This is a genomic window from Asticcacaulis sp. AC466, from assembly GCF_000495815.1.
Lineage (GTDB): Bacteria > Pseudomonadota > Alphaproteobacteria > Caulobacterales > Caulobacteraceae > Asticcacaulis.
Genome location: NZ_AWGE01000017.1, coordinates 55138 through 168082, shown reverse-complemented (window position 1 = coordinate 168082; position 112945 = coordinate 55138). Strand labels below are relative to the sequence as shown.

General features: G+C 58.4%; 97 protein-coding genes and 1 tRNA gene (1 of these 98 cut by a window edge). 50 read left to right on the top strand and 48 right to left on the bottom strand.

The window, feature by feature from the left end:
• Positions 1–441: 441 nt before the first annotated feature.
• Together AEAC466_RS38830 and AEAC466_RS38825 are read right to left on the bottom strand one after the other, a co-directional pair.
• Positions 442–873 (bottom strand): CBS domain-containing protein, encoded by a 432-nt coding sequence (locus AEAC466_RS38830; protein WP_031239221.1) that lies wholly within the window; start codon positions 871–873, stop codon positions 442–444.
• A gap of 96 nt (positions 874–969) precedes the next feature.
• A complete protein-coding gene (locus tag AEAC466_RS38825) occupies positions 970–1647 on the bottom strand; it encodes a rhomboid family intramembrane serine protease (protein WP_023459323.1) in 678 nt (225 codons plus the stop codon).
• A 237-nt stretch (positions 1648–1884) separates the two neighbouring features.
• On the opposite strand from AEAC466_RS38825, the gene hfaA reads away from it, so the two are divergent.
• The 4 genes from hfaA to AEAC466_RS38805 all read left to right on the top strand — a co-directional run bounded on the left by hfaA (position 1885) and on the right by AEAC466_RS38805 (position 7700).
• Entirely contained in the window at positions 1885–2346 is a 462-nt protein-coding gene (gene hfaA / locus AEAC466_RS38820; protein ID WP_031239220.1) for a holdfast anchoring protein HfaA, read from the top strand.
• Positions 2346–3401, top strand: a complete 1056-nt coding sequence (gene hfaB, locus AEAC466_RS38815) for a holdfast anchoring protein HfaB (protein ID WP_023459321.1) — start codon at positions 2346–2348, stop codon at positions 3399–3401. The genes hfaA and hfaB overlap by 1 nt, the downstream gene beginning before the upstream one ends.
• Positions 3367–4572: a holdfast anchor protein HfaD gene (gene hfaD / locus AEAC466_RS38810; RefSeq protein ID WP_023459320.1), complete on the top strand. Its 1206-nt coding sequence runs from the start codon at positions 3367–3369 to the stop codon at positions 4570–4572. Before hfaB ends, hfaD begins: the two co-directional genes overlap by 35 nt.
• Positions 4573–4787: 215 nt before the next feature.
• Positions 4788–7700: a M16 family metallopeptidase gene (locus AEAC466_RS38805; protein ID WP_023459319.1), complete on the top strand. Its 2913-nt coding sequence runs from the start codon at positions 4788–4790 to the stop codon at positions 7698–7700.
• 90 nt (positions 7701–7790) lie between these two features.
• Here AEAC466_RS38805 and AEAC466_RS38800 read toward each other — a convergent pair whose 3' ends face one another.
• Positions 7791–8594, bottom strand: a complete 804-nt coding sequence (locus tag AEAC466_RS38800) for a hypothetical protein (RefSeq protein WP_031239218.1) — start codon at positions 8592–8594, stop codon at positions 7791–7793.
• A 191-nt stretch (positions 8595–8785) separates the two neighbouring features.
• On the opposite strand from AEAC466_RS38800, the gene AEAC466_RS38795 reads away from it, so the two are divergent.
• From AEAC466_RS38795 to AEAC466_RS43885, 8 genes are all read left to right on the top strand, one after another.
• Positions 8786–9379 (top strand): PAS domain-containing protein, encoded by a 594-nt coding sequence (locus AEAC466_RS38795; protein WP_031239217.1) that lies wholly within the window; start codon positions 8786–8788, stop codon positions 9377–9379.
• Between the two features lie 52 nt (positions 9380–9431).
• Positions 9432–10217 carry a polyphosphate kinase gene (locus AEAC466_RS38790; protein WP_031239215.1) on the top strand — a complete coding sequence of 262 codons (786 nt, stop codon included), beginning with the start codon at positions 9432–9434 and terminating at the stop codon, positions 10215–10217.
• A 152-nt stretch (positions 10218–10369) separates the two neighbouring features.
• Positions 10370–10978: a hypothetical protein gene (locus AEAC466_RS38785; protein ID WP_023459315.1), complete on the top strand. Its 609-nt coding sequence runs from the start codon at positions 10370–10372 to the stop codon at positions 10976–10978.
• Positions 10979–11104: 126 nt separating this feature from the next.
• Entirely contained in the window at positions 11105–12097 is a 993-nt protein-coding gene (gene ubiA / locus AEAC466_RS38780) for a 4-hydroxybenzoate octaprenyltransferase (RefSeq protein WP_031239213.1), read from the top strand.
• Positions 12098–12130: 33 nt separating this feature from the next.
• Positions 12131–12955, top strand: coding sequence for a DUF3298 and DUF4163 domain-containing protein (locus AEAC466_RS38775; RefSeq protein ID WP_031239212.1), 825 nt, complete (start codon positions 12131–12133; stop codon positions 12953–12955).
• Positions 12955–13617, top strand: a complete 663-nt coding sequence (locus AEAC466_RS38770) for a class I SAM-dependent methyltransferase (RefSeq protein WP_023459312.1) — start codon at positions 12955–12957, stop codon at positions 13615–13617. Before AEAC466_RS38775 ends, AEAC466_RS38770 begins: the two co-directional genes overlap by 1 nt.
• A gap of 4 nt (positions 13618–13621) precedes the next feature.
• Positions 13622–13966: a VOC family protein gene (locus AEAC466_RS38765; protein ID WP_023459311.1), complete on the top strand. Its 345-nt coding sequence runs from the start codon at positions 13622–13624 to the stop codon at positions 13964–13966.
• Between the two features lie 6 nt (positions 13967–13972).
• Positions 13973–15190, top strand: coding sequence for a tetratricopeptide repeat protein (locus AEAC466_RS43885; RefSeq protein WP_023459310.1), 1218 nt, complete (start codon positions 13973–13975; stop codon positions 15188–15190).
• Here the strand turns inward: AEAC466_RS43885 and AEAC466_RS38755 are convergent.
• Complete coding sequence (locus AEAC466_RS38755) at positions 15183–16079, bottom strand: NAD-dependent epimerase/dehydratase family protein (protein WP_031239209.1); 897 nt, start codon at positions 16077–16079, stop codon at positions 15183–15185. The two genes, AEAC466_RS43885 and AEAC466_RS38755, sit on opposite strands and share 8 nt — an antisense overlap.
• Before the next feature lie 172 nt (positions 16080–16251).
• Here AEAC466_RS38755 and AEAC466_RS38750 point away from each other — a divergent pair, with 172 nt between their 5' ends.
• A complete protein-coding gene (locus AEAC466_RS38750) occupies positions 16252–17781 on the top strand; it encodes a UbiD family decarboxylase (RefSeq protein ID WP_023459308.1) in 1530 nt (509 codons plus the stop codon).
• Here the strand turns inward: AEAC466_RS38750 and AEAC466_RS38745 are convergent, their stop codons facing one another.
• Positions 17782–18546, bottom strand: coding sequence for a hypothetical protein (locus AEAC466_RS38745; protein ID WP_200863979.1), 765 nt, complete (start codon positions 18544–18546; stop codon positions 17782–17784).
• Between the two features lie 140 nt (positions 18547–18686).
• Between AEAC466_RS38745 and AEAC466_RS38740 the strand changes: the two genes are divergently transcribed.
• Entirely contained in the window at positions 18687–20648 is a 1962-nt protein-coding gene (locus AEAC466_RS38740) for a rhamnogalacturonan lyase (protein ID WP_023459306.1), read from the top strand.
• 3 nt (positions 20649–20651) lie between these two features.
• On the opposite strand, the gene AEAC466_RS38735 is transcribed toward AEAC466_RS38740, so the two are convergent.
• A complete protein-coding gene (locus AEAC466_RS38735) occupies positions 20652–22607 on the bottom strand; it encodes a putative bifunctional diguanylate cyclase/phosphodiesterase (RefSeq protein WP_023459305.1) in 1956 nt (651 codons plus the stop codon).
• A 192-nt stretch (positions 22608–22799) separates the two neighbouring features.
• Here AEAC466_RS38735 and AEAC466_RS38730 point away from each other — a divergent pair, with 192 nt between their 5' ends.
• The 3 genes from AEAC466_RS38730 to AEAC466_RS38720 are packed head-to-tail and all read left to right on the top strand — an operon-like array spanning position 22800 to position 25216.
• Positions 22800–24179 carry a TldD/PmbA family protein gene (locus AEAC466_RS38730; RefSeq protein ID WP_023459304.1) on the top strand — a complete coding sequence of 460 codons (1380 nt, stop codon included), beginning with the start codon at positions 22800–22802 and terminating at the stop codon, positions 24177–24179.
• Positions 24179–24973 (top strand): inositol monophosphatase family protein, encoded by a 795-nt coding sequence (locus AEAC466_RS38725; protein WP_023459303.1) that lies wholly within the window; start codon positions 24179–24181, stop codon positions 24971–24973. The genes AEAC466_RS38730 and AEAC466_RS38725 overlap by 1 nt, the downstream gene beginning before the upstream one ends.
• 12 nt (positions 24974–24985) lie before the next feature.
• Positions 24986–25216, top strand: coding sequence for a DUF4170 domain-containing protein (locus tag AEAC466_RS38720; protein WP_023459302.1), 231 nt, complete (start codon positions 24986–24988; stop codon positions 25214–25216).
• Positions 25217–25245: 29 nt separating this feature from the next.
• Here the strand turns inward: AEAC466_RS38720 and AEAC466_RS38715 are convergent, their stop codons facing one another.
• Positions 25246–25935 (bottom strand): fused DSP-PTPase phosphatase/NAD kinase-like protein, encoded by a 690-nt coding sequence (locus AEAC466_RS38715; protein WP_023459301.1) that lies wholly within the window; start codon positions 25933–25935, stop codon positions 25246–25248.
• 117 nt (positions 25936–26052) lie between these two features.
• Here AEAC466_RS38715 and AEAC466_RS38710 point away from each other — a divergent pair, with 117 nt between their 5' ends.
• From AEAC466_RS38710 to AEAC466_RS38680, 7 genes are all read left to right on the top strand, one after another.
• Positions 26053–27897 carry an ABC transporter ATP-binding protein gene (locus AEAC466_RS38710; RefSeq protein ID WP_023459300.1) on the top strand — a complete coding sequence of 615 codons (1845 nt, stop codon included), beginning with the start codon at positions 26053–26055 and terminating at the stop codon, positions 27895–27897.
• Positions 27894–28610, top strand: a complete 717-nt coding sequence (locus tag AEAC466_RS38705; protein WP_023459299.1) for a lysophospholipid acyltransferase family protein — start codon at positions 27894–27896, stop codon at positions 28608–28610. The genes AEAC466_RS38710 and AEAC466_RS38705 overlap by 4 nt, the downstream gene beginning before the upstream one ends.
• Entirely contained in the window at positions 28607–29878 is a 1272-nt protein-coding gene (locus AEAC466_RS38700) for a 3-deoxy-D-manno-octulosonic acid transferase (RefSeq protein ID WP_023459298.1), read from the top strand. Before AEAC466_RS38705 ends, AEAC466_RS38700 begins: the two co-directional genes overlap by 4 nt.
• On the top strand, positions 29875–30900 hold the full coding sequence (lpxK, locus tag AEAC466_RS38695; protein WP_023459297.1) for a tetraacyldisaccharide 4'-kinase: 1026 nt from the start codon (positions 29875–29877) through the stop codon (positions 30898–30900). Before AEAC466_RS38700 ends, lpxK begins: the two co-directional genes overlap by 4 nt.
• A 67-nt stretch (positions 30901–30967) precedes the next feature.
• A complete protein-coding gene (locus tag AEAC466_RS38690) occupies positions 30968–32005 on the top strand; it encodes a glycoside hydrolase family 5 protein (RefSeq protein WP_023459296.1) in 1038 nt (345 codons plus the stop codon).
• 4 nt (positions 32006–32009) lie between these two features.
• The gene (locus tag AEAC466_RS38685) at positions 32010–33134 is read left to right on the top strand and encodes a glycoside hydrolase family 5 protein (RefSeq protein WP_023459295.1); all 1125 of its coding nucleotides are present in this window, start codon (positions 32010–32012) and stop codon (positions 33132–33134) included.
• A gap of 23 nt (positions 33135–33157) precedes the next feature.
• Positions 33158–33454: a hypothetical protein gene (locus tag AEAC466_RS38680; protein WP_031239203.1), complete on the top strand. Its 297-nt coding sequence runs from the start codon at positions 33158–33160 to the stop codon at positions 33452–33454.
• Between the two features lie 17 nt (positions 33455–33471).
• On the opposite strand, the gene purD is transcribed toward AEAC466_RS38680, so the two are convergent.
• Both purD and AEAC466_RS38670 read right to left on the bottom strand, forming a co-directional pair.
• Complete coding sequence (gene purD, locus AEAC466_RS38675) at positions 33472–34737, bottom strand: phosphoribosylamine--glycine ligase (RefSeq protein WP_031239201.1); 1266 nt, start codon at positions 34735–34737, stop codon at positions 33472–33474.
• A 138-nt stretch (positions 34738–34875) separates the two neighbouring features.
• Positions 34876–36960, bottom strand: a complete 2085-nt coding sequence (locus AEAC466_RS38670; RefSeq protein WP_023459292.1) for a GAF domain-containing hybrid sensor histidine kinase/response regulator — start codon at positions 36958–36960, stop codon at positions 34876–34878.
• A gap of 201 nt (positions 36961–37161) precedes the next feature.
• Here AEAC466_RS38670 and xseA point away from each other — a divergent pair, with 201 nt between their 5' ends.
• From xseA to AEAC466_RS38640, 6 genes are all read left to right on the top strand, one after another.
• Positions 37162–38844 carry an exodeoxyribonuclease VII large subunit gene (gene xseA, locus AEAC466_RS38665; RefSeq protein ID WP_023459291.1) on the top strand — a complete coding sequence of 561 codons (1683 nt, stop codon included), beginning with the start codon at positions 37162–37164 and terminating at the stop codon, positions 38842–38844.
• Positions 38845–38904: 60 nt separating this feature from the next.
• Positions 38905–39138, top strand: coding sequence for a DUF2093 domain-containing protein (locus AEAC466_RS38660; RefSeq protein WP_023459290.1), 234 nt, complete (start codon positions 38905–38907; stop codon positions 39136–39138).
• Positions 39102–39974: a M23 family metallopeptidase gene (locus AEAC466_RS38655; RefSeq protein ID WP_031239200.1), complete on the top strand. Its 873-nt coding sequence runs from the start codon at positions 39102–39104 to the stop codon at positions 39972–39974. The genes AEAC466_RS38660 and AEAC466_RS38655 overlap by 37 nt, the downstream gene beginning before the upstream one ends.
• A 229-nt stretch (positions 39975–40203) precedes the next feature.
• Positions 40204–40698 carry a response regulator gene (locus AEAC466_RS38650; RefSeq protein WP_023459288.1) on the top strand — a complete coding sequence of 165 codons (495 nt, stop codon included), beginning with the start codon at positions 40204–40206 and terminating at the stop codon, positions 40696–40698.
• A 103-nt stretch (positions 40699–40801) separates the two neighbouring features.
• Positions 40802–42085, top strand: coding sequence for a flagella assembly cyclic-di-GMP phosphodiesterase TipF (gene tipF, locus AEAC466_RS38645; RefSeq protein ID WP_023459287.1), 1284 nt, complete (start codon positions 40802–40804; stop codon positions 42083–42085).
• A 70-nt stretch (positions 42086–42155) separates the two neighbouring features.
• Entirely contained in the window at positions 42156–43031 is an 876-nt protein-coding gene (locus tag AEAC466_RS38640) for a TIGR01459 family HAD-type hydrolase (protein ID WP_023459286.1), read from the top strand.
• A gap of 22 nt (positions 43032–43053) precedes the next feature.
• On the opposite strand, the gene AEAC466_RS38635 is transcribed toward AEAC466_RS38640, so the two are convergent.
• From AEAC466_RS38635 to AEAC466_RS38625, 3 genes are all read right to left on the bottom strand, one after another.
• The gene (locus AEAC466_RS38635) at positions 43054–43512 is read right to left on the bottom strand and encodes a GNAT family N-acetyltransferase (RefSeq protein ID WP_023459285.1); all 459 of its coding nucleotides are present in this window, start codon (positions 43510–43512) and stop codon (positions 43054–43056) included.
• A gap of 155 nt (positions 43513–43667) precedes the next feature.
• Entirely contained in the window at positions 43668–44648 is a 981-nt protein-coding gene (locus AEAC466_RS38630; protein WP_031239199.1) for a protein phosphatase CheZ, read from the bottom strand.
• 27 nt (positions 44649–44675) lie between these two features.
• Positions 44676–45062 carry a response regulator gene (locus AEAC466_RS38625; RefSeq protein ID WP_023459283.1) on the bottom strand — a complete coding sequence of 129 codons (387 nt, stop codon included), beginning with the start codon at positions 45060–45062 and terminating at the stop codon, positions 44676–44678.
• 225 nt (positions 45063–45287) lie between these two features.
• Between AEAC466_RS38625 and AEAC466_RS38620 the strand changes: the two genes are divergently transcribed.
• The 3 genes from AEAC466_RS38620 to AEAC466_RS38610 all read left to right on the top strand — a co-directional run bounded on the left by AEAC466_RS38620 (position 45288) and on the right by AEAC466_RS38610 (position 48304).
• Positions 45288–45713 carry a MaoC family dehydratase gene (locus AEAC466_RS38620; protein ID WP_023459282.1) on the top strand — a complete coding sequence of 142 codons (426 nt, stop codon included), beginning with the start codon at positions 45288–45290 and terminating at the stop codon, positions 45711–45713.
• Position 45714: 1 nt separating this feature from the next.
• Positions 45715–46701 (top strand): riboflavin biosynthesis protein RibF, encoded by a 987-nt coding sequence (gene ribF, locus AEAC466_RS38615; protein WP_023459281.1) that lies wholly within the window; start codon positions 45715–45717, stop codon positions 46699–46701.
• A 70-nt stretch (positions 46702–46771) separates the two neighbouring features.
• A complete protein-coding gene (locus tag AEAC466_RS38610; protein WP_023459280.1) occupies positions 46772–48304 on the top strand; it encodes a PAS domain-containing sensor histidine kinase in 1533 nt (510 codons plus the stop codon).
• On the opposite strand, the gene AEAC466_RS38605 is transcribed toward AEAC466_RS38610, so the two are convergent.
• Together AEAC466_RS38605 and AEAC466_RS38600 are read right to left on the bottom strand one after the other, a co-directional pair.
• Entirely contained in the window at positions 48298–48678 is a 381-nt protein-coding gene (locus tag AEAC466_RS38605; protein WP_155913760.1) for a hypothetical protein, read from the bottom strand. The genes AEAC466_RS38610 and AEAC466_RS38605 overlap by 7 nt on opposite strands.
• Before the next feature lie 31 nt (positions 48679–48709).
• Positions 48710–49339, bottom strand: a complete 630-nt coding sequence (locus AEAC466_RS38600; protein WP_081714684.1) for a GyrI-like domain-containing protein — start codon at positions 49337–49339, stop codon at positions 48710–48712.
• 235 nt (positions 49340–49574) lie between these two features.
• Here AEAC466_RS38600 and ileS point away from each other — a divergent pair, with 235 nt between their 5' ends.
• The 5 genes from ileS to mutL all read left to right on the top strand — a co-directional run bounded on the left by ileS (position 49575) and on the right by mutL (position 56553).
• Complete coding sequence (gene ileS / locus AEAC466_RS38595; protein ID WP_023459277.1) at positions 49575–52490, top strand: isoleucine--tRNA ligase; 2916 nt, start codon at positions 49575–49577, stop codon at positions 52488–52490.
• Between the two features lie 5 nt (positions 52491–52495).
• Positions 52496–53023 carry a signal peptidase II gene (gene lspA / locus AEAC466_RS38590; RefSeq protein WP_023459276.1) on the top strand — a complete coding sequence of 176 codons (528 nt, stop codon included), beginning with the start codon at positions 52496–52498 and terminating at the stop codon, positions 53021–53023.
• Between the two features lie 82 nt (positions 53024–53105).
• Entirely contained in the window at positions 53106–53672 is a 567-nt protein-coding gene (locus AEAC466_RS38585) for a DUF3035 domain-containing protein (RefSeq protein WP_023459275.1), read from the top strand.
• 92 nt (positions 53673–53764) lie between these two features.
• The gene (locus AEAC466_RS45310; protein WP_023459274.1) at positions 53765–54541 is read left to right on the top strand and encodes a methyltransferase domain-containing protein; all 777 of its coding nucleotides are present in this window, start codon (positions 53765–53767) and stop codon (positions 54539–54541) included.
• Positions 54542–54627: 86 nt separating this feature from the next.
• Positions 54628–56553, top strand: coding sequence for a DNA mismatch repair endonuclease MutL (gene mutL / locus AEAC466_RS38575; RefSeq protein ID WP_023459273.1), 1926 nt, complete (start codon positions 54628–54630; stop codon positions 56551–56553).
• 133 nt (positions 56554–56686) lie between these two features.
• Here the strand turns inward: mutL and AEAC466_RS44910 are convergent, their stop codons facing one another.
• From AEAC466_RS44910 to AEAC466_RS38565, 3 genes are all read right to left on the bottom strand, one after another.
• Entirely contained in the window at positions 56687–56836 is a 150-nt protein-coding gene (locus AEAC466_RS44910) for a hypothetical protein (RefSeq protein ID WP_023459272.1), read from the bottom strand.
• A 205-nt stretch (positions 56837–57041) separates the two neighbouring features.
• Complete coding sequence (rsmD, locus tag AEAC466_RS38570) at positions 57042–57617, bottom strand: 16S rRNA (guanine(966)-N(2))-methyltransferase RsmD (protein WP_023459271.1); 576 nt, start codon at positions 57615–57617, stop codon at positions 57042–57044.
• Between the two features lie 11 nt (positions 57618–57628).
• Positions 57629–59890 (bottom strand): pseudouridine synthase, encoded by a 2262-nt coding sequence (locus tag AEAC466_RS38565; RefSeq protein ID WP_023459270.1) that lies wholly within the window; start codon positions 59888–59890, stop codon positions 57629–57631.
• A gap of 56 nt (positions 59891–59946) precedes the next feature.
• Here AEAC466_RS38565 and tadA point away from each other — a divergent pair, with 56 nt between their 5' ends.
• Entirely contained in the window at positions 59947–60408 is a 462-nt protein-coding gene (gene tadA, locus AEAC466_RS38560; RefSeq protein WP_023459269.1) for a tRNA adenosine(34) deaminase TadA, read from the top strand.
• 9 nt (positions 60409–60417) lie between these two features.
• Here tadA and AEAC466_RS38555 read toward each other — a convergent pair whose 3' ends face one another.
• On the bottom strand, positions 60418–61281 hold the full coding sequence (locus AEAC466_RS38555) for an FUSC family protein (protein WP_023459268.1): 864 nt from the start codon (positions 61279–61281) through the stop codon (positions 60418–60420).
• A 102-nt stretch (positions 61282–61383) separates the two neighbouring features.
• Here AEAC466_RS38555 and AEAC466_RS38550 point away from each other — a divergent pair, with 102 nt between their 5' ends.
• Positions 61384–62259 (top strand): mechanosensitive ion channel family protein, encoded by an 876-nt coding sequence (locus AEAC466_RS38550; protein WP_023459267.1) that lies wholly within the window; start codon positions 61384–61386, stop codon positions 62257–62259.
• A 29-nt stretch (positions 62260–62288) separates the two neighbouring features.
• Here AEAC466_RS38550 and AEAC466_RS38545 read toward each other — a convergent pair whose 3' ends face one another.
• The 3 genes from AEAC466_RS38545 to AEAC466_RS38535 all read right to left on the bottom strand — a co-directional run bounded on the left by AEAC466_RS38545 (position 62289) and on the right by AEAC466_RS38535 (position 65109).
• On the bottom strand, positions 62289–62963 hold the full coding sequence (locus tag AEAC466_RS38545) for a hypothetical protein (protein WP_023459266.1): 675 nt from the start codon (positions 62961–62963) through the stop codon (positions 62289–62291).
• A 160-nt stretch (positions 62964–63123) separates the two neighbouring features.
• Positions 63124–64083, bottom strand: coding sequence for an acetyl-CoA carboxylase carboxyltransferase subunit alpha (locus AEAC466_RS38540; RefSeq protein ID WP_155913759.1), 960 nt, complete (start codon positions 64081–64083; stop codon positions 63124–63126).
• A 102-nt stretch (positions 64084–64185) separates the two neighbouring features.
• The gene (locus tag AEAC466_RS38535; RefSeq protein ID WP_031239193.1) at positions 64186–65109 is read right to left on the bottom strand and encodes a site-specific tyrosine recombinase XerD; all 924 of its coding nucleotides are present in this window, start codon (positions 65107–65109) and stop codon (positions 64186–64188) included.
• 91 nt (positions 65110–65200) lie between these two features.
• On the opposite strand from AEAC466_RS38535, the gene AEAC466_RS38530 reads away from it, so the two are divergent.
• From AEAC466_RS38530 to AEAC466_RS38520, 3 genes are read left to right on the top strand one after another with little or no spacing between them, the layout of a single operon-like run.
• Positions 65201–65776, top strand: coding sequence for a shikimate kinase (locus AEAC466_RS38530; protein WP_031239191.1), 576 nt, complete (start codon positions 65201–65203; stop codon positions 65774–65776).
• Positions 65773–66906 carry a 3-dehydroquinate synthase gene (aroB, locus tag AEAC466_RS38525; RefSeq protein ID WP_023459262.1) on the top strand — a complete coding sequence of 378 codons (1134 nt, stop codon included), beginning with the start codon at positions 65773–65775 and terminating at the stop codon, positions 66904–66906. The genes AEAC466_RS38530 and aroB overlap by 4 nt, the downstream gene beginning before the upstream one ends.
• Before the next feature lie 9 nt (positions 66907–66915).
• Positions 66916–68184 carry an HlyC/CorC family transporter gene (locus AEAC466_RS38520; RefSeq protein ID WP_023459261.1) on the top strand — a complete coding sequence of 423 codons (1269 nt, stop codon included), beginning with the start codon at positions 66916–66918 and terminating at the stop codon, positions 68182–68184.
• 174 nt (positions 68185–68358) lie between these two features.
• On the opposite strand, the gene AEAC466_RS38515 is transcribed toward AEAC466_RS38520, so the two are convergent.
• Together AEAC466_RS38515 and AEAC466_RS38510 are read right to left on the bottom strand one after the other, a co-directional pair.
• Complete coding sequence (locus AEAC466_RS38515; RefSeq protein WP_023459260.1) at positions 68359–71835, bottom strand: efflux RND transporter permease subunit; 3477 nt, start codon at positions 71833–71835, stop codon at positions 68359–68361.
• Position 71836: 1 nt separating this feature from the next.
• Positions 71837–72955, bottom strand: coding sequence for an efflux RND transporter periplasmic adaptor subunit (locus AEAC466_RS38510; protein ID WP_235074324.1), 1119 nt, complete (start codon positions 72953–72955; stop codon positions 71837–71839).
• A 340-nt stretch (positions 72956–73295) separates the two neighbouring features.
• Between AEAC466_RS38510 and ypfJ the strand changes: the two genes are divergently transcribed.
• The gene (gene ypfJ, locus AEAC466_RS38505; RefSeq protein WP_023459258.1) at positions 73296–74150 is read left to right on the top strand and encodes a KPN_02809 family neutral zinc metallopeptidase; all 855 of its coding nucleotides are present in this window, start codon (positions 73296–73298) and stop codon (positions 74148–74150) included.
• Positions 74151–74212: 62 nt separating this feature from the next.
• Here ypfJ and AEAC466_RS38500 read toward each other — a convergent pair whose 3' ends face one another.
• Positions 74213–75607, bottom strand: a complete 1395-nt coding sequence (locus AEAC466_RS38500; RefSeq protein ID WP_235074323.1) for a hypothetical protein — start codon at positions 75605–75607, stop codon at positions 74213–74215.
• A gap of 246 nt (positions 75608–75853) precedes the next feature.
• Here AEAC466_RS38500 and AEAC466_RS38495 point away from each other — a divergent pair, with 246 nt between their 5' ends.
• The 3 genes from AEAC466_RS38495 to AEAC466_RS38485 all read left to right on the top strand — a co-directional run bounded on the left by AEAC466_RS38495 (position 75854) and on the right by AEAC466_RS38485 (position 78217).
• A complete protein-coding gene (locus AEAC466_RS38495) occupies positions 75854–76720 on the top strand; it encodes a DUF2336 domain-containing protein (protein ID WP_162148961.1) in 867 nt (288 codons plus the stop codon).
• A gap of 143 nt (positions 76721–76863) precedes the next feature.
• On the top strand, positions 76864–77622 hold the full coding sequence (locus tag AEAC466_RS38490) for an NAD kinase (RefSeq protein WP_023459255.1): 759 nt from the start codon (positions 76864–76866) through the stop codon (positions 77620–77622).
• Between the two features lie 100 nt (positions 77623–77722).
• Complete coding sequence (locus AEAC466_RS38485; RefSeq protein ID WP_031239188.1) at positions 77723–78217, top strand: Hpt domain-containing protein; 495 nt, start codon at positions 77723–77725, stop codon at positions 78215–78217.
• 62 nt (positions 78218–78279) lie between these two features.
• Here the strand turns inward: AEAC466_RS38485 and AEAC466_RS38480 are convergent, their stop codons facing one another.
• Positions 78280–79464 (bottom strand): DUF2336 domain-containing protein, encoded by a 1185-nt coding sequence (locus AEAC466_RS38480; protein WP_023459253.1) that lies wholly within the window; start codon positions 79462–79464, stop codon positions 78280–78282.
• A gap of 266 nt (positions 79465–79730) precedes the next feature.
• On the opposite strand from AEAC466_RS38480, the gene AEAC466_RS38475 reads away from it, so the two are divergent.
• A complete protein-coding gene (locus AEAC466_RS38475) occupies positions 79731–81539 on the top strand; it encodes a sensor histidine kinase (protein ID WP_235074322.1) in 1809 nt (602 codons plus the stop codon).
• Here the strand turns inward: AEAC466_RS38475 and AEAC466_RS38470 are convergent.
• From AEAC466_RS38470 to AEAC466_RS38435, 8 genes are all read right to left on the bottom strand, one after another.
• Entirely contained in the window at positions 81531–82466 is a 936-nt protein-coding gene (locus AEAC466_RS38470) for a transglycosylase SLT domain-containing protein (RefSeq protein ID WP_023459251.1), read from the bottom strand. The genes AEAC466_RS38475 and AEAC466_RS38470 overlap by 9 nt on opposite strands.
• Positions 82467–82533: 67 nt before the next feature.
• Positions 82534–83565 carry an NAD(P)/FAD-dependent oxidoreductase gene (locus tag AEAC466_RS38465; RefSeq protein ID WP_023459250.1) on the bottom strand — a complete coding sequence of 344 codons (1032 nt, stop codon included), beginning with the start codon at positions 83563–83565 and terminating at the stop codon, positions 82534–82536.
• Positions 83566–83653: 88 nt separating this feature from the next.
• Positions 83654–83729, bottom strand: a tRNA-His gene (locus AEAC466_RS38460).
• A gap of 185 nt (positions 83730–83914) precedes the next feature.
• Positions 83915–84673, bottom strand: coding sequence for a M48 family metallopeptidase (locus tag AEAC466_RS38455; protein WP_023459249.1), 759 nt, complete (start codon positions 84671–84673; stop codon positions 83915–83917).
• Positions 84674–84793: 120 nt separating this feature from the next.
• Entirely contained in the window at positions 84794–85495 is a 702-nt protein-coding gene (locus tag AEAC466_RS38450) for an energy transducer TonB (protein ID WP_023459248.1), read from the bottom strand.
• Between the two features lie 258 nt (positions 85496–85753).
• Entirely contained in the window at positions 85754–86464 is a 711-nt protein-coding gene (locus tag AEAC466_RS38445) for a TonB family protein (RefSeq protein WP_023459247.1), read from the bottom strand.
• Between the two features lie 12 nt (positions 86465–86476).
• Positions 86477–86911, bottom strand: coding sequence for a biopolymer transporter ExbD (locus tag AEAC466_RS38440; protein ID WP_023459246.1), 435 nt, complete (start codon positions 86909–86911; stop codon positions 86477–86479).
• 5 nt (positions 86912–86916) lie between these two features.
• Positions 86917–87795 carry a MotA/TolQ/ExbB proton channel family protein gene (locus tag AEAC466_RS38435; RefSeq protein ID WP_023459245.1) on the bottom strand — a complete coding sequence of 293 codons (879 nt, stop codon included), beginning with the start codon at positions 87793–87795 and terminating at the stop codon, positions 86917–86919.
• An 823-nt stretch (positions 87796–88618) separates the two neighbouring features.
• On the opposite strand from AEAC466_RS38435, the gene AEAC466_RS38430 reads away from it, so the two are divergent.
• Positions 88619–88930 (top strand): hypothetical protein, encoded by a 312-nt coding sequence (locus tag AEAC466_RS38430; RefSeq protein ID WP_023459244.1) that lies wholly within the window; start codon positions 88619–88621, stop codon positions 88928–88930.
• Between the two features lie 32 nt (positions 88931–88962).
• Here AEAC466_RS38430 and AEAC466_RS38425 read toward each other — a convergent pair whose 3' ends face one another.
• The 7 genes from AEAC466_RS38425 to AEAC466_RS38395 all read right to left on the bottom strand — a co-directional run bounded on the left by AEAC466_RS38425 (position 88963) and on the right by AEAC466_RS38395 (position 98184).
• The gene (locus AEAC466_RS38425; RefSeq protein WP_023459243.1) at positions 88963–89652 is read right to left on the bottom strand and encodes a response regulator; all 690 of its coding nucleotides are present in this window, start codon (positions 89650–89652) and stop codon (positions 88963–88965) included.
• Positions 89649–92345 (bottom strand): sensor histidine kinase, encoded by a 2697-nt coding sequence (locus AEAC466_RS38420; protein WP_023459242.1) that lies wholly within the window; start codon positions 92343–92345, stop codon positions 89649–89651. The genes AEAC466_RS38425 and AEAC466_RS38420 overlap by 4 nt, the downstream gene beginning before the upstream one ends.
• Positions 92342–92920: a potassium-transporting ATPase subunit KdpC gene (kdpC, locus tag AEAC466_RS38415; RefSeq protein WP_304412630.1), complete on the bottom strand. Its 579-nt coding sequence runs from the start codon at positions 92918–92920 to the stop codon at positions 92342–92344. The genes AEAC466_RS38420 and kdpC overlap by 4 nt, the downstream gene beginning before the upstream one ends.
• A gap of 51 nt (positions 92921–92971) precedes the next feature.
• Complete coding sequence (gene kdpB / locus AEAC466_RS38410; protein ID WP_023459240.1) at positions 92972–95059, bottom strand: potassium-transporting ATPase subunit KdpB; 2088 nt, start codon at positions 95057–95059, stop codon at positions 92972–92974.
• An 86-nt stretch (positions 95060–95145) separates the two neighbouring features.
• The gene (kdpA, locus tag AEAC466_RS38405) at positions 95146–96873 is read right to left on the bottom strand and encodes a potassium-transporting ATPase subunit KdpA (RefSeq protein WP_023459239.1); all 1728 of its coding nucleotides are present in this window, start codon (positions 96871–96873) and stop codon (positions 95146–95148) included.
• Positions 96874–96888: 15 nt separating this feature from the next.
• The gene (gene kdpF / locus AEAC466_RS38400) at positions 96889–96981 is read right to left on the bottom strand and encodes a K(+)-transporting ATPase subunit F (protein WP_023459238.1); all 93 of its coding nucleotides are present in this window, start codon (positions 96979–96981) and stop codon (positions 96889–96891) included.
• Between the two features lie 300 nt (positions 96982–97281).
• Positions 97282–98184, bottom strand: coding sequence for a dienelactone hydrolase family protein (locus AEAC466_RS38395; protein ID WP_023459236.1), 903 nt, complete (start codon positions 98182–98184; stop codon positions 97282–97284).
• 177 nt (positions 98185–98361) lie between these two features.
• Between AEAC466_RS38395 and AEAC466_RS38390 the strand changes: the two genes are divergently transcribed.
• Complete coding sequence (locus AEAC466_RS38390; protein WP_023459235.1) at positions 98362–100458, top strand: putative bifunctional diguanylate cyclase/phosphodiesterase; 2097 nt, start codon at positions 98362–98364, stop codon at positions 100456–100458.
• 210 nt (positions 100459–100668) lie between these two features.
• Here AEAC466_RS38390 and AEAC466_RS38385 read toward each other — a convergent pair whose 3' ends face one another.
• From AEAC466_RS38385 to AEAC466_RS38350, 8 genes are all read right to left on the bottom strand, one after another.
• Positions 100669–101328 carry an OmpW/AlkL family protein gene (locus AEAC466_RS38385; protein ID WP_023459234.1) on the bottom strand — a complete coding sequence of 220 codons (660 nt, stop codon included), beginning with the start codon at positions 101326–101328 and terminating at the stop codon, positions 100669–100671.
• A gap of 165 nt (positions 101329–101493) precedes the next feature.
• Complete coding sequence (locus AEAC466_RS38380) at positions 101494–102165, bottom strand: YoaK family protein (RefSeq protein ID WP_023459233.1); 672 nt, start codon at positions 102163–102165, stop codon at positions 101494–101496.
• A 216-nt stretch (positions 102166–102381) separates the two neighbouring features.
• A complete protein-coding gene (locus AEAC466_RS38375) occupies positions 102382–102774 on the bottom strand; it encodes a c-type cytochrome (RefSeq protein WP_023459232.1) in 393 nt (130 codons plus the stop codon).
• A gap of 286 nt (positions 102775–103060) precedes the next feature.
• Positions 103061–106060 (bottom strand): glycosyl hydrolase family 28-related protein, encoded by a 3000-nt coding sequence (locus tag AEAC466_RS38370; RefSeq protein ID WP_023459231.1) that lies wholly within the window; start codon positions 106058–106060, stop codon positions 103061–103063.
• A 136-nt stretch (positions 106061–106196) separates the two neighbouring features.
• Entirely contained in the window at positions 106197–107549 is a 1353-nt protein-coding gene (locus AEAC466_RS38365) for a gluconate:H+ symporter (RefSeq protein ID WP_052025164.1), read from the bottom strand.
• A 329-nt stretch (positions 107550–107878) separates the two neighbouring features.
• Positions 107879–110851, bottom strand: a complete 2973-nt coding sequence (locus AEAC466_RS38360; protein WP_081714683.1) for a TonB-dependent receptor plug domain-containing protein — start codon at positions 110849–110851, stop codon at positions 107879–107881.
• 442 nt (positions 110852–111293) lie between these two features.
• Positions 111294–112910, bottom strand: a complete 1617-nt coding sequence (locus AEAC466_RS38355; protein WP_023459228.1) for a glycoside hydrolase family 43 protein — start codon at positions 112908–112910, stop codon at positions 111294–111296.
• A protein-coding gene (locus AEAC466_RS38350; RefSeq protein ID WP_023459227.1) for an MFS transporter crosses the window boundary here: on the bottom strand, positions 112907–112945 show its 3' portion. Its footprint extends 1227 nt past the window's final position; the window shows 39 of its 1266 coding nt (coding positions 1228–1266); its start codon lies beyond the right edge, outside the window; the stop codon is at positions 112907–112909. The genes AEAC466_RS38355 and AEAC466_RS38350 overlap by 4 nt, the downstream gene beginning before the upstream one ends.

Here is a 112945-nt window from a genome sequence, read left to right as displayed (position 1 = left end):
TTATCACCGGCAGCGGCTTCCGCCACCAGTGGACAACTTTAAACCCGTTATCGAGGGAGGCGCTCATTTACCGAAACGCCGAATTCGTGTCAACCAATTTTCTAAGTTTTCCACAAGTCGTTTTCGACTGCCTGAACCCAGAACGACAACGTTTTTCAGGATCATCAAACTGATAATCCGTCGCCACATCGTCGGAATCGGAAGAAGCGCGGTTGTAACTCCAATTGGCGGCGACATCAAGCGTTAATTGAGTTTTAACCGACTCAAAACGACAGAACCAAGTCGTTCCGTCCGCTTTCGTCGCGAACCAGAAGGTGCGTAACAGCGAGGTGCGCTATCTATGGATAGACGCCCGGACTGGCAAGCCCTAATTTCATAAAAACGACTCTTGTCCACACCTTGCCGGGAGGACGCGTAAAAGAGTCTCTGCGCTTTAGCTCTCTAACCCGCCGTTATATAGGCTTTTAGTGTCTGGGCCTCGTGCTCGGTCGCCGCAATCTTCGCCTTCACAAGATCGCCGATAGATACGATGCCCACCAAGCGATCACCTTCCATAACCGGCAGGTGCCGAATACGCCTATCGGTCATGCGCCCAAGCAAGGCATCGACCGTTTCCCCAAGCAGGGCGGAAAAGACTTCACGCGTCATGATATTGCCGACAGGCTGCCCCAATGCCTGGGCGCCCGACGTGGCAATGGCCCTTATGATATCTCTCTCGGAAACAATCCCAGCAACCCGGTCGTTGCGATCCGTCACGACAAATGCGCCAACCTTGCGCGTATATAGAAGTGCAGCGACCGACGACAAACTATCATCGGGCGTAACCGTGTAAACTTCACGCCCCTTGGCATTAAGTAACTGATTGATCAGCATGGACATCCCTCCCAGGGGAAACGGCTGTATTCAGCCTGAGAGATGGAGGGTCACGCCGGAGCCAACAAAACGCAACTCATACTACGGCTCGACGTTTCAATTTCTCGTGAAGAATCCGGGATGAAAAGCCTTCAGCCAATGACCGACGATCAACAGGCCGAATAGGTATCCAGCAATATGCGCCTGCCAGGCGATGGTGAGGTTGCCGACACCGGGGATATAGGGCAGCAGCGCCGTAGCCAGATTCAACCCACACCAAACAAGGGCGGACATAATAACCCGCTGGTTGGTTAAAGGGAGCACCCCGCCGCTTTCGCCACGCACCCCGACGATGCGGCTTGATGCGCCAATTAGTGCATAAATCGCTCCAGACGCACCGACGACCGGCATGTTCGAGCGCATGTTCAGCAGGCAATACCCAAGGCCCGCAGCAACGCCACAAAGCAGGAAGAGAGCGAAAAAGGACAGCGCCGCCCCTGCCCCCTTGCCGAAGGCACGAACAAGCGGCGTCGCAAAGATCAAGCAGGCGGACGCATTGAACAGAACGTGCGTCCAACTGCCGTGCAAGAATATATGCGTAAACAACAGATCAAAATTGCCCTGACGCAACAATATGGGCGTAAGGGCAAAACTTTCCACCAGCAGGGCGTTTGCCTCGGGGCCTATCCATACCTGAAAAACGTAAACGGCGATAATCAAGAGCGGCAGGACAATAACCATCAGCGGCGCATTGAAGGCGGGCTCATTAGCGGGCGGCTGCGCGTCGTCTGTCATATTCTGGGACTTGTCCTGATCGGGAACTGGTTCAATTTGGTTATATATGCCCGCGAATTTCCCCTTTTGACAGGGGGACCGCGGAACTCATGGGCGAAAAAACCCTGTTAAAGTGAATTAAGTGGGCCAAATTCACAAAAATACACCTATTTTTTAAAGTTCTAGCCGACTGTGGCATCCAAATTGCTGGTCCTCGCCGTGTCTGAGGCGTTCTGGCCGCAGACCCTGGAGCGACCCATGTCATTAACTAAAACTGTTGCGTTATTGAGCGTTGCTTGTCTGACCGCTATGTCCGGCACCGCGGGTGCCCAAAGCATGAGCGGCAGCGTTTCCCCCTACGAGACCGGTTACGGGCTGACCCGCAACCAGTTACAGAACCCTATCGATCCCTCGACACGCGATGCCAACGGCAATCGCGTCCTCATCGACGGTATGATGACCACCGGCACGGACAACAGCGTCTACTCCTATTCGAAGACCCTGGGCGTCGGCGACACCTATTCGGGCGCGGGCTCGCTCGGCGGCGCCACGGCTATCGGCAACAGCCTCTCGGTCGTCGTTCAAGGCAATTACAACACCGTCATCATCCATTCGACACAAACCAACAACGGCAACGTGACCGCCACGGCCAACGGTAGCACTGCAACCGGCGCCAAGGGCACGCTATCAACCGACTTAACCGGACAGGTGAACTTCTGATGACCACGCAACCCCGCAAACCGGCTTACAAGCGTCTCGCTTTGGGTCTCATCAGCGCCGCCGCCGTGAGCGTCGCCCTGACCGGCTGCATGACCACACCGAGCGTCAACGCCACGGGCAATTACAAAAACCCGATCGGCGCCTCGCCGGTCACCGCGAACGCAACGGCTTATTCGGATGCGCTTGTCTGTCTGGGGTCCTATGCCCGTAGCCACCGCCTTGCCTCCCCGCGCCTCGCCGTGGGACGTATTTCGGACTATACCGGCAAGGTGTCGCTGGAAGGTGGGCGAGAAATCACCCAGGGCGCTTCGCTTATGGCCATGACGGCCCTGGCCAAGGCCGGCGCACGCCAGGTCGAACGCTTTGACACCTCCGTCGGCGAACTTGAACTGAAGTATGCCAACAACAAGCTCATCACCGATGCGCCGCTGGCCAACCCGACCCAGCCGGCGGATTACCGCAAGATCATGGCCGGCCAAGTCGCCGGCTCGGACTTCTTCATCGTCGGTGGCATCACCGAACTGAACTACAATATCCGCTCATCGGGCGTCGACGCCTATGCTGGCGAAGTCAAGGACGCGGGCGTAAAGGGCATGGCCTATGGACGCACCTACGTCATGAACGTCGCGCTGGACCTGCGTCTGGTCGATACGCGGACGCTGGAAGTCGTTGACGTCATCTCCTATCAGAAGCAGATCGTCGGCAAGGAAGTGAAGGCCGGCGTCTTCGACATCCTGAACGGCAATATCTTCGACATCTCCGGTGGTCAAGGTGCGCTTGAACCCATGCAACTGGCGGTCCGCGCCATGATTGAGCGCGCAACGCTGGAATTCATGGCTAACCTTTACGGTGCCTCGGGTCCTGAGGTCTGCCTCGATCCGCAAAACGACTTTCTCTACAACGATACCCTGGGCACCACCGGCGGCTTGACCCCGGCCTACGATAATCTGGAGACGAACAATGCTGGTACGCGCGCTGACCCGGCCCGTTGGCAGAACATTGCTAGCGACAAGCACCGCGGTGCTGACACTGCTCGCAGCGACGGCCGCTACTAGTCAGACCTTGACGGACGGCGAGATCAATAACTCGCAGGACCAGCAAGGCGCGGTTACGGCCACTCAGACTTTGAACGTGGTGCAGAACGATGGCCTGACCCAGGCCGAAAGCTACGCCACGGGCAATGCCCTGCAAACGGGCAACAACGCCTATGACGCGACCGTCTATTCGTATCAGTTCGTTCGCGGCAACGTGACCGCCGAAGCGCATATCAACGGCACCAATACCGGCTCCGAGGATTTGTCGCTCGGTACGCCTGTATACGCGACGACCCAAGCCATCGGGAACTATGCGTCCGGCAACGCGCAGTCCGCGCATCTTACGGCGGATACGACCCAGAAATCGAGCGCCGCGCAAGTGGTCGCCACCACCGACATCCAGGCGCCCAACAACGCCATCTATGTCAGCGGCGAAGGCAATGCCACGGCCGAGGTCAATCATACCGCTTACGAAGTCAGCAACGGACGCCTCGACTCGAAGTCGTGGCAAACCTCAAGCAGCGATGCACACGCCAACGTATCGGCAACCGTGCATTACTCTCCCTCGCCAAATGCGTACAACGCATCGGCCACCAATAACTATTACGGCGCCTACAGCGGGGATCGCGGCTCCCAGGAGCACGACGTTACGCAGGACCAGACCGGCATGACGCAGGCGAGGTCCGAAGTTTATGCCGGAAACGTCTGGAACATGACGGCGACGTCGCGGGCTGTCGGGAACGCCGTTAATCTGGAAAACCAGGGCGGCTCGCTGGTCGTAACCAATACCCAAAGCCAACTCGGGGCTGTGCAATCTCAGGCGGTCGTCCAGGCCGATCAATACGGCGCGGCCTATGCGACGGCCCAAGGGATTGGCAATCAGATGGCCGCCGGCAATAACGATGTCTATCTGCGTGTCGACAATACTCAAATCTCGTCGGGCGGTGTGGACGTATCGGCAGCCTTCGACGGCAATGTCGGGTACGACGGCTATGTGAGCGCAGAAGCTACCGGCAATCAGGCGATCGCCTATGCCTGCTCCACCTGCCAGGCGGATATGGGTGTCAACAACACGCAGGTGAATAATTCCGACGTCAACGCCACTGCAACAGCAAACGTCGCGCGGGGACGGTCAGTTGTTTCGACCGCCCGGGCTACCGGCAACAGCGCCACCTATTACGTCGGCAATTAACGCGCTGGCACACCCGGCCCTGCCCCTTTAAAGCGCGTCATTTTGGGATGGCGCGCTTTTGCATGTCAGACGCACGCAACTTGGACATACGACAGGCTCGTTGCGATTTGATCTTATGTGCCGGCAATATCGCGCGGATGGGGCGGTTTCGTATAATTTCCCTTTATTCGGACATAAACTTAGGTCAGTCTCCCGGCGAATTACGGAGCGACCCTATGTTGATAAAGAAAAACCTGCTGTCCGCCTTTGTTATTGCGGCGCTCACTTCCACGGTATTGACGCCGATATCGAGTTTCGCGGAAACACCGGCGATCTCGGCGGCGGTTAGCGCCCCCGTTATAGATATCTCCAAAGGCGTCGACTTTGCCCAGAACCATTCGGACATTAAAGCCGATCCGGCGGTTCGCTTCGGTAAATTACCCAATGGCATGACCTACATCATCCTGAAAAACGCCACCCCGCCGGGCACGGCTTCCATGCGCCTTCGCATCAACGGCGGATCCCTGATGGAAGACGATTCGCAACAGGGCCTGGCGCATTTTCTCGAACACATGGCCTTCAACGGCTCCAAGAATGTCCCCGAAGGCGACATGATCAAGATCCTAGAGCGCCACGGCCTGTCGTTCGGCGCGGACACCAACGCCCATACCGGCTTCGGCGAAACCGTGTATGAACTCGACTTGCCCAAGGTGGCCGAAGACGATCTCGACACGGGCCTGATGTTGTTGCGTGAAACCGCCGGCAACCTTACCCTGGCCGACGACGCCATCGACCGCGAACGTGGCGTTATCTTGGGCGAAGAGCGCTCCAGCGACAGTCCGAGCCGACACGCCTATATGAAATGGGCCAAATCGGCCTTCGACGGTCAAAAATATGCCGTGCGTCTGCCTATCGGCTTGACCGACATTATCAAGAGCGCCAAACGAGACCATTTCGTCGACTACTACAAGAATTTCTACCGGCCCGAACAGGCTACACTGGTTCTTGTCGGCGATTTCGACCCGACCGCCATGGAAGCGAAGATCAAGGCGAGGTTCAGCGATTGGACCGCTCCCGCCACCCCTATCCGCGTCACAGATTTCGGGTCGTACAAGCCCAAGGGCCTGACTTCAGACGCCTATACCGAAAAAGGCCTTCGCGCGTCGCTATCCCTGACCTGGAGCCAGCCTGTCAACAATACCTACCAGACAAACGACAGTCAGACGCGGGATTTCCTGGACGGCCTGCGCACCTCCATCCTGAACGATCGCCTGGAACGCCTGGCAAAGCTGCCCGATACGCCGTTCGCCGGCGCCTCAGTCGTCCATGACGACGTCGAACATACCGCGAAAGTCACCCAGCTCAATATCACACCCAAACCTGGTAAGGAAAAGGAGGCTTTTGTCGCCGCCTACACCGCTGTGCGCCAGCTTGTGGAGTTCGGCGCAGACCAGGCCGAACTCGACCGTGCCCTCGCGGATGTCGAGTCCTATTTCAAGCAGGCGCTTCAAGGCGCAAATACCCGTAACAGCCGCAACCTTGCGGAATCGCTGGTTCAAACGGTTGCTGAAGGAGACGTCTTCACCTCGCCGCAGCAGGATTGGGACTATTTCCAGAGTCTGAAACCATCCCTCACCCTGGACCGCATCAACGGCGGGATCCCCCCCCTATTTGCTGGCGACGGTCCGCTATTGTGGCATACCGGCGAAACTCTGGGCAATCTCGACAAGCGGGCCTTCCTTGATACCTATAACGCCGTTCAGGCCGCCAAGCTTACTGCGGCGGAAGCCCGAGTCAACAAGCCGTGGCCCTATACGAATTTCGGCACTCCGGCCAAGGTCATCAAGCGCGAGGTCATTAAAGACCTAGGCGTCACGCAGTTGACCTTCGCTAACGGCGTGCGCGCCACCATCAAGACAACGGACTTCAAGGCCGACGATATCAACGTTGCCGTCCGGTTCGCCGGTGGTCTGTCATCCCTGTCGCCGGCATCAAAGCCGCCTGTCTTCGCCGCCTCCGTATCCAATCTGGCCGAAGGCGGTCTCGGCAAGCTGACCGCGTCTGAACTTAAGGACAGCCTGACAGGCAAGATTTACGGTATCGGCCTTGGCATTGGCGAAGACGCCATGGACCTGTCGGGCGGCACCAACAAGACGGATTTCGCCACGGAGATGGAGCTGTTGATGGCCTTCACCACCGATGCGGCCTATAGCGCGGATGCTCTGGAACGGCTGAAATCATTCATCCCGGACTATTATCGCTCGCTCAATTCGACACCCGGCGGCGTTTTCCAGATGAACGGCAACGCCGTCCTGCATAATAACGACCCACGCTTTGTTATGCCGACGCAAGACCAGCTCATGGCCACCACCAATGATCAGGTCAAGGCGTTGATCGACCATCAGCTCAAGACCGCTCCGATTGAAATAGTCATCGTCGGCGACATCAGCGAGGCTGAAGCCGAGGCTCAGATCGCCCGCACGTTCGGCACCCTGCCCAAACGGCCCGAAAAGCCGGTCATTCCTGCCGATGCCTTGAAGGTCAGCTTCCCCACTACAAATCTCAATCCCGTTTTTGAACACCAGGGGCGCGCGGATCAGGACTTGAGCTACATTGCTTGGCCGGGCGCCGATTTTGCTTCCGACACCCGCCGCGCCCGCGGCCTGTCGGTGCTGTCGGAAGTCATGTCCTTACGCCTTATCGACGTGGTGCGCGAAAAGAAGGGCATCAGCTACAGCCCCTATGCCAGCAACACCTATTCCCAGACCTTCCCTGGTTACGGGTACCTGTCGGTCACAGCCCAGGTGAAGCCGGAAGACGATCAGGTCTTCTATGATGCCGTGGCTGAGATCGTTGCCGACCTCAAGGCCCACCCAATATCGGACGACGAACTGCTGCGCGCCCAGAAGCCGCTGCTCGACCGTATGGATACCGACCTGAAAACCAATAGTTACTGGTTTAACGCCCTTGCTGGCTCGGCCACGGATCCCCGTAAGCTCGATTATATCCGCACACGTCGAGACCAGTACAAGGCGGTCACGGTTGCCGACATCCAGCGCCTGGCCAACCAGTATCTCGATATGAAAAAGGCAGTGCGCATCACCGTAAAGCCAGCGGCAGCCGCCAAGGGCTCGACGGCAACGCAATAGACCTGCTAACGCGCAAAGCCAAAAACAAAACCCCCGCCGAATGACCGGCGGGGGTTTCAGTTTGTGCGCACTTTTATTTTGATGTGTTGGCTACTGCACGAAGCCCCCAACGCCGCCATCGAAGCTCATTACCGTTGCACTCGAGGTGCTGCGGGCTGCTGCGATTTGGCGCTGTTTGGTGATGGTTTCGGTACGGGTCAGGGTCAGAATCTTTATGCCAACGCCAAAACGACGCAGCAGTGAACGCTCGTTGCACTGACGTTGCGGCGTCTGAGGACGACAGGTCAGTTCACCGCCTTCAAACCAAAGGGCGTCGCCCTTGGCGCAGGTCATGTTCTTGCCGCCATCGAAATTGATCTTTTGACCGTCATAGTCGGCAAAGGTCCATTGCATATGGGTGCCCGCGATGCAGCGATAAACTTCGCCACGGTAGTTGTTGGCGATATCGCGGCCGTTAAAAACCTGGGAGGCCGGGTGCGGGACGCCGGTATCGTCGATGCACGACGCCTGGATGATCGTTTGACGGGTAAAGCTCTGGGTTTCGCTGTAGGCCTCGAAAGCGGAGGCGTCGTCGGTAAGGACGTTCAGCGAACCGGCCGCCTGCGGGTAGCCTGGGGTCTGCGACCAGTTACCGTAGCCACCGCCATAAGAGGTGCTGCCAGCGGAAGCCGAACCGAACGCGCCGGCGCGGACATTAACATTGACATTCACGTTGGTCTTGCCACCACCGTGACCGCCACAACCGCCACCACCGCAAGGCGGATTTGGATTGGTGGGCGGGGTCGGCGGCGGCGGAGGTGCACAACCGGTGTTGCAGGCCATCGCCTCACCGGCCAAGGCCATCACACCTACGCTCAGTAGGACTGCGATGAATTTCGTAAAGACTGCGCGCATTGAAACATTTCCTATGGCTATTTTGGCCTTTTCGGCATTCCTAGCCGTCTGACAAGCAAGAAGCATACCGCAGCAAACTTGCCTTTTGATTAAACCGAGCCCATCCACAATCAAAATAATAGGTGGAAAAAAGCCAAACCGACACATTTACGGCAACGATCTTGCGTCTGACCGGGGCAAAGGAGACCACCGTGCCCCATTCCAGCACAGTTTCATTCTTAAGCTATTGGCGCGGCCTGCAGGCCAGCCCGGACAAAGCGCCCGCACGTGAGCTGTTTGACCCAGCGCGCCTTAAAAGCCTTGTGCCGCAGATGATGATGATCTCAGGCACCGACGCCGGCCACCGGTTTCGCCTCTCAGGCGGCTTTTTGCGCGCTTTGCATGGCTACGAGCTGAAAGACATGTCCTTTCTGTCACTTTTTCGGCCGCCTTTCGTCGATACGATCGGTGCCGCCCTGGCGCTTGGCCGCCGCCGCGAACAGCCGGTCTTGCTAACCTTGACCGCACCGTGGAAGACGGACGCGGCGGAACTGCCTCCCGAAGATGCCGCCCTGTTCCAGAATGAGACGGTGACCTTCGAGATTCTGCTCTGTCCCATGATGAACCGCTATGGCAAGGTTGATCGCATGGTCGGACTGTATCAGACCCTGAGTGCGGCGCCGAAAAACCCGAAAGGCTGGCTTGGCCGCTATACGCTCATTTCCTCCAAGCTTTACGAACCCGACCGTAACGTCAAGGCGGCGCATCTGCGTCTGGTCTCGGACGGCGGCAGACGCATTGCTTGATTCTTTATAACTCAGGCGCGATGGTAGCTTCCTGTTTCCAGGGAGATTGCGCATGTCGAAAGAAAAGAAGTCACACGAAGACAAGAAAAAGGCTGCGGAGGCCCGCCTGGAAACTTTGCAGATAGGCCTTGTCGACACCCAGATATGGACGCTGGCGAACGGCCAGAAGGTCTGCATCCTGTTCGAAGGCCGCGACGCCGCGGGCAAGGACGGCGCGATCAAGCGCCTGACCGAATGCCTCTCCGTGCGCAACACCCATATCGTTGCCCTGCCCAAACCGACAGACTTCGATCGTGGGGCCTGGTGGTTTCAGCGCTACGTCAATCATTTGCCGTCTACCGGCGAATGGACCATCTATAACCGGTCATGGTATAATCGCGCCGGCGTCGAAAAGGTCATGGGATTTTCGACACCGGAGGCGCAGGAAATCTTTATCAACGACGTGCCCGACTTTGAAAGCATGATCGTGCGCAGCGGCATTACTCTCATTAAACTGTGGCTCGATATTTCCCGCGAGGAACAAAAAGAGCGTCTGGACGACCGCCGCGCGGACCCGCGCAAAAAGCTGAAGGTCAGCGATCTCGATCAGGTCGCTCAGGATCGCTGGGACGACTATTCGGCCGCGCGCGATGACATGTTGCGCCGGTCGCATCATGAACACGGTCCCTGGATGTGCGTCGCAACCGATTCTAAGGTGAAGGCACGCGAGAATATCATCCGACACGTCCTTCATATCGTGAACTGCCCCCATGTCGCCAGCACGATCGAAGCGCCGGATCCCGATATCATCTTCTCCTACTCGGAGGTGATTGAAGGGCGTAAACACCTCGAAAAATAGCAAAAGGCCGCCGCGTGTGGAACATCCATAGAACATCAAAATTGTTGAGAAATAAAAGGTTAAAGTAACTTTTTATTGACCCTAATTTGTCACGGTTTTCGAACTGTTCCGACGGCAAAAGTGCCGCCGTTACTGAACAAAAGGTTCAGGTCATGCTACCGCACGCGACGCAAGCCGCACATGTCGATTCCGTACAGTCACCTGCGTCGAAACGCGCCACGCTCAAAGAATGCGGCGAATGCACTTTGTGTTGCAAGGTTTACGACATTCCCGATCTGGAAAAGAAGGCTGGCAACACCTGCCATCACACGCGCCCTGAAGGTGGCTGCGGCGTCTGGGGGCTTCATCCGAACATCTGCCAGGAATTCAAGTGCCTGTGGCTAAAGCATGACGACATGAACGGCATCTGGCGCCCTGACCATGCCGGCTTCGTTCTGCGGCTGGAGCCGAACGGCACGACCTTGGCCGTCGATGTCGATCACGACCGTCCCGACGCCTGGCGCCAAGCGCATTATTACGACCAGTTAAAAATATGGTCGGAAGTCATGCCAAAGAATGAAGGCCTGGTGCTGGTTTACGCCCCGGAAGGCGTTTACGTCATCACACCGATGGAAGACCTCTTCCTGAAAGCACCCAAGCGCGGCGATATTCTCGAAACCGGCATGGAAGACAGTCTGTTCGGCCGCCGTCCGTTCGCCCGTGTCATTCCCGCCAATCAAGCGCGCAAGGACCGTTCACAACTGGTCAAGCGCCGCGCCTGACACCGGACGGCCAATTGTTCGCTCACATCTAGCCTCTTGATTATGCGTCATGTTTGGTCCCAATCAGCCTCCATTTTTTAATGGGACGGTCTGGACAATCAATGACGTGCGGTTCATCAACGGGGCATGACGACACATACACCCGCTCCCCTGCCTGACGCTGCGAAACGTAACTGGGTCGATCGGTACGCGCCCGCAGCCTTGCAGCCCTGGCTGAGGCTGGGACGGCTGGATCGTCCTATCGGTATCTGGTTGCTCTTCCTGCCGGGCGCGATGGGACTGGCTTTCGCCATAGCGCATCCGTTCTTTGCGGACATATCCGGCGGGCAATCGCACGTCCTGTCGCCTGCCGATGTCCTGCAATACAAATTTCCCTGGCTGAAATTGATCCTGTTCGCCATCGGATCGGTCCTGATGCGGGCGGCCGGCTGCGCCTTCAACGATTTCGTCGACCGGGATTTCGACGCCCAGGTGGAGCGGACGCGCGGGCGCCCCATCCCGTCCGGCCAGATCAGCCCGAAGCAGGCCCTGGCCTTTGCCGCCGGCTGCTCGCTGATCAGTTTTCTTATTCTGATCCAGTTGGGTTGGCTGGCGATTTGGCTGGGCGTTGGATCACTGGCGCTCGTCGCGGCCTACCCCTTCATGAAGCGAATCACCTGGTGGCCCCAGGCCTGGCTGGGCCTGACCTTCAATTGGGGCTTTCTTATGGGGTACGCGACCATTACCGATACCCTGACCTGGGCCGCGCTTGTCTTCTACGCCGGGCTCGTATTCTGGACGATAGGCTACGATACAATCTATGCGCTTCAGGACATAGAAGACGATGCCATGATCGGCGTCAAATCGTCGGCACGGGCGCTCGGAAGAAATACTGTCAACGGCGTCAGCCTGTTCTATGGCCTGGCTGTGGTGCTGACCGGCACGGGTGCTTACCTGGCTGACCTGCCCGCGCTCTTTTTCGGTGGACTTTTTCTGATAACCGCGCATCTATTCTGGCAGGTGGTCCGGCTGCGACTCGACGACAATGAACTGGCCTTGAAGCTGTTCAAAGCCAATCGCACCACCGGCCTCCTGTGGGTTTTCAGTCTGTTGGCCGTGCATTTCACCAGCCTGTTTTAGGGCGCTTTTTTGACCATTGGTTTTGGGGATGACATGACAAACGAGTCGCTCCGCCGCACAGTGACCGCCTTGACGCTCATAGCACTGGCCGGCCTGAGCGCCTGTCAGAAGAAGCCCAAGGACGAACAACCGGCAGCCAGCAACGCCCCACCTGTCGTTGCCGCACCGCTCGCCTTTGCCCGGGCCGACACGGATGCCCAGGTCACGCTGACCCTGCCCGATCCGATCAAGCTTTATCCTGACCTGCATTCGCGGTTATATAACGAAGGCCAGTCCGCCTTGACCGCCTTCATGGACCAGGCCCACAAGGACCGCGCTCAGAACAGTGCGGACGGCATTATCGAGCCCGGCTATTCACACAGCATCAATTGGAAAATTTCTGCGCAAAGCCCGCGCTTCGTTTCGCTCTACGCCGAGGACAATATCTATCAGGGTGGCGCCCACCCCAATACCCATTTCAAGACCCTGCTATGGGATAAGACGGCGCACGACCTTATCCCGACGGCTCAACTGTTCGCCGCCGGCGCGGACCTTAAGCCCGTAGATGGCTATGTCTGCCGCCAAATCGAGGCGGCCCGCTCAAAACGCGCCCGCGAACCGATCACCCAGGCCGCCACCGGCATGCCCTGTCCGAAGCTGGCCGAAAGTCATCTCATCCTTGTCCCGTCAACCATAGCCGGCAAGATCGGCGCGATCGATGCCTTGTATGCCCCCGACGATGTCGGCCCCTACGCGGAAGGCCCTTACGAAATCCGCATCCCGGCCAACCAATTACAGGGACTTATCGCACCGAATTTCGCTGATCAGTTCGGCGGCGAGCCCGTCAAGGATGTGGTCCTGACAGATCCGGCCGGATAATGCCCGAAGATATCCGGCCGGATCGCCGGGCGTTCATCCGCCAACAGACCCGCCCTTTACCGGTCCCTTCCCTGCCCGAAATTACGCTTTTTCAGGCCGATGAGGTGACGCCTCTTTGGCTGATGACCGAAGCGGATATGACACGTGACCGTTTAAGCCCGCCCTTTTGGGCCTTTGCCTGGTCCGGCGGCCAGGCGCTTGGCCGCTATGTCCTGGACAATCCGCATATCGTGCGCGGAAAACGGGTGCTCGATATCGCGTCCGGGTCCGGCCTTGTCGGTATCGCGGCCATGCAGGCCGGCGCGGCAAGCGTGCTTTGCAACGACATAGACCCGTATGCCGAAGCGGCTGTGGCATTGAACGCCGAGCAAAATGGCGTCACGCTCGCCTTCACCGGACGTAACCTTCTCGATAACGGCCCGCCTGAAGCGGACGTTATTCTGGCAGGCGATATCTGTTATGAAAAAGGCATGACCGACGCCATGCTGTCATATTTTCGCCGTGCCGCAGGTCAAAACATCGAAGTCTATGTCGGTGACCCCCACCGCAGCTATTTCCCGACGTCGGGACTCAGCAAACTGGCGGACTACGATATTCTGACGAATGCCGATATTGAAGACGCCACCGTAAAGCCGGCCAGCGTCTGGAAACTGGAGACCTGACCCGATGCCCACACATCACAAGATTGACTATATCGAATTCCCGGCCGGCGATCTGTCCCCCCTCAAGGACTTTTACCGCCAGGTTTTCGGCTGGAACTTCATTGATTATGGGCCTCAATATGCCGCGCTGGCAGATGCCGGTATCGATGGCGGCTTTGAATCCGATACCACCGACTCTTCCGCAAAGCCGCTCGTCATCCTATATAGTGAGGACCTGGAGGCGTCGCTGGCGGCGGTAGAAGGGCAAGGCGCCCCCATCGTCAAGCCGATCTTCGCTTTCCCGGGGGGACGGCGCTTCCATTTCCTGGACCCGTCGGGCAACGAACTGGCGGTTTGGTCGGATAAGTAGGGTTAGATGCGCAGTCTTGGTCTTGTGGCATTGATGGCTATACTGTGCGCGGGGGGCCTGTCCGCGGCGGGCTTTCCCGCTGCGGCTAAACTTGCGATCAAGCCCTTGACCCCGAAACAGCAGTTCGAGGAATTGGCCGGAAAGGCAAAGACCGGCGACAATCAGGCGCAATATGATCTGGGCCTTGCCTACCGGGACGGACGCTTCGACCAGAAGCCGGACGGCGAAAAGGCCGCCGAATGGATCGAAAAGGCGGCGGAAGGCGGTAACGCTGGCGCGCAATATGATGTTGCCGAGATGTATCGCACCGGACGTGGCGTCAAAATGGATTCCCGGCTGGCTTTGACTTGGTATGTAAAGGCTGCGGATCAGGGCCGTGCTGAGGCTGTGCAGCGTGTATGTACCGCATATACGCAGGATGACAAAGTCCCGGCCGACTGGGTCAGAGCTTTTAAGTATTGCAAGCCGGCCGCTGCCGCCGGTGACATGAACGCGCAATACGCACTCGGGCTGGCCTATGCGGACGGTCTCGGCACCCCTCGCGATGGGGCTTTGGCGATGCAAAACCTCAAAATGGCTGCTGACCAGGGACATGCCGGCGCGCTTAAGGAACTGGGACAGATCTACATGATCGGCGATCTGGCGCCACAAAACTACGCCGAATCCCTGAACCTGTTCAAGAAAGCAGCCCGGCGCGGCGACCGCGATGCTATCCGGCTTATGGCCCATCAATATGCCGATGGACTGGGCACGCCGGTCGACACCGGACGCGCCGCGCGATTGTACCGGATTCTGGCACGTGATGATGACGATGCCCCGGCCCGCGACTGGCTGAAAGCCCATCCCGGAGCGCCCGCGGACCCGGAAATTCTCGATCTCGAAAAACTGCCGCGCGACGTCATTTTCTATGCCACCGAAACCAATGACCCACGTTTCCAGACCCTTGATGTCCACGGATACTTCGACCAATTGAGTGTCACTGCCTATCCGGCCGACGCACAAAATGACGGCGTGAGCGGCGATGCCACGGCGGAATGCCTTTTTACGCCGTCCGGCGACTTTGACGATTGTGTCCTGACCAAGGAAAGCCCAAAGAACTATGGCTTTGGTGCGTCACTGATGCGAATAATGGACCGGCTGGGCAGTTCCGGCAACAAGACAGACTGGGCGAGGCGTTTCGACGGCAAGGTCTTGCGCGTGAGCATGAAGTGGAAAATCAAATAGCCCGGCCGCCCTCAGTCGTGGCGCTGAAATCCGGGCGGAACGATCCTGGGGAATAGCCAAAATCGCGGGTGGCTGCGCTGTGGTCAAACCACAGGTCGACATTCATACGCAGTGCCATATGCACGTTGCGCTTTAGCCGGCGAGGCTTGACGAGATTTAGCCCGAGAAAGCCGAGACGCCAGAAAACTTCCGGCAAGGCCAAAATCACCGGCGCGCGTCCCATGGCTTCGAAAATGCGCCGCACCATGTCGGCATAGCTGAGATCTTCGCCACCGCTCAGATTATAGGCGGTGTTGTACGCCGGTCGCGCCGTCAGCGCCTGCATGGCCGCCTGTGCCAGCTCACGCGCGTGGACAGGTTGGCGCAATCCGCTGGCCAGACCGCAGACCGGGAAAAAACCCAGCTTACGAATGGTGTCGGCGATCCGGCTGACGTTTTCATCGGCCCCTTCGTCATAGATCAGGGTCGGCCTCAGGATTGTCCATGCAACGCCGCGCGCCTGACAGAACGTGCTCACCGTCTGTTCCCCCGCCGCCAGTTTGGCCACCACTTCGCGTTCCGAAGGCTCCGCCGACGTCGCCTTGGTCAATCGACTGGTCGAAGAGAAGGCAATCATCCGCTTCATGCCAAGATCGACGAGCCGTTCCAGCAAGGCATCGGTAATCAGCCAGATCGGCGCGCAAACAATGACAGCGGGGAAGCGGCGATCCGGGGTAAACGCCTCAGGTCGTTCGGTATCGAGGACTAAACCGTGTCCGGCGACCGGTTGGCGCGACGTGTAATACACAGATGCCTCCGGCCACCCCGCAGGAGCAATAGCCTCCGGCATGCGACGCCCGATCAGGGTTCGCGCGCCGATGACCAGCAGTCCTTTATTGTCAGTGGGCACATCGAGCTCCGGAGCGAATCCAGCCAGTGTGACGTGCCCGCGCGCACTTTTCAATGGTATGCTATGGTATTCGTGCAAGGCATTTTTCCGGACACAGCCCGTGCCGCGACGGTTGGCCCCATTGCCTTGCCTGACGTTCCGGCCTATGTCGGACGCGCAAAAAGGAAGACCCATGGCCTACAAATCGCTGCGTGAATTTATCGACAAACTGGAAGCCGCCGGCGAATTGGTCCGTGTCAAAACGCCGGTGTCCACCCATCTGGAAATGACCGAAATCCAGTTGCGCCTGCTGGCTGAACGCGGTCCGGCCGTGTTGTTCGAAAACGTCACGCTAGAAGATGGCACCCCGTCGCCCATGCCGGTGCTCGTCAACCTGTTCGGTAATGTCAAACGTGTCGCCATGGGGGTTACCCTGGAAGGCAAGGAACGCACAACGGGCGCGGAACTGCGCGAAGTCGGTGAGCTTTTGGCCTTCCTGCGCCAACCGGAACCGCCGCGCGGTCTGAAGGACGCCTTCGACATGCTGCCCCTGGCGAAAACCGTGATGGGCATGCGGCCGAAGACGATAAAAAACGCTCCGGTTCAGGAGGTGGTTCTGACCGGCGACGATATCGACCTGACACGCCTGCCGATCCAGGGCTGCTGGCCGGGTGAGCCGGCCCCCCTCATCACTTGGCCGCTGATCGTCACCAAAGGGCCATCGGAATCGCGCGAAGACGATTATAATCTCGGCATCTATAGGATGCAGGTCCTGGGCAAGGACCGCACCATCATGCGCTGGCTGGCCCATCGCGGGGGGGCACAACATCATCGGCGCTGGAAAGCAGAAGGCAAGCGCGAGCCCTTGCCTGCCGCCGCCGTGCTGGGTGCCGATCCCGGCCTGATCCTCGCCGCCGTCACCCCCGTACCCGACACCCTGTCCGAATATCAGTTCGCTGGCCTGCTGCGTGGTCAAAAGGCTGAACTGGTCGCGGCCAAGACCGTGCCGCTGATGGTGCCCGCCCATGCGGAAATCGTATTGGAAGGTCACGTCCTGCTCGACGACTATGCCGATGAAGGCCCCTATGGCGACCATACGGGCTATTACAACAGCGTCGAAAAGTTCCCGATCTTCAAGATCTCCGCCATTACCATGCGCCGGCAACCGATCTATCTGTCCACCTTCACCGGCCGACCGCCCGATGAGCCCAGCGTGCTAGGCGAAGCGCTGAACGAGGTGTTCATTCCGCTGATTCAGCAGCAGTTTCCGGAAATCGTCGATTTCTGGCTGCCGCCGGAAGGGTGCAGCTACCGCATCGCCGTTATTTCGATGAAGAAGGCCTATCCAGGCCACGCCAAGCGCGTGATGATGGGTGCCTGGTCGTACCTGCGCCAATTCATGTACACCAAGTGGATTATCGTCGTCGATGACGATATCAATGCCCGCGACTGGAAAGACGTGATGTGGGCCCTATCCACCCGCATGGACCCGGCCCGCGACATTACACTGGTTGAACACACGCCGATCGACTATCTCGACTTCGCCTCGCCGGAATCGGGCTTGGGCTCCAAGATCGGGCTCGACGCCACCAACAAGTGGGTGCCGGAAACGCACCGTGAGTGGGGCGAAAAGCTCTATATGGCCCAGGACATCATCGACCGTGTGTCGGCCAAATGGGCGGAAATGGGCTTGCCCGGCTCCGGCAAGACCATCTGGAAATGATTAGATAAAGGCCTGCATGGCGTCCGGCATATACGGAGCCAGACGCGCGGGCGGCGCATCTGCACGCAGATCGAGGTAGAGCGTCATAGCCGCTGTCAGGGCGCGGGCGATGTCGGCGGCGTCGTAGGCGGCATGCACCGCCTGCAAACGCCCGGCCTCTGGCACCTGTTCGATGCGCCGGACTCCGCGTTGCAACCGGCCGGCGCGCCGCATCAGCATCGGCCCCAGCACACGCTCCTGCAAAAAGGCCAGCATGCCTATGGCCTCGAACAATTCTCCGCGATGCCGTTTGGTGGCGCCGTAATGAAGCCACGTCCAGACTCGGTCCTCGAACCATTGGGCGTCGGCTTGCGGCCAGACGATTTCGGCCCTGTCCAGCGTGGCCTCGACAACACTCTCGTCCCGCGCCCACAGGATGGCCGGCCGTTCGACCATTTGGGTCAGGTCGGACAGGCGGACGAATTTCAGATCGACATGGAGTAAAGTCGGGCCATAGAGGCAGATCAGCAGGCGCGGCTCGCCGACATGTTCGCCGGTAAAGGCCGTGATCAGTTCCCCCAGGCCTGAAGCGAAGGCCGGGCGGGCCGCCATCACCGCCTCATATTCGGCGTCGGCGACGATGACGACAAGGTCGAGATCGGAATGGATGTCAAATCCGCCCCAGATCAGCGAGCCCGCGCCAAGCAAGGCATCGATACGGGCATCACCTTTGACGGCCTCGAGAATGCGGTCGAGCTGGGCGTTATGCAGGTCAGGCAGGATCATATCCATAGTGCTAGCAACGCAATGTGACTTTGGCAAATCGGCGAAATGATCGATTGCGAATTATTTTGCGTGAATATGATTTTTAATGACGGATTTTCCGCGTCAGCCTGTTAAATGGCGAACACCGGAGGAAACATATCATGTCGCGCATTCGTACACTTCTGCTTACCGCCGCCCTGCTGCCGCTGGCTGGCGCGTCTCTGACCGGCGCCTCTCTGGCCAAAACACCGGCCCACCATATGGAAAAGCTTGACCGCGGCACGGTCGCCGTCAAAGGCGCCGACGGCGTGTTGGTCAGTTGGCGGATGCTCGCCGACGATGTCGATGGCACGGCCTTCAATCTCTATCGTGACGGCAAGAAGCTGAATGCCAAGCCCATTACCGTTGTTAGCAACTATCTCGACAGGACAGGTAACGCCGCATCGGGCTATACGGTCAGGACCGTCGTCAAGGGCAAGGAAGGCGAGCCTTCGCCTACGGCAAAGGTGTGGGCCAACGGCTACCTGTCCATCCCGCTCGACATCCCCACCGGAGGCGTAACCCCAGACGGCGCGCCATATACCTACACGGCTAACGACGCCACTGTTGGCGATCTCGATGGCGACGGTCGTTATGAAATCATATTGAAGTGGGAGCCGACCAACGCGCACGACAACAGCCAAGGCGGCTATACCGGTCCGGTCTATTTCGATGCCTATACCCTGGAAGGCAAGCGGCTATGGCGGATCAATATGGGGCCGAACATCCGCGCAGGCGCCCATTATTCGCAATTCCAGGTCGCCGACTATGACGGCGACGGCAAGGCGGAAATGATCGTAAAGACGGCCGACGGGACGATCGATGGTCAAGGCAAGGTGATCGGCGACGCCAAGGCCAACTGGGTCTCGAGCGGCGGCGAGTTGGAACAGGGTGATCGCACCGGTTCGGTCAAAACCGCCGATGGCAAGCTGATGGCACAATTGCAGGGGCGCATTCTGCAAGGGCCGGAATATCTCAGCGTCTTCAACGGTCAGACCGGCGCCGTCATCGATACAGTCCCCTACTGGCCCAGCCGCGTTCCTGAAGGCGACAATCCGACGCTAGACCGTATGAAAGAGGTTTGGGGTGACGGCTACGGCAATCGGTCCGAGCGTTATCTGGCCGGCACGGCGTGGCTCGACGGCGTGCATCCCTCTGCGGTCATGGCGCGGGGCTATTATGGCCGCACGACCCTGGCCGCCTACGATTTCCGCGACGGTAAGCTGACGCGGCGCTGGACCTTCGATTCGACGGCGCCCGGCATACCAGACGGCTATAGCGGCCAAGGTAACCATCAGCTCAGCATCGCCGATGTCGATGAGGATGGTAAGGATGAGATCATCTATGGCTCTATGGCCTTAGGCGACGACGGCCGTCCCTTGTGGACGGCAAAGCTGTTTCATGGCGATGCCATGCATGTCGGTGATCTTGACCCCACGCGTCCGGGTCTGGAAAAGTTCGGCGTCCACGAAGATATGAAACGCAACGGCTATATCGGTTCGGCCCTGCTCGACGCCCGCACCGGTGAAGTCATCTGGAAAAAAACTGCTGAAAAAGACACAGGGCGGGGCCTGTCCGCCGATATCGACCCGCGCTATCCGGGCGACGAGGTATGGGGCAGCAATGCGCCGCAACTGTTCAACATCAAAGGGCAAGCTATTGCCGAGCGTGCGCCGCGCCAGACCAATTTCGCCATCTGGTGGGATGGGGACCTCCTGCGCGAACTGCTTGACGGCAACATGATTTCCAAATGGGATTGGACGACGTCACAGACCCGCCCGCTTCTGGTGGCCGAAGGCATGATGTCCAACAACGGTACCAAGTCGACGCCGACCCTGTCGGCGGACATACTGGGTGACTGGCGCGAGGAAGTCATATTACGCAGTGCCGACAATCGCGAACTGCGCATCTATTCGACGCCAATTCCGACAACATACGGCTTCGTTACCTTGATGCAGGATCCTCAGTACCGCGCATCGATTACCTGGCAGAACACAGCCTACAACCAGCCCCCCCATACCGGCTTCTACCTTGGCGAGGGCATGAAAACACCGAAAAAGCCGAATATCGTCATCGGCAACTAGCCGTCAGCCCGCTTTCAGTGCCGACTCGATGCGCGCGGTTTCGGTCGCCAGATAAGAAATAACCTGTTCGGCAGGCAAAGGTTTGCTGAACAGGTACCCCTGTATGTAGCGCGCCCGTACCTGGGCCAGCTTGCTCATTTCCGCCTGGGTTTCGACGCCTTCAATAACGCAGTCGAGATTGAGATTTCGGCACAAATCGATGATTGTTTTGATGATTTTCAATGCCGAACCATGCTTCAAAAGCTGGACGACGAAGCTGCGATCAATCTTGATCTTGTCTATCGGCAGGCGGTGGATATAGCTGAAGGACGAATAGCCCGAGCCGAAATCGTCCACGGCGATCCGGCAGCCCATAGCCTTGAGCCGCGCCAACGCCTCGCAGGCCTGCTCGAAATCGGTCAGCATGGCGGTTTCGGTGATCTCAAATTCGATGCGATGCGGGTCGATGCCGGACTTGCGCACGGTATTGCAGATATTGGCGATGGAGATCCCGGAGCGGAGGTCCCGCGCCGACAGATTAAAAGATACACGGGTGCTTTCGGGCCATCCGCGCACCTCGCTCAGCGATTTTTCCAAAAGCAGAAGCGTGATTTCGGTAATCAGTCCAGAGCGCTCGGCCGCCTTGATGAAGATATCCGGGCGAACGCTGCCCAGCTTGGCCGAATTCCAGCGCGCCAGGGCTTCAAAGCTGATGGTTCGGTTTTCGACCACATCGACCTGCGGCTGGAACATGATCGACAATTCGGCTGCGAGATCACTGGACCGCAAGGCCTGATCAACCTGGCTGAAATCACGCATCTCGGCTTCATGCTTTTCGGTAAAGACCACCGGTGCGCCGCGCAGGTTTTGCTTGGCGAAATAAAGGGCATAGTCGGCGCGTTCCAGCAATTGCGAAGCAGTCAGTTGGGCAGAATCGCAACGGACAACGCCAACACTACCGGAAATATTGGCTGTAACACCACCCAGGAAATAGGTGTCGCGTAGGGCATCGCATACCTGGCGGCCAAACGAATCCAGCGCCGCCTTGTCCACGTCTCCGGCTAGGATAATGGCGAATTCATCGCCCCCCATGCGCGCGACGAAGGCCCGTTGTCCGCAAACCTGGCGCAGCCGGCTGCCAACTTCGATCAGCAACAGGTCGCCGACGCTGTGGCCGTAGATATCGTTTATCGGTTTGAAGCCGTCGAGGTCAATAAGCGCCAGATGAAACGAGGTCTCGCCATCGGATACCCTTTTCAGAGCCGCCTCAATCACGCGGAAAAAGTTACGCCGGTTGGGCAGGCCGGTCAGGACATCGCTGTCCGCCATGGACTGGGCCTCGGCACGAAGATTTTCTGCCCGGACACGCGATTCCACTGCCCTGAATAAGGTCTGACGCACGACCATGGCGAGGATAACCGCTGTCGGAATCATGACGGCAATCATGGCGCTATTTTCGAACGATACATATCCCTGATGCGCCAACGCCATAGCCGCCACCGTCACAAGCGTCACCACGATGCTGGGAACGATAACGCGTAGCGAAATGCCCGTCATCGCGAACATCAAGGTCAGGAATATGAAATATACCAGACGTTTCGGATCATAGTGCAATGCCTGGAAAGTTACCGGATTTGTAAACAGAAACAGATTGACCGTCAGGCTGGCCACATTGAGTTGATAGACCTTTTGTGCCCGCTTCAGGTAGATGAAGTGAAAATAGAAGCTGATTACGGCGGTTGCCGCCGAAAGAGTGAACATCATCCACAAGGCCATGCCTGTCTCAGACAGGAAACGGTTCGCGGTGACGACGCAATAATAAATGCCGATGATCAGGCAAAAGCTCGAAACGATCGGCTTCATCGCCGCGACTTCCTCGGCCTGGCTAAGGCCGATCGCCTCAGCTCGCGAGATATATTTGTCATGTAGCCAGCGTTTAGGCGTCAGAAGTCGAGATAGAAAAGTGATGGCAGACGGCATCCCGGGCAGTTTCTCGCTTTCAGAGCGGCCGGCACGGCCCCCTTTTACCGCTCACCCTAGTATGGACACCTAAAAAAACCGCTAACCCACCCTAACGCAGCCGCAATAAATCAGCCGCCCTTGCGCCATGCCGAGATGGAATTGTCACAAACGAGACTTGCCTGCGACAAGGCGCGAGCCTATAGATTTTTCATGTTGCAAACGCGAAACGAAACCGACACCGCCCAGCGCGACGCCCAGATGCAGCGCCTGGAAGACCTTTTATCCGCTGCGCGAAAGGCGGGCGCCGATGCGGCCGAAGCCGTTTTCGCAGAAAGTCGTTCTCTGTCGGTGGGCGTGCGCAAGGGCGAAGTCGAAACCGTGGAACGCGACGAAACGTCCGATCTCGGTCTGCGCGTCTTCGTCGGCCGCAAACAGGCGGTGGTATCGGTCTCGGAATTTTCCAAACCCACCTTGGATCGCCTGGTCGAACGCGCTGTCGTCATGGCGGGTCTGGCCCCTGACGATCCCTATGCAAGCCTGGCGGACCCCACCTTGCTCTTCAAAGGGCCGGAAACACCGCTCGACCTCTATGACGATACCTATCTAAGCGCAGAAAGCCTGCAACAGCGCGCCCTGGATATCGAGGCTGGCGGATTGGCAGCCGGAAGCGAGGCGCTCCAAAGCGACGCGGCCAGCGCCGGTTATGTCCAGAATATGTGGTCCATGCTGACCTCGGATGGCTTCAGCGGCGGCCACACGACCAGCCTGTTTTTCCAGTCCGGACGTTTCATTGCCACCGATCCCGCTGGCAATATGGAACGTGACGGTGAAGGCCGTTCTGTCCGCCACGCCGCCGATTTGCCGGATGTCGCAGAGACGGGACGCATTGCCGCCGAACGCGCCTTGGCGGCGCTTGGCGCCCGCAAGCTCGCCAGCCAGAAAACTACAGTCATTTTCGACAATCGCATCAGCAAATCGCTGATCAGCCAGTTTCTGGGCGCTATCTCCGGATCGGCCATCGCGCGCGGCTCCAGCTTCCTGAAGGACAAGTTGGGCCACCAGTTATTCGACAGCGCGGTGCAGATTGTCGATGATCCGTTGCGGGTGCGTGGTCTCGGCTCCTGCCTGTTCGATGACGAAGGTGTGGCGGTCACCCGCCGCGCGCTCATTGAAAACGGCGTGCTGACTGGATGGCTGCTCAACACGGCGGCCGGGAAGCAGCTTGGTATGCCGTCGACAGGCCACGCCTCGCGCGGGTTGGCCAGCGCGCCCGGCGTTTCGACCCACAACGTCACCCTCGGCGCCGGTACACAATCGATCGACAGCCTGATGCGCGACGCTGGCGCCGGCGTCATTGTTACCTCGATGTTTGGCCCTAGCCTGAACTCCGATACCGGGGACTGGTCGGCCGGCGCATCGGGCTTCTGGTTTGAAAACGGCGTCATCGCCTACCCGGTCAATGAAATTACCGTTGCCGGTAACCTGATCGACATGTTCCGACGTCTTGTGCCCGCCAACGATCTCGAAATCCGCGGCACGGTCGATGCGCCGAGCGTCCTCATCGAAGCCCTGAGCGTCGGGGGTAAGTGATGCGCGATGAGCAGGCGACCGATCTCGAACTAATCGTCGACAAGGTTCGCCGCGCCGGCGCCCTGGCTCAGCACCTGAAAGCAAACGGGCTGATCACACGCTACAAGTCCGACGGCTCCATCGTCACCAATGCCGACACTGAGGTCAATCGCTGGCTGAAGGAAGCGCTTCTGGCCGCCCGCCCCGATTACGGCTGGCAGAGCGAAGAAGAAGCCGACAATGTCGAGCGCCTGACATCTCTGCGCACCTTTGTACTCGACCCGATCGACGGCACGATGGGCCTGTCCAAAGGCAGCCCCTACTGGACGATAGCCCTGGCCGTGATCGAGGCGAATCAACCCGTCGCCGCCGTGGTCTACGCACCCGATTCGCACGAAATGTACTCGGCCGCCTTTGGCGAAGGCGCGTGGCTGAATGGCGAGATAATTCATGCCAGCCAACGCGCGGAACTGGAAGACGCCGAGGTTCTGGGCGACTCCCGTTTGTTCGGAAAAGACATCTGGCCCCGGCCCTGGCCGCGGCTTAGCGTCCATTCCCGCCCATCGGTCGCCTACCGTATGGTCCGCGTCGCTGCCGGCAAGGCCGATTTTACCTTGGCCCTGACCCCGAAACGCGACTGGGACGTGGCCGCCGCCACCCTGATCGCCCAGGAGGCCGGCGCCGTCGTTTCGGACCATTTAGGCAATCCTTACGGATTCAATGCTATAGACAGCCTCAAGCCCAGCCTGATATGCGCCGGCGCGCCCTTGTTCGACCAGATCATCGAGCGTTGCGCCCATCTGGCCACCCTCTAAGAGTAAAAAGACATGAGCGACAAACAACTTCTTCATATCGTCATCGGCGGCGAACTGACCGACCTGACCGGCACCACGTTCAAGGATCTGAAAAAGATCGAATTCGTTGGGGCCTACGCCAATAATGCCGAGGCCGTACTGGCCTGGCGCGCCAAGGCGCAATCGACGGTGGACAATGCGTTGATGCGTTACTTCGTCATTCATGCGCACAAGCTGATCGATCCGTCGACGGCAGGCGAATAAGACAAAAGCCGGCGTTACCGCCGGCTTTTTTATTCCCGTCTCAACAGCTTGTCTGTCAAAAGCGTGCCCCACCAGCTCGCCTTGAAATCGGATTTTATACGGTCGGGGTCATAGTCCGGCCCTTGCGTCCAGTCCCAGAAGCTTATGCCTTTGGGTTCGATGTCACGCAGATAAACTTCGAAAAGGTAATCGAGGACACCGGTGTGACCGGCTTTCATGTGAAGGGTGCGCAGGCCCAATTCCTTGGCCGCTTCGCGAATCGGGTCGCCGAGGTGAAAATGCCGATACAGCACGCTCATCATGCCCGCACGATCAGCGCCGGACTTGCAATGGAGCAGGGCCGGATATTGGATACGCTCGAACAGGGTCTTCGCCGCCAGGAGTTCCTGCGCCGTCGGCAGGCTGCGTGAGGTCAATCCGAAATCCTCAAGGGTGAGCCCCAGCTTTTCACAGGCGTGCTTTTCAAGATAATAGAACGACCCCTTGCCACCGCGCAGGTTGATGACCGTCTTGACGCCCTGTTTCTTCCACCACGCCAATTGAAACGGCCACGGCTGATTCGTCCGCACCATGTCCGGGCCGATCCAGTGCGCATTGGTGAAGCCGAGACGCAGATAGGCATGGTCAGCCCACAGGTAATGCAGGTAGGTGGTAAATAGCCCCCACGCGGTATCCGTTGGAAACGGCTTCTTGTGTTCTTTTTTCGGGAGCAGTTTCAATTTGAACCTCTGACGCGGAATCGCCTCGCCATTAACACATAAATGCGCGACAGACTTACAGAATTGTCGCATAACCCTATATAAACGCTCACAAAGCTTTTTCCAGACCGCCACACAATGACCTCACCCGCCCCCGCCCCTGCCGAGATGAGCACGAAAGTGCTTATAGGCCGCGTGTGGGTGCAATATCTGGCGCCGCAAAAGCGTTTGTTAGGCGTCGCCCTGGCCTGCGCCGTCCTGGTCGCCGTGACGACTACGCTTCTGGTCGGGTGGCTTAACCCGGCAATAAACCTTCTGTTCCACATCAACAGTCCTGCCGACAAGGTCACGCCCCGTCTTCCGGAATGGCTTAAGGCTGCGCCACTTCTGTCGGTGCCGGCCGTTATTATCCTGCTTGGGCTGTTGCGCTTTGCCGGCCAGCGCGGGCTGACCACGTCATTGAACCGCATCGGTAACCAACTGGTCGGCCGTATCCAGGAGCAACTGTTCTCGCGTCTGGTACGCGCCGATCTCGGACATCTGCAAAAAGCCCACTCTGGTCAGTACTTATCGTCTGTTCTTTACGATGCGGATCAGGTTCGTGATGCGGCATCGACGGGGCTGGTACAATATGTTCAGGCGCTGCTACTCGTGCTGGGAAATCTCGCCTTCATGATCTGGACCGATTGGTCGATGACGCTGCTGGTTCTGCTGATTGCCCCCCTGATCGCGGCCGTCATGGGCAAATATCTGAAGGCGACACAACGTGCGGCCGAAGGCGCCATGGGTGAAACCTCGAACCTCTCCACTGCCGTGATGGAAAGTCTCGATGGCGTCAAGATCATCAAAATCGCCAACCAGGAAGCGCAGGAAGAAGCGCGCGTGGGCGAAGTCATCAATCGCCGCCAAACCTTCCTGATCAAGGCCGCCAATGCGCGCTCGATGGCGGCACCGGCCACGGAAGTCCTGACCGCGGTCTTGCTGGCTGGCATCCTGGCCTTCGCCGGCTGGCGGGCGCAATCGGGCCATATCACCATAGGCGACATGTTCGCCTACATTGCTGCGCTGGGCACAGCCAGCCAATCCCTTCGTCAACTGGCCGGATTGCAAGGCACCTTTACCCAGGGGATAACGGCGGCACGCCGCCTGTTCACTGCGCTGGACATCGAGCCCGAAATTACCGAAACGATCGACGCAAAGCCGCTATCGCGCGACTTCAAGTCCATTACCTTTGACCGCGCCGGCTTTTCCTACGGGGACGCGCCGGTTCTGCGCAATGTCAGCTTCACCGCTACCGCAGGGCAGAGCATCGCGCTGGTCGGCCCGTCCGGGTCGGGAAAATCAACATTGCTTAATTTGATTCCACGCTTTTATGACCTGACATCCGGCGACATCCGCTTCGACAATCAACCGTACCGCAATCTGTCGATCCCGGCCCTGCGCAGCCGAATCGCGCTGGTGACCCAGGACCCGTTCCTGTTTGACGATACCATCCGCGCCAATATCGCCTACGGCAACGCCGGGGCCAGCGACGCCGACATCGAACAGGCTGCCCGAGACGCCGCCGCCGATGAGTTCATCCGCACCCTGCCCAAAGGCTACGACACCCGTGTCGGAGAAGCCGGATCGCGACTGTCGGGCGGCCAGAAGCAACGCATCGCCATCGCCCGGGCCTTCTTGAAGAACGCGCCGCTTCTGCTGCTCGACGAAGCGACTTCGGCGCTGGACACCCAATCCGAACTGAAGGTGCAGGAAGCCCTGGAACGCCTCATGGCGGGACGCACGACCTTCCTTATCGCGCACCGCTTGTCGACAATTCGTCATGCCGATCAAATTCTGGTCCTGGACCAAGGGGAAATCGTTGAACGGGGGACGCACGATCAATTGCTGGCGCAGGGCGGTCTTTATGCCACTTTGGCCGCGCAGCAGTTCGGCACACCCGTACCTGAGGTGCCCGTCGCAGATGGTGCATTGACGGCATGAAAAATATTCTCCAATCGGAATTCATGCAGGACCTGATCGCCAACACCTTGGTCGGCTATCTGAAATTCTGTTATAAGACAACGCGATGGCAGGTGGAAGGTCAGACACCGGTTGAGCAGATTTGGGACGGTCGCGGCCCCGTCGTACTGATGTTCTGGCACGGCCGGTTGCACCTGGGCCACGCCTCCTGGCCGCGTCCGCGCGCGCAACCCGTCTGCGTCCTGGCCTCGATGTCCAAAAGCGGCGATGTCAGCATGAAGATCAATACCCGCTTCGGCTATCATTCCATTCGTGGGTCCTCGGCCAAGAAGTCCGATCCGACCAAGAACAAAGGCGGCGCACAGGCTTTTCGCGACCTGATCCGCTGGATACGGGGCGACAAGGACACCGGAGGGCGTTGCGTCGCCATGACGCCGGACGGTCCGCGCGGTCCGGCCCGGGTGATGACCGAAGGCTCGCTGAAGCTGTCGCAGATGAGCCAGGCACCGCTGGTCTTGCTCGGACAATCGACGCGGAACTATCTCGAATTCAACACCTGGGACCGAATGCGCATTCCGCTGCCCTTCACACGGGGCGCCATGGTCTGGGGCGTGTTGCCGCCCGTACCCGCCGACGTCGACGATGACAGTCTGGAAACCCTGCGGCTCCAGGCTGAACAGGCCCTGACCGGCGTTACCGATCAGGCCGACCGCCTACTGGGGTTGATATCATGAGCTACACCCTGGCTATCTATCAACGATTGATGGGTGTGGCCCACGCTCTGGCGCCGGGTCTGTTGAAGCGTCGCGTACAACAAGGCAAAGAGCATCCCGAACGGTTTACCGAGCGGCTGGGAAAAACCACGACGCCACGTCCCGACGGCCCATTGATCTGGTTTCACGGCGTCAGTGTTGGTGAAAGCCTTTCGGCCCTGCCCGTCATCGTCATCCTGACCGAAGAGCGGCCGGATTTGTGCGTACTCATCACGTCCGCCACGACAACGGCTGCCGATATATTGGCAAAGCGCCTCCCCCCCGGGGTGATCCATCAATTTGCCCCGATCGACACCCCGCAGGCGGTCAGGAGCTTTCTCGATCATTGGCGGCCAGACCTTGCCATCTTTATCGAAAGCGACATCTGGCCGACGCAATTGCGCGAACTGACCGCACGGGGCGTACCGCACGTTTTGCTCAGCGCCCGCATCACCGAAAAGACATTCAAGGGATGGCAGAGATTCAAGCGGGGCATGAAGACCCTGCTGGGTGGCTATGCCCTGGTTATGGCGCAGGACAAGGCCAGCGAGGATCGCCTGACCGCCATGGGTGTCACACCCGGCCGCCGCGCCAATCTCAAAACCGTCGGCGCCCCTCTTCCCGTCGATCCTGAGGCTTTGGCCGCTCTGCGCCGCCTGATCGGCAAGCAGTTTGTTTACCTGGCGGCCAGCACGCATTACGGTGAGGACGGCCTGATCGCCAAGGCATTGGAACCAGCTTTGTGGGGTGGGGACCTGTTGATCCTGGCGCCCCGGCACCCCATACGCGCCGGGGATATCCGCGCCGATCTGGAATCGCTGGGCCTTAAGGTGGCGCAACGCTCCAAGGGTGAGGAGGTCACCTCCCACACCCATGTTTATCTCGCCGACACCCTCGGCGAACTGGGCCTGTTCTTCAGCATAGCCGATATCACCATCATGGGCGGCAGCTTTCTTGAGGACATAGGCGGCCATAACCCCCTGGAAGCCGCCCGGCTGGGAAAGGCCGTCATTACCGGCCCGGACACCTCCAACTGGGGCGGCATCTATTCTGATCTGTTGCACGAAGACGCCGGATGGCGCGTTCAGGGGCCGACCGAACTGGGCTTTCTCCTCAGTCAGTTACGCAAGCACCCAGAGGCCGTCCGCTCTGCCGATCAGAAAGCCATCGCGTTCAGTGGCCGCGAAGCCAATACCCTGGATGTCGTCTGGGCCGCGCTGGTGCCCTTACTGCCCAAAGCCGCGCCATGATCCGAACGCCCGATTGGTGGTATAAAAAGGGCGCGGCCGGCGCGCCCTGGTGGCGGCCTATCCTCTGGCCGCTCTCACTCGTCTGGCGCGCCGTCAATGCGGTGAAACGGACGAATGCGAAACCCTATCGGTCCAGCCTGTTCGTCATCAGCATCGGCAACCTGACCCTGGGCGGGTCCGGCAAGACACCGATCGCAGACGAAATCCTTACCCTATTGACGCCAGACGCGTGGGGCTTGTCACGCGGCCATGGCGGCACCCTGCCCGGCCCCGTGCGCGTCGATCCCGCTATCCATACGGCCGCCGAAGTCGGCGATGAACCTTTGATGCTGGCGCAAAACCATCCCTTCGTCATAGCCACGGATCGCGCCGCCGGTCTGCGTCTGATCGAACAGGTACGAAAGCAGCCGAAGCCCGCCATAGTAGTCGTCGATGACGCCCACCAAAACCTCCGGATCGCCAAGGATCTGCATATATTGGTCATTGACGGCGATACGCGAAACGGTGCGTGGCCCTTCGGTGACGGCGGCGTCTGCCCTTATGGACCGATGCGCGAACCGTTGCGTGACGGGTTAGCTCGCGCCGACATGTGCGTTCTCTGGATGCCCGATGATGAAGCGCAGCCGGACGAAGCCCTGATTTCGTTGCTGGGTGATATACCGGTCTTCGTGGCCCGTTTGCAGGCCCACGCGCCGGCCATCCCCGCGCCGGTATTCGGGTTCGCCGCCATTGCCAAGCCGTGGAAATTCGAAACGACCCTGCGAAACGAAGGATACGACGTGGCAGGCTTCGCCGGCTTTCCCGATCACGCCGCGCTCAGCCACACAGACCTGGAACACCTCGCGGCTCAGGCTCAGGCATCCGATGCCCGCCTGATCACGACCCAGAAGGACTGGGTGAAGCTGGATGCGGATTGGCGCGATCGGGTCGCCAGTCTGCCAATCACCGCCAAATTCGATAATGAAACAGGGCTTGTCGCTGTCATAATGAAGGCGATCGCCAACCGAAGCCGCCGCTCTTGATATATGTCGGACGTCAGGCTACGTTCCGACAAAACAAAAATAAGAATTATAAGTTGGGAGAAGATACATGTTCAGACGCCTTGCGGGCATGGCCGTGGCGCTCGCCCTGGCGACTGGCGCCAGCTCAGCCGCCGGTCAAAGCAAGCCTTTCGTTGATATTTCGGCCGCCGATCAAGTCGCCGCCATGGGACCGGGCGTCAATATCATCGGCTACGACCCGTATTGGCAGGACGGCGGCAAAGGCAATTACAAGGAAGCGCATTTCAAGGCGATACACGACGCCGGCTTCAAAACCATCCGCGTCGTCCTCTACACCTTCAAGCATATGGGCCCGGACGGCCGGCTCGCCCCGGTGTGGCTTAAGAAACTCGACTGGGTGGTCGAGATGGGCAAAAAATACAATCTGACCGTTATTCTCGACGAACACGATTTCGATGCATGTTCGAAGGACGCAAATATCTGCGGCGCTAATCTGCGTAATGTCTGGTCACAACTGGCGACACGCTATGCCAATGAACCCAACAGCGTCATCTTTGAATTGCTGAACGAACCGCACGACACGCTGAATGGCGCAGCTTGGAACGCGCTTTTCCCTCAGGTGCTGGCCGTCGTGCGAGCCAGCAACCCGACACGCAACGTCATTATCGGGCCAACCCATTGGAACAGCCGCAATGATCTTGACGACTTGAAACTGCCGGAAGCGGATCGACACATCATCGTCACCTTCCATTATTACGACCCGTTCCGCTTCACCCACCAAGGCGCGTCCTGGGCGCCGCCAGAAATCACCGCCCTTCGTGACATTCCGTTCGGTACGCCCGCTGAAATCGCTCAAATCGGCAAGGATTTCGATGCCGTCAAGGCTTGGTCCGTCAAACACGACCGGCCGATCCTGCTCGGCGAATTTGGCGCCTATGACAAGGCGGCAATGGCCGACCGGGTCGTATGGACCAACGCGGTAGCCCGCGCCGCCGAAGCGCACGGCTTTGCCTTTGCCTACTGGCAATTTTCGAGCGATTTCATCGTTTACGACTTCAAAAAACAGCAGTGGGTCAAACCCATTCTTAATGCCCTTATTCCCAACACAACCGCTAATAAGGAATAGTCACATGCGTCTCGTTTCTCTTCTGAGCCTCGCCGCCGTTCTGGCGTGCGCCCCCTTCACGTCCCAGGCCCAAACACCGATCACGCCGGATGCACCGACCATGCGCGCCGACCGTGGCCTGGAAATCGCCAAGCAGCAGATCGACAGCTATAACAGCTTCACCAATAGCACCGCAAAATTCGAACCGATTTCGCCCGAAGTCCAGGTCCAGCATATGGCCGCCGGCGTCAACGTCATTGGCGGCTACGATCCTTTTTGGGACGGCGGCCAAACCAAGTTCAGCATGAGCGATTTCGCCAAGATTCGGGCGGCGGGCTTTTCAACGGTACGCATACCCCTGTTCGCGTTCAAACACCTGACCAAGGACGGGCACCTGACCGCCGACTATTTCAAACGTCTGGATCAGGTCGTCGGCGCAGCGCTAGCGAACAATCTCATTGTCATTCTCGACGAACACGATTTCGAAATTTGCGCCAAGAACGCCGATGAATGCGCCGGCAATCTCGCCAATGTTTGGTACGAGTTGTCTGATCACTTCAAGAGTGCCCCCAACAGCGTCATCTTCGAACTGCTCAATGAGCCAAACGGTCAGGTCGATGACAAGATTTGGAATTCATGGCTTATCGATTTGCTCGGCATTATTCGCGAGAACAATCCGCAGCGCAACGTGATCATCGGGCCCACGCACTGGAACAGCCGCAACGACCTCAACCTGCTCAAGCTTCCCGTCAATGACAAGCACCTCATCATCACCTTCCATTATTACGACCCGATGACGTTCACCCATCAGGGTGCCAACTGGGCAGGACCGGAGCTGGAAAAGACCAAGAATGTGCGCTGGACCGGCACGGCGGCGGAACTGAAAACCATCGATGACGATTTTGCGAAGGTGCTGTTGTGGTCCCAGGCCGCCAATCGCCCGATCTTCCTGGGCGAATTCGGCGCCTATGACAAGTATGGCACCCTGGAAGACCGCGCCGCCTGGACCAAGGCCGTATCCGAATCGGCACACAAGCACGGTTTTGCCACAGCTTACTGGTATTGGGACGGCGGTTTCGGTGTTTATGACGCCGAAAAGAAGGTATGGGTGAAACCGATTCTCGACGCTCTCATTCCCAAAGGCAAGTAATGGTCGCGAAAGCGAAACGACAAATGGAAGACGTCGCCACGGTCGACGGCGTCAAGTACCGCTGGCATATCCACCGTGAGCCCCAATGGGCCACGGTGGATGGCGGCAAGGGTTTGTGCCTATCGGTGCAGCATGAGGAGAACCCGCAAAAGGTTCTTCTGATCGAGTACCCGTTCCCCAAGCCCAGCCGTCATGCGCAAAGACCGGTTATCAACAAGCAGGACATAGCCGTGCAGATCGGCAAGGCCATAGCTGATGGCTGGGAACCGGAATCGCGCGGCAAGCCGTTCACCTATATGGTTCAGGGCCCGCCCGCTTAGCGACAATCCGATCGCTTTTAAAGCGCGCGCCAGGCAATATCCGTGCGGTAGAAGCCGCCCGGCCAGTCTATCTGGTTTATTGCGGCGTAGGCCTTGTCACGGGCATCCTGCAAGCTCTTACCGCGTGCGCAGATATTGAGCACGCGCCCGCCGGCCGCGCGCAGATTGCCATCGGCGTCGCGGCTGGTGCCGGCGTGAAATACGGTGACGTCGCGACCGAAATCCTGTTCGGCGCCGCGAATGATCGATCCTGACAAGGGACTGTCGGGATAGCCCTTGGCCGCATAGACAACACAGACGGCGGGCTCATCATGCCATTCCGGCGGCGGAAGCTGTTTCAGCCCCCCCGTGGCCGCCGCCATGAGATAGGGTACGATGTCGCTTTTGAGGCGCAGCATCAGAACCTGGCATTCCGGATCGCCAAAGCGGGCATTGTATTCGACCAGGCGCGGCTTGCCGTCCTCGATCATCAGGCCGGCATAAAGCACGCCCTTGTACGGATTGCCTTCCGCCTTCATACCCGCCATGGTCGGCGCCAAAATGTCATTTTGCGTCACGCGCAGAAGGTCCGGCGTCACCACCGGTGCGGGACTATAGGTGCCCATGCCGCCCGTGTTTGGCCCGGTATCGCCGTCAAAGGCGCGTTTGTGATCCTGAGCCCAGCCGAAAAGCATCGCCGTTTCACCGTCGCACAGGGCGAAGACCGACGCTTCCTCGCCGGTCATGAATTCCTCGATGACGATATTGGAACTGGCCGGCCCATAACGCCCGCCCAGCATGGCTTCGATCTCGGCAACCGCGTCCTGATAGTCTGGAGAAATAGCAACGCCCTTGCCGGCTGCCAGGCCGTCCGCCTTGATGACATAGGGCGGGCTATAGGTTTTGAGGAAGGCGCGCGCCTCGGCCACATTGTCGAAGGTTTCGGATTGCGCCGTCGGGATATTGTGACGCTTGCAGAAATCCTTGGTGAAGGCCTTGGACGCTTCCAGTTGAGCCGCCTTTTTCATCGGCCCAAAACACGGGATACCGGCCATGGCCATGCCGTCCGCCAATCCCTCGGCCAATGCGCTTTCCGGTCCAACGATGACCAGATCGGCGGCGATTTCCCGCGCCAATACGACGAGCCCTACAACATCGGTCGCTTTGACATCGCGGCATTCGCCAAGCGCAGCCATGCCGGGATTACCCGGCGCGATGACCAGACGCTGGCACAGCGGTGACTGGGCAATTTTCCATGCCAGGGCGTGTTCGCGGCCGCCCGAACCGATCAGCAGAATATTCATGGTTTCCGCTTCCCCCACGATAGCCGCCGGGTCAAGCCCCTTTTGCGTAGGCGACGAAAAAAGCCATCCCGTCATGCAAGGCAGATGGTAAGGCCTGCCCGTACGATTTTGATTATATTGAGTATATCTATCGTCGGTTTAACTGGCCAGCCTATGCGGCGTCACCGTCCCTTCAAGACAGGTATGCAAGGTATTGAAAAACTGCGGCATATCGATCGGCTTGGTCAGGACATGCGTGAAGCCCTGCCCGCGTGTATCATCCGATAGTTTGGTCTGGGCCGCCGCGCTCAAGGCCACGATCGGCGTATCGCCATTCAATAGGCTGGCTTCGCGAATGCGCCGCGTCGCGGTAATACCGTCCATAACCGGCATCTGAATATCCATGAAAATCAAATCGAAACGCTGGGTTTCGCAAATGTCGAGCGCTTCCTGACCGTCACAGACTTCGAAGATTTCCAGCCCTGAGTCGGTCAGCAACAGGCGGATAAGCTCACGGTTTATCGGATGGTCGTCGACGATCAGGACCTTGCGATCTTCGAGAAACACAGGCTTGAGGTCTTCCTTCGCCTTTGCCGCCGCGGGCGCAGCGACGACGCTGACGGGAATTTCGAACCAGAAGCAGCTGCCTTCGCCAGGTGTCGAATTGACGCCGATTTCGCCCTTCATCAACTTGATGATTTCATAACAGATGGACAGTCCCAGGCCCGAACCGCCATATTTACGGTTGATGCTGTTGTCGATCTGGTTAAACCGGGTGAATAAACGGGTTTGTTGTCGGGTCGTCAAACCGGGGCCGCTGTCACGTACTTCGACCCGCAAGGTCGCACCCTTGCGTCCCGGCAATACCTGGGCGCTGAGGCGGACAAAGCCCTGCTGAGTAAATTTGCACGCATTGCCGACTAGATTATACAGCACCTGGCGGATGCGCAGATCATCTATCCTCAACCAATCCGGCGACACAGGATCATAGTCCACGCCAATCTCTATGTTTCGGCTCTCGGTCAGGCTGGCGAACTGATCAATGATATCGCCGGCAAGATTACGCAGGTCGGTAGGTTGCGGGTCCAGCTTGACCTGCCCCGCCTCAAGCTTTGAAAAGTCAAGAATATCCGTGATCAGGCTAAGGAGGGCCTCACCGGCCTTATTGATGCGGCCAACATAGTGTCGGGCGTCATTCGGCATGTCGCCCACACTATTCAGCAAGGTGGCATAGCCGAGAATAGTGGTCAGCGGTGTGCGGATTTCGTGGCTCATATTGGACAGGAAGTCCGACTTGGCCAATTGGTGTGCCTCCGCATTTTCCTTGGCGGCACGAAGGTTGTCTTCCAACTGCGCCTGCTCTGTAATGTCCTGCAAAATACCGAAAATAAAATCGGGGGCACCATCATCGCCCAATTCGACACCGCCCTTCGAATAGACAATTCGCTCTGCTCCGTCAGACCGGATGAGCCGCCGCTCGAAGGTGAAATCGCGTCCCGTCTGCATCGCCTCATGCACGCAGCGCGACACGGCATCGCGATCATCGGGATGGAAAAACTGAACGCCGTCTTCCACCGTCGGCTGGAAGGTATCGCGGCTCAGGCCGTGGATAGCGTATACGCCACGTGACCAGAAGGCTTCGCGCGTCCGGACGTTGATGTGCCAGTAGCCGACGCCGGCGACCTCTTCCATCAGCTCCAACTTACGCTGGGTTTCCTGCAATTTGCGGATAGCCGCTTTCCTGAGCGCATCCGTCTTACGCAGCGTCAAAAGACCCGATACGCTGTCCGCCAGTTTTTGCAGACGCCGCTTTTGCACCTCATCAAAACCGGCGCGCGGTTTGGTATCAATCACACAGAAGCTACCGATCAGTACACCTTCGTAACGCAATGGCGCACCCGCGTAAAAGCGGATGTAAGGCGCGCCCTTGACGAACGGATTTTCAGTGAAGCGCGTATCCAGCCTGGCGTCGGGAACCACCAGCACGTCGCCCAGTCGCACAGTATGTTCGCAGAAGGAGATTTTCGCCGGAATTGACTGGAACGACACGCCAACAGAGGAAATGAAGGTATGCTCCTCTCCGTCGATAAGCGAAATAAGCGCAATGGGCGCGTCAAAGATATCTGCGGCCAGGCTGGTCAGGTGATCGAACCCGTAATCCGGCTCCGCCTCGGAGACGTCCGGCTGATAAAACGCCGCATGACGCCTGATATCCACGTCCAAGGGTAGCTTAAATTGACTCATAAGGCACGCTCTGATCGTGAATACTAAAGGCCCTACCCTATGTTGTTATGATTGAAAAAAAGCTAAAGATTTGTACACATTGCGCGCTTACTGCTGGATTTGCTCACCGCCCGCATCTTGGGCTCGATTTGTCCTTCGTTTTATCCTCAAGCTACTCAAAAAGAGCTGACACAGTACCGGTAAGCGCTTTAAACTGACGACATGGCCAACGACCTTTATTTCTCCGCCGATTCGACGCCTCAGGTTCAGACCCTTCAGACTCAGGGCCTTCAAACCAATGCGCAGGCCTATTCCGTCTCGGAACTGGCAGGTGCCCTGAAACGCACGCTGGAAACGACGTATGATCATGTGCGTTTGCGCGGTGAAATTTCAAAGGTTACGCGCCACAGCTCCGGTCACGTCTACCTGACGCTCAAGGACGACAAGGCGGCCATAGACGGCGTCATCTGGAAAGGCAATGTCAGCCGATTGCAGGCTCAGCCGGACCAGGGACTGGAAGTCATCGTCACCGGTAAGATCACGACATTTCCCGCATCGTCCAAATACCAGATCGTCATCGAAGCAATGGAAGTCGCCGGCGTCGGCGCGCTTCTGGCGCAGCTCGATCGCATCAAGAAGAAGCTGCACGGCGAAGGCTTGTTCGATCCAGCTAAAAAGAAGCCCTTGCCCTACGCACCCCGGACCATCGGGGTCATTACCTCACCCACCGGCGCTGTTATCCGCGACATACTTCACCGGATTCGTGATCGCTGGCCTTGCCGTGTCATTGTCTGGCCGGTGATTGTTCAAGGCGATGCTGCCGTCCCGCAGGTGATCGGCGCCCTGCGCGGTTTCCAGAACGACCCGGCCCTGCCCCGCCCGGACGTGCTGATTGTCGCGCGCGGCGGCGGCTCAGTGGAGGATCTGTGGGCCTTCAATAGCGAAGACATGGCGCGCGCAGTTCATGCCTGCACCATCCCCATCATCTCCGCCGTCGGGCACGAAACCGATACAACCTTGATCGACTATGTCAGCGATCGCCGCGCACCGACACCAACAGGCGCCGCCGAAATGGCAACGCCAGTCATCGGCGAGCTGCGTGCCTTTACCGCCGATCTCGAACGCCGGCGTCAGGCCTGCATGTCGCGCGGATTGGAAAGCCGCCGCGAACGGCTTACCATGCTGGCGCGCGCCCTGCCCAGGCCGCTGGACCTGATCAATACGGCCCAACAACGGCTCGATTACGTCGCGCACCGCCAGGACGGCGGCCTGTTGCAAAACCTCAACCTGCACCGGACAGCTTTTGTCGGTATTTCCGGCCGATTTACGCCAAGCTTGCTGGAACGCGAGTACCAGCTAAAAAAGGACCGTCTGAACCAGTTCGGGGAGCGCCTGTCGCGCGGCGGAACGCGCCTGATTGATCAGGCCGAAGGCCATGCCCGCCTGCCGGCGCTTGAGAAGCGCATGGCCGAGGCGTTTATCCGTTGCGCGGACAAGAAGGGCGAACGTCTGCCGGAACTTGACCGGCGTTTACATGAGGCACTGAAACGCCTGGTCGAACAGCGCGGGCAACGCTTGCCCGATCTGGCGCGACGCCTGCCCGAAGCCTTCATGCGCGATCTGAAACAACGCGAGGAACGCGTTAAACGGCTTGAACAATTGCGCCTTAGTCTGAACCCTGACCGTCCGCTCGATCTCGGTTTCGCCCGGGTCAACCGACGCGATGGCGCCCTGCTCAAATCGCCCGTTGGTGTCGACAACGGCGACGAACTGGTTCTGACCTTCAAGGACAATCAGACGCTGGACGTTATCGCGGGAAGCGCCGGCGCGTCACCGAAGTCCGCGACCAAACCGCTATCGCCCAAGCCTAAACCCGTTACGCCCGACCAGGGTAGCCTGTTTTAGCACTCCGCGCTGACCAAGTTCTCCCTTGATCGTCGCCAGACGGAAGCTTATGTTGGCTCTATGAATATGCATACGCCCTCCACTCCCCTGCCTGGTCAGGCCATCCTCCATTACGGCGACGGCGATTACACCGTCATGCGCCCGGGAAAGTTCGTGATCTGCGCCATTTCCGGCAAGCAGGTTCCGCTTGAGGCGCTCAAATACTGGAACCCACGTACCCAGGAAGCCTTCGCCGGCCCAGAGGAGGCCTTGCAACGTTGGAAAAGCTTACCCCCCCTCTCCGCCAAGGGTTGAACCGACGGTCCCTGCTGCGTCTCGGTGTCGCCGCGTTGGGTGCATCCTTTCCAGGCATCCTGAATGCGGCCACTCCGCAGCCGGCCTTGCCGTTCGGGTTGCGGGGCAAGTTCCAGCAGAGCGGCTATTGCATCGGCCGCGGCGCGCCCAACGCGGAGCTATGGGTTGACGGTTTCATGCGCGGTCGCACTTCCGAAACCGGCTGGTTCTACGTTGGTTTTGATCGTGATTCCGTACCGACCTGTAGTCTGGAAATACGCACACCGACGCGCACAGACTTGACGCGCTTCGCCATCGCCCCGACCACCTATGATCTGCAACACGTCGATGGCCTGCCGCCGGAGACGGTGACCCCGACCGATCCGGCCAATCTGGAACGCATCAAGCGAGATACGGCCCTGAAAAATGTCGCCTTCGCCAGCCGCGACGGCAGCGATTATTTCAAGGGCGGCTTCATCTATCCCCTTAAGAAATTTCAGGTCTCCGGCCACTTCGGGAATCAGCGCGTACTCAACGGCGTACCCAAAAGCCCCCATTACGGTTTTGACATGGCCGCACCGGTCGGCACCCCCGTCTACGCCCCTCAAGCCGGCCTCGTTGTCCTGGCCGAGCCTGATCTGTTTTACGAGGGCGGGCTGACGCTTATCGACCACGGCCAGGGGGTTATTTCCATGTATCTGCACCAGTCGGAGCTTCTGGTCAAAAAGGGAGATCATGTCCGCCAGACGCAGATCATTGGTCGGGTTGGCGCGAAAGGCCGCGCTACCGGACCGCACCTTTGCTGGCGGTTGAAATGGGGCGATCGCCGCATGGACCCCAGTTTGATGGTCGGTTGACCCTAGGTTTTCGTTATTTTTCCCCAAATGCATTGTCTGTGCCAAACCCTTTTCGCGCAAGGGATGCCTCGTCCCGGCCTTGATCATATCGACCTGCATTACTGATTTTTGACGCAACCGCCTGAATTATTCACTTGAAAACAAATCCGCATTCCGCTTATCAGTCAGACGCGTTCGCAATAACAACCTAATAAAAACGTCCGTCTTTTCAAATCCTTCAATTGAACCCATGGCCGATTACAGCAGCCTTAAAATTTTGCTGATCGAAGATAATCAGCATATGCGCTCAATCGTCACCGCGATCCTCAAAGGGTCGGGTATCCGCAACGTGCGTGAAGCACGCGACGGCGCCGAAGGGCTGGACATGCTGCGCCAATACCCCGCCGATATCGCTTTAGTTGATTTCAACATGGATCCGATCGATGGCGTGGAATTCACAAAAATGCTGCGTAACGCGTCGGATTCGTCCAATCCGTACCTGCCCATCATTATGATCACAGGCCATTCCGAACGGTCGCGTGTCATCCAGGCGCGTGATTCGGGCGTCAACGAATTCGTCGTAAAGCCGCTGACCGCCCGCGCGCTTCTGGGGCGAATGGACTCTGTGATTATGCGTCCAAGACCGTTTATCCGGTGTAGAACCTATTTCGGTCCCGATCGCCGTCGCACCAATGACGCGTCATATAGCGGTCCATTGCGCAGAAATACGGACGGCACGCTCTAACACCCGCCTGTTAATAAGTGTTAACGCCCTATTTGCCTCCTTGTTGAATCAATTCATAGTTGGCATAAGATTCTATGCCACTTTTGGCGATTTGGGACCTCCTATGGGCAGATTTACCCCGGCCATTCTTGTCTTGACCTACATACTGCTGAGCGCCAGCGTGGCGGCAATGGTGTGGAAGGGCGGTTCCGATGGTGGAGCGGCCATAGCTGTTCTGGCCGGTGTCCTAGGTGTATGCCTGTCATTTCACGCCTACGCGTCTCAGCAACTGGCCGAACGGCGCATCACCCGTGATGTTGAAAACGTGCGGGAAGCGCACCGCCTGATGGTTGACGCCATCGATTCGACCCAAAAGGACATGATTGAACTGGCAGACCGCGTGCAAAACCAGCGTACGTCACGGTCCGAAGAACTGACTTCAGAAGTCAAGATGCTTGAGGACCTGGTCATGAAACTGGGCGAAAGCATAGAAGACCGCATGACCGAATGGCGTGCTGCGCCTGCGGTGGTGCCGCTGCATGGCTCTCCCGCCATGAACCACAAGGAAGCCCAGGCCCTGGCACTGATCGAGACGATTCGCGAGGCGCTTATTGCCAATCGCGTCGACCTGTATCTTCAGCCGGTCGTGTCCCTGCCCCAGCGCAAGACGATTTTCTATGAAAGCTTCTCGCGTCTGCGCGACGTGTCGGGTCGCGTCCTTATGCCGGCTGAATATCTGACCGTGGCCGATGCGGAAGGGCTGGTCCCGTCCATAGACAACCTGCTCCTGTTCCGTTGTGTGCAGATTGTCCGCCGCCTGGCAAAGCAGGATCGACGCATCGGCATCTTCTGCAATATTTCTCTGACATCCCTGCGTGATGAAACCTTCTTCCCGCAGTTTCTCGAATTCCTCAATGAAAATCGTGACCTGGCCGGGTCTTTGATTTTTGAACTAGGGCAAGATGCCTTCGCCACCCGCGGCTCCGCCGAAGCGCGCAACATGGCCAAGCTGGCCGACCTGGGCTTCCGCTTCTCGATCGACAAGGTGACGACGATCGATTTCGACCTGCAGGACTTGCATCGCTCCGACGTGCGCTATGTCAAGGTCGGCGCGAACCTGCTTTTGGAGCAACTGCTTGACGTTGGAGGCAAGCCGGCACTCAAGTTCCTAAAGGACATCCATGCCGGCGACTATGCCGGATTGCTGGCACGCTACGGTATCGAAGTGATCGCCGAAAAGGTCGAAAGCGAACGTCAGGTGGTCGATATCCTCGACATCGAGATCGCCTATGCCCAAGGGCATTTGTTCGGTGAACCCCGCGCCATCAAGGAGCAGGTGCTTGCGGAAACTGATCCGCCGGCCGGCTTTATCAAGTCCACCCTGCCGCAGACACGCCGCCGGGCTTAAGGCGCGGTTGTCACTTCCCTTTCCGATATTTAGCCGCTAAACAGCCGGTATTTGCTGCGTAGGAATACCGATGTCCCATCCTGAACTGCTGAACGGTCTGGCCAATATCGCCGCCGATTACGATGCCATCTTCTGCGATATCTGGGGCGTGATCCACAACGGTCGTCAACACTTCCCGCCCGCCTACGAAGCCTTACGCCGGTTCAAGGCTGAGCGCGGTCCGGTCATCCTTATTTCCAATTCTCCGCGGCCACGCGAAAGCCTGGTCGGACAACTGGCCAGTCTGGGCATTCTGGACGACGGCTTTTCCGACGTCGTCTCATCCGGCGACGCAACGCGGGAATATCTCAAGAAATTCGCGCCGCAGGGCCCGGCCTGGCGTATCGGCGACCCACGCGAACAGTCGCTCTACGAAGGTATCGACATCGACCTGAGTGGCAAGCCGGAGACGGCCGCATTCATCTCCTGCACCTCACCGTTCGACGACGAGAACGATACAGCTGACCAGTATCTGCATGCCTTTACCATCGCGGCACAACGCAAGATCGTCATGATCTGCGCGAACCCGGACAAGGTGGTGCAGCGCGGCGACAAGATCATCATGTGCGCGGGCTCTCTGGCGGATCTTTATGCCAGCCTGGGCGGGCCGGTCATCATGGCGGGTAAGCCCTACGCACCGATCTACGAGATGTGCTACCAGGCGCTGGAAAAGATCACCGGCAAACCGCACGACAAGACGCGCATTCTCGCCATCGGCGACGGCTTGCCAACCGACGTCCTCGGCGCCAATGGCCAAGGCCTGGACCTCCTGTTTATTGCCGCCGGCATTCATGCTGCGGAGGCCACCAACGCCGAAGGTATTCTCGATCCGCTTCTGCTCAAAGCTGTGCTGGATACGCAGATGGCCAATTCAAAGTATGTCGCCGACGCCCTGCGCTGGGCCTGATCAATCTTGGCTGTGTGCCCGACTAAGACGGCTTCCTGTAGACGATAAAGCCAGACCTCAGAGCGACCTTGTCGTACAACGCTTGCGCCGTGCGGTTTGTTTCGTGCGTGTGCCAGTAGACGCGTGTGGTCCCTACCTGGGCGGCCGCCGCGTACACCCGTTCGATCAGTGCCCGCGCGACACCCTGACCACGCGCGGCCTCGGCGGTGAACAGATCCTGAAGATAGCAAGTCTGGGCGGTGGACGATGTCGAGTAATGAAACAGATAATGCGCCAGCCCCACCACCGTACCGCGGCTGACAGCGACGATGGCGTGTATAGGCATGGCCGGGTCTTGAAAGCGCGCCCACGTGGTTTGTGTCACGGCATCAGGCAGCGCGGTGGCACCGCTGCGGCCGTAAAAGGCGTTATAGCCTGTCCACAAAGGTAGCCACTGCGGGAAATCTTCGGCTTCGACGGGGCGAACAATCACATCAGACATGCGCAGAGATTAAGCCATGTCGACCGCCATGGAAGACACACTCTGTTTCCGAATGCAAAAACGCGGCGACCGGGAAGGCCGCCGCGTTTCTTCACCATCGCAATTGTCCATCTGCCCTCTTAGCGGGGCGTGGATGTCTTTGCTTTTTTATAGGTTTAGTCAAACAGGGCGTCGATATCGTCCTGGCTGTTCGTCTTGTTCATATCCTCGACTGTGAAGTCGAACAGGGCGTCGATATCGTCCTGCGAATTGGTGGTGTCCGGCGCTGGCGCTGATGCGGCAGCAGGCTTGGGCTCAGGTTTGGGTTCCGGCTTAGGCGCGGGCGCCGGTTCTGGCTTAGGTGCAGGGGCAACAGCAGTCGGGGCGGCCTTGGGAGCGGGTTCTGGTTCTGGCGCTTTCGCTGCGGGCTCGGGGGCCGGTTTGGCCTCCGGGACCTTGGCGGCGAGCGCGTCAGGCTTGATGGCCGGAGACACAGCGTCAAAACCTTCGTCGAACATCGCGTCGATAGCGTCCTGCTTCGTCTCAGGTCCACCGATAGCCGGACCGTTAAGCAACAGGTCGTGACGACGGCGCTCTTCGGCCGTCATCTCCTGCGGGTCGCTGTCTTCGACGCCAAGGGTGTTGGCCAGCTTGCCGACACGTTCCTCGATCTGCTTCAGGACATTGACCACCTTAGAGACGCGCTGGCCGGTGATATCCTGGAACGAACAGGCCTCGAAAATTTTCATGACCTCGTCATCGACCGCCGCCTTGTAGGCGTTGGCGTCACCGCCGAACTGATCGATTGAGAAGCCCATCATGGCTTCGGCCGAATTCATGATTGAGTGGGTGGCATTTTCCGTGTCGCGGGTGATGGCTTCCAATTCCGCACCCGCTGTCGGAATGCGTTCCTGCGAAATGTCGTGAGGACGCATTTCGCGGATCTCTTCCTTGGCCTTGGCGATGTAGCCGGCGATGATGCTGAATTCTTCCGAACGACGCTTGTCGAGTTGCTGGAAGAAACCACGCATCAGGGCGACAAGCGCTTCGGACTGCTGCATCAGATTGATGAGCTTTGGCTCCAATTCGCCAGACATGGCGGACTGATACACGTCGCCAGCGTGACTTTCGTCCAATTTTGATGCGGGCATAGCCATTAAAGTCAACCTACTTGAATAAAGGTCTTAGAATTCACCGAGAACAGCTGTTATCTTCTGTTTCAGGGTCGCCGCATTGAAAGGTTTAACAATGTAATTGTTAACACCGGCTTTCTTGGCAGCGATAACGTTTTCCGTCTTTGATTCTGCAGTGACCATGATGAAGGGCGTACGCTTCAGGCCATCATCGGCGCGAACCTTGAGCAGCAGTTCATAGCCGGTCATCGGCTCCATGTTCCAGTCAGAGATGACCAGGCCATAGGAACTCTTTTTCATCTTGTCGAGCGCCTCGGTGCCGTCCGAAGCTTCTTCAACATTTTCAAACCCAAGCTGCTTGAGCAGATTGGAGATAATTCGCAGCATGGTCTTGTAATCATCAACAACCAAGACCGGCATGGACATATCGATGGCCATGTAACGCCCCACTTTTTCTAAGCTAGCCCTGCAAAAGCGCAGGCCCTTCCTTTAAGACAGGGCCAGAATAGCCATGAGACGATAAAATCAGGTTAAGAGCGTTTTTAAAAATTATCATTACTTTTCAATGATATAGACTATATTAACTACGATCTATGGTGAAAATTTCCTAGCTGTTTTCATTTTTTTGTCCCGCTTCGGCACGATTTTGGATAAGCAAGGCTTATGACTAACACCTATTATATCGATGAATTGTCGATCGATCAGACCGCCTCGCGCGTCTTCACCGTCGACGATGCGGCCATACAGGCCTTCGCCGACGTATCGACAGACCATAATCCGGTTCATGTCGACGAAGCCTTCGCGGCCCAGTCGCCGTTCAAAGGGCGCATCGCCCACGGAATGCTGCTGGGGGCCTATATTTCAGCGACCCTCGCGTCGGACCTGCCTGGGCGTGGCTCCATCTACGTCTCGCAGACGCTTGACTTCAAGCGCGCTGTACGCCCTGGTGATGAAGCGACCGTCGAAGTGACGATCCGCGACATCGATCTGAAATCTGGCCACGTGACATTATCGACCCTTGTAAAGGTGCGTAACAAGACCATGTTGAGCGGAACCGCCGTCGTCATCGCTCCCAAACGCCCAGTCTGAAGTGCCGTCCTCCGCTCTCACAGTTATAACCCTGACGCTTGGCGCCGATAATGCCGTGTCGGCGGATAAACCACTGCCCGCCGGCGCCTGCGCCGCGATCGGCAGCTTCGACGGCGTACATATTGGTCATCAGCACGTCATCGAATCCGCCATCGCCGCCGCGCGAGCCAACGGGGCGCCATCGGCGGTTATATGTTTCGATCCGCATCCGCAGACCTTCTTTCACAAGGACGGCCAGCCCTTCCGCCTGATGACGCTGCCCCAGCAGCTGCATGCTTTTGAACGCCTTGGCATCGACTATACATTTGTGCTGCGCTTCGACGGCCATCTGTCTTCGCTGAGCGCCGAAGATTTCGCCCGTCTCATCCTGCACGATACGCTTCACCTGTCACATGTTTCGGCGGGATTCGATTTTCAATTCGGCAAACGCGGTGGCGGCCATGCGGCCGACCTGGTGAAATTCGGCGCCGACCTCGGCTTCACCACCGATATACTGCCCTGCCAGACGGACGCTAAGGGGAACAAACTCTCATCCTCGGCCGTTCGGGAAGCCCTCCTCGCCGGGGATGTCGCCACAGCGACAGCGATTCTAGGCCGCCCGCAGGCCTATAGTGGCGAGGTCGTGCATGGCGCAAAGCAAGGGCGGACCATCGACTTCCCGACGCTCAACCTCAGGCTCGGCGACTACCAACGGCCGCGCTATGGCATTTATGTGACCCGCACCACCCTCCCCGACGGCTGCCAGATCAACGGTGTCAGTAATATCGGCGTGCGCCCCACAGTCGGCGGAAACATCGAACTGCTGGAAACCTATCTGTTCGACTTCAATGAAGACGTTTATGGACAGGTGGTCGAGACGGCTCTGCTGGATTTCATTCGCTCCGAAGCGAAGTTCGATTCGTTCGAAGCCATGAAACTGGAAATCCAGAACGATGCTGCCAAGGCCCGGGCATGGTTCACGCAAGCGGACGGCCTCACGGCAACTTAGGAGCGACATACAAGTGGAAGCTCATCTCGAAACCGTGTAAACCAAATACATCGCGTTTCAGGAATTGTAGATGCCGATCCAAGCTCCGCCACAGAATGCGCCCACGACCGAAAGCGTCACTCCCCTGGCCAAGGCGATTTTTGACAATGCCATCGACGGCCTGATCACCATAGATGATCAAGGCATCATCGAAAGTTTCAATCCCGCTTGCGAGAAGATATTCGGCTATGAGGCGTTTGAAATCGTCGGCCATAATATTCGCGTATTGATGCCGGAACCGTACCATAGCGAACATGACGGATATCTTGAGCACTACAAGACAACGGGCAAGGCACGTATAATCGGCACCAGCGGGCGGGAAGTCTCAGGTCAGCGCAAGGACGGAACCATATTTCCACTCGATTTGTCGATCAGCCGCTTCGAACACGACGGGCGCCAACACTTTTGCGGCATCATCCGCGACATTAGCCAGCATAAGCAGAGAGAAAAAGAACTGCGCGACAGCGAATCGCGCATCCGGTCTCTTGTTACGAGCACGGTTGACGGCCTGATCACCATCAATGCCAGCGGACAAATCGACACCTTCAACCCGGCGTGCGAAAAGATATTCGGGTATTCGGCGGCCGAACTGGCTGGGAAAAATATCCGCGTCCTGATGCCTGAGCCGTATCACAGCGAACATGATGGATATCTCGAAAACTATCAACGCACGGGCCAGGCCCATATCATCGGAACCAGCGGTCGCGAGGTGCGCGGCAGACGCAAGGATGGCTCAGAGTTTCCGATGGACCTGTCGATCAGCCGCTACGAATTGGATGACGGCGTCTATTTTTGCGGCATCATTCGCGACATCACCAAGGCAAAAGCTGCGGAAGATAGCCGCCAGCAGCTGATGCAACGACTTATGGAATCCAACACGGAGTTGGAACGCTTCGCCTATGTTGCATCGCATGACATGCAGGAACCCATCCGCATGGTCGCCAATTTCAGCGAAATCCTGGTGAATGAATATCAAGCCCAGCTTGACGCAGATGGCCGGGAATTCCTCGAAATCATCAACAGCTCCGCGATTCGCTTGCAAGACATGGTGCACGACCTGCTGCAATATGCGCGGCTAGGGCGGGAAAGCCTGAGTTTCGGCGAGGTCAATCTGGAAGAGCAACTGGAGCACGTGAAGATAAACCTCAGCGAACTTATCCGCGATTCCGGCGTGGAAATTTATAATGCCCCCTTGCCCGTCGTCAGCGGCAGCAGCGTTCAGTTGCTTCGGCTACTCCAAAACCTGATAGCGAACGCCATCAAATATCAGCCCGCCAACGCTCACCCCGTCATCCGGATCACCTGCGACCCGCAAGACAATTATTGGCGCATTGCCGTTTCAGACAACGGTATCGGCATCTCGTCGGACTTCGTCACCCAGGTATTCGAGCCATTTCGACGATTGCACACGTGGGATGCCATAAAAGGAACGGGTCTGGGGCTAGCCGTGTGCCGGAAGATCGTCGAAAGTCATGACGGGCAAATATGGGCGAACTCTTCGCCTGGGAACGGTAGCACCTTCTATTTTACCCTCCCCAAAACCAGAGAGCGGCCTCCTCAATGACCTTCACCGGTACAGCCTTCTCCGTCAATCGTAAGGTCTTCCGTCTCGCGTAGATGCGCCGAGCGCCGCTCGGCAGCGGAAATAGGCCACGGATCAGTGAAATTGGCTATCAGACCACGCCCCAGCCCGTCCAAACGCGCGACATAAACGTCCCATTGCGCCAGGCGCGCCAAGTCCACCTGCCCTGCCTTATCCCCCAGCCGTAGGCGCAGCTCCGCCACCACGCGAGCCTTCTTCGCCGCACGACGTTGCAATTCGTGACCGATTGCCGCGCAATGGGCCCGGTTATCCCGGTCCGCCTGATTTCCTGCGCGGCCAATAACCGAAACAAAGCATAAAAACATAGCCAAAGCGGCGATAAGTCGTGAGCGCATGCTTATCGGCTAATGCCCCGCTGCGCTCGCGTCAACCAGCCGCGTTCACCCGCCTTACGGGTTGACGCAGGATGGTTCTGAGTTTATCGGGCGCCACCTTGCGTGCATCGCTGAGGTAGATTTCATGATGCCTGCCGGCTTCGGTTAACCCATGGGCCGGCAACCATTCCGTATGCAGCCGTTCAAGCGTCGGCCCTTCGTCGTCAAATGGCCCGACATGCAGAATTTGAGCGCATAAGCCCTCTTCCAGCCGTTCCAGACGGACCTTTTCCAGACCTGGCAGGCCCTTCTTCATCACGACCTCGCTCAGCGCGGCACAGAGATGTGGCTTTTCTATCCAGTCCGGTTGCAGGATCATCATTGTCCAAGACCATTTGTCCTTTTGTCGCGCCACGAAGCTGTTCATGTCCCTTGCCCACCAGAGCCCCTCAAGCGGCCCCACCACGTAATCACGGTCAAAGGCCCGCTTGCTCATGAATTTAAGGGTATAGGACAGGGAATACAGAGCCTCTATGGCCTGTGGATAGTCAGCGACTGTATTCGGGTCGCCATAACCATCGAACATCAGATATTGCAATGGTGGCACCTCGACCAGGGCGAAGTCCTTTGCGGGCGCGCTATACAGCGATTTATGTTCGGTTTTGAGATCGATCTTGCTCAACGAAGCCTCCATGCCGGCCGATGTACCCCACCCTAAATGCGGGTATCGCCAAAATCTGCCAGCAGGCTTCGCCACTTTGCCCTAGGCAAGTTTGGGGCGCTCTGATAAAGCCAGAGCCCATGTTGATGTCCGGCCGCCAGATCATACGAATTTGAGGCCCAGCGCAGGTTGAGCCTGTGCTGGGAGCTCGTTCTCGCGCCTTTTTGCCGACATCTTTTTATATGACCTGAGACTCATGTCCAACACCACTGCCCGCGATTACCGCAACACCGTCTTCCTGCCCGAAACCGATTTTCCCATGCGTGCCGGCCTGCCAAAGGCCGAGCCCGAAATGTTGAAAAAGTGGGACGAGGCCGACCTGTACCATGCTGTCCGCAAAGCCCGCCAGGCCGCCGGCGCGCCTTTGTTCGTCCTGCACGATGGCCCCCCCTATGCCAACGGCAATATCCATATCGGCCACGCGCTCAACAAGATCCTGAAGGACTTCGTCGTGCGCTCGAAGTTCCTCACCGGCCATGACGTCGATTACGTGCCGGGCTGGGATTGCCACGGCCTGCCGATCGAATGGAAGATCGAAGAAGAATTCCGCGCCAAGGGCCGCAAGAAGGATGAGGTGCCCGCGGCTGAGTTCCGCAAAGCGTGTCGCGAATATGCCGCGCGGTGGATCGACAGCCAGCGCGACGAATTCAAACGCCTGGGGGTGCTCGGCGAGTGGGAAAACCGTTACGCCACCATGGACTATTCCACCGAAGCCAAGGTGACCGCGGAATTTCATAAATTCCTGATGTCTGGCCAGCTGTATCGCGGCTCCAAACCGGTGATGTGGTCGCCGGTTGAACGTACCGCGCTGGCGGATGCGGAAATCGAGTACCATCCGCATGTCTCCCCGACCATCTGGGTCAAATTCCCCTTGCGCAGCGATGCGCCGCACATAGTCGACGCCCTGAACGGCGCGTCGGTCGTCATCTGGACGACGACGCCGTGGACGATCCCCGCCAACCGCGCCATCAGCTTCAACCCGTCCGTAGCCTATGCGCTTTACGAAGTGACCGAAGTAAAGTCCGAAGAAGATTTGGGTTTTGCGCCCTGGGTTAAGGTGGGCGACAAGCTGATCCTGGCCGACAAACTGGCCGAAGGCGTCCTGCAAGCTGCGAACGCCAAGGCCTGGCATCGTGTCCTTGCCTTGCCTGCCGACGTCCTGAGCGGGTTGAGACTGGCTCACCCGCTGGCGACCTACGATCCCTATTACGATTTCAATGTCCCGATGCTGGCCGGCGACCACGTCACCGATGACGCCGGAACGGGCTTTGTCCACACCGCGCCCGGACATGGCGCGGACGACTACAATATCTGGCTCAAATCCGGTTATCCGCTTGACGCCATCCCCGATACGGTCGATCCGGACGGCGCCTATTATCCGCACATCCCCCTCTTCGCCGGCATGAAGGTGCTGGAAACCGAAGGAAAGAAGGCGGGCAAGTTCGGCGAAGCAAACGGTGCGGTGATGAACAAGCTTATCGAAGCCGGCAACCTTCTGGCGCGCGGCCGGGTCGAACATTCCTACCCGCATTCCTGGCGGTCCAAGGCGCCGGTCATCTTCCGCAACACGCCGCAATGGTTCATCCGTATGGATGGCGAGGAGTCGCTGCGCAACACCGCGATGGCCGCCATCAACGCCACCGAATTCTTCCCCGCCATGGGCAAGAACCGCATTGGCGGCATGGTCGAGACACGCCCGGACTGGCTGATCAGCCGCCAGCGCAACTGGGGTACGCCTTTGGCCATGTTCGTGGACAAGAAGACGGGCGAGCCGCTTCGGGACGAAGGCGTCAACAAGCGCATCACCGACATGATCGCCGAAGGCGGGGCCGATGCCTGGTTCACGCGGCCCGACACCGATTTTCTCGGCAATGGCTATAATCCGGACGACTACGAAAAGGTCACGGATATCCTCGACGTGTGGTTCGATTCGGGCTGCACCCACGCCTTTACCCTCGAAGGCCGCGCCGATTCGCGCTGGCCCGCCGATCTCTATCTCGAAGGGTCGGACCAGCATCGCGGCTGGTTCCAGTCGTCCCTGCTCGAAAGCTGCGGCACCCGAGGTCGCGCGCCTTATAACGCCGTCCTGACGCACGGTTTCGTTCTCGACGAACAGGGCGAGAAAATGTCGAAATCGAAGGGCAATGTCACCGCGCCCCAGGACATCGCCAAGGAAGCCGGTGTGGAAATCCTGCGCCTGTGGGTAGCCTTCGCCGACTATTCCGAAGACCTGCGCATCGGCAAGCAGATCATCCAGACGACGGTTGATGCCTATCGCAAGCTGCGCAACACCGTGCGCTATCTGCTGGGCGCCATCAACGGTTTCTCGGCCGAAGAGGCCGTTGACTACACCGATATGCCGTCGCTTGAGCGTTACATCCTCAATGAGGTCTATACGCTCGATGCCAAGGTCCGCGCGGCCTATGACGTCTATGATTTCGCCGGTGTCGTCCGTCCGGTGGCCGATTTCTGCATCCAGACCCTGTCGGCGCTCTATTTCGATATCCGCAAGGACAGCCTGTACTGTGACCAGCCGTCGGCCACGCGCCGCCGCGCCTGCCGGACGGTGATGAATATCCTGTTCGAACGCCTGACCCTGTGGCTGGCGCCGATCATGACCTTCACCATGGAAGAAGCCTGGGCCAGTCGCGGCCATGCCGAAGCCAACCTGTTCCGCGTCCTGGACGCCGCACCTGACGAGTGGCACAACCTGGCCGAACACGCGCGCTGGTCCAAGATCGAAACCGTGTTGTCCGTCGTGACGGCTGCCTTGGAAGAAAAGCGCCGGGACAAGGTCATAGGCTCCGCCCTGGAAGCGGCGCCGATCGTCTACATCGCCGACAACGCCGCCTATGAAGCCTTCGCCGGCATCGACGCGGCCGAGGTCTTCCGGACCTCTCAGGCGACGCTGTCGATCGCACCGGCCCCGGCCGATTCTTTCAAGCTCGAAGGATTGCCGATGATCGCGGTCGAATTCGCCCGTGCCGAAGGCCAGAAGTGCCAGAGATCATGGCGCATCTTGCCCGAAGTCGGTAGCGACCCACGCTATCCCGATCTCAGCCTGCGCGATGCCGACGCCGTCGCTGCCTTTGACGCCACACACGCCGGATAAGCCTTATGGACAAGCTGAAAGCGCATTTTACGCCCCTGTACAGTGCCGAAGGCCTAAAGGCGCTGGGCCTGGCCCTGCTCGTCTTAATCGCCGACCAGGCAACCAAGCTTGGGGTTCTCTACGGACTGAATCTTCGCGAGATCGGACAGCAGGTCAATATTTTGCCCTTCTTTTCGCTCACCATGGTCCATAACCAGGGCATCAGCTTCGGCCTTCTGACTTCAGACGGCCTGGGCCGATGGCTGTTGGTGCTGTTTCAATTCGGCATGGCCTTCGGAATTGCCGATTACGTGCGCACAAAGACCAATCCCTGGCTGATCGTCAGCCTGGGATTGATCATTGGCGGCGCTATCGGAAACGGGATCGACCGGTTGCGGCTGGGCTATGTCGTCGACTTTCTCGACTTTGGGGGAACGGGCTTTTTCCCGTGGGTCTTCAACGTCGCCGACAGTGCGATCTGTATAGGGGTGGCCTTGCTCGTGTGGTATTTCGTCCGCGCGGATATGGCTGAAAAGGGCAAAACGGCCGGTTAAGCTTAACGCTTGGCAGCGGCTGATAAACACAGTATCACTCTTCATCTTGCGCAGGCGCGAGTGAGGCATTTCGGAGCGAATTATGAAGTCGGTAAAAATCGCGGCGGGTCTTTTGATCATGGCGGGCGTGGCCCTTTCGGGTTGCCAGTCCACCAAGAACGCCCTGGGCCTGAACAAGGTCGTGCCCGACGAATTCCGCGTCGTCACCAAAGCGCCGCTGGTTGTTCCGCCGGACTATGCCCTGCGTCCGCCCTCGCCGGGTGCTCCGCGCCCGCAGGAACTCCAACCAGAAAGCGCTGCGCGTCAGGCGCTTCTGGGACAACGCGACGCGACCAACCGGTCGGCGGGCGAACAGCAGCTGGTGGCCCGCATGGGTGCCGGAACGGCCGATCCGCTGGCCCGCTACGTTGTTGACGATGAATTTGGCGACCTGACCTACAAAGAACCGTCTTTCGCAGACAAGGTCATGTTCTGGCGCAAGCCGGCCGATGCCGCGTCTGCCGGCAGCAATGCCAGCGAGGCGGCGGCCAATACCTCCGTCCCGGTCGATGCCGCCACGGAGCAGGCGCGTCTGAAGGCGCTGGTCGGCGATCAGCAGATCATTATAACCCAAAAGCCGAACCCCAAGTTCAAGCTGCCGGGCCTCTAGATCACCGATAATTTAGTTGTTAGACTCTCGTAAAAGGCGTTCCTTCGGAGCGCCTTTTTCAATCTCAGCCAGGCCAATCCAGGAGAAATATCATGGTGTCTAAGCGTATCGTCGCCTTCGTCACGGTTTTGTCCCTGGCAGGCCTGTCATCCCTTGCTGTCGCGCAGACTCCGGAATGCGCTGTCAGCGCGCCGCTCGATACGCGCGTCGAAGCCGTGCTGGCCAAGGCCGACCGGCCAGCCAAGCAGCGCGACAACGATGCCCATCGTCTCAGCGAAACCCGCTTTGTCCTGAGCCATGTTAAGCCCGGCGATCATGTGCTGGATATTGGCGCCGGCGGCGGCTACGCCTCCTATATCCTGTCGGCGGCGGTGTGCACGGGCACAGTCGATTCGCAAAATCCACAAAGCTGGGTCGACGGCTATAAGATGGAGCCCGCCCGCCAGGCCCTGGCTGCCGCCCGTCCCAACGTGCACCTCGTGACCGCCGAGTTTGCCCGGATACCGGCACCGGCCCAGCCCTACGATGTTATTTTCATCGGCACGGTCTATCATGACACCTATAATGAAACGGGCCATGACGCCGTGGCCTTCGACAAATCCCTGCTCGCCCTGCTCAAGCCCGGCGGCATCGTCATCCTGACCGACCACAAGACCGCGCCCGGTATCGGCGCGACGGCGACCAATACGCTTCACCGCATCGAGGACACACGGGTATTGGCAGATTTCAAGGCCGCCGGCTTCGAACAGGTTGAAAACAGCAATGCCCTGGCCAATCCGGCGGACGATCACCTGAAGAACGTCTTCGATCCGTCGATCCGTGGCCAGACCGATCGCATGGCGTTGATATTCCGTCGCCCGCTGAAGTGATAAGAATCACTACAAACCCGGCGGCGCTTTCTATAGTGTAGACCTTCGGGTCTCCCGCGTGCGGGAGGCCAAAATCAAGGCCTTTCATGTCTCAGATTCAGCGCTTACCGCAAGATACCATCAATCGCATCGCCGCCGGCGAAGTCGTCGAGCGCCCCGCTTCGGCGGTCAAAGAGCTGGTGGAAAATGCCATAGATGCCGGTGCGCGGCAGATCGACATTCGTGCGGACCTGGGTGGCCTGTCGCGCATCCTGATCGAAGACAATGGCTCAGGGATGGGCGCCGACGATCTGCAACTGGCCATAGAGCGCCATGCCACCTCCAAGCTGAAGCCGCAATCCGACGGCACCTGGGATCTTCTGCACATCAAAACGCTCGGGTTTCGCGGGGAGGCCCTGCCGTCCATGGGCTCGGTGGCGCGGCTCAGCATAACCTCGCGCCCGCGGAATGGCGATGCGTTGAACATCCGGGTTGATGGCGGCGCGATTTCGCCGCTCAAGCCTGCGGCCTTCGGTGGCGATCATGGCACGCGGATAGAACTGTCCGATCTGTTCTACGCCACGCCGGCCCGCCTGAAATTCATGAAATCCGAACGCGCCGAAAACATGGCCATCGCCGAAGAGGTCAAACGCCAGGCCATGGCGCACGAAGATGTCGGCTTTTCGCTCGAACTCGACGGCAAAAAGATTCTCAAGCTCTATGCCGAAACGACCGGCTTCGACGGTCGCCTGCGCCGCCTGGCTGCCTTGTTGGGTAACGATTTTTCCGACAATGCCTTGTTGATCGACCAGCAACGCGAAGGTGTGCGCCTGACGGGTTATGCCGGTTTGCCGACCTTTTCGCGCGGCAATGCCATGCACCAGTACCTGTTCGTCAACAACCGGCCTGTCCGCGACAAGCTTCTGGCTGGCGCGTTGCGGGCCGCCTATGCCGATTTCCTGGCGCGTGACCGGCATCCGCTTGCCGCCCTGTTTGTCGAAATCGATCCGGAAGACCTGGATGTCAATGTGCATCCGGCCAAGACGGAAGTGCGATTCCGCGATCCGAACCTGGTCCGCGGCCTGATTATCGGCGCACTCAAACATGCCCTGGCGTCGGCAGGCCACCGCGCCGCCACCACCGTGGCGCATCAGACCATCAGCGCCTTCCAGCCGCAGGCCGTTCAGCCTCTGTTAGGGTTCAACCGGCCCTATAATCCGGCCTCCGCGTCCCAGATCGCCGCAGTCCGCCCCTTTCTTACGCCCTTCCCGCCCGATTCGACCTTCGCACCGACCGCGCGGGTCGAGGCACCAGCCGCCTATCAAGACTATTCTGGTCTCGACTACGGTGGCCAGGGATATGCTGGTGTGACTGAAGCCTATGCCCCAACGTGGACGGGCGCGGACGGTTCCGCCCCGTCGACCGATGCGGCATCTTCCCCCACGACCGAAAGCTTTCCGTTGGGCGCGGCGCGGGCGCAGATACATGAAACCTATGTGATCGCCCAGACGGCCGACGGCCTGGTCATCGTCGATCAGCACGCCGCCCACGAACGCCTCGTCTACGAGCAGATGAAGCAGGCCATGGCCGACGGACAGGTTCAGAGCCAGAGCCTGCTGATCCCCGAAATCGTCGATCTGGAACGCGAAGAAGTTAGCCGTCTCATAGCCCGGCAAGCCGATCTTCAGGCCATGGGCCTGGGGCTGGAGGCCTTTGGCCCGACCAGTGTCCTCGTCCGAGACATACCGACCTTGCTCGGCGACTGCGATATCGGTGGCCTGGTCCGCGACCTGGTAGACGACCTGACCGAACATGGGGAGTTGCTGGCCCTGAAAGAACGTATGGCGGAAATCTGTGGGGACCATGCGTGCCGGCACAGTGTACGTTCGGGCCGTCGCCTGACTGCCGACGAAATGAATGCCCTGTTGCGACAGATGGAGGCCACGCCCCATTCCGGTCAGTGCAATCACGGCCGACCGACCTATGTCGAGCTCAAGCTCAAAGACATTGAAAAGCTGTTTGGCCGCCGTTAGAGGCGATGCATTAATAGTAACAAAATAGTCGGGGCGCAGTCATCAACCGCGCCCCGACGTGGCCCCTCGCCCTTGTGGTATTCTACCCAATAAAAAAGCCCGCAACCGCCGGGTTGCAGACTTCGAAAAGGCTTTAGTGCGTCAGGTTCAGAATGATAAGCCCAAGGCCCATCACTACACCCCATACCTGAACGCTCAGGCCGGCAACGAGCAGCAGCTTCAAGGCATCGGGACGACGCTTCGATGCGCGCGTTTTCACGGCTTCTACGGTTTGAATATCCATCACTTGACCCCTAATTTAAGTAACAGCAGACCCAGGACGTCCAGCAATTTTTGTGCCTTGTTTTCGGCCTTGCCTATGGTTTACGCCCTATTAAGGACATATTGGGGATAAGTTACGGGAGCCGTCAATAGCTATTATTTAACAATGCGTTAAATATGCCACTCATGCCATTTTTATGACTTTTTTATTTAATGAAATCTGTGACTTACGAATTAAAAATTTTTTGTTTCAGAAACAAGACCTGCGCCGCGCCATAGGTTTTGACGTTGATTTTCTGCCACAGCTCTGTGACAAAATCGTCCTCATCAGCGGCCCGTTCGAAGACAATTATGGCATTTTCAGACAACCAATTACCGCCCGCCAAGGCCGTCAGGGCCTTCTCTCCCAAGCCTTTGCGATAGGGCGGATCAAGAAAAACCAAGTCAAAGGCCTCGGCCTGAGAGCCGGGACGTGTCCCGAGTTGGGTTGCGTCCCGTCTGTGGACACGCGTTGTGCCAAAAAGACCGAATGTCTCGACATTGTCGCGGATGGCACCGCGCGCTGCGTCGTCCGTTTCGACGAACAGACAAAAGGCGGCGCCGCGCGACATGGCCTCAAAGCCCAGCGCCCCGGAGCCGGCAAACACGTCCATGACGCGCGCGCCTTCAAGAGTGGGCGCCCAATCGGCATGCGCCAGAATGTTGAAAATAGCTTCGCGGGCGCGATCGGACGTCGGACGGGTGTTTTGCCCGTCCGGCGTTACAAGCGCACGCCCCTTGAAGTTTCCCCCGACAATACGCAACGCTCAGGCCCTTAGCTGTCGCGACGCGGCTTGAACGGCGGCTTGCCACCCGATGTATGACCACCAGACGAATAGCCACCGGACGGCTTGCCTTTGAAACCGCCACCGGCAGGACGGGGACGATCGCCATAGGTGCGCGGCTTGTCGCCGTATGACTTGCGCTCACCGCCCTCTTCACGCGGCTTCCACTCTTTTCCGGCGGCCGGACGATCACCCTGCGGGCGGTCGCCGAAATCACGCCGTGGCTTGTCGCCATAGGACTTGCGCTCGCCATCCTCGCGGGCAGCATAAGGCTTCTTGAAAGCCGGACGGTCGCCTTGTGGGCGATCGCTAAAATCGCGGCGCGGCCTGTCACCGTAAGATTTGCGCTCGCCATCCTCACGGGCAGCATAGGGCTTCTTGAAGGCCGGGCGGTCACCCTGAGGGCGATCTCCAAAGTCGCGGCGCGGCCTGTCACCGTAGGACTTGCGCTCGCCATCCTCGCGGGCAGCATAGGGCTTCTTGAAAGCGGGACGATCACCTTGCGGCCGGTCGCCACGGTCTGGGCGCGGCGTCCAGGTCTTGTCGCCGTAGGCCTTCTTCTCGTCGCTGCGGCCTTCGCTCCTCTGACCGCCGAACTCGCGCTTGGCGCGTTCATAGGCCCCAGCCTCGCCGGCGGGTACGCCATCGCGGTCACCATAGGGCTTTTTGGCATAGGGCTTGTTGAACGGACGTTCGCCTTGCGAGCGGTCCTGACGCGGGCGATCGCCATAGGACTTGCGTTCACCGTCTTCACGCGCGGCATAAGGTTTCTTATAGGCCGGGCGATCTCCTTGAGGCCGATCTCCTTGAGGCCGATCCCCTTGCGGACGGTCGCCAAAATCGCGGCGCGGACGATCATCGAAACGCGGGCGCTCACTGCCTTCCGCACGCGGCGTCCAGGGTTTCTTTTCACCAAACGCTTTCTTGTCGCCGTATGGCTTCTTGTCGCCAAAGTCGCGGCGCGGCGTGAATTCGCGCTCCGGACGACGATCACGGGCTTCGCCATCGCCTTCGAAACGCGGACGTTCGTCAAAATCGCGCGGTTTGAATTCGCGGTTTTCAAATTCCGTGCGCGGCTTGAATGGCTTGGGCCTGTCCTCGAACGTCTTGTTACCGAATTTCGGCTTGTCGCCAAATTTCTTGTCGCCAAACTTGCTGTCACCAAATTTGGGCTTGTCGCCGAAGCGGTCACCGCCGCCGCGACGGCCGGCCGGTGTACCCGTCCCGGTATTGTCATAACGCGGCGCAGACGCCGAGCGGGTCTGGGACGCACCCTCGGGCGGCAAGTTCTTCAGGGACACAAAATCGGAGAGCAGTTCACGAATGACCCGCGGACCGATCTCTTCCACTTCACCGGCTTCGAGATTGCCAAGCTGGAACGGGCCGTAGGCCAGGCGGATCAGGCGATTGACCTTAAGGCCAATCGATTCCAACACCTTACGCACTTCACGGTTCTTGCCTTCGGTGATCGACACCGTGACCCAACAATTGGCGCGGCCATCGGCCTTTTCCGCCATCTTATCGAGCGTCGCTTCCATTGGGCCATAAATGACACCGTCAACGGTTGTACCGTCCTTCAGGGCATCGAGACGCGCCTGCGTGGTGTTACCGAGCGCGCGGGCGCGATAGCGGCGCACCCAGCCGGCGGACGGCAGTTCAAGCGCACGCGCCAGTTCGCCATCATTGGTCAGTAGCAAAAGGCCTTCGGAATTCAGATCGAGGCGGCCAACCTTCAGCACGCGGGGCAGATCCGATGGCAGCTTGTCGAAAACGGTAGGGCGGCCGGACGGATCGCGTTCGGTCGTCACCAGGCCGACGGGTTTGTGATAGCGCCACAGGCGAGTGGGCTCGGCCTTGCCGATCACCTGGCCATCGACCGTAATGACGTCGGTCGCCTTGACCAGGACGGCCGGCGTTTCAAGGATGCGACCATTGACGGCGATCTTGCCCAGGCCGATCAGCCGTTCGATTTCCCGACGCGAGGCCAGACCGGCACGGGCCAGGACCTTGGCGATACGCTCACCGCTATTGGCGGCGGCTTTCTTATCGTCCTTTTTGTCATCTTTCTTGGCGCGCTTGGGGCGTTCGGATTGTGCCTCGCGCGCATCGCGCATTTCTTGCGGAACATAACGGTGACCGTCGGCGATGTCCTGCAATTCACGAGCGCGCTGAATGTCTTCGGCGCTCAGTTCGCGGGGCTCATCATTGGATTCGGGTTCGTTACGCTCTCCAGCGTTACTGTCTTGGGTCACGTCATATCTTTCTAAATTTGCTTGACGCCTCCGTACCACCGCGTCTTTAAGACCTCATGGAAGATGATCTGATCTTGATGGCACAGGCGTTGGAACAGGCGCGAAATGCTGCCTTGTCCGGTGAGGTGCCGATAGGCGCTCTAATCTTCGATCCGTCAAGTAAAACTGTTGTAACAAGCGCAAGAAATTCGCCCATTTCGTTACATGACGCCAGTGCGCACGCCGAGATACTGGCCATTCGGGCCGCCGGCGAACAGTTGGGCAATTATCGACTGACCGATCTGTGGCTCTACGTCACGCTCGAACCGTGCGCCATGTGCGCCGGGGCCATCAGTCACGCCCGCATTGGACGCGTCATCTACGGTGCCGACGACCCCAAGGGGGGCGCTGTTGTCAGCGGGCCAAAATTCTTCGCTCAGCCGACCTGTCACTGGAAACCTGAGGTGACATCGGGCGTTTTGGCCCAAGAAAGCGCCGACATGCTAAAGACCTTTTTCCGCGCCCGGCGAAAGGCGTAGAGCGTATCTCTAACAGACCAGTTTGGCCAACCGCACCACGTCGCTGGCCAGTGCCCGGACCATCCAGTTCTGTACGCCCGTGACGTCTGGCAGACGTTTCCATAGGTCAGCCGCTTTATTCTCATCGACCCGCCCCGTACGCAAGGCGTTCAACAAGTCTATCATCGCCGTGCAGAATGCCTCGCGTCCCTCGCCCGCTTCGCGCCGCCATTCGACGCGCAACAAAAGGCAGACTGCCTGGGCATGACGAACCAGGCGGACGATTTGGCCTGACGGGTCGTCTTCGGCGTTTGCGTTGCCGTTGTCCCGGTGCATCTGACCCAAGTCAAGCAGAGCCCGGCGTAATCGCGTATCCGCTGTTTCGGTTTTTTTGGACGGATCGGCAGTCAGGCCGCCGATCATCTGGATCATGATCTCCAGAGCCTTGTCGGCGACGGCCTGTCTATGCGGCCTCGGCAAGACCAGCACGGAAATCGCCACACCAATGCACGCACCGATGCCGACGACAACGGCCCGGCCGACGGCAGCGTCTTCCAAACCCGTCAGGCCGGCCGTCGCGCTGGAAGACGCGCCCAACATCAGCACAGCGGCAATCAGGGCCGAGCGGAACTCCGATTTATACGCCGTCAGAATGGCGAGCGGGACCAGCCCGATCAACAGCTGGGCATAGGCATTCAAGCCAACCTTATGCAAGGCTACGGCGCAGAACGACAGGGCGATACCCATCAGAGTTGCCAGCAGACGCATCAGTCCGGCCTTGAAGGCGCCTTGGCTATACGGGCGCACAACGATCAAAGCGCTTATGACTGCACTGAATTCATGATGTCCGGGGAGAAAATGCGAGACGAACATCGCCAGGACGGCAGCCAGCACGAGCCGCGCCGCGTATGCCCCTTGAGGCCATGAAAGAGTTGTCAGTGCCTTCGTCATCCCATACGGATAACCGGTCGAATCTTATTTGCCAAGGAGGCCCATATGTCCGGTGCGACCCGCTTCACCCTAGGCCCTGTTCAGCCGATCATCGATGAAGTGACGCGTGAGGCCAATATCGTCTGGGCACATCTTAGCGCGCGTCCGGAAATGATGGCCAATATTGGCTGGGCCGCACTGATCTTCGTTGTCACCTGGATCGTCTCCGGCATGGCCTCAGACGCGGTAAAGCGTACATCACGGCGTCTGGTGCACAAGGAGAGTGACCGCACGCTGCTGGAATTTTTCTCGCAGGTCGTGCGCTGGCTTATACTCGCGGTCGGGCTGGTGGCGGTTTTGAACCGTCTGGGCGTGCAGACCGCGTCGTTATTGACCGTCCTCGGCGCAGCCTCTCTCGCGATCGGCCTGGCCTTGCAGGGCACGCTCGGTAACGTCGCGGCGGGGTTGATGATCCTGTTTAACAAACCCTACCGCATCGGCGATATCGTTTATGTCGGTGACGTCAAGGGCACAGTCCATCGTCTCGGCCTGTTCTCGACGGAAATCAATAACGGGGACAATGTGCGGGTGTTCATTCCAAACACCAAGGTCTTTACCAACGAGATCTACAACATCACTACCAACGCGGCGATGAAAATCGAGATTCCCATTGATGTCGCCTATGACAGCGATCTGCAGGACGTGCTGGATATTCTCGCCAAGGTGGCGCGCGCCCAACTTGACCGGTTAAGCACGCACGATCCTGTCGTCGGCCTTGCTGCATTCGCCGCCAGCGGAATCACCGCCAAGGTGGCCATATGGGTTATGCCCGCCAACGCCAATGCCGCCAGAACTCGCCTGATGATCGATATCAAAGCCGCCTTTGACGCGGCGGGAATTGAAATCCCCTATCCGCATCAGGTCACCCTTGAGAAACATTAGATCGCCAAATCGGCGAAGCCGCCAAGGGACTAGAATTTATAGCGCAAACCCAGTGTCAGGGCCGGGTAGGTCTTGAAGTCCTTGATATCGTTTTCCAGACTGGCGCGCTCGTTTTCGATGGCTGTCTGCACATTTGGATCATTGGCGTAGATGCTGTCCGATGTCAGGGTCACGCGCGGACGGCCCTGGAAATAGGCGCCGGCTTCGAGGTTGAATTCGAGATGACCAACCGGCCAACGCGCGCCCAGGCCAAGATAGGGGACGGTATCGTCGAATTTGGCCCGCGCAGTCAGGACACCAACCTGAGCCGGCGTCAGGGGGATGCCTCCGACAATCACATTACCGGTGTATCGCCCGGTCGCCTGGACCTTGTTGTCGTTCTTATATGCGCCAGCGGTCACGTAGAGTGGACCATTGGCGGCAAAGCGATAGTCGACCTGAGCGCCGTAAGACGCCAGCTTCAGGTCGCCATCATAGCGGATGCCGTCGTCGGTCGTGTCGTGATAGCCAAAATTTGCCCCATTGCCGATGGCGCGGACCGTAAAGTGGTCATTGAGCTTAAGGCCGAATTCCGCGCCAACGCCCAGCGTGCTCACGCGGACGCCGGCAAAGTCCGGGGCAATCTGCGCCTGAGCTGCAACGGGAAAGAGTGCGGCAACGGGAAGGAGAGCGGCCGCGGCGGCGGCAAGCAGATAGGAACGCATTGGGGAGACTCCGAAAGATGGCAACCTGTCACCAATAGGGAGAGCCGCCGTTCCCTCACAAGTTGTTTCAAAGCTACCAATTATCAGAAGGACATAAACAGCCCGTTACCGGACATACCCTTGCGCCCTGTTAAATTTGTGGTTTTCGGCCGTAAGCGCCTCAGGTCAGCCCCTTGCGCCCAATATCGTAGAAGCGTTGCGCCCGCTGCGAGACCAATTGGTCCTCAGTCAGGAAGCTCATCGCCTGAAGCTCGCTTTCCAGCACGTCGCCAAGCGTCTCTATCATCTTTTCCGGGTTGGAATGCGCGCCGCCGGCCGGTTCTTCGACGATACGGTCGACAATGCCCATCTTGAGCAGATCAGGCGCGGTGATCTTCATTTGCTCCGCGGCATCCTTGGCGCGGGAACCATCATGCCACAGGATCGAGGCCGCGCCCTCGGGCGAGATCACGCTATAGATCGAATGTTCGAGAATCAGCACGCGGTTGGCGGCCGCCAGCGCAATGGCGCCGCCAGACCCCCCCTCGCCTGTCACCGTAGCAATCATCGGCACGCGCAGGGTCAGGCCTTTTTCGGTCGAGCGGGCAATGGCTTCGGCCTGGCCGCGTTCCTCGGCACCGATGCCGGGATATGCGCCGGCCGTATCGACCAAAGTCAGTACGGGAAGGCCGTGTTGTTCCGCCAGGTCCATAAGGCGAACCGCCTTGCGGTAGCCTTCCGGGCGGGCCATGCCGAAATTGTGCTTGAGCCGTGTGGTGGTGTCGTGACCTTTTTCGTGGCCCATGACCACGACGGCCCGACCGCGGAACCGGCCGAGACCACCGACGATCGCCTGATCGTCGCCAAACTTGCGGTCGCCTCGCAGCTCGACAAAGTCCTCGATCAGACCATTGATATAGTCGACCAGATGCGGACGTTCCGGATGACGGGCCACCAAGGTCTTCTGCCACGGCTCCAGGCGTGAATAGGTTTCACGGCGCAGCACTTCGGTGCGGTCGCGCAGCGCGCGCAGTTCGACGTCGAGATTGGCTCCGCCGCTTTGCGACAAAGCCGACAGTTCTTCAATCTTCGCTTCAAGGTCCGCAATGGGACGTTCAAATTCGAGATAATGTCGCATCAGGTCGCTCTTGAATGCCCCATGTGTGCGCGGAGCCTGTTAAAAACCAATATCGAATAAGGGAGATGGCCTTTAACAGCAAGTTCGCGTCCGTCAAAGGAGTTTTTAGTCACCGGGCCGCGCCTTGGCCAGCGGATGATGGCTTTCGACCACTTCACGCAGACGTTCGGAGGCGACATGCGTATATATCTGGGTCGTTGAAATATCGGCGTGTCCCAGCAAGGTCTGCACCGTTCGCAGGTCCGCGCCGCCTTCCAGGAGGTGAGTCGCAAAGGCATGACGCAGGACGTGCGGCGACACCCGGGCAGGATCTATGCCGGCATTCACCGCCGCCTCGTCGAGTAGCTGTCCGACCCGCCGGCGCGTTAGGTGCCCTTCGGCGCCGCGTGAGGCGAACAGAAAGGGGTTGGCCTGATCCCTGGATTGCAGGAAGGCGCCGCGAATATCGAGATAGGCCTTGATCGCCAGGCGTGCCGATGGGTTAAGCGGCACCAGCCGTTCGACACCGCCCTTGCCCTTGATGATCAGGAACGCCGGGTCGCGCTGTACGGCATCGAGACGTAAGCCTACCAGTTCGGATATCCGCATGCCGGAGGCGTAAGCCATTTCAATCAAGCATTCCAGGCGGATCGCCTGATCAGGATTTTTTTCGGCGCAGGCAGCGATCAGCGCCTCAACTTCGGCGGAGGAGAGAATTTTGGGCAGGCTCAGCCCCTTCTTCGCCGCTGCAATCTTGCGCGACGGGTCGGCGGTTATCAGGTTTTCCGACATGCAGAAGCGAAAGAACTGCCGTATGGCGGAGCGTTTGCGTTGCATAGACGCTGCGGACAGGCCACGTTCGTTCAGGAGGCCGAAATAGCGCGCCAGATCCCCTTCGGTCAATTGCAGGAGGCCACTCGGCGTTACCTCCAACGCCTCCGCCAGGTCGGCCAAGTCGCGGCCATAGGCCTCCAGTGTCGGACGAGCAGCGTTGCGTTCAACCGCCATCATCTGGAGGAACGACTTTACGGGGTCAAATCGGCTGTTCATTTTCGCGACCGTGTTTTGTACTCACGCGGCGGAAGCTCCGACGCCGGAATAATTCTGGCAATAACGCCCTAACATCGTGTAAAGCAAACGCATGACTGCGCAAGCCGAGCCCTCTCAGACCCAATCTCGCCCCTCTTTCCTATTGCCGAAAACCGTAGCGCTTGTCGGCCTGATGGGCGTGGGTAAGACCACTATCGGCCGTCGTTTGGCCGATCAGTTCGGGTTGCCGTTCGTCGACGCAGACGAAGAAATTGAAAAGGCCGCCGGACAGAGTATAGCCGACATTTTCGCCAGCTATGGTGAAAAAGGCTTCCGCGACGGAGAGCAAAGGGTCATTTCCCGCCTGCTCGACGCGCCGGTTCAGATACTGGCCACCGGCGGCGGGGCGCTGACTCACCCATTGACGCGCGAAAACCTGAAGGCCAAGGCCATTACCTTATGGCTCAAGACAGATATCAAAGTGTTGGCGCGTCGTGTCGCCAACCGTCCCCACCGCCCGCTGCTCAGGGACCGCAACCCGATAGACGTACTGAAAGAACACGTGAAAACTCGTTACCCCCTCTATGAAATGGCCGACATCACTGTGGATACTGGCGACCAATCCCACCTCAAGGCGCTCGATCAGGTGATCGAAGCCCTGCGCCGCCACGTCGAAGGTGGCCAATGACCGTTAAACGCATTCCCGTCAGCGGTGACGGTTTCAAGCCGTATGATGTCATTGTCGGCCAGGGTCTCCTGACCGAAGCCGAAAAATGGGTGGGTCCGTTCCTGACCAACAAACGGGTTGTGATGGTAACCGACAGCCACGTCGGGCCGTTGCATGCCGATGGCATTCTGGCGCAGTTCGAGGCTGCGGGTCACAAGACGCATAAGATCGTCGTGCCCGCCGGCGAGGCCAGCAAATCGTTCGACGGACTGAAATTCGTCATCGACGCCTTGCTCGATTGCGGGCTTGACCGCAAGGATGTCGTCATCGCCCTGGGCGGCGGCGTCATCGGCGACCTGACCGGCTTCGCCTGCGCCGTCTATATGCGCGGCATCGATTTCATCCAGATACCGACCAGCGTTCTGGCCCAGGTCGATTCGTCGGTCGGCGGTAAGACGGCCATCGACCACGAAAAGGGCAAGAACCTCATCGGCGCCTTCTGGCAGCCCCGTCTTGTCCTGTGTGACCTCGACGTGCTGAAAACCCTGCCTGAGCGCGAAATCCGCTGCGGCTACGCCGAAATCATCAAGTATGGCTTGCTCGGGGATCGTGATTTCTTCGACTGGCTTGAGGCCAACGATACACGCGTGTTGGCGCTGGAACCCGATGCCATCCTGCATGCCGTGGCGCGTAGCGTCGAAATGAAGGCCGAAATCGTCGCCGCCGACGAACGCGAAGGCGGCCAGCGCGCCCTGCTCAATCTCGGCCACACCTTCGGTCACGCCCTGGAAGCGGAGGTCGGTTTTGGCGACGTGCTCCTGCATGGCGAAGCGGTTGCCATCGGCATGTGCCAGGCTTTCCGTTACAGCGCCCTCAACGGCGAATGCACGGAAGAAGACGAAGGACGCGCCGTCGCGGCGATCGGCCACGCTGGCCTGCCGACGCGCATGGCCGATATCCGCAACACGCCGTTCGACGCTGACCGGCTGATCACCCATATGGGTCACGACAAGAAGGCGGAGGGCGGCGCCCTCACCTTCGTATTGGTCAGCGGCATTGGGCGCGCCTTCGTCGCCAAGAAGGTGCCCGCGGACAGTATCGCCGAATTCCTTATCCTCGATGGCGCCGTTTCTTCACAGGCCGCATTTTAAAGGCTTACCATGCTCCTCGCCTCCCTCCTTGCCCTGATACCGGTTCTCCTGGTTATTCTGGGGGTGTCGGCGCTGTTCAGCGCAGGGGAAACGTCCATGACCGCGGCATCAAGGGGCCGCATGCACCAGTTGGAACGCGACGGCGACAAGGCCGCCAAGCGCGTCAACAAGCTGCTGACCAATCAGGAGAAGATGATCGGCTCCATTCTGTTGCTGCAGAATGTGCTCAACATCGGCGCTTCGGCGATCGCCACCATTTCCATAGACCGCGCCATCCCCGGCCCGTGGGGCGCGGCTATTTCCACCGCCTTCATGACCGTCATGGTGCTGATCTTCGCCGAAGTTCTGCCTAAGACCCTCGCCATTATGCGTCCGGACGATGTGGCGCGCTTTCTGTCGCGCCCTGTGAGTTGGACAGTTTTCATTTGCGGCCCAATCATCAATGCCGTCCAATGGTTTGTACGCGCGGTCCTGCGGCTCTTTGGCGTCCGCATGTCAATGGAAGTCGACGTTCTGGCGGCACATGAAGAAATCCGTGGCGCCGTCGAATACCACCACGATGAAGGCGCCGTGCAAAGCGAAGACCGCGACATGTTCCGCGGTGTACTCGATCTGGCCGATCTGGATGTCAGCCAGATCATGGTGCATCGTAAATCAATCGATATGATCGATGCTACGCTACCGACCACCCAGATTATCGATACGGCCTTGAGTTTCAGCCATACGCGCGTGCCGCTGTATAAGGAAAATACGGAAAACATTATCGGCATTTTGCACGCGCGCGACCTCATGGCCGCGGTTATCCGCGCCAAGGGCGATATCAGCAGCGTCGACGTCATGGCCATCGCCCGTGAGCCCTGGTTCATCCCGGACACGACCAATCTCAAGGACCAGCTTGCGGCGTTCCGCAAGAAGAAGGCGCACTTTGCCCTGGTGGTCGATGAATACGGCGCCTTGCAGGGTCTGGTCACGCTCGAAGACATACTGGAAGAAATCGTCGGCGAGATTGACGATGAGCACGACGCCGTCATGACGGCCATCCGTCGGCAAAGCGACGGATCGATCCATGTCGATGGCGATCTGCCGATTCGCGACCTCAACCGCGCCATGGACTGGGAGCTACCGGACGAAGACGCTGTGACTATTGCCGGCTTGGTCATTCATGAAGCCCGGACAATCCCGGAGCCCGGCCAGACCTTTATCTTCTATGACCGTAAATTCCAGATCATGCGCAAGCAGCGAAATCAGATTACGGCGATCAAAATTTTTCCCCTCTGATCCCTGCTAGGCCCGGCAAAGAAAAGCCCGCCAGATTGCCTGGCGGGCTTTTCTTTATGGATGGAGGCTAGAGCGTTGGTCGGCTCAGTTAAGCCGCCTCATGGCTCTAATTCTTTGTAACGCGTCATATTTTTCCGAAAAGTGGGGTCCACTTTCGGCATGAGGCTCTAAACCTTAAGCCTCATCCTTGCCCTGAGCGTGGAAGAAGGGCGAGATCATCCTGCCGAAGAAGTTCGATATCTGATCGACAATTGTATAGCTGACCGGCACGAACAACAGCGACAACAGGGTCGATGTAATGAGGCCGCCAATTACCGCGACGGCCATGGGCTGACGGAAGGCATCGTTACCGATGGCCACCGGGATCATGCCGGCGCCCATCGCGACGGTCGTCATGACGATCGGACGCGCCCGCTTACGTGCGGCCTCGAACAGGGCCTCCGTTCGCGACATACCTTCCTTCATGGCCACCATGGCGTATTCGACCAGCAGGATCGAGTTCTTGGCAGCAATGCCGGTCAACATGATCAGGCCGATATAGGACGGCATGGACAGACTCATACGACATAGGATCAGGGCCACGAAGGCCCCTCCGAAACAAAGCGGCAAGGCCAGAAGGATGGTCACCGGATGGGAGAAGGATCCAAACAGCAAGACCAGGACGACATACATCAAGGCGATGCCGGTCAGGATGGCGGCGATGAAATTCGGCACCATTTCCAGGAAATCTTCCGTATTCGGGTTGGGAACAATACGAATACCTGGAATCTCACCATTCTTGATCTTGGTCATGGTCGGCGTCTTCATGACCGCCGCATCCGCTGTCCCGTTGGGCACGCCATTCAGATCGCCGTTGACAGTCGCCGACCGCGTCCGGTCGAGACGGTTGATCTGGATCGGGCCCGCACCAAAGGTGATGTCGGCGACTGCGGTCAGCGGGACGGAAGTGCCGTATTTGGTCGGCACCATCAGCGTATTGAGGTTGCCTATGTCGTAACGGGCATCCGCTTTCAACAGGACACGGATCGGGATCTGGCGGTCGCCATCATTATATTTGGCCAGGATCTGATCGATGTCCCCCACGGTGGCGACACGCGCCACCGAAGAGATGGTGGCGGTGGATACCCCCATCAGCGCCGCTTGGTCAGGCTTGGGCGTGATGATGACTTCGGGTTGGGTCAGATTGTCCTGTGAATGGACATTGGTCAGTTCCGGCAGGGCGGCCATTTCCCGCAACAATTGCCGCGAGGTTGCGGCCAAAAGGGCTTCGTTGTCCGAGGCCAGAATGTAGGCCACGCCCGTGCCGCCGCCACCATCCTGGCCGAAGCTGGAATGGATGCCAGGATATTTGGCGAGGGTCTTGGAGAACTGCTGCTCAAACTGGGTTTGCGACAGCTTGCGTTCCGATTTCGGCACCAGATTGACCGTGATTGTGGCGCTTTCCATATTCATCACGGCGTAGGTGCTGCGCACCTCCTTGTGTGTATTCAGGTCGGCGACGATCTTCTTGACGACGGTGTCGGTTTCCTGAAGCGGCGTACCGGGAGTCAGCTTGAGCGTCATCACCGACATCGAGGAATCATCCGCCGGAATGTTGTCCTGCGGAATAGTGCTAAGCAGCGCAATCGATCCGGCGAAGAAGGCGATGCCGCCGAGAATGACCGCCCAACGCGCGCCAAGGAGAGAGGTCTTGAGCTTTCGCACCAGAGCGATGGTGCCGATCAGTAAGCCAACGCCGATCAGAGCGATGACACCCCCAGCGATCATGCCGGGAACGGTCGGCTGGATCATTGCCGGGTGCGGCCCGGTCGCGCCGGGTGCCGGGTGCGGCATGAAGGTGCCCGATGCCATAGCGATAAGACCAAGCGAAATGATCAACCCAATTTCCAGCGCCGCCCACCGCGCCTTCATGAAGGGTCGGTGTATGACGATCGTCAGGAGCACGGCGACCAGGAACACAGCGACGCCGATGCCGGCAACGACCATATTCCCCTTCGGCAAGCCGGCGAGTAAGAAGATGGTCGCAATGATCACGCCATGGAAAAAGATATACCAACGCCATTTGACGTGGCCTTCGAGGCACCAGCGCAGCATGGCCTGATACCCATCCATCCAGAACGGCTTGTCATTGTCATGCTTAGGATTGGCACGCAGCAGATAGGCGCCCATCAGCGGCGTCAGGGTTCGTGCCACGACTAGCGAGAAGAAGACCGAAACGCAGGACGCGATGGCAAAGCTCTTGAAGAACTGGCCGACAATGCCCGGCATGAAGCCGGTGGGGGCGAACACCGCAATCAGGGTTGCCGTGGTCGCCACAACAGCCAGTCCGATTTCATCCGCGGCTTCGATGGCGGCCTGGTACGGCTTTTTGCCTTCGCGCATGTGGCGGACAATATTTTCGATTTCGACGATGGCGTCATCGACCAGGATGCCAACGGTCAGCGACAACGCCAGAAGCGTGACGACGTTGAACGACTGGTTCATCGCATGCATTATGAAGAAGGTTGGCAGCAGCGACATAGGCATGGCGACGGCCGAAACGAAGGTCGCCCGCCAGTCGCGCAGGAACAGCCACACGACGAAGACCGCCAGAAGCGCGCCGATCAGGAGGGCTTCCATGGAGCTGTCAAAACTGCGCTGCACCTCCTTGACGCTCGATGAGACTTCCTCGATCTGTACGTTCGGGTTCGAGGTCTTCAAGGCGGCTATGGCCGCACGCACACCGGCGGCGACATGAACTTCGGAGGTGCCACGGGTCCGCTGTATATTGAAACCGACGACTTCATTACCATTATAGCGGGCGCGAGTGCGCGGCTCCGACCAGGTATCGATGACGGTCGCAATATCGCCTAGGCGGACACTGCCGCCATTGGACAGAGTGATGCGGGTATCGGACAATTGCTGTACGCTATTGGCGCCGCCCACGGTACGGATGGTCTGTTCCGAAGACCCCGCATTAAAGCGGCCGCCCGGCATGTTGACGTTGAAATTGCGTAATTGCTGGCTGATGTCACCGGCTGTTACGCCCTGGGCTGCCAGTTTGGCGGGGTCCAGCTCGATGCGGATTTCACGATCGACACCGCCGTCGCGGGTCAACTTGGATACCCCCTTAACGCCGAGAACGCGCTTGGCGACATCGTTATCGACATACCAACTCAGGTCTTCCGGCGACATGTTCGCGGCGCGTATAGTATAGCTGAGCAGCGGCTGCCCTTGCGCGTTCTCGACGCGCGACACTATGGGGTCGAGCACATCGGAAGGCAGATTGGACCTGACGCCGGCCACGGCATTTCGAACATCGTTCGTCGCCTTTTCCAGGTCCGTATCCAACTGGAAGGTGATGACCGTAGTTGAGACCCCTTCATTGACATAGGACTGGATATGTCGGACGCCGCCGAGGCCGGAGACAGAGTCCTCGACAATACGGGTGACCTGATTCTGCAATTCGGTCGGGGCCGCGCCCGACCTGACAACCGTGACAACCACGAGCGGGAAGTCGATGTCCGGCCAGTTGTTGATGCGCATCTGGCTAAAGCCCAGAATGCCGGCGAACGTCATGACAACGAAAAAGACGAGAGTCGGGATGGGGTTGCGGATCGACCAGGACGAAATCTGGAAGCCGCCCCCACCTTGGGGTGCAGGGCTGGACATCTTAGTGTTCTCCGCCCGTTTGCGGCTGACCCGGTTGAGGCGTCGCCTTGACAGCGTCGCCATCGTTCAGGAAGCCCGCGCCGGTCGTGACCACACGATCTCCGACGGACAGCCCCTCCTTGATAATGATATCCTTGGTCGGCGTGGTCGAGCCAATGACCACCTTGCGCAGGTGCGCCTTGTTATCGACACCGATCACGTACACATTCGGCACGTTCTCGGTATAGACCACGGCGAGTTGCGGGATAAGAAGCACGTTCTGCATACCGGCGTCGATGGAGCCGGAGGCAAACATGCCGGGGCGCAGACCCGAAGACCAGGGCACCGAGATGCGAGCATAGCCCAGGCGTGTCGACGGGTCGACCATCGGCGTGACGATGCGAACGCTGCCGGTCACGGGACCGGTCGACTCGCTGGTCACCGTAGCGGCCATGCCGGCGTGGATATTATGCAGGTCCGATTCGACCACCTGCATGTTCAGTTCGATCCGGCCGTCACGCACAATGCGGAACAGTTCAGCGCCTTGCTGGATATTCTGGCCCAGGACGGCGGTACGATGCGTCACCATGCCGGAAACCGGCGCACGCACGGTGGCCATGCTGAGTTGGGTCTGCGCCGTCTGCATGGCGGCTTCCGTCGTCAGCTTGGACGCTTCGGCGTTGTCGAGAGCGGCGGCGGAGAGATATCCCTGCTGGAAAAGGCTCTGGGCGCGCTGATACGCCTTGTTGGCCTGATTGTAATTGGCCTGCGCCTGTTTCAATTGGGCCTGGAGAAGGACATCATTCATGCGCAGGAGGGGCTGGCCTTGCTTGACCGATTGCCCCTCATCGACCAGAAGCGCCACGGCCGTCAGTCCGCCCGTCTCCGCGCCGACAATCACTTCCTGCCAGGCACTGATGGTCCCCGTCCCCGCGATCTTCACAGGTGCCGTGGCATCACGGGCGGTAGCGAAATTTACAACGGCAGCATGCCCAGAGGCGCCGCCTTTTTTATCACCATCGGTTTTGCTTTTTTCGCCACATGCCGAAAGGCCGCTCCCTAAAACAAGCGCCAACGACACGCCGACCGCGAATACAGCGCGAAAACCGGGCTTGCGCCCCTCAATACTACCGGAAGTCATGCCCATTTGATCCTAGGTTTTTGTCGCCCGACAACTCAACATTACGGGAAATATTTTTATATTGCATGATGAGGTGGCCCAGGTTGTGAGTCAACGAAGGCCACATTAAAAATCTGACATAAACGCCTTCAAAGCGTTGCCCCCGCGCCACGTTGTCTGATTTTATGCCCTATAACACAAAACAACGCGAAGCTGTCAGCAGGTTAAACCTTCGCAAACGGAAAAAGGTGGTTAACTGGCTAGCGGTCGTCAGGCGGGACAGCGTGAATAAAAAATCACGCTGCATTTTTATCTGGACGCCGTCATTTTGGCGGCATCTGCAATAAACGGGGAGATGAGCATGGATTGGCAGGGTGGACGCAGGGGAGATGTCGAAGACCGACGTGGCGGCGGTCTTATTCCCATCGCGGGCGGCGGTGGTGTTGTGCTGACGGTCCTGGCCCTTATTGGCTATTTTGTTTTCGGCATCGACCCTTCCACCGTTATGAACGCGGGAAGCCAGTTGCAAAACCAATCGCCGACGGCTCAGCAAGGAACAGCGACCGGCACCTGCCCTCAGGGCGATGAGGCCTGCGACTTTTCCAATGTCATACACACCTCGGCCAACGATACCTGGCAATCCCTGTTCGATGCGGCCGGAAAGCCTTACCATCCCTCCACCATCGTTCTGTACAGTCAGGGGACCCAGACTGGATGCGGGTTCGGCCAATCTGCCATGGGCCCATTCTATTGCCCGGCGGATGAACGGGTCTATCTCGACCTCGACTTCTTCCACACCATGGATACGGATTTGGGCGCCAAGGGTGATTTCGCCAAAGCCTACGTCATCGCGCATGAGGTAGGCCACCACGTCCAGAATCTGCTGGGGACCAGTGCGGCGGTACAACGCGAGGAACAGGGATTGAGCGAACGCGGCGCCAATGCGTTGTCGGTTAAGCTTGAATTACAGGCGGATTGCTATGCGGGCGTGTGGGCCAACACCTCGAACCAAAAGCAACACTGGATTCAGGCCGGCGACATCGATGAAGCCCTGGGCGCCGCCAATGCGGTAGGTGACGACACCCTACAGCGCAAGGCGCAGGGCCGCGTCGTCCCCGACAGCTTTACGCATGGGTCGGCTGCGCAACGTGTGCAGTGGTTCAAGACCGGCTTCAGCTCAGGTGACCCGGCGTCGTGCGACACATTTCGCTCTTGAGGACGGATAGGTCTTCAGAAACGGCTGATTTTGAGATGGGGGGCAACCACCGCAAAGAGCGATTAATCGTGCGGCAATTTATTCGCTAAAGGCGCAGACGTTTCCTTCAACGCCTCGGCCGCGCTCGCCGCCATGTGCGCAGCTCCCCTGGGTGACATGAGCGCCGCCGTCTTCATGCTCGCGTGCGTCACACCGGCCAGCCGGGCTACGGCCATTTGCCGATAATTGTCAAAACCCTGGACCATACAGGCTCCTGCGGACGCCTTCGCCGCCGCCGCCAGCGCGCCGAGATAATCGCGCAAACCGTCTTCGTCACGCTTTGCGCCATCATACTCAATGCAAACTCCGGACAGGCCGCATTTGGCGAGGCCGGTGATAATCTTACGGTCAGGACTGACGGAACCAACGGCCGTCATGCAGTAAGGCTTTATAAGAGATACGATTTCCAAAACGCGGTGCGGCGGCACGCCATCAAGCCCACGGATTTCGAACAGCACCTTTAGCCCCATTTCGGCGGCAGCCTTCTGGACTTCGGCGGTAATTTTCTGTCGGGCACGTGCCGAGGCAAAGGTCGAAAAGGCCGCGGGCACCACCATCATCATCTTGCGCTGTTCGGGTGTGCGCAGTTTCAGCAGCTTGAGCCCTTGATCAATATTCATGATATCGACCATTTCGCGCAAGCCCCAATCCAGGTTGGCCAGGCCTTTGCGATCGAGAAGCGTGTTGTCGAGCGCCTCCATGACCATCGCCTCAAGCCGATGTCCGATCAGAACCATTTTTTTCATTTCGAAAAGCGGTTCGATGGCGCTGGCGACCTTAAGGTTACGGCCGGCGTAGGACACCGTAGCGGCGACAATGATCGGCCGGTTGGCAGCCTGCGCACCGTCAGCCTTGCCATCCACGGCGTGGGTTCCATCTGGATGCGTACCGGCGGCGCGTGCCTTTATCGGACCGTTTCCGCTCTCGTCGACGTCGTAGCAGGCATTAATGTCTATCTTTTTCAATGACAGGCAATCGACATCTTCGGCCAGTACATCGTACAACGGCACCTCCAGCGCCGACATGTCGCCGACGAAGAAACTGCACAGTTCGCGCCAGAGCTCCGTCATAAACAAAGCGCCCTTGCGCTTCCCGGCTTCCGGTATCATGCCGAGGAAGCAATCCTCGTTTATGCCAATGCACCAGTTCGGTTCCGAGTAGATGCGCTCAAACGCGGTTTTCAAATGTTCGAATACCAGCTCGCGCTTCACGTCCCACTTGATACCGAGACGTACGACCAAGGTATCGAGCTTGAGGAGAAATGTGTGACCATTGATGTCGACATGAGTTTCGCGCAAACGCTCGACAATTTCGACGGCGTCGGCACGTTCAAGCATCAGTTCTTCGCGCCCGTTGACAAGTATACGCGGCAAAACCGTGGTCGGCTCCCTCGGGGCTTCCTGGTGCATTTCAGACATGGTTGCACTTAGTTTATGGTACTAACAGGCGATCAGCTTACTGACGCCGAATTGAGACAAGATTAACACAGACTATTTTGCGAAATATAACTGCGTTTCCCGGCCAGGTTGTCAATTCTAGCCCCATCAAGCCGGGCCGTTGCGGCATTAAGTAAGTGTTCACCCTGTTCCCCCAGAGTCAGCGCGATTACGAATCTGCCTGCAGCCTATATGGCGACCGGCCCGACTGGAATTTTGGAAACCACCTTGCCCGCCCCGCAACTGGCCCCTGACTTCGACGTTCCCGCAGCCCGCCAGGACTCCGGCCTGACGACCGTCAAGACATCCACACCCGACGTGGGCGCCGGTGATACGCATGCCAGTAATACGCATACCAGTGATACGCTCGGACGTTCCAGTGAGCCCATTCATTCCGACCAGGATCTGATCGTCCGCCTGTGCGGAATGCCAGTCAGCCTGGCCGCTCCCCTGTTGAAATCCGCCCTACCTACCCTGACACCCCAGGCGCTGCTGGCGCTTATCGCCGCCACCGGCGAAGCCCATCATCGCCTGATCGCTGAACGGCCGGGTTTGGATTGGCGCGTGATCAAAGCCCTGTTCCGCAGCCATTGCGACAGCGTCGTGGCCACGATGGCGCGAAATATGCGTCTGGATTTCGACATCGAGGACGAAGCCGCCTTCGCCCGTCGCGCCGCCGCAAATCCGGATGTCCGCGCAGCCGTCCTGGCGCATCCCGGTCTGAAAAACGCCAAGGCCCAGCTCCGGCAAGACCCGACGCAAACGACGGGTCACGGGAACCTCAAACTTCTGGCCCTTCTGCGAGGTGGCGAAACCGCCGGCTTCGTCAGAGAAATGTCACACCGACTGAAACTGGATGTGGCCGGCCTGAGCCAGGCTCTGTCGTCGCCTTCGCCCGTCCCACTGGCTCTTGCCTTATGCGCTGCGGGCCTGGATCGGGCCATTTTTCTTCACGTCATGGCACAGTGGCAAAACTATCATAGCGGCGAACCGCATCTGGCGGAGGGGCAGAAGCCGCTGATACTGTCAGTGTTCAGCCTTGCGCCGGAGGACGCCCGCCGAAAATTGGCCGCCCTGATCGCCTCGGCGAGTTGATTTGCCAGCGTCATTTCCGGACCGCGCCGTCGCCCGACAGATGTATACGATTTTGTTTTAATAGATATTTTCGTTTGGAACCTACGCGTGACTTTAGGGAAAGCGCTATAGACGAAAACGGGAAACCTGATTAGATAGACGTCATGTCTCTACGTCTCGACTTCACTGCCTCCGATCGCCCTGAAGCTCAGGCCGCCTGCGCGCGGCTGAAGTCTCTGTATGGATCGGCCAGCAATCCGGATGTGGTAGTGGCGCTCGGTGGCGACGGGTTCCTGCTCCAGACCGTACACAAGTATCTGAAGGAGCAAATTCCCATCTTTGGTATGAACCGCGGATCGGTGGGCTTCCTGCTAAACGATTATGCCGAAGACAGACTGATCGAACGGATACTGAAGAGCGAAAGCACCTTGATCAGCCCCCTCAGTATGACGGCACGAACGCGCGCGGGTACAGAATACAGTGCCCTCGCCTTCAATGAGGTGTCGCTGCTGCGCATGTCTCACCAAGGCGCCAAACTGAAGATTTACATCGACGGAAAGGTCCGTCTGGATGAATTAATGTGCGACGGCATTATGGTCGCCACACCGGCGGGTTCGACGGCTTATAACCTGTCGGCGCACGGTCCGATCATCCCGCTTACCGCCAAGGCCTTGGCGCTCACGCCGATCAGCGCCTTTCGTCCCCGGCGCTGGCGTGGCGCCATCCTGCCGCACACCGCCAAGGTTCGCATCGAAACCCTGGAAGTCGACAAGCGCCCCATCAGCGCCGCCGCCGATACCTTCGATGTCCGCGACGTCGTCAGCGTCGATATCAGCGAGGCCGAAGATCTGAAAGCCACCCTGCTTTTCGATGCCGGGAATGGATACGACGAGCGTGTTTTGGCCGAACAGTTCATGTCTTGAAGACGTTATTCAAAAAGATCGTTCTTATTAGCGGTTCTTAAATTTCCTACGGTTAATGTGGCAGCCAAGAATTGCTAGAAGGTCGCCATTCCCCATGTCCATGTCTGAAAAAGTACAGATTATCCAAGTTCCCAATACCCTGCGTGCCAAGGTTGGCGGTCGTTTGGGTGCGCTGGATTCAGAAGCGATCGCGAAGGCCGAGGCGGCTCTCGCCGACCTTTCCAGCCAGTTCGAAGACTGGTTGATGGATGAAATTCGCAAGCTTGAAGACGTCCAGGCCCGCATCAAGGCGGATGGATTGAACCCAGAAAACGCCGATCAGCTTTTCTATCGCGCGCACGATCTGAAGGGGCTCGGCACGACCTACGGCTTTCCCCTCATTACCCGTATATCCGGCTCACTGTGCAAGATGCTGGACGAAGAGGAAAAACGCGCTCAGGCGCCGTGGAAACTGGTCGAGGCGCATATGGACGCCATACGGGCCGTCGTCCGCGGACAGATCAAGACTGAAAATCATCCGACCGGTAAGATCTTGTCTGAGACCCTGGAAGCCCGCGTCAAGGAACACCTGGACAAGATCGGCCTTAACACCTGATCTTATCCGCAACGAAATCAAAAGGCCCGCATATCACGTGCGGGCCTTTTTCGTTAGACATATCATGCCGCTTTAAGAAGGTCGTTTGCCGACTTTTCCGGCGACTTCGCCCAAAGCCGCCCCTGGCTATCACGATCCAGGCGTTCGTAAAGATAGATGAGATCTTCGCGAGGCGCGAACGGAACCTGCGTCAGGAACCGCTCGATCAAACGCTCCTGCATCCGAATAGGATCGAGATGGCCGGCCTCGGCCTGAAGGGTATGATAGGTTTCTACCGCCATACGGAAGGTTTGGAACATACGGCCAGGCAGACCCGCACGGTCGTAGATAGCCCGCAACCCCAACGATCCGGCATCATGCACCATCAGCCAGGTCCGCTCATGCGGCACGCCGGACAATTCCGACAGGGCGTGTTCGAAGAATGGCATATGTCCGCGCGCCAGAGCACGCAGGATCAGAGAGGGCGTCAGTCGCCCGGACGCCATCAAATGGCTGGCAAGCCCTTGCGGATCGAAGCTGGCGCCGGCCTGATCGGCCATGTCCAGGGTGGCGCGTTCCCGGGCTGCCGTCACAATTTCTACTGCGGTTTCCGGTTTGATGGCATGATGGGCGATCAGTTGTTCCCGTAAACTGGCGCTCACCACATTGATCAGACGCTCACTCACCGAAACCGGCAAGGTCTTGCGATTGACCAATACACTATGCAGCACCTCGGATGTACCGAAGCGATCCATGACGCGGTTCATGCCGCCTTCGGTAAATCGCGCATTGTCATTGGCACAAGCAATCACAGCCGCCTCTTCGACGCCATTGTCGGCCAGCGCGGTCGTTACCACCTCGGACAAGGTTTCGCGCTTGGCGACGGCGATCTGACGAACCGGACCGCCGGAACGAATGATATCGGCAAGGTCTTCATCGCTGAATATCGGGGAAAAGGTCAGCAGCGGCACCGAGACGGTGACCACGTCCTGAGCCAGTTTCATAGCCACATCGTGTGGTAGGAGTTCGGATGTGCGCAATGTCACGGCCAAGGCCCGGCGGACAAGTTCGGCGGCGTCCTGAGCCAGCATCCGGATAATTTCCTGCGCGGCGGCGCGATCGGTGTCCCCCAGGCGCCCGCGCTCCATCACCCGGCATATCTTGTGCGTTGCAACGGCACGGTCGTCGGCGTTTTCACTGCGCACCAGACGCTCGATATCAATATCGGACAAGGTTGTCCTGTGATGAAAGCTCGTTACGGCGGTCATGATCGCGAATCCTTGCAAAACAATGGGTGCAAGTGTCGCGCTGTAAAGCTAACGAAACCTTTATTACGCCTGTATCCACGCGTTCTACGCAAAAAACTTCGACCGGGTAAACCTTTGTATTTTTGGACTTGTCAAAACATGGCTGCGAAACGAGAAACAAAATCATATCGGTTTTTTACTTTTTGCCGACCGAATTGATGACCGAAGTAACCGCGCGGCAACGACTATAGGTTACATTCGCCGGAATGACCGCGTCCAGTAAGCATATGACCCGCCCCATCTCTCCCCCCGTCCGCACCGCACGTGAGTGGGTCGTTCTTGACTATGGCTTGCTGGCGCAATGGCGCCTGTCGCCCTACGCACTTGGCTTTTTCGGAATTGGATTACCGCCATTCCTTTGGGCGGCTGCCGTCAGCATACCCGGTTGGTTGCAGGCCATCTACATTGCCCTGTTCGTGCTCAACTGGACCGTCTTCATGGTTATGAAGGCACAGGCCGCCAAACGCATGACGACCCATCCTGTCCCCGACACCGATATTCGCATCGCCCTGATCCGCGAGCGTCAGCGGCGCCAGTTTTTCGCCGGCGGGCTTTGGGCGGCTTCGCTGGTGGTCATTTCGCTGAGCACGGCTGCTGCGGGCAATAATGCGGAACTTCTGCTGATGATCTGCGCTGGTGCCGCCGTCGGCATAATATTTTTCAGCGCCCCTGTGCTGCTGTGCCTGCTGATCCTGGGCCCGCTGGCTGCGGCAGGGCCGATCTTCGCCATGCATTACCTATATCCAAACGGCGACATCAGCCGGTTCATGACCGGCGGGATGGCGCTTGCGCTGGCCATGGGCTTTATACTGAACCGTCACATGCAGGAACACTATCTTCTGGAAAACAGCCAGCTTGAAATCGCGCGCGAGCGCGAAGCCGCTCGTGCCGACACTCAGGTCCTCAATGACGCCAAGATCGCCCTTATGGAAACTCTCTCCCGGGAAGTGCAGACGGGCCTGAAAAGCATAGAACAGAATCTGTTGCAGGGGCTCACACACCTGACGCGTGCGCCCGCGCCGCGTCAGTATGTAGACAGTGCCCTATCAGAAGTGACCCATCTGCAATCCATCCTGGTCACCACACTGGACAACGATACCGCAGCCGCGGGGCAAATCGAGTTGAACCTGCAAGCACTGGATATCGATCTGCTGGCCGAGCGCATGATGGCTCAGTTCGCGGACCTCGCGCGCAGCAAGGGGCTTACCCTAACCCACAACGCGCAGGCCCTGCCTGCAAAGGGCGCCGTACGCGGCGACGAACACCGTGTCGAGCAGATTTTAGCGCACCTCCTCAGCAACGCCCTGCTGTACACGCAGCAGGGCCGCGTCGAATTGAAACTCTGCCCCTTGTCCGACGGTTACCTGCGCATCGAAGTCGTCGACTCAGGTCCCGGCCTGAGCGATGACGAACTGGAACAGGCCTTCCGTCCACACGCCCGTATCCTGCGGACCTCATCCGGCCATTTGGGCGCCGGTCTGGGCCTTAGCCTGTCTCGTTCGCTAAGCGAATTGATGGGGGGGCGCACCGGCGCGCAAAGCACCTTGGACGTCGGCTCGAAATTTTGGCTGGATTTGCCGTTCGATGCCAAGGCCTCCGCGCCACCGCGTCCGCATGAACCAGAAACCGCGGAAGAGACGACCGCCGACCATTCCCTTCGGGTGCTGCTGATATCCAATGACAGTCTGCGCGCGGCGCAATTGCGCGACATGCTGGAACACCTGGGCCATAAGTGCCTGACGTCAACCTCACGCGAACGGGCGCTAACCCTGGCGAAAAAGGCCCCGGTCGATGCTTGCCTGATCAGTATGGGCGGGTTCGAATCGCTGGATGATGCCGAAAATCTTGCCCGGCTGGAGAGCTTTCTACACACCCTTCGCAATACCCAGGCAAACGCAAAGCTCGACATATTGGCGCTGCTACCGGATGGTGACCAGGCTGAAATCCTGGACGGCCTTGGCGTAAAATCAATATTGATGCCGCTCAGTCGAGAGGCCTTGGTCCGGGCTATTGCGCGGACATCAGCCTCAGCCTGACAGATCACCAAAGGCCTGGCTATAGGGATTGGATCGGCCGTTGCTTGCGCCGTCGTCCGCTTCCGGGCCGAACGCCGAAAGCAGTTGCGTCGTAAACAGCGCGCCCTGCTGATTGGTATCCGTGCCGAACACAAGGCTGAGAATCGCCTGATCAGCCCGCACCTTGTCCATACGCGCGGCAATCAGGGGATTAGCGATTTTCGGCGCATCGTCTTCGATCGGGTCCAGTTCGCGAACTGTTACCGGCGCGGAACCGCCCGTCTTTGTCAGATTGGCCACGACGTCGGTCACGGTCAACGCATGACCATGGTTGTAAAAAATGCTTTTGTTAGCACGCGCCGCGGCGGGAAACAGATTAGCCGCGACCGCCGAGGGGCGCGTCTGACTGGCATTGATCAAGTCAGCGGCGCCTTCAGCCCCCAGAAAATGCGCCACATATAGCTCACCCTGGTTCGGAGCCCGGCCGATACGTCCCTTCAGGTAGGCGGCATGACCTGCCGTCAGTTCAGCGCCCATGACGGCGCTGGCGTTAGCGTCATATCTAAGGCCCAGCACCTGCTTACGTGCGACCGGATTGTCAACGCGGTAACGGCCATCGCGACCGACCGATATCTGGTCCGCATATGAGCCATAGCCGTGCTTGGCGCCATGCGACTTGACCATGCCGAGCCAAGTCTGCTCTATGAACTGGAACAGGCCTGCGGCTGAAGAGGTCGGCGCCTTGGCGTTTGGATTGAGAGAGCTTTCGCGCGTCGCCGTCTTGACAAGGTAGCTGAAATCAACCCCTGTTGCCTCAGCCGCCCGTTGCAAGGCCCCCATAACGCCACTGCCGGCCTGGCGCGCGCCACCCGTGACGGAGCGCACCACCTGATCCGCCGTGCGGTTCAAGGCGTTGGTCTGGGTGTCGGGGGCAATATAGGTACGCATGACTAAAAACCTCTATGCGGCAAATTTTGCCGCATATATGGTTAACATGCGTTTAATTCCTGAAATATCAGAAGCGATCAGGCCTGTATAGGCCATCATCGGCGCCGTCGCGCTGCTCGACAAGCGCCAGTATGATCTTGGCGGCAAATGGCGCAAATATATAGCCGTTGCGACGCATACCCACGGCCACAAACACGCCGGAAGCCTTATCACGGCCAATCAACGGCCATCCGTCCGGAGTAGCGGCCCGCACGCCGGTACGTGGTGTGACGTCATCCGGCAACCCGATGCCCATACCCTCTGCGCGTGCCTTCAGGTCAGCGACAATACCAGGTTCGACCTCGCGATCGGACCGACCCGGTTGCATCGATGCGCCGAACTTGGCCACACGGCCATAGTCCGCGAGATAGCCACGCGGTGAGCGCAAGACACCCGTAGCGCCGCGTCCGGGAACATCAAGGAGGTGCCCCTTTATGGGCTCAAGGACTTGAAGGCTGGGTATGTCAGCCGCCAGTTTCTGCGCGTCGAAACCCGCGGCAACGACAACATGATCGGCATGACGGATGTCTCCGCCAGCGACCTGAACCGAATGCGCTGTCGCACGGATCACTTCGCCGGCCACGAAGCGGCCGCCCGTCGCCAGAAACTGCGCTTTTAAGGCCGCCATCGTGGCCTCCGCCTCGACCAGCCAGTCGTCGCCGATGCGAAGTTCAACACCCGTTTGGGTGTAGGCGGCCCCCATCGCATCGAGACTGGCGGCGACGTCGGTGGTCGTACCTGCCGACACATAAACGCTTTGACTGGCATTTCGCGCCGCCGCCAGAGCCTTACGCACCGCTTCGGGCCATAGGTCATCGAAATAAACCCACGCCGCCTGCGCCGCTTTCAAGCGACGGTATCCATGTATTTGATCCGCTTCGGCCAGGGCCTCTAATGCGGGCGCGATCATACCCGCTGCAACGCCAGACGCCGTATCCCGTGCTTCGTCACGGGCAATAAGCGTAACCGCGTGGCCCCGGCCCTGCGCCGCGACGGCAATAACCAGGCCGACAATGCCCGCGCCGACGACGATAAAAGAATGAGATGAGGTTTGCGCCATGGCTGTGACCTAAGCGATTCCGCGACGCGGCGCCATGCGGCAATATGGCATTTGGGAGAAAAACGGTTAGGAACCGGAACTGCCGCGATGGTACCGCCTGCTGGTTTCGAACCAGCTACCTCCAGAGCCACAATCTGGCGCTCTACCAAGTGAGCTAAGGCGGCACGCTATCGCGAGGGGCCATCCTCTAATATGGCGCGGCCCCGTGATCAAGCCCTTAAAGTCATAAACGACGCAATTCTTGTGAAATCGCTTTGGACCATTCGGCGACAATCCCGCTCAGCCAACGCCACACCTCAAGCTTCGGACCGGATTGTGAGCGCATCGCCCGTTCAATGCACACCCTCGCCTACTTGTAGCCCCTAGCGGCAATATAGGCTTGCAGATCGCTGATACGTGTCTTGTCCGAAGGGTGTGTCGATAGGATCTCAGAGGGCGCGCCACTATTGAGAGCCTGCATATTCTGCCAGACTTCGACCGCCGCGCCGGGGCGATAACCAGCTTTGACCATCAAATCGACACCGATGCGGTCCGCCTCCGATTCGTGCTTACGAGAATAGGGCAGAAGCAAGCCGACCTGCGCACCCAGCCCACCATAGTTCGATATCGCTTTTTGAACATTCCCTTTGGTCACGCCCGTAGCGATTTCCAGGCCAGCCTGGGTCGCCATCTGCTGCGAAGCTCGTTCGGCCGCATGGTGCGCGATAACGTGGCCCGTCTCATGACCGATAACCGCGGCCAATTGGTCATCCGTATTCACGACCTTGAACAGTCCGGTATTGACGCCGACCTTATTACCCGGAATGACGAAGGCATTGGGCTGAGGGTCGTCGAAGAGGACATATTCCCAGGTGCCGGGAATGCCGGATACCGCCGTGATACGCCCTCCAACCGTTTGGATACGCTTGTTCAACGCCGGATCGTGCGAGATCTTGGCCGTCGCCAACTGCTGCTGCCACGCAGACGCGGCTTGCTGTTCCAGCGCCGAATCGTTAACAAGCAGCAATTGCGACCGGCCGAGCGCTTCATTGGTTTCGCAGCCGCCCAGTGCAAGGGTCGAAGAGAGCAAGACGGAAGCCGTCAGGGAGAGAGTCAGATAGCGCGTCATAGGTCATCCTGGGTTAGATTGGCACTTTGATTATGTCTAACCTGATACATCCAAAAATAATATCCCGAACGCACCCATCGCACGTCCGGGATATATTACTCTATTCCCGAAGCTATCAGCTTAACCAAGGGTCCATTTGATGCTGGCCCGCAGCTTGGCGCCCACCGCGATATCTCCTTGGGTCGTATCCACCCGCCCCTTCTCCTGAACCATGCGAACCGTCGCCTTGCCGAAGCCATAGTTCCCTGGTGTTTCGGACAGCGGGGTGCAGGCCACGCGGCCGGCCTTGTCAAGGACCGTGCATTCCACGATGGCCGTGCCTTCCACTTCAGCCATTGCTGCCTTTTCGGGATAATAGTCGCTCAGGGCAGCAGCATCTGGAAAGCGAGTCCAGCGGGCGTGCACAACTGCCGGCGCCGGAACCGGCTTTACGTCCGTGCCGCCCGTTATGGTGGGCTGCAACGTGGGCGGACTTACCGGGCCGCTTTCTACCTTGGCGTCCGTTGACGGCTGCACCGGCAGGGTTTCAACCGTAGTGGGCGGCGCTTTGACAGGATCATGAATCACAACCCGGCTCGCCGGCGGCTGTTGCTGCGTGGGCGTGGGCGGCTTCGGCATGGGCAAAATCTCAACGGTATAGATCGGCCCTTCCGGCACAGTTTCCACCGGCATCAGACTAAAAGTCTGACTGAAGAAATAGTAGAGCAAAGCCAGATGTAGCAATACGGCAAACAGAAGCCCCCAATAAAAGGATGCAGGCAGCTTTTTGGGCTTTGCATCGTCAAAAAGAGGCGAGCGAAAACTTGGAACCGTATCGATCATAATAAATCTCCTCCATGATTAAAGATATCACGCAGAGGGGATTACAGTCCTGCCTAGCAAACAACACAGAACTGTACACGCCTGCATCAAAAGTCCGGCTTATTACTTTTCTTATTGTACAGGAGCATACTACCACCCCGCTTTTGACGCAACCGTCAAAATGCAACCCGTTCTCAGATATGGGGTAGCTTAGTGTATAAAAAAAACGCCCCGCATTTCCATGCGGGACGCTTTTTCATTCGCTGCGAATTCTATGGCTTAGCCCAGAACCCACTTGTAGGTGAACTTCTTCCGGTCGCCATCGCGAAGTTCGCCACCGACTGAACTCGGCTTGACCTTCGCATACTTGACGAACAGCTTCACAGTTGCGGCACCGAAGCCATAGCCCTTGGGGCTTTCGCTTATGATATTGCAACCCGTGACCCGACCGGCCGTGCTGATGGTACAGTCGATCGTGACCGTGCCTTCAACTTCGTCATTCGCGGCGCGATCCGGATAGGAACTGGCCATTTCGTTAGAGCCGGGGTAGCTCCACTCACCGGACACATAACGCGGACCAGGAGGCGCCACGGGGGGCGGTTCACCGGTATTCATTACGGCCGGAGGCGCCGAATATTCGACCTTTTTCTCGATTGGCACAGGCGGCACCGGAATCGGCGGCGGCGGTGTTACACTCGGTACTGGCGGCGTCTCACGCGGCTGAACCACGGGGGGCGGCGGCAGTTTGGTCGGCGGCGGCGGAGGGGGAGGCGGCGGTGGCGGTGGTGGCGGCGCCACCAGATCCACGTTGACCTTTTCGTCCGTGTATTTCACTTCCTTCAGTTCAAACCTGGCCTGAAGGAAGTAGTAGGCAAGACCCAGGTGCAGGGCAACGGCTACGCCGATCCCGGCCCAGAGCGAAGGTGGAATACCTTTGTTCTCGGGCGGATCAAGAATCGGGTCCCGTTTCCTATGGGGTGTTTCTTCCATAAATAGACCCTCTTACTTAGCGTCGTCTTCGCCTTGAAGAGCGACGCTGTAGAAACCATTGTCCTGCAGCTTATTCATCACCTTCATGAATTCGGCATAGCGCGTCTTCTTGTCGGCACGGATGAAAATACGTTCTTCTTCGGGGTTACGTTGACCGACTGCCTTCTTGAGATCATCCCCAAGGGTATCGAGCGACGTACGATCGTTAGCGATATACACGTCTGCATCTTTAGTAATCGAGATGTAAACGGGTTTCGGCGGGTTTTGGATTGGCTTGGCGACTGCCGGAGGCAGGTTCACTTCGACCGACACAGTGGCGAGCGGCGCCGCCACCATGAAGATAATCAGCAGAACCAGCATAACGTCGACGAACGGCGTAACGTTGATTTCCGCGTTGGCCTCGACGTGAAACTTCGAGCCGCCACCACCTGATAGCTTGGCTCCCATACTACTTACGCCCCTTTGTCGAGTTGACGCGACAGGGAGTTCATCAGTTCAGAAACGAATTGTTCCGAACGCGTGCCGTAGTTGGTGATCGACTGGTTGAAGATGTTGTACATGACAACGGCCGGGATAGCGGCGATCAGGCCCAGGCCGGTAGCCATAAGGGCTTCGGCGATACCCGGGGCGACGACGGCCAGGTTGGTCGTGTGCGACTGGGCGATACCGATGAAGGAGTTCATGATGCCGTAAACGGTACCGAACAGACCGATGAACGGACCCGTCGAACCGACCGAAGCCAGGAAGGACAGACCACCCGAAAGGCGCTTGGCCAGGCCGACCTGAACGGCGTTAACCGAAGCTTCAGCGCGATGCAGGGTGGCGTCGCGGTGTTCGCCCGAGATCGACAGACCGGCTTGCTTGGACAGCTGAACTTCTTCGGTGGCCACAGCGGCCATGTCGGCCAGCGGATTACCAGCGAATTCGTCCGAAACCGAGATGCGATTGATGTCGGCGATCGAGCGGGCGCCACGGTAGGCTTCCAGGAAGTTCGTGGTGACGCGGTTGAGCGAACCGAAGTCCATCATCTTCATGACCAAGAGGATCCAGGAGATGACCGAACAGACGGCCAGCAGGATCATGACCAGCTTAACGACGATGGTGGCGCCCATGAACATCGATACGAAATCGACGTTGGCGTTGACGTGCGCCGGAGCGGCGGCCGAGCTTTCGCTGCTGTCGGTGGTCGCATCGGTAGCTGCCGGAGCCGTGGCAGCCGGAGTGGCTGCAGCCGGGGCCGCGGAGGTGGCGGCCATAGCGGGAGCGCTCATGAGCAGCGCAGCAGCGCCAAGCAGAGCAATGAGCGGGTTAGATTTCTTATGTTCGAGCATTTTTCGCCAATTCCTGAATATGGACTTCACCCACCGAAGGGTTGACCAAGGACTAAAGGGGAAGCGTTTACCCCATGTTAAAAACAACAGACGCGCAAAAAACCATGGACCATCAAGTCCTTGGCTCCCCACACTTCCTCGTGCCCCGACTCCAATACGTACAGAATCTGACGTCCGTATCACATCGTACCGGTACACAAACTTTGCCAGTATGGACCATTAAGACCCAAAAGGCGACCTCTTTGTTACAGGCTGTTACACCTGTGATGCAAAGCGGTTTGGGCCTAAATGATCCGGCAACGCCTTAAACGTCAAGGTGTCAGTTACAGACTTTTCACGCCGATGTGACCTCCAAGAGCAGGTCCTTAGCAAAATGTGAACTAAAAGTTCAAACATGTCCGATAGTTAATGTTGCAAAGGGCTCGCAAAAAAAATTATCCGAGGGCCAAAAAAAATTTCCTCTCCAAACGGTTTTTCGAGCTTAGAACGCCTTATGCGCGAATTTTTAAACGCTCAGTCAACTCCCAGCGCCTTTGACTACATGTTACCGCTCACAAAACGGCGTTATAAGGGATTGCGACTCGCCCGCAGAACCTGGGACGCCGCCTCCCAGGCCGACGATGACTAGGCCCGTCAGCGCAGTTGTCATCCGACCAAGGCTGGATTCGCCGCCGTACGTCTATTTGACTAGTTTCCGATGTCCCTATGGCGACATAAAGGAACCATTTACCGGGTTCCTTATATTTTACCCCCTACGCCTTCCCCGTAAACGCATGGTTTGTTGACGTTCGTTCTGGGACGATCTCACCAAAGGAGAGCTGTCATGTTGGACTCGGAAAGGCTTGTTGTCAGAACCCAGTTAGCCGCGCACCTCGTGGTTTTTACCTGCGAAGGCTACGCCGGGGACGATATTGCGCTCGACATCATCGAGTACATCGCGCTGCGCATGAAAACGCGGGAAGACAAAACCGTGCACGAGGTCGGCACTGCGGTTCGTACCGCCCTTATCAGATATGTAGTCAGCGAACTCAGCTTCAGTGACACGCTTGATCATTTCACCGACCTGGCGATGGCGGCACCTGTTGGTGCCGCAGAACTGATCGAAACCATGCACCAGCACGAACGCCCGCGGTAGGCCCCAGACTTGGAGGCCTAAGGGCCGGAGCTCTACGGGTTTAGGCGATAGCCGATCCCCGGTTCGGTCACAATAAACCGAGGGTTCAACGCATCATCCTTCAATTTCTCACGCAGATGCTGGGTGTGAATACGCAAATATGTCTGATTATCCGGAGAGTGACGGTCCCAAACCTGCTTAAGCAGAGACGCATAGGTCAGCACCTTGCCAGAATTACGTGCAAGTACGCTCAACAAACGATATTCGATCGGCGTCAGTCGGACATCTTCACCATCCAGGCGAACCCGTCGTGCCGCGCTGTCTATCGTCAATCCATCATAATCATACACAAACGGCGCATCGCCCTTTGGCCGTGACGCGTGACGCAGGGCGACCTTAATTCGGGCAATGAGTTCCCCGGCCGCGAACGGCTTTGTCAGATAGTCATCCGCCCCAAGTTCCAGAGCCTCAATCTTGTCACGTTCCTGCCCACGCGCCGACAGGACAATAATGGGTATGGACGTCCAGTCGCGCAGATGGCGTATAATCTCCATCCCGTCCATGTCCGGCAACCCCAGGTCCAGCAGGATAATGTCCGGCGTCTGGCTGGTCGCCAGCCGCAGGCCTTCCCTCCCCGTTTCGGCCTCGATGACGGTCATATCGTTGGCGCCAAGCGTTGCTCGCAAAAATTTGCGTATGTCAGCTTCATCCTCGATGGACAGGATGCGAATGCTATCGGTCATAGTATCTCTTTTGGCATTTCCGGGACGATAGGAAGGGTAAAGATAAAACTGGCGCCAGTCTTGTCTGAATTGTTACGGGCGTAGATCATCCCGCCGTGAGCCTGGACGATACCCCGGCAGATGGCGAGGCCGAGACCCGTGCCGCCCGCCCGGTCGGAACTCAGCGTCTGGGCGGTCTGGAACTGTTCGAAAATGCGCGCTTCGTCCCCTGTCTTCAGACCCGCACCATTGTCGGAAATGCGTATACGCAACCGGTCGGCGTCGCGTTCAGCCGTGATGACGATTTCCCCATCGGACGCCGTATGCTGGAACGCATTTTCCAACAGGTTGACAAAGACCTGCTCCACCAGCCCGCCGTCAATCTGCACCATCGGCAGATTACCGACGATCTGCGTGCGCAGTTGCCGATTTTCCTTCGTCGACTGGACCTGGCTAAGCGCGGCTCCGATAATTTCCTGAATCATGTACGGCTGAAAATTGAGCGTCATCTTTCCCGAGGTGATGGCCGCCATGTTCAACAGGTTGCCAACGAATTTCTGCAAGCGGATCAATTGCCCCCACAGCCCTGTCAGTTCGTCCATCGCTTTGCGCGGCAATTCCTTACGCATCTTAAGCAGGAGACTGACCGAACCATTCATAACAGTCAGCGGCGTACGCAAATCGTGGGACAGAGACGACAGCAGAACATTGCGCAGGCGTTCATTCTCGGATTCGACCTTGGACCGCTCGGCTTCGTCCGAGCGACGCGCCCGTTGCAGCGCGCCGGCGACAAGGCTGGCAAAGGTTTCAAATTGCAGGATTTCTGACCCGGTAAAACGGCGACCATTACCGTTCGGCGTCAGACCCATCACACCCAGGGTTTCGTTTTCGGCCTGCAACGGCAGGTATAGCCCCGAGGCCGAAGGCAAGGTATCGGTGTCACGACCGGCCATCTGAGTGTTTGTCGCGACCCAGCGCACCGCGCTCATTTCCTTCATGTCTTCCGGTCCGGCGCTCTTCGGAATGCAACCCAGCCCCTCGGGCGAGTCGACGAACAGGCTTACCGCCAGATTATAGGGTGCGCTGAGATGCGAAATAGCCACCTCGCATATCCGATCCACGCCCCGAACGGACGATAGCGCCCGCGTCAGCCCATACAGGATTTGGGTTTCGCGTTCACGCTCGCTGACCTGACGGGCATGCCGCGACAACCGCGCCGTAAGCGATCCCACCACAAGAGAAGTTACCAGCATGAAGACGAAGGTTATGTAGTAGTACGAGTCATAGAAATTGAACGTGTAATAGGGTTCGGCGAAAAAGAAATTGAATGCCGGCACGCTAAGTATCGATGCGACAACGGACGGCCCAAGACCGAGCCTTGCCGCCACGATAACCACGGCCGTCAGGTAGAGCATGGTTAGATTGTCGGAGGGCGTTTTGTCCCGAAACGGCAAGCCCGCCAGCGTCGCCAAAGCCACAGCAGCAGACGCTACGCCGTAATCGATCGGGCGTGCGATAAACGGCCTTAGGGATGAAGCGACATTTTCGGTGACGCTATAGGGTGCGACATCGCCGTTAATGACAGATATCTCTATGCCGTCGCTGTTTTCGATCAGCTGCTGGGCAAAGGCCGTGCGAAACGGTTTTAACCACCATCTGATCCGCCTGTGCCCCACCATGATACGTGTAAAGCCGTTCTGACGTGCATAGGTAAGGATATCGCGCGCCGGCTGGGCCCCGGATAGCCTGACGACCTGCGCACCGAGATTTTCCGCCAAGCGCAAATATTGCTCGACACGGGCGCGCGATTTCTCATTGAGTGTTTCGTGACGATCGCTTTGCAGATAAACCGCAAACCAAGGCGCCCGGCCACGCGCCGCCATGCGTTTGGCGTGGCGGATCAGGCGCGTCGATAACGGGTCCGGACCGATCAGCAACATAATCTTGTGACCCAGTTGCGCCTCGTTCTGCCCCATGGCGGCATTGAGTTCATCGCTTTGGGCGTCGACGCGCTCCGCCGTGCGCCGAAGCGCCATTTCGCGTAGGACAAGTAGATTGCTTTTCTTGAAGAAATTTTCGGCGGCGCGCGTATTGGCGCCTTCGGCGACGTACACTTTTCCATCAGCCAGGCGCTTGAGCAACTCATCGGACGGAATGTCGACCAGGGCGATATCGTCCGCCGCTTCAAATATAGTGTCTGGCACGGTTTCACGCACCCATACACCCGTCAGTCGCGCGACCTGGTCATTGACGCTTTCCAGATGCTGTACGTTCAGGGTGGTATAGACATCTATCCCGTTGTCGAGCAGTTCCTCGACATCCTGCCAGCGTTTGGGATGGCGTGAACCCGGCGCGTTGGTGTGGGCGAATTCGTCCACCAGAACCAAACCAGGACGCCGCGCCAGGACGCCGTCGAGATCAAATTCGGTCAGACGAATACCCCGGTGGTCGATTTCCAGCATGGGCAGGACCGGAATCCCTTCCATCAAGGCCTGGGTCTCGCGGCGGCCATGGTGCTCTATCACGCCGCTGACCACATCGACGCCGTCCCTCAGGCGCAGGCGCGCCTCGCTCAACATGGCATAGGTCTTGCCGACACCCGCCGAGGCGCCGAAAAAGACCTTCAGACGGCCGCGACGCGGCACGCCTTCGCCCCCGTCATGTCTGACGAGGGCGAGCAGCTTATCGGGGTCCGGTCGGGTGTCGGGACTCACTTCATCTTTCCATCGAGCCTGAGATTGAGCTCTAGCACATTGACGCGCGGCTCACCGAGAATGTTGAAGGTGCGATTATAGGACGATGTCCTTATCATCGCCTTGACCGCATCGTCGCTCAGGCCGCGTGCGACGGCGACGCGGTGGGCCTGATACAGGGCCGCGGCCGGTGTGATGTCCGGGTCCAGCCCCGACGCCGAAGCCGTCACCAGATCGACGGGTATCGGTGCTGTATTCGCAGGATCGGCGGCTTTCAGCGCGGCCACCCGCGCCTTGACGGCGTCCATGAGCGCGGGGTTGTTAACACCGAAATTTGACCCGCCAGATGCGCTGGCATTGTAGGGCGTATTGGAGGTCGCCGACAGGCGGCCCCAAAAATACTTGGGCTGGTCGAAATTCTGACCGATCAGCCGTGACCCAATGACGCGACCCGTCTCGTCGCGGATCAGGCTGCCTTGCGCCTGGGACGGGAAGGTCAGGTGCAGGATACCCGTCGTCACCAGCGGATAACCGACACCGAGCAGAAGGGTGAGAAGGAGCGTCGACACCAGGGCCGGACGCAGGTTGGAAGCCAGGGCTTTCATAGGGAGCTCTCCTTGAGCGAAACTTTAAATCCGTAAGGTCGGTCAGGCCAGTCCGATGGCCGCAAGGCCCATATCGATGAGCTTGATACCAATAAAGGGAGCGATGATGCCGCCCAGCCCATAGACGAACATGTTTCGCGACAGCATCTTCGCCGCCGGCTCGGCGCGGTACTTCACCCCTTTCAGGGCCAGCGGGATCAGCGCGATGATAATCAGGGCGTTGAAGATGACCGCCGCCAGTATGGCGCTTTGAGGCGATTTCAACCCCATCACATTGAGCGCACCCAGGACCGGATAGGTCGTGGCGAACGCCGCCGGAATGATGGCGAAATATTTGGCCAGATCGTTGGCGATGCTGAAGGTTGTCAGGGCGCCGCGCGTCATCAGCAGTTGCTTGCCGATCTCGACGATTTCGATCAGCTTGGTCGGATCGGAATCCAGATCGACCATGTTGCCGGCTTCCTTCGCCGCCTGGGTGCCGGAATTCATCGCCACAGCGACGTCCGACTGGGCAAGCGCCGGCGCATCGTTCGTACCGTCTCCAACCATGGCGACCAGTTCGCCGCCCTCCTGCATCTGGCGAATGTATTTCAGCTTGGTTTCCGGCGTTGCCTGGGCGACGAAATCGTCCACCCCAGCCTCTGAGGCGATGGCGGCGGCGGTCAGGGGGTTGTCGCCGGTGATCATCACCGACTTGATACCCATCTTGCGCAACTCGGCCAGGCGCTGCTTGATGTCGGGCTTCACGATGTCCTTGAGGTAGACGACCCCCAGCACCTGGCTGTTTTCCGCGACCATGAGCGGCGTTCCGCCCTTCCGCGCTATGTCTTCGACCTGGGTCGTGACCTCTGCCGGAACCACGCCACCCTTCAGTCCAACAAGCTTGCCGATGGCGTCGCCGGCGCCTTTCATGATGTGGCGTTCCTTGATGACGATCCCGGAGACCCGCTGATCGGCGCTGAACGGAATGAAGGTAGCGTCAAGAGAAGACGCGGCCTTTTCCGGCAGGCTGAACAGGCGTCGCGCCAGAGTGACGATCGAGCGTCCTTCGGGGGTTTCGTCGGCCAGGGACGACAATTCTGCGGCTTCGGCCAATTGTTGCTGGGTGACGCCGGGCGCTGGAAAGAACTCGACAGCCTGACGATTGCCGAAGGTGATGGTGCCCGTCTTGTCGAGCAGCAGGACATTGACATCGCCTGCGGCTTCGACGGCACGGCCGGAAGTGGCGATCACATTGGCGCGGATAAGGCGCTGCATGCCGGAAATACCAATGGCTGACAACAGGCCGCCTATGGTGGTGGGAATCAGGCAGACCAGCAAGGCGACCAGCACCGTGATCGTAATGACCATCCCGGAGCCCGCGCGCGTGACGCTGAACAGCGAGTACGGCAGCAAGGTGGCGCAGACGAGCAGGAAGATAATGGTCAGGGCCGCCAGAAGGATCGACAGGGCGATCTCGTTCGGCGTCTTCTGACGTTTGGCGGACTCCACCAGACCGATCATGCGGTCAAGAAAGCTTTCGCCGGGATCGGACGTAACCCGCACGACCAGCCAGTCGCTGAGGACACGCGTGCCGCCGGTGACGGCGTCACGGTCACCACCGGATTCGCGGATGACCGGGGCTGATTCCCCTGTCACGGCGCTCTCGTCAACACTGGCGACACCTTCGATAACCTGGCCGTCGGTCGGCACAAAGTCGCCCGCCGAAATCACGACGATGTCGCCCTTGCGCAAGGAATTGGCCGGAACGGTGGTGAATTTATCGCGGTCTGAGGCCTTGGCCAGCTTTTTGGCCAAGACGTCGCGGCGGGCCTTTTTCAGGCTGTCCGCCTGGGCCTTGCCCTTGCCTTCAGCGATCGCCTCGGCAAAGTTGGCAAACAACAGGGTGAACCAGAGCCAGAAGGTGATCAGGCCGACGAACCATAGAGGCTGGCCGCCACCGATAAGCGCGCCTGGCCGCACCACCATCACCGCAAAGATGCCGGTTGTGACGATGGACCCGACGAATACCAGGAACATGACGGGGTTGCGCAGTTGGTAGACCGGATTGAGACGCAGGAACGTCGTCTTGAGGACTGAGCCAAGGTCGGCACCGTCTAGAAGGCCGGTTTTTTGAACGTGAGTATTCATGAATAATGCCTTTGATCATTCTCCGGGGCCTGACGGCTCCGGCGAGGCGGGGCGCGCCACCGTGCGAGACGGCGCGCCCGCGCAGCCTATGGGCGCATGTTGAAGTGTTCGACGACGGGACCGAGGGCGAGCGTCGGCGCGTAGGTCAAAACACCGACAATGACGACGATGCCGATCAGGGTGGCGACGAATAGCCCATTATGGGTGGGCAAGGTGCCCGCTGAAACCGGCACGGTCTTCTTCGCCGCCAGAGATCCGGCGATGGCCAGAACCGGGATGATGATGAAGAAACGGCCCGCCAGCATGCAGATACCCAGCGCCGTATTGTAGAAAGGCGTATTGGCGCTCAGACCGGCGAAGGCGGACCCATTGTTGTTGGTGGCCGATGTGAAGGCGTACAGGACTTCGGAAAATCCTTGCGCGCCAGGATTAAAGATGCCCGCCTGGCCGGCCTTTGTCATGACGGCGACGGCCGTTCCGATCAGGATGAACACACACGGCGCCAGCATGGCCACGCTGGCCATCTTGATCTCAAAGGCCTGGATCTTCTTACCCAGATATTCGGGCGTACGACCGACCATCAGGCCTGCGATGAATACCGTCAATATGACGAATATCAGCATGCCGTACAGACCGGCCCCAGCCCCGCCGTAGATGACTTCGCCAAACTTCATCAGGAGCAGCGGCACGAAACCGCCCATCGGGGTAAAGCTGTCATGCATAGCATTGACCGCGCCGCACGATACCGCCGTGGTCGCCGCAGCGAAGAAGGTGGAACTGACGATGCCGAAGCGCGTTTCCTTGCCTTCCATATTGCCACCGGCTTGAAGGGCGCTCGCCGTCTGGTCGATATGCAGGGCGGCGAAATGCGGATTGCCCCCCTGCTCCATCACCGTGCCAAAGACCATAAGCGGCACGAAGATGATCGTCATGGCGGCCAGTATGGCGAAGCCTTGACGCCGGTCGCCGACCATGACGCCGAAAGTATGGCAGCAGGCCGCCGGGATCAGCAGAAGGGCCATCACTTCGAGGAAGTTGGTCAATGGCGTTGGGTTTTCGAAGGGGTGCGCCGAGTTGGCGTTGAAGAAGCCGCCACCATTGGTGCCCAGCATCTTGATCGCCTCTTGAGACGCGACCGGACCAACCGCAAGGAGTTGATTGGCGCCTTGCAGGCCATGGGCACTGATAGATGGCGCAAATGTCTGGACCACACCCTGGGAGCCGAGGATGACCGCCAGGATCAGGGACAGAGGCAGCAAAATGTAGAGATTGGCTCGGATCATATCGGTCCAAAAATTACCAATACCGCCCGACTGCTTGCGCGTCAGCCCCCGTATCAACGCCACCATAACCGCAAGACCGACCGCCGGACTGAAGAAATTCTGCACGGTCAGGCCAACCATTTGCAAAAAATAGCTCATGGCCGCTTCGCCGGCATAGGATTGCCAGTTGGTATTGGTGAGGAAACTGACCGAGGTGTTGAAGGCTTGGTCAGGCGTCATCCCCGGCACAGCCTGCGGATTGAGGGGCAGGAGCTTCTGGCACAGGAGCATGACATAAAGGAGTAAGAAGCTCACGGCAGAGAACAGCAGGACCGCCATGGCGTAGGTTTTCCAGTCCATATCCGTATCGGGGTCTATTCCGCAGGCCTTATAGAGCAGCCGTTCGAGCCAGCCCAGGATCGGCGACATCAGGTTTTTCTGACCCTGGAAAACCTTCGCCATATAGCCCCCAAGGGGTATGACGCAGGCCAGCATAACGGCCATGGAAAGGGCAAGCTGAAGCCAGCCGTTTCCGGTGAGAATGGAGGACATGACAGCCCCTTATAGTTATGGAAACATTTCGGGTTTTATCAGCGCGGCGAGCAGATAGCCGAGCAGGCCGAACGTAACGACGCCGGCAGCGATATAGAGCGCGGTCATGAGCCGCCCTCACGCAGGCGTTCGCACAACGCCACAAAGGCGGCGGAAATGAGGAAGAAGGTCACTCCGCCGAGGCCGAAAATAAAAGTCATTGAAAGGCGTCCTTGAAGACAGTGGAACCTAGCCTTCAATAGACTGTGCGCCGTATGCCGGGCGTATAGATGCCGACGGACGCCGTATAGATTTCGTATAGGCCGCGACTAGAGTGTATCCCGACCTGATTGAATCGGCTAGGCGCTCTAGATCTCTGCTTTTACGCGCTTTTTTATCAGAAAAGTGCAACACACTTTTCGGAAAGCGCTAGGTGCGCAGCGTCCGATTGAACAGCGTCAGTGTACGCCGCCACGCCAGCTTGGCGGCGTCCGGGTTGAAGCGAGGCGTCGTATCATTGTTGAAACCATGTTCCGCACCATCATAGATGAAGGCTTCATAATGAATGTGCGCAGCTTTCAGCGCCGCCTCATAGGCTGGCCATCCGGCGTTGACCCGCGCATCATTGCCCGCGAAGTGCAGAAGCATTTCCGCCTTGATATGCGGCACGCCGTCCAAGGGCGGCGGTGCACCATAAAAGGGCACCGCCGCCTTGAGCGTCGGCAGACGCGTGGCCAGCATATTGGCGACGCCGCCACCATAACAAAATCCGACAACGCCTAGATTGCCGTTGCCTTCGGGGAGTAACTGCGCGTAATCGGCGGCAGCCATGAAATCTTCGCGTGTCTTCTGCTGATCCAATTGACCGAAGGCAGCGCGCGCCTTGTCTTCGTCACCGGGATAGCCGCCCAGAGGCGTCAGCGCATCGGGTGCTACGGCTATGACGTTTTCGAGCGCCAACCGACGGGCGATGTCTTCGATATGCGGATTGAGCCCGCGGTTTTCATGAATGACCAGCACCACCGGCAATTTGCGGTCGGCGCCAGACGGGCGAACGATATAGGCCTTGATGGCGCCGTACCCCTTGGGCGATGGAATTTCGACATGGGATGCGAGCAAACGCGCATCGTCAGGCTTGACCTGCTGTGCACGAGCGAAATTCGGCGTCAGGGCCGCCAGCGTCGCCATCGCACCGGCGGCACCGGCCGTATATCGGGCACAGCGGTTGAGAAAGGCGCGCCGGTCGATCGTGCCATGCACGTACTTATCGAAAAGCTTTAAAACCTCAGGCTTGAATGCGGTCGAAGGCAGCATGTCTGGCGTTCCGGTCATGGCTTGGCTCCGTTTTGCGCCGTGTTGTCGTATCACGTGATCGCCCGGACCTTAACTGACATTTATGTCACCACCTATGTCACCCGGGCCGTCCCAGCGCTCTTGATCACGAGGCCAAGTAAAAACCTCTTCGCATTTTGGCCTTTCGTACCCCCTATCTTAAGCCAATTGTTACCTATGTCCCTTACACGGGCCGGTATTATCGTATTGGCATCGGATATTGATATCGTGGCAACCGAAACTCAGAATCTGAAATTCCTGAACGAACTTATCCAGGCGGACCAGCTCAGCGCGGTGCGGCGCAGCATATTGATCTCGATACCGATCAACGCTTTACTGGCCGTCATAATCATGGTGGTCACCGTTTTATACGGCCATGTATTAGCAGGCATAGCCTGGTTCTTCGCGACGTGCGTCATCAATGCCTTGCGGATCGGCCTGTGCCGCTCTCCCCTCCCCGGTGCGCCCGTGAAGGGGATTCTGGGCGGCCTAACCCGCCTGTCAACCGGCCAGCACCTGATGCTTGCTTCCGTTCTGGCTTTGATTTCGGGGGCCATCTGGGCCCTGATGCCGCTACTCTGCGACGGCTACACCGCGCCACAAGCCGTTTTTTATCTGGTCGTCATCTGTGGCATCACCGCCGGCGCGGTCACGCACGGCAATGCCTACGCCATAATCCCGATCTGTTTCATCCTCCCGCCCCTTTTATCCATGGCGGGGTGTATGGCCTATGCTGGGGGCGTCGACCATATCGGCATTGCTTTTGCGACGATCCTCTATCTTGGCGCCCTTATCCGATCGTCGCGTGAAAGCCACGCCCTGTTCCGCGAAGCCAGTCGCCGCAAGAACGAGGCGACCTCGCTGGCCGGATCCCTTACCCAGGCCCACGCGCGAACGACCGAAATCGCCGAAGAAATGCACCGGCGCGCCATCCACGACACTCTCACCGGACTGCTGAACCGAGCCGGCTTCGCCAATGAAGTCGAAACCCTTATGTCTGGCCGGCAAAAATCGCTATGCCTGATGATCCTTGACCTGGATGGTTTTAAATCTGTCAACGACGTCTTCGGTCACCGTGCTGGCGACAACGTCCTGATCGAAGTGGCGGCACGCTTACGTCAAAACTTGCCGAACGGGTTCACCATTGCGCGACTGGGCGGCGACGAATTTGCCATCATCTTCGCCCCCGAAGCCAGTTGCATGCAGCCTCGCGAAGTTGCTGACCGCTTGATTTCGGCCATTGGACGTCCGTTCCCCGGCTTCGACTCCGGTCGTGTCGGTGTCAGTATCGGTATACATCAGACACGCAATCGCGTGGGTTTTTCGGAAATGATGATATGCGCCGACAGCGCGCTTTACGCGGCAAAGAGCGGCGGCCGCAATCGCCATTACATGTTCGATGAGCAGTTGAATAACCGCTTGAACATGCGACGAGATGTCGAACGCGATCTGCCCAAAGCCCTGGCGGACGGCCAGCTCTACATGGTCTATCAACCGATCATGGACGATGGCGGACGGCGCCTCAGCAATTTTGAAGCCTTGCTGCGCTGGGACCATCCGAGACATGGGTCGATTTCGCCGGTGGATATCGTCGAGATTGCCGCCGTGCTTGGGCTATCTGAAGCCCTGATGAAGCATATTCTCACCAAGACGGGCGATATTCTTACTCGGCTGATCGCATTGGGACGGACCGATATCTGGGTCGCCGTTAATGTGTCACCGCGGGAAATGTCACGGCTACCTGTCGATGCTTTTGTGCTCGACGCGTTAAAAGCTCAGGGCATACCGACCTCAATGCTGGAAATTGAAGTAACGGAGGAAACCGCCATGGATATCCGGGCGGTGCAAGGCAAGTTGTCCGTTCTCAGCCAGGCCGGTATACGTGTAGCGATCGACGATTTTGGCGTCGGGTATTCCTCCCTGTCGTCGCTGCGCCACCTTCAAGTCGATCGTATCAAAATCGATAATTCGTTCGTGACGGAATTAACCCGCTCATCGGCGGATCAGTTGATGGTCCAGGCTATTGTCAATCTGGGCCATTCGCTGGGCATGGAGGTCGTGGCTGAAGGCGTGGAAACGGCCGAAATTCAGGCCATGCTGCAAGCCTTCGGCTGCCGCGTCATGCAGGGGTATCATCTAGGTCATCCGATGACGCTCGATGTGGCACTGAACTGGATGTCACAGCTAATGGCGAGCGAGGATTCGAAGTCCCCATCGCGTCATGGCGGCCAAGGTAGCGTTAGCTCAGCCTTGCCGGAGTTGCAGGCGATTTAGCTAAAATCAGCCAAAGCATGTAAATAGATATTTGTTTTTACAGGCTTTTCGCAATTACTCTGCTGTCGATCAACAAAGGTTTGCGAGTCGGCAGATTTGCCCGTGCAAGCCACTCCGAGGCAAACAAGGCGCTGGAGGACTTAGAGCGCCCATCTGACGACATCAGATAGACGCTCCAACCCTTTGTTTTTAAAATATTTTCGGAAAGTTTTAGAACCTATAGGCTAAACCGATGGACGTCACCGCCGGATCAAGTTTAACCTTGGACTTCAAGGCGCCATCATTGATGCGCGCGTCGGTCTTGTAGAAGACCTTCTTGTAATCGACGTTAAGCGCCCAATGGCCCTTCAGCGCGACATCGACGCCAGCCTGCACGGCGGTGCCGGCACCGTTCTTCAACCTGACTTTGAACCCGTTCTTGTCCTTACCGCTGTACCAATCCATGAAATTCACGCCGGCGCCGACATAGGGGCTGACCTTTCCGGCGGGATTGAAGTGATATTGCAACGTCACCACCGGTGGCAGAACCCAGGTATCGTGCACCTCTACGTTGGTCGAAGGGCCTACGGCGCTGATCTTGTGCTTCGACGTGCCCAAAATGCCTTCGACGGCGATGTGGTCGGTGAAGAAATAGCTAAATCCGAGGGTCGGCACCGTGCTGTTGCTGACCGCTACGTTGAGCCCGGAATCGACGCCGGCCGCCGTCACGATGTCGCCCTTCTCAGACGGAGCGACAACGGTCGCACGACCGACGATGACGAACTGACCGGCATGCTTGGGCACGAAGGCATCTTGCGCGTGACCGGCACCGGCAAGACTCAGGGCGGCAAAAGACCCTAAAATTACCATGGTTTTATAGGTATGTGTCATGACCGCGATCTCCTTTTTTTCAATTGAGCGGATGGCACGGTGTAGACCCTATTTCGCCACTTTTGACCTGCGCATCCTGCCGCAGGGCGGATTGTCGCAGCACCCGCAAAAATAAGACATTTTTGTCACGGTCTAGGGGTTCGGGCTATCGGCCTGCCTGCCCGGTTATCCACGGCCAACCTTGTCGGCACTATCGACATCAAATTGCAGGGAATCATGGATGGCCGCCCTGAATAGCCAAGCATAAACGGTAAGCACGGCCGCCCAGACGACCGCCACAGCAATACCGCCCAAACCGACATACCGGTAAGCCGTGGCGCCGGCTATTCCACCGAGAATAAGGCCGCCCCAGAGGACAAGCCATGGCCCCCAGGCCCAACGGTCACCGCCCGTTACCGCGATCGCGAGTTTCTGGCTGACCTTGACAAGCGTACCGGTCATGTAGGTCACACCGACAACGACATCGCCCCGTCGTTGGAAGACGGCATTCTCCGCGCCCATGGCCAAGGTCAGGCAAGCAATCGCAGCCAGGGGGACACCCGCGAGCTGGCAAAGCCACCCAGCCCCTATCAATCCAGTAACCAGGCCCATGACCGTGATTGTGCGATAGGCCGGATAAGAAAAATGACCGGCGAGCGTTCCTATGAATACACCGAACATGAATAGGCCGATGATGGTTGCGAGGCCGGCGATGATCCCGGCCTCACCGCGCGACAAGGCGACCGCCAATTGCGTGGAATTACCGCTCATGAATGAAATGAAGGTGCCGTGCAGTTCAAGAAAGCCTGTTGCGTCGACAAACCCGGCCAAGGACGACAATCCAACCGCCAGCGCCATAGCGCGTTTTCGTAAGGTATTCACAGTAGCCAACCGCCTCTAAGTATCGTCTCTCGGAGCTTAGCGAATTATATCGCACCCAGGCCCCGATAACAGCCCCATCAACGAGCCGTCAAAGCGTTTGCGCCTATTGCCCGTCAGATGCAGCGAGGCTTTAAACATACATTGCTTTCACTTAACGAATTGCGCAAGCAGGCGACGCCTTTGGAGGCGGTGTCAGTTTTTTGTCCGTAACGTTTTAAGGTAGGCAATAATGGCGGCGCGTTCTTGCGTGGTCCTGAAATGCATCGGCATACCCGTACCGGCATACATGGCTTCCGGGCCAGTAAGGAACCGGTCGAGCTGCTTCACTGTCCAGACATCGCCGCTTTGACCGGCACGCTGTAGCGCCGGAGAGTAGTTATAGCCATCTACCGACCCTACAGGGCGACCGACAACACCAAACAGGGCCGGCCCGTTGTCATTGACCATATGCTGGCTGTCATCATGACACAGGCTGCATTGCTGCGTGAATATCCTCGCCCCCTGCGCGACCTGGCCCCCTCCTACGCCTCCTGAACTCGCGTGTATTACGCCGGCCATCGCCAAAACATGGAGTGTCAACATCATGGGTATTTCCCCCGTAACCGTTGAAGGCGCCCGACCTGCGGTCGAGGCATAAAACGAGGACACTGGCACACGGTCTATCGAGCGCATTTGTTTCAGATCAAATTCGGCTCGCATCACCTTTTTCGCGTAGCGATTTGAGTGTGACGCATCAGCAAAGGGCAAACAGGAGCGCCGATCTGACAGCAACAGATCGGCGTCCTAATTCGCTGTTTTTGCAGTCTTCTTTACCTTGGGGGCCTATTCCCACTCAGGCCGATGACACTGACACCACCTGACATAAGAATTATCAGGGTTCCACCGCATAAAGGCTATGATGTGTCAGAATGAACAGGGTCTTACCGTCGACGCCGCCAAAGACCAGTTGCAGCGGACGTTCGGGAACATCGATGCGACCTTTTTCCTGACCATCGGGGCCGTAGACGAATATTTGGCCGTTGGCGACGTAGAGATTGCCAGACCGATCGACGGCCACACTCTCACCTGCGCGATGTGTCAGAGGCGTAAGATGAGTCAGGCTGCCGCCTGCCCCGACGACCGCGCCATAAACCTTAGCCTCGGAGCCATTGCTGACAAAAACGCGTTCGCCAACCTTGGCCTTAACCAGTCCGAACGCCTGAAGCGTGTCCGACCAGCGGTGTCCGGTATGATCCGTCGGACCTTGGGTCAAAACGCGGAAGGCAGGCAGGACAAGACTGCCATCCGGGGAGACATATTCCCGAGTCTGAGACTTGCCGGCATCTCGGGCAAACATTTCGCTCAAAGTCGTGAATTCCATCGTATCTGGATCCAACTGATCGCGGAATTCACCATTGTTCCAATAGTTGCCGGGAAGTGCCGTAAAGGCATCCTTGTGGGCAACGACCGGTGTGGGCGCGATCACCGTAATCGGTGCGCCGGGTGTGCCCGGTTTGAAGCTGTAGACGGTGCCTTCGGCGCCCATGGAGGACAAGACCAAGAGGTTGTCGGACGTATCAAAGGCCAGGTTGACGGGATCAAGCGGCGCGTCACTGACGAGTTCGAGCCCGCCGCTTTTTGACCAGCGATATATGCGCTGGAATTGATGCTCGACGAAATAAAGCTGACCCTTTGAGTCGGTTGCCGCACCCGAAATTGAATAAAACCCACCTTCGAGTTTTTCAACCTTGGGCATTGCCGGGTCCGGCGACGTGGGCACGGCGGGGTGAGACGATATGTCAAGGACGGCGAACTCGCGTTCACGGACAACCTGTTTGTGGGTTACGTCCTCAACCACGTCGTCGAATGGAAATTTGCTGGCGCGCAAATAGGTCGTGCAGCCATTGTCGTCGCACGTCGCAAACCCGCTTTCTCCGTTCACATGGACATTTCGAAGGCGAATATCATCCGAATTGAATATCTTGATCGCCGGGCTGGCCGGCTTCACGGTCCGTGTCACGCGATATCCGTGGTAATTGGCAAACAGGATGTTGCGCGAATTACGAATCTCGGTCGAGACCGTATCCTGGCTCTCCCTCACCTCTTCCTCGGTCTGTGGCGCCAGGAATTCCCAGTTTTCAACACCGTCCAGAACGATTTCGGCGCGCATATGGTGCTCCGCCGACAACTCGTAAACGTGGCCGGGGGTCTGGGTATTGGTGACGTAAAAGCCCGCCTGCGCGACCGTATTGGGTGACCAGATATTGGCGAACGTTCCGCCGCCCCCGTCGGTTACCCAGATGCTCGGCCGTTGACGGTCCCACAAGGTGCGCGGGTCGGGCATACCGGGCGTTTTCGCATAGGGGTCCAACCTGACGCCATTTGCCTGCAAAGTGCCATGCCCGCCCTGAATTTTAACGTCGTCCACCAATGAGTCGGCGCCAGCTTTCCAGAGCAAAGCGGTGGCGCGTGGGTTGACATCGCCAGTCGACAGGCCAATGCCGGACAGAATGGCATTGCCACCACTGGCGCTTTGCAGCAGGGCCTTGGCGTCGCCCGCACCCGAAAATGCAGGCGTGCCGTCCGGGATCACCAACTGCGTAAGGCTGGGGTGCATGGCGATAAGGACCGTATCCGGCCGCAAGGTGATGGTATTGGTCACGACGTAGAAACCGGCCGGAAAATAGACCACCCGGTGTTCGTCGATTGCCTTTTGGATAGCCGCCGTATCGTCCGTCTTGCCATCACCTGCCACACCCAAGGTCCGGACATTGACCCACTTATCGACGCCGGGCAGTGCGCGAATTGCCGGTCCTGTCGCCGCCGGCATTGTCGTCAGGGGTGTCGCCTGAACATCAAGCGCAACTGTGCCGACGGTTGCCGGTTGGGTCACTTTCAGCCCATAGGTAAAATGGCTCACCCGGTAAAGTTTAGCGGGGCCCGCAACGTCCTTGCCGCTGTCGCGGAAGTGAGCGAAGACAGGCACATTCTCAGCCGTCGCGTTATCAAAACCGATCTGCGTGAAAGGCGCGCTTTCGTTGCTGATAATCACCGCCGCCTTGGAGACATTTTCGAAGCGCACATCCTTGCCCCACAGCGAATCGGAATAGCCGCGGTCGATATCGATTCCGACGGGTGTATTTTTGATCTGAACGTTAATGAGCGTCAGATCGGCTTCGTGCTCGCGAATGGCGGCTTCGCGCTGGCCGACAAAGGTCGAGTCGATAAGCGTAAACTGCCAGGCGGGTGACGTTTTTTCGGTCAGGATGCCATAACGGCCGCCATAAAAGTGCAGATCCTCCGCTTCATTGCCGGCCTGATAGATACCTGCCAAACCCGAACCTAATCTGAAATCGATGTGGCTCAAGAAGGTGTGTTGGGCGGTACGGAAGCGAACAGCGACAGCCGCGGGGTTGCGATCACCGATTTCAAAATCGACATTGCTAAGCGCCGAATAAAAGGTGGACGAATTCGCATCGCGCACCTTGTCGCTATAGGGCACAACGGTAGGAACCGGGACGGGCACCTTTCCCGTTGTGTAGATATCCCCTCCCGTAAAGACGACCAGGTTGGCAATCCCCTTTTGAAAGCCTTGCGTGTTGTCGCCCAGATAGATGACGGGCCGACTTGCCCCTACGCCAAAGATACGTACCGCAAGCGGCACAAGCAGGGTGCGCGAAATCCGGTAGCGTCCAGACGGGATGAACACGATGCCGCCCAGGGTGTTTTTCGACGCCTCGTCGATCGCGCTCTGGATCGCGGCGGTGTCATCCGCCTTGCCATCGCCCACCCCATGGACGGTGACGGCGTGAGGCTCGTCGGGTGCTGTCTTATAGACCGATGTCCCGGCCTTGGCCCCCAGACCGGCGGCGCCGGCGGGGAATGTGGGCATAACGACTGCGGCCAGCCCTAACGCCAATAGGTGAAGCCGGTGTATCCCGAATTGCCTTGCCATTCTCAACTCTCCCTTCGCACGCGTTTATGCGTGTCTATTCATTCTAGAACCTGATCATCCTACAAACTGGTCATCATACAAACTGGTTCAGCACCAGAACGCAGATCAATCCAACAATACCGACGAGACCTTCCATCAAGGTCCAGGTCCTGAGGGTGTCTTTTACCGTCAGGCCGAAATATTCCTTGAACATCCAGAAACCCGAATCATTGACATGGCTGAACATCAGACTTCCCGCCCCAACGGCCAACACCATCAGGTTCGGATTGACGCCGGACGACGCCACCAACGGCGCGATCAAACCGGCCGCCGTAAGCCCGGCAACGGTCGCCGACCCCAGGGACACGCGGATCGCGCCCGCGATAAGCCAGCCCAGCACAAGGGGATGAACCGGCAGGGTCTGCATCACACTCCCGAGCGCCGCGCTTACACCGCTGTCGACCAGAATTTGCTTAAGGGCGCCGGCACCGGCGATGATAAGCAGAATGGGCGCGATTTCTCGCAGGGCGCTTCCCGATTTTTCCATGAGTTGCCTGAACCCGGTCCCCCGGACCATGCCCAAGGTGACGCTGGCGACAATCACCGCAATGAGCATCACCAGAATGGGATTGCTGACAAAGGCAACAATGGGCTTATACTCGGCGGTCACCAGGCCTGAGAAGCTGAGCACCGTTGCACCGGACAGCAACAAAACCGGCAAAAGTGCCGTTCCGAAGGCATTGAAAGCGCTTGGCATCTCATCATCGCTGACGGGCGGGCTTACAAACAATTCGGGCGGATTGGACGTAATTTTGCGAACCGTCGTGGCGAACACGGGGCCGGCGATCAGTACAGTCGGAATGCCAACGGCCAGACCGTAGAGAAGAGTCAGCCCCATATCGGCGCCCAGCATGGGGACGATTGCGGACGGCGACGGATGCGGCGGCAAAAAGCCGTGGGCAATCGACAGGCCAGCCATAAGTGGGATGGCCAACCACACCAGGGGTTTGCCTGACTGCCGGCCCAGCGAAAAGACCAGCGGGGCAAGCAAGACGAACCCGACATTGTAAAATAAGGGAATGCCCACAACGAAACCGGTCACAGCAAGCGCAATGCTCATGCGCGACGTGCCAAAGGCCTTGATCAGCACCGAGGCAATTTTTTGCGCTGCCCCGGAGTCGGCAATCATCTTCCCGAAAATAGCGCCTAAGGCTAGCAGCAGGGCCAGCGACCCCAGCATATCGCCAATGCCCTTTTCTATAGACTTGGGAATGGCATCGAGGGGCATCTTTAGCAGTAATGCCGCGCCGATCGATGCAATGACAAACGCCAGGAGAGGCTGCATCTTGCCCCATCCGATCATGACTACAAGACTAAGGACCGCCAGGACCACGGCTATCAATTGCCAGGCCGTACCCGAGGTTGCTGAGGCAATGTCTGTTATCATTCTGGGGCTCGCGAGTAAGAATGTAGAGTGGCGACCGGCATTTTCTGTCGTTCGGCTGGCGTTCTAAGCGTCACTTAATCGACAACCTACCCGCCGACAGAGCGTCCGACATCTGGCCGATACGCCACTCCAAGTAAAAATCTGGCGCTCTAGGCCTGAAGTCTGGGAGCGCCAGATAGGTGCGGATAGAAAGGGAGGAAACTATCCACTCCTTCAGTCAGGATTTCAATGACGATCCGTTGGAAAATGGCAACAGATGCCGCGATCCCGTCGTGAAAATCAAAGCAAGGACGTCCGCTGCGCGTACGTAGCGGACGTCCTTTCCAGTCTTAGAAGGTAAACCGCAGGCCGGCATGATAGAAACGGCCTATCGTGTCATAGAGCGCCGGATTGATATCAAGACCGGTGTTGGTCTGAGGCAATGGGACGGGCGCCACATCGAACAGGTTGTCAATCTTGAAATAAGCCACGACACCCTTGCCTATATTATAGGATCCAGCGACATCTACATAGGTCGCTCCCGGCATGCTGTTGTTGTCCAGAGTCGGGTTGTTGGACGTGGAGACCGGGCAACCGCTTTGGCAGACCACGTACTGAGTGCCGACCACGCCGTCGCTGAACCACCGTTCCTGAAGCGTCAGGCTGTAATCCTTCGTCGAGTAGCTCTGAACAAAAAGCGCCTTCCAATCCGGCGTCGCGCCCGAATTCTGTCCGGCAGACTGCGAGGGAACCGTGCCGGGCAAGCCCGGAACAGTGGTAAAGTCACGCACGTTCGTCGCAAGAGCCCGCAACACCAGATTGCCTTGGAGACCAAAGGGTTGAGGCACCTGATAGCTGACTTCATAGTCAACGCCATTGGTTTTGATCGAGGCGGCATTGATGCTACCGACATTCACGTAAGGGTTCGCACCCGTCAGATTGAAGGTGCTGCACGCCGCGGGCACGGAGCCATCGAAGCAGTATTGCACCAATTGCGTGGCATTCGGCCCGGACGAGATCGCGTCCGTCAACTTGATATCGTAATAATCGATCGATGCACTAAACCGTGGCGCCCAGCTCGGGTTCGCCAGAACGACCCCAAAGTTGAAGTTCTGGGCGATTTCCGGCTTAAGCGCGGCGTTTGACCCCGCGTTCTGCGAAATGGTCAGGGTGGAGTTGGTGAACGGATTGGTGAAGTTCGGCACATTTGTCGATGTGGTCGGGCCAAACAAATCGTTGAGGTTCGGCGCCCGGACATCCTGCGACCGGACGGTGCGCAGTCTCAGGCCGCTAAGTGGCGTATCCCAGGTAAACCCGACCTTCCATGCCTGCGCGTTTCCGGCCGTGCTATATTTTTCCGCACGGCCAGCCGCATTCATGTTGAGCTTGCCAAGCGCTTCGGAGTCAATCAAAGGCACGTTGAACTCAAGGAAGGCTTCAACGACGTTGTAACTGCCTGTACCGTTGCGGTAGTTCCCGGCGTAGAAATTGCCGCCGCTGGTGCTCAGTAAAGGATCGGCCGGATAATCGGCGTTATAAGGACTGGTTGTGCCATTGCCATAAGGGTCGGCGACCGCCCGGTACCATTCACGACGCCCTTCTGCGCCGAATGCTACCGAGACAGGACCGGCCCACAGAGAGAAGGGCTCGCCCGACACGCTGACGGCGGCAACGTCCTGAGTTTGGATTGTGTGCTGGAAGGCGCCCGCAGCCGGCTGAAGATAGGCAATCGCCGATGCACTCGGCGTTTGATTGCCAATGACATTGATCGGCTGACAGCCATTGGCGCGCGCCACCGGATCGCGACACACAATCACACCATTCACCATCGTCGCGTCTACCGCCGCCGTGAAGCGCGCTTTCAAGAGGAGATTGTGGACGTTGATGTCCGAGGTTTCCTTACCATGGGTGTAATAGGCGTCGTAGTTCCAACTTGTGCCGAAGGCATCAAACTTGCCATCCGCGCCGATGACGAACCGCTCTTGCTTACGCTGGGTATTGACGCGGATGCTGGGCAAGAAGGGCGTGACCGTCCCCAGCTTGAAGCTGGTGATGCCGTTCGGAGCGCATTGGGCGGAAATGGAGGCCGGCACATAGGGGTTTGAACACTGAATCGTCAGACCCGGTTCGGTGAAGCCTGGGTTCGGCTGGTTGTGCGTGTCAACCTTGGCCAGGTTGATGGTAAAATAGATTTCGTTGTTCGGATCCAGATCAAAGGACGTGCGATTATAGAAGTTCGTACGAATGATGCCCGATTGAAGCGTGGCCCCGACCCCCACATTGGCAGAAGTGTCTCCGCCGACGCAGAACCCGACATAACATCCCGTCACGCCACCGGCGGCATTTTTTTGCGGCACGCCGTTGGAGCCATACACGAAGTTATACGGGTTGCCATTCTGATCGAAGGCAATGCCCTGAAGCGGACCGGAGGTGATCAATCCGTATTTGGAATATGTGATGGATTGCGCATGATCCACCGACACAAACTGCGGGGAGCCATTATTAGTAATGCCTGTGTTGACCAGGGTTGAGGTGCGATACCAGTCCCGGCCATTGGCCGCCTTCTCACCGAAATCACCGGCAGGTACGCCGTCTTCGCGATGGTATTCCAGCGCGAACTCCGTATGAAGCCGCTTATTCAGGAATGACCTACCAAAAGCGACCTGGACAAGACCCTGCTTGTCATCGCCATATGTGGTTTCGCCGGCTTCGATATTCCCTTTGAAGCCCTCAAATTTCTTTTCGGTGATGAAATTGACGACGCCGCCAACGGCATCCGACCCCCAGGACGCGGACGCGCCGCCGGTAACCACATCGACGCGCTTTACCAGCAGTTGCGGAAAAAGGCTTATGTCCGGAGCACCGGTACCAATATTGGCCGGCACGACCCGCTGCCCGTCCAGCAAGGTGAGCGTGCGACTGACCCCCAGACCGCGCAGAGCAAAGGAACTCAGGCCCTGCTGTCCGCTGGAGGTACTAAACGTATTGGTCGCCACGCCACTTGACCCCTGAAGGGACGGCAACTGCACGATCGTCGTGAAAATATTCGGCTGGGCCTGATTGGCGATGTCGGTCGCACTAATCGAGGTTGTCGGTGTCAGCGCCTTAAAGCCCCGCGACACGATGCGCGAAGCGGTCACGACAACCACGACATTGTCCGAGTCCGTTGCGGTCTTCTCAGGCTCGGCCTGCGCAGCGTAAGCGCAGCCCGTAGCGAGCGCAAACGCCAGTACAGACGCCGAAGCAAATTGCAGCGTACGCTTCAGGTAATATCCGGATACGCCCGGTGCGTCACACACGTGATTCTTGGCTAAATGTCTCATTTCCATCCTGGTTTCCTTCCCCTTGCCTTTGCGGCAATTCATTAACGGCACGTTGGCGTTGACTGGCTCTGCAGGCCAGGTCGCGCCCGGTCAAACGATAGCTTGCCGAGCATTATGTCAGACCATAACGAGGGCATTTTTGAAGCGCAACCACCGTTATGCCAGACATATCGAAATAATTTTGGCGTTGTAGATTTATCACAAGGCGAAGAGCGTCCACGGCGCTCACGGCAAGCAACCGCAAAAAGGTGACAGGTTTCGAATTTTAATTAATACAATTCAGTATATTATATGAAACTTGCAACGCCAGGAGACAGAAGGCACCTCGCCGCACGCCCAGTCAGCGCAAATTATTTCGTCCGCCCAACGACGAATTATAGGTAAGACATAATTTCGATAAAAATGATTTTAGTCGGCGTTCGCGCCCGAGGATGGCGCGAAGCTATGTCGCCGCCTTTTCTTTATATTCAAACCCATCGAAATCGGCCGCCAGCCGCCCCCCGGACATGTCCTGGCAAGCCATGCCGACAAAGGCGCCCGTGAAATTCGGCAAATCCTGCGGCCCCGCCTCATCGGACAACTCGGACATGTCCAGCGTCAGGCCGAACCAGATCCAGTCATCGCTAGCGTCCTGGCGGAAGGCGAACCTCAGACGATCATAGTCCACCTCCGCCCGTATTTCGACGGCGCCATCCGATATGGGATGGATGCTTGAGTCCGGGCCAATCTTATCCAAACCCGACACGCTGGACATAAGACGCAGATGCCGCCCCACCGCATCATCATAGGTGAGACAGCAATAGTGGTACTTGCTGGCATTATAGTAGACGACAAGACCGGCCGACTGCTGAAAATTACGGGGCGAATAGTCCAGCCGTGTCGTCGCGGAATAGCAAAACGCCTCCTGACGCCGAGCGACAAGCGCCTGCTCGAACTGACTTCCCAAACTTTCACGCCCATAAAGCCGAAGGAAACCCGGCCGCTCCGTCAGGCTGAACAATTGGTCAGGGCAAGGCGATCTTAACCATTGAAATTCTTCCGGAAGGTCTGCGGTATCAAAATGCCGGCGGACGATGTCCGGAGCCGCCTCCTCTGCTTCAGGTTCCGGGCTTTGAGCAGTAATAGCTGGCGCCCCCTCGCCATCCAGTGTCTCCAGCCAGCCATCCGCGCGCCAGCGCATGGGTTGAATTGCCGTCTCACGACCCATTACGCACCGTAGCAGGCCCGGCAAAGGACGCCCACAGAGATAGACCATTAGCCAGCTGCCATCGCGCGCCTGGACAAGATCTCCGTGTCCCGCCCTTTGCAAAGCGCCTTCCGGGCGCCCGCGACTGGTCAGGATGGGGCCTGTAGGACAGGTTTCATAGGGACCATCGATATGACGGGACCTGGCCATTGTCACAGCATGATCCCAACCCGTGCCACCTTCCGCAACGATCAGGTAATACCAGCCGTCGCGCTTCAGCAAATGCGGTCCCTCGGTGAAGCCCAGCTCCGTTCCGGTATAGATTATCCGACGTTCGCCGATCAGCCCCTTTCCCGCACGGTCATACTCCTGGAGCACAATCCCGCCAAAATGGCGCCTGAGAGGCCGATGATCCCAAAGCATATTGAGCAGATAGGATTTGCCGTCGTCGTCATGAAACAATGAGGGATCAAATCCGCTGCTGTTAAGCTGGACCGGATTGGACCACTCCCCTGTCACTGAGTCAGAAGTCACAAGACAATTGCTGAAATCCCGCAAAGCCAGCCCGTTGGCCCCGCTGACGGTGGTTCGCCCATATCTGCGCACGACGGAATATGTCAGATAGAAGAGCCCATCCTTATGCGTAAGACACGGCGCCCAGACCCCGCAACCGTCCGGGACGCCCCTTAAATCCAGTTGGGAGGCACGCCGCAAAGGCCGGTTGACCAGGCGCCAGTGAACGAGATCGCGCGAATGGTGGATTTGAATACCCGGGAACCATTCAAACGTGGAGGTCGCTATGAAATAGTCCTCCTCGACGCGCACAATGGACGGGTCAGGATTGAAGCCCTTGAGAACCGGATTGCGGATCATGAACCGGCCTCTGCGGCGACCGCCTTCGGCTTAAT

What these genes read in the sequence shown, in the direction of transcription:
- AEAC466_RS38440 (WP_023459246.1), bottom strand. Translation starts at nt 86,911, where the DNA reads ATGGGAGCCAAGCTATCAGGTGGTGGCGGCTCGAAGTTTCACGTCGAG.
- AEAC466_RS38395 (WP_023459236.1), bottom strand. Translation starts at nt 98,184, where the DNA reads ATGACCGGAACGCCAGACATGCTGCCTTCGACCGCATTCAAGCCTGAG.
- AEAC466_RS38520 (WP_023459261.1), top strand. Translation starts at nt 66,916, where the DNA reads ATGCTCCTCGCCTCCCTCCTTGCCCTGATACCGGTTCTCCTGGTTATT.
- AEAC466_RS38750 (WP_023459308.1), top strand. Translation starts at nt 16,252, where the DNA reads ATGGCCTACAAATCGCTGCGTGAATTTATCGACAAACTGGAAGCCGCC.
- AEAC466_RS38630 (WP_031239199.1), bottom strand. Translation starts at nt 44,648, where the DNA reads ATGGCTATGCCCGCATCAAAATTGGACGAAAGTCACGCTGGCGACGTG.
- AEAC466_RS38355 (WP_023459228.1), bottom strand. Translation starts at nt 112,910, where the DNA reads ATGATCCGCAATCCGGTTCTCAAGGGCTTCAATCCTGACCCGTCCATT.
- AEAC466_RS38375 (WP_023459232.1), bottom strand. Translation starts at nt 102,774, where the DNA reads ATGATGTTGACACTCCATGTTTTGGCGATGGCCGGCGTAATACACGCG.
- AEAC466_RS38530 (WP_031239191.1), top strand. Translation starts at nt 65,201, where the DNA reads ATGACTGCGCAAGCCGAGCCCTCTCAGACCCAATCTCGCCCCTCTTTC.
- AEAC466_RS45310 (WP_023459274.1), top strand. Translation starts at nt 53,765, where the DNA reads ATGGTGTCTAAGCGTATCGTCGCCTTCGTCACGGTTTTGTCCCTGGCA.
- AEAC466_RS38635 (WP_023459285.1), bottom strand. Translation starts at nt 43,512, where the DNA reads ATGTCTGATGTGATTGTTCGCCCCGTCGAAGCCGAAGATTTCCCGCAG.
- hfaB (WP_023459321.1), top strand. Translation starts at nt 2,346, where the DNA reads ATGACCACGCAACCCCGCAAACCGGCTTACAAGCGTCTCGCTTTGGGT.
- purD (WP_031239201.1), bottom strand. Translation starts at nt 34,737, where the DNA reads ATGAATATTCTGCTGATCGGTTCGGGCGGCCGCGAACACGCCCTGGCA.
- AEAC466_RS38825 (WP_023459323.1), bottom strand. Translation starts at nt 1,647, where the DNA reads ATGACAGACGACGCGCAGCCGCCCGCTAATGAGCCCGCCTTCAATGCG.
- tadA (WP_023459269.1), top strand. Translation starts at nt 59,947, where the DNA reads ATGGAAGATGATCTGATCTTGATGGCACAGGCGTTGGAACAGGCGCGA.
- AEAC466_RS38660 (WP_023459290.1), top strand. Translation starts at nt 38,905, where the DNA reads ATGAATATGCATACGCCCTCCACTCCCCTGCCTGGTCAGGCCATCCTC.
- AEAC466_RS38765 (WP_023459311.1), top strand. Translation starts at nt 13,622, where the DNA reads ATGCCCACACATCACAAGATTGACTATATCGAATTCCCGGCCGGCGAT.
- kdpB (WP_023459240.1), bottom strand. Translation starts at nt 95,059, where the DNA reads ATGAATACTCACGTTCAAAAAACCGGCCTTCTAGACGGTGCCGACCTT.
- xseA (WP_023459291.1), top strand. Translation starts at nt 37,162, where the DNA reads ATGGCCAACGACCTTTATTTCTCCGCCGATTCGACGCCTCAGGTTCAG.
- lpxK (WP_023459297.1), top strand. Translation starts at nt 29,875, where the DNA reads ATGATCCGAACGCCCGATTGGTGGTATAAAAAGGGCGCGGCCGGCGCG.
- kdpA (WP_023459239.1), bottom strand. Translation starts at nt 96,873, where the DNA reads ATGTCCTCCATTCTCACCGGAAACGGCTGGCTTCAGCTTGCCCTTTCC.
- AEAC466_RS38390 (WP_023459235.1), top strand. Translation starts at nt 98,362, where the DNA reads ATGTCCCTTACACGGGCCGGTATTATCGTATTGGCATCGGATATTGAT.
- ileS (WP_023459277.1), top strand. Translation starts at nt 49,575, where the DNA reads ATGTCCAACACCACTGCCCGCGATTACCGCAACACCGTCTTCCTGCCC.
- mutL (WP_023459273.1), top strand. Translation starts at nt 54,628, where the DNA reads ATGTCTCAGATTCAGCGCTTACCGCAAGATACCATCAATCGCATCGCC.
- AEAC466_RS38425 (WP_023459243.1), bottom strand. Translation starts at nt 89,652, where the DNA reads ATGACCGATAGCATTCGCATCCTGTCCATCGAGGATGAAGCTGACATA.
- AEAC466_RS38740 (WP_023459306.1), top strand. Translation starts at nt 18,687, where the DNA reads ATGTCGCGCATTCGTACACTTCTGCTTACCGCCGCCCTGCTGCCGCTG.
- AEAC466_RS43885 (WP_023459310.1), top strand. Translation starts at nt 13,973, where the DNA reads ATGCGCAGTCTTGGTCTTGTGGCATTGATGGCTATACTGTGCGCGGGG.
- AEAC466_RS38805 (WP_023459319.1), top strand. Translation starts at nt 4,788, where the DNA reads ATGTTGATAAAGAAAAACCTGCTGTCCGCCTTTGTTATTGCGGCGCTC.
- AEAC466_RS38605 (WP_155913760.1), bottom strand. Translation starts at nt 48,678, where the DNA reads ATGCGCTCACGACTTATCGCCGCTTTGGCTATGTTTTTATGCTTTGTT.
- AEAC466_RS38365 (WP_052025164.1), bottom strand. Translation starts at nt 107,549, where the DNA reads ATGATAACAGACATTGCCTCAGCAACCTCGGGTACGGCCTGGCAATTG.
- AEAC466_RS38800 (WP_031239218.1), bottom strand. Translation starts at nt 8,594, where the DNA reads ATGCGCGCAGTCTTTACGAAATTCATCGCAGTCCTACTGAGCGTAGGT.
- AEAC466_RS38730 (WP_023459304.1), top strand. Translation starts at nt 22,800, where the DNA reads ATGTTGCAAACGCGAAACGAAACCGACACCGCCCAGCGCGACGCCCAG.
- AEAC466_RS38610 (WP_023459280.1), top strand. Translation starts at nt 46,772, where the DNA reads ATGCCGATCCAAGCTCCGCCACAGAATGCGCCCACGACCGAAAGCGTC.
- AEAC466_RS38430 (WP_023459244.1), top strand. Translation starts at nt 88,619, where the DNA reads ATGTTGGACTCGGAAAGGCTTGTTGTCAGAACCCAGTTAGCCGCGCAC.
- AEAC466_RS38485 (WP_031239188.1), top strand. Translation starts at nt 77,723, where the DNA reads ATGTCTGAAAAAGTACAGATTATCCAAGTTCCCAATACCCTGCGTGCC.
- AEAC466_RS38735 (WP_023459305.1), bottom strand. Translation starts at nt 22,607, where the DNA reads ATGCCGTCTGCCATCACTTTTCTATCTCGACTTCTGACGCCTAAACGC.
- ubiA (WP_031239213.1), top strand. Translation starts at nt 11,105, where the DNA reads ATGACGACACATACACCCGCTCCCCTGCCTGACGCTGCGAAACGTAAC.
- AEAC466_RS38470 (WP_023459251.1), bottom strand. Translation starts at nt 82,466, where the DNA reads ATGCGTACCTATATTGCCCCCGACACCCAGACCAACGCCTTGAACCGC.
- AEAC466_RS38640 (WP_023459286.1), top strand. Translation starts at nt 42,156, where the DNA reads ATGTCCCATCCTGAACTGCTGAACGGTCTGGCCAATATCGCCGCCGAT.
- AEAC466_RS38705 (WP_023459299.1), top strand. Translation starts at nt 27,894, where the DNA reads ATGAAAAATATTCTCCAATCGGAATTCATGCAGGACCTGATCGCCAAC.
- AEAC466_RS38450 (WP_023459248.1), bottom strand. Translation starts at nt 85,495, where the DNA reads ATGATCGATACGGTTCCAAGTTTTCGCTCGCCTCTTTTTGACGATGCA.
- AEAC466_RS38770 (WP_023459312.1), top strand. Translation starts at nt 12,955, where the DNA reads ATGCCCGAAGATATCCGGCCGGATCGCCGGGCGTTCATCCGCCAACAG.
- AEAC466_RS38685 (WP_023459295.1), top strand. Translation starts at nt 32,010, where the DNA reads ATGCGTCTCGTTTCTCTTCTGAGCCTCGCCGCCGTTCTGGCGTGCGCC.
- AEAC466_RS38585 (WP_023459275.1), top strand. Translation starts at nt 53,106, where the DNA reads ATGAAGTCGGTAAAAATCGCGGCGGGTCTTTTGATCATGGCGGGCGTG.
- AEAC466_RS38465 (WP_023459250.1), bottom strand. Translation starts at nt 83,565, where the DNA reads ATGGCGCAAACCTCATCTCATTCTTTTATCGTCGTCGGCGCGGGCATT.
- AEAC466_RS38620 (WP_023459282.1), top strand. Translation starts at nt 45,288, where the DNA reads ATGACTAACACCTATTATATCGATGAATTGTCGATCGATCAGACCGCC.
- ypfJ (WP_023459258.1), top strand. Translation starts at nt 73,296, where the DNA reads ATGGATTGGCAGGGTGGACGCAGGGGAGATGTCGAAGACCGACGTGGC.
- AEAC466_RS38480 (WP_023459253.1), bottom strand. Translation starts at nt 79,464, where the DNA reads ATGACCGCCGTAACGAGCTTTCATCACAGGACAACCTTGTCCGATATT.
- AEAC466_RS38550 (WP_023459267.1), top strand. Translation starts at nt 61,384, where the DNA reads ATGTCCGGTGCGACCCGCTTCACCCTAGGCCCTGTTCAGCCGATCATC.
- AEAC466_RS38680 (WP_031239203.1), top strand. Translation starts at nt 33,158, where the DNA reads ATGGAAGACGTCGCCACGGTCGACGGCGTCAAGTACCGCTGGCATATC.
- hfaA (WP_031239220.1), top strand. Translation starts at nt 1,885, where the DNA reads ATGTCATTAACTAAAACTGTTGCGTTATTGAGCGTTGCTTGTCTGACC.
- AEAC466_RS38490 (WP_023459255.1), top strand. Translation starts at nt 76,864, where the DNA reads ATGTCTCTACGTCTCGACTTCACTGCCTCCGATCGCCCTGAAGCTCAG.
- lspA (WP_023459276.1), top strand. Translation starts at nt 52,496, where the DNA reads ATGGACAAGCTGAAAGCGCATTTTACGCCCCTGTACAGTGCCGAAGGC.
- AEAC466_RS38435 (WP_023459245.1), bottom strand. Translation starts at nt 87,795, where the DNA reads ATGCTCGAACATAAGAAATCTAACCCGCTCATTGCTCTGCTTGGCGCT.
- AEAC466_RS38455 (WP_023459249.1), bottom strand. Translation starts at nt 84,673, where the DNA reads ATGACGCGCTATCTGACTCTCTCCCTGACGGCTTCCGTCTTGCTCTCT.
- AEAC466_RS38725 (WP_023459303.1), top strand. Translation starts at nt 24,179, where the DNA reads ATGCGCGATGAGCAGGCGACCGATCTCGAACTAATCGTCGACAAGGTT.
- AEAC466_RS38775 (WP_031239212.1), top strand. Translation starts at nt 12,131, where the DNA reads ATGACAAACGAGTCGCTCCGCCGCACAGTGACCGCCTTGACGCTCATA.
- AEAC466_RS44910 (WP_023459272.1), bottom strand. Translation starts at nt 56,836, where the DNA reads ATGGATATTCAAACCGTAGAAGCCGTGAAAACGCGCGCATCGAAGCGT.
- tipF (WP_023459287.1), top strand. Translation starts at nt 40,802, where the DNA reads ATGGGCAGATTTACCCCGGCCATTCTTGTCTTGACCTACATACTGCTG.
- AEAC466_RS38535 (WP_031239193.1), bottom strand. Translation starts at nt 65,109, where the DNA reads ATGAACAGCCGATTTGACCCCGTAAAGTCGTTCCTCCAGATGATGGCG.
- AEAC466_RS38670 (WP_023459292.1), bottom strand. Translation starts at nt 36,960, where the DNA reads ATGAGTCAATTTAAGCTACCCTTGGACGTGGATATCAGGCGTCATGCG.
- AEAC466_RS38510 (WP_235074324.1), bottom strand. Translation starts at nt 72,955, where the DNA reads ATGACTTCCGGTAGTATTGAGGGGCGCAAGCCCGGTTTTCGCGCTGTA.
- AEAC466_RS38370 (WP_023459231.1), bottom strand. Translation starts at nt 106,060, where the DNA reads ATGCCCACATTCCCCGCCGGCGCCGCCGGTCTGGGGGCCAAGGCCGGG.
- AEAC466_RS38380 (WP_023459233.1), bottom strand. Translation starts at nt 102,165, where the DNA reads ATGGCGCTGGCGGTTGGATTGTCGTCCTTGGCCGGGTTTGTCGACGCA.
- AEAC466_RS38385 (WP_023459234.1), bottom strand. Translation starts at nt 101,328, where the DNA reads ATGACACATACCTATAAAACCATGGTAATTTTAGGGTCTTTTGCCGCC.
- AEAC466_RS38710 (WP_023459300.1), top strand. Translation starts at nt 26,053, where the DNA reads ATGACCTCACCCGCCCCCGCCCCTGCCGAGATGAGCACGAAAGTGCTT.
- AEAC466_RS38720 (WP_023459302.1), top strand. Translation starts at nt 24,986, where the DNA reads ATGAGCGACAAACAACTTCTTCATATCGTCATCGGCGGCGAACTGACC.
- AEAC466_RS38830 (WP_031239221.1), bottom strand. Translation starts at nt 873, where the DNA reads ATGCTGATCAATCAGTTACTTAATGCCAAGGGGCGTGAAGTTTACACG.
- AEAC466_RS38650 (WP_023459288.1), top strand. Translation starts at nt 40,204, where the DNA reads ATGGCCGATTACAGCAGCCTTAAAATTTTGCTGATCGAAGATAATCAG.
- aroB (WP_023459262.1), top strand. Translation starts at nt 65,773, where the DNA reads ATGACCGTTAAACGCATTCCCGTCAGCGGTGACGGTTTCAAGCCGTAT.
- AEAC466_RS38500 (WP_235074323.1), bottom strand. Translation starts at nt 75,607, where the DNA reads ATGTCTGAAATGCACCAGGAAGCCCCGAGGGAGCCGACCACGGTTTTG.
- AEAC466_RS38745 (WP_200863979.1), bottom strand. Translation starts at nt 18,546, where the DNA reads ATGATCCTGCCTGACCTGCATAACGCCCAGCTCGACCGCATTCTCGAG.
- AEAC466_RS38545 (WP_023459266.1), bottom strand. Translation starts at nt 62,963, where the DNA reads ATGCGTTCCTATCTGCTTGCCGCCGCCGCGGCCGCTCTCCTTCCCGTT.
- AEAC466_RS38785 (WP_023459315.1), top strand. Translation starts at nt 10,370, where the DNA reads ATGCTACCGCACGCGACGCAAGCCGCACATGTCGATTCCGTACAGTCA.
- AEAC466_RS38475 (WP_235074322.1), top strand. Translation starts at nt 79,731, where the DNA reads ATGACCCGCCCCATCTCTCCCCCCGTCCGCACCGCACGTGAGTGGGTC.
- kdpF (WP_023459238.1), bottom strand. Translation starts at nt 96,981, where the DNA reads ATGACCGCGCTCTATATCGCTGCCGGCGTCGTTACGTTCGGCCTGCTC.
- AEAC466_RS38515 (WP_023459260.1), bottom strand. Translation starts at nt 71,835, where the DNA reads ATGTCCAGCCCTGCACCCCAAGGTGGGGGCGGCTTCCAGATTTCGTCC.
- AEAC466_RS38625 (WP_023459283.1), bottom strand. Translation starts at nt 45,062, where the DNA reads ATGGCCATCGATATGTCCATGCCGGTCTTGGTTGTTGATGATTACAAG.
- AEAC466_RS38690 (WP_023459296.1), top strand. Translation starts at nt 30,968, where the DNA reads ATGTTCAGACGCCTTGCGGGCATGGCCGTGGCGCTCGCCCTGGCGACT.
- AEAC466_RS38445 (WP_023459247.1), bottom strand. Translation starts at nt 86,464, where the DNA reads ATGGAAGAAACACCCCATAGGAAACGGGACCCGATTCTTGATCCGCCC.
- AEAC466_RS38790 (WP_031239215.1), top strand. Translation starts at nt 9,432, where the DNA reads ATGTCGAAAGAAAAGAAGTCACACGAAGACAAGAAAAAGGCTGCGGAG.
- AEAC466_RS38700 (WP_023459298.1), top strand. Translation starts at nt 28,607, where the DNA reads ATGAGCTACACCCTGGCTATCTATCAACGATTGATGGGTGTGGCCCAC.
- AEAC466_RS38360 (WP_081714683.1), bottom strand. Translation starts at nt 110,851, where the DNA reads ATGAGACATTTAGCCAAGAATCACGTGTGTGACGCACCGGGCGTATCC.